Annotated in this window: 110 protein-coding genes, 1 tRNA gene and 1 pseudogene (1 of these 112 running past the window's edge); 66 read left to right on the plus strand and 46 right to left on the minus strand. The window is 57.1% G+C overall.

What is annotated here, in order from left to right:
* Nucleotides 1–381 (plus strand): phospholipase D-like domain-containing protein (locus F568_RS25235; RefSeq protein WP_040475923.1); only part of this gene is annotated, 381 nt, incomplete at its 5' end.
* A gap of 65 nt (nt 382–446) precedes the next feature.
* Here the strand turns inward: F568_RS25235 and F568_RS0104635 are convergent.
* The 3 genes from F568_RS0104635 to F568_RS0104645 all read right to left on the minus strand — a co-directional run bounded on the left by F568_RS0104635 (nt 447) and on the right by F568_RS0104645 (nt 2,406).
* Nucleotides 447–1,154 (minus strand): hypothetical protein, encoded by a 708-nt coding sequence (locus F568_RS0104635; RefSeq protein ID WP_019017541.1) that lies wholly within the window; start codon nt 1,152–1,154, stop codon nt 447–449.
* 121 nt (nt 1,155–1,275) lie between these two features.
* Entirely contained in the window at nt 1,276–2,019 is a 744-nt protein-coding gene (locus F568_RS0104640; RefSeq protein WP_019017542.1) for a Crp/Fnr family transcriptional regulator, read from the minus strand.
* A gap of 165 nt (nt 2,020–2,184) precedes the next feature.
* Nucleotides 2,185–2,406: a hypothetical protein gene (locus F568_RS0104645; protein WP_019017543.1), complete on the minus strand. Its 222-nt coding sequence runs from the start codon at nt 2,404–2,406 to the stop codon at nt 2,185–2,187.
* A gap of 94 nt (nt 2,407–2,500) precedes the next feature.
* On the opposite strand from F568_RS0104645, the gene F568_RS22190 reads away from it, so the two are divergent.
* Nucleotides 2,501–2,947 carry a calcium-binding protein gene (locus F568_RS22190; RefSeq protein ID WP_019017544.1) on the plus strand — a complete coding sequence of 149 codons (447 nt, stop codon included), beginning with the start codon at nt 2,501–2,503 and terminating at the stop codon, nt 2,945–2,947.
* Nucleotides 2,948–3,312: 365 nt separating this feature from the next.
* Here the strand turns inward: F568_RS22190 and F568_RS0104660 are convergent, their stop codons facing one another.
* The gene (locus F568_RS0104660) at nt 3,313–5,046 is read right to left on the minus strand and encodes a mechanosensitive ion channel family protein (RefSeq protein WP_040475946.1); all 1,734 of its coding nucleotides are present in this window, start codon (nt 5,044–5,046) and stop codon (nt 3,313–3,315) included.
* 511 nt (nt 5,047–5,557) lie between these two features.
* On the opposite strand from F568_RS0104660, the gene F568_RS25570 reads away from it, so the two are divergent.
* Entirely contained in the window at nt 5,558–5,740 is a 183-nt protein-coding gene (locus tag F568_RS25570) for a hypothetical protein (RefSeq protein WP_019017547.1), read from the plus strand.
* Nucleotides 5,741–5,779: 39 nt separating this feature from the next.
* Here F568_RS25570 and F568_RS24210 read toward each other — a convergent pair.
* From F568_RS24210 to F568_RS0104690, 3 genes are all read right to left on the minus strand, one after another.
* Nucleotides 5,780–6,585, minus strand: a protein-coding gene (locus tag F568_RS24210; RefSeq protein WP_371827858.1) for an IS5 family transposase whose coding sequence is annotated in 2 segments (ribosomal slippage) — nt 5,780–6,237 and nt 6,237–6,585 — 807 coding nt in all. Because the reading frame shifts where the segments join, the coding sequence is not laid out codon by codon here.
* A 174-nt stretch (nt 6,586–6,759) separates the two neighbouring features.
* A complete protein-coding gene (locus tag F568_RS24820) occupies nt 6,760–6,909 on the minus strand; it encodes a hypothetical protein (protein ID WP_019017550.1) in 150 nt (49 codons plus the stop codon).
* 240 nt (nt 6,910–7,149) lie between these two features.
* Nucleotides 7,150–7,226: transfer RNA gene (locus F568_RS0104690), tRNA-Pro, on the minus strand.
* A gap of 195 nt (nt 7,227–7,421) precedes the next feature.
* On the opposite strand from F568_RS0104690, the gene F568_RS0104695 reads away from it, so the two are divergent.
* The 7 genes from F568_RS0104695 to F568_RS0104725 all read left to right on the plus strand — a co-directional run bounded on the left by F568_RS0104695 (nt 7,422) and on the right by F568_RS0104725 (nt 13,186).
* Entirely contained in the window at nt 7,422–7,784 is a 363-nt protein-coding gene (locus F568_RS0104695; RefSeq protein ID WP_019017551.1) for a CidA/LrgA family protein, read from the plus strand.
* A complete protein-coding gene (locus tag F568_RS0104700) occupies nt 7,781–8,509 on the plus strand; it encodes an LrgB family protein (RefSeq protein WP_019017552.1) in 729 nt (242 codons plus the stop codon). Before F568_RS0104695 ends, F568_RS0104700 begins: the two co-directional genes overlap by 4 nt.
* Before the next feature lie 121 nt (nt 8,510–8,630).
* Nucleotides 8,631–8,804 (plus strand): DUF2970 domain-containing protein, encoded by a 174-nt coding sequence (locus tag F568_RS24215; protein ID WP_019017553.1) that lies wholly within the window; start codon nt 8,631–8,633, stop codon nt 8,802–8,804.
* A gap of 123 nt (nt 8,805–8,927) precedes the next feature.
* Complete coding sequence (coxB, locus tag F568_RS0104710; protein WP_019017554.1) at nt 8,928–10,046, plus strand: cytochrome c oxidase subunit II; 1,119 nt, start codon at nt 8,928–8,930, stop codon at nt 10,044–10,046.
* Between the two features lie 48 nt (nt 10,047–10,094).
* Complete coding sequence (gene ctaD, locus F568_RS0104715) at nt 10,095–11,729, plus strand: cytochrome c oxidase subunit I (protein WP_019017555.1); 1,635 nt, start codon at nt 10,095–10,097, stop codon at nt 11,727–11,729.
* 36 nt (nt 11,730–11,765) lie between these two features.
* On the plus strand, nt 11,766–12,329 hold the full coding sequence (locus tag F568_RS0104720) for a cytochrome c oxidase assembly protein (RefSeq protein ID WP_019017556.1): 564 nt from the start codon (nt 11,766–11,768) through the stop codon (nt 12,327–12,329).
* Nucleotides 12,326–13,186: a cytochrome c oxidase subunit 3 gene (locus tag F568_RS0104725; RefSeq protein WP_019017557.1), complete on the plus strand. Its 861-nt coding sequence runs from the start codon at nt 12,326–12,328 to the stop codon at nt 13,184–13,186. The genes F568_RS0104720 and F568_RS0104725 overlap by 4 nt, the downstream gene beginning before the upstream one ends.
* A 6-nt stretch (nt 13,187–13,192) precedes the next feature.
* Here the strand turns inward: F568_RS0104725 and F568_RS0104730 are convergent, their stop codons facing one another.
* A complete protein-coding gene (locus tag F568_RS0104730) occupies nt 13,193–13,390 on the minus strand; it encodes a DUF2909 domain-containing protein (protein WP_019017558.1) in 198 nt (65 codons plus the stop codon).
* Between F568_RS0104730 and F568_RS0104735 the strand changes: the two genes are divergently transcribed.
* Genes F568_RS0104735 through cyoE form a run of 4 tightly spaced genes read left to right on the plus strand, consistent with a single transcriptional unit; the run spans nt 13,389 to nt 16,677 of the window.
* Nucleotides 13,389–14,120, plus strand: a complete 732-nt coding sequence (locus F568_RS0104735; protein ID WP_019017559.1) for an SURF1 family protein — start codon at nt 13,389–13,391, stop codon at nt 14,118–14,120. The genes F568_RS0104730 and F568_RS0104735 overlap by 2 nt on opposite strands.
* Nucleotides 14,117–14,653 carry a redox-active disulfide-containing membrane protein gene (locus F568_RS0104740; protein WP_019017560.1) on the plus strand — a complete coding sequence of 179 codons (537 nt, stop codon included), beginning with the start codon at nt 14,117–14,119 and terminating at the stop codon, nt 14,651–14,653. Before F568_RS0104735 ends, F568_RS0104740 begins: the two co-directional genes overlap by 4 nt.
* Nucleotides 14,654–14,708: 55 nt before the next feature.
* The gene (locus tag F568_RS22200; protein WP_019017561.1) at nt 14,709–15,773 is read left to right on the plus strand and encodes a COX15/CtaA family protein; all 1,065 of its coding nucleotides are present in this window, start codon (nt 14,709–14,711) and stop codon (nt 15,771–15,773) included.
* A complete protein-coding gene (gene cyoE, locus F568_RS0104750) occupies nt 15,766–16,677 on the plus strand; it encodes a heme o synthase (protein WP_019017562.1) in 912 nt (303 codons plus the stop codon). Before F568_RS22200 ends, cyoE begins: the two co-directional genes overlap by 8 nt.
* A 63-nt stretch (nt 16,678–16,740) precedes the next feature.
* Here the strand turns inward: cyoE and F568_RS0104755 are convergent, their stop codons facing one another.
* On the minus strand, nt 16,741–18,201 hold the full coding sequence (locus F568_RS0104755; protein ID WP_019017563.1) for an SLC13 family permease: 1,461 nt from the start codon (nt 18,199–18,201) through the stop codon (nt 16,741–16,743).
* Nucleotides 18,202–18,403: 202 nt separating this feature from the next.
* Between F568_RS0104755 and F568_RS0104760 the strand changes: the two genes are divergently transcribed.
* The 10 genes from F568_RS0104760 to ihfA all read left to right on the plus strand — a co-directional run bounded on the left by F568_RS0104760 (nt 18,404) and on the right by ihfA (nt 28,569).
* Nucleotides 18,404–18,871, plus strand: coding sequence for a DUF2489 domain-containing protein (locus F568_RS0104760; RefSeq protein WP_019017564.1), 468 nt, complete (start codon nt 18,404–18,406; stop codon nt 18,869–18,871).
* Between the two features lie 18 nt (nt 18,872–18,889).
* Complete coding sequence (locus F568_RS0104765) at nt 18,890–20,029, plus strand: amidohydrolase (protein ID WP_019017565.1); 1,140 nt, start codon at nt 18,890–18,892, stop codon at nt 20,027–20,029.
* 282 nt (nt 20,030–20,311) lie between these two features.
* Nucleotides 20,312–21,202, plus strand: a complete 891-nt coding sequence (locus F568_RS0104770; protein ID WP_019017566.1) for an OmpA family protein — start codon at nt 20,312–20,314, stop codon at nt 21,200–21,202.
* 312 nt (nt 21,203–21,514) lie between these two features.
* Complete coding sequence (gene thrS / locus F568_RS0104775; protein ID WP_019017567.1) at nt 21,515–23,413, plus strand: threonine--tRNA ligase; 1,899 nt, start codon at nt 21,515–21,517, stop codon at nt 23,411–23,413.
* Nucleotides 23,397–23,984, plus strand: a complete 588-nt coding sequence (gene infC, locus F568_RS0104780) for a translation initiation factor IF-3 (protein WP_083932972.1) — start codon at nt 23,397–23,399, stop codon at nt 23,982–23,984. Before thrS ends, infC begins: the two co-directional genes overlap by 17 nt.
* A gap of 93 nt (nt 23,985–24,077) precedes the next feature.
* Nucleotides 24,078–24,272: a 50S ribosomal protein L35 gene (rpmI, locus tag F568_RS0104785; protein ID WP_019017569.1), complete on the plus strand. Its 195-nt coding sequence runs from the start codon at nt 24,078–24,080 to the stop codon at nt 24,270–24,272.
* Nucleotides 24,273–24,307: 35 nt separating this feature from the next.
* The gene (gene rplT, locus F568_RS0104790; protein ID WP_019017570.1) at nt 24,308–24,661 is read left to right on the plus strand and encodes a 50S ribosomal protein L20; all 354 of its coding nucleotides are present in this window, start codon (nt 24,308–24,310) and stop codon (nt 24,659–24,661) included.
* A gap of 129 nt (nt 24,662–24,790) precedes the next feature.
* The gene (pheS, locus tag F568_RS0104795; RefSeq protein WP_019017571.1) at nt 24,791–25,810 is read left to right on the plus strand and encodes a phenylalanine--tRNA ligase subunit alpha; all 1,020 of its coding nucleotides are present in this window, start codon (nt 24,791–24,793) and stop codon (nt 25,808–25,810) included.
* Nucleotides 25,811–25,836: 26 nt separating this feature from the next.
* Nucleotides 25,837–28,221 carry a phenylalanine--tRNA ligase subunit beta gene (gene pheT / locus F568_RS0104800; RefSeq protein ID WP_019017572.1) on the plus strand — a complete coding sequence of 795 codons (2,385 nt, stop codon included), beginning with the start codon at nt 25,837–25,839 and terminating at the stop codon, nt 28,219–28,221.
* Nucleotides 28,222–28,248: 27 nt separating this feature from the next.
* The gene (gene ihfA, locus F568_RS0104805) at nt 28,249–28,569 is read left to right on the plus strand and encodes an integration host factor subunit alpha (RefSeq protein ID WP_019017573.1); all 321 of its coding nucleotides are present in this window, start codon (nt 28,249–28,251) and stop codon (nt 28,567–28,569) included.
* A gap of 78 nt (nt 28,570–28,647) precedes the next feature.
* Here ihfA and F568_RS0104810 read toward each other — a convergent pair whose 3' ends face one another.
* On the minus strand, nt 28,648–28,854 hold the full coding sequence (locus tag F568_RS0104810; RefSeq protein ID WP_019017574.1) for a DUF2788 domain-containing protein: 207 nt from the start codon (nt 28,852–28,854) through the stop codon (nt 28,648–28,650).
* Nucleotides 28,855–28,996: 142 nt separating this feature from the next.
* Here F568_RS0104810 and F568_RS0104815 point away from each other — a divergent pair, with 142 nt between their 5' ends.
* Nucleotides 28,997–29,461 carry a flavodoxin gene (locus F568_RS0104815; protein ID WP_026300335.1) on the plus strand — a complete coding sequence of 155 codons (465 nt, stop codon included), beginning with the start codon at nt 28,997–28,999 and terminating at the stop codon, nt 29,459–29,461.
* 12 nt (nt 29,462–29,473) lie between these two features.
* Entirely contained in the window at nt 29,474–29,848 is a 375-nt protein-coding gene (locus F568_RS0104820) for a hypothetical protein (protein ID WP_019017576.1), read from the plus strand.
* 86 nt (nt 29,849–29,934) lie between these two features.
* Here F568_RS0104820 and ppnN read toward each other — a convergent pair whose 3' ends face one another.
* Nucleotides 29,935–31,296: a nucleotide 5'-monophosphate nucleosidase PpnN gene (gene ppnN, locus F568_RS0104825; RefSeq protein ID WP_019017577.1), complete on the minus strand. Its 1,362-nt coding sequence runs from the start codon at nt 31,294–31,296 to the stop codon at nt 29,935–29,937.
* 318 nt (nt 31,297–31,614) lie between these two features.
* Between ppnN and F568_RS0104830 the strand changes: the two genes are divergently transcribed.
* The gene (locus F568_RS0104830; protein ID WP_019017578.1) at nt 31,615–32,532 is read left to right on the plus strand and encodes a LysR family transcriptional regulator; all 918 of its coding nucleotides are present in this window, start codon (nt 31,615–31,617) and stop codon (nt 32,530–32,532) included.
* 113 nt (nt 32,533–32,645) lie between these two features.
* Here F568_RS0104830 and gcvP read toward each other — a convergent pair whose 3' ends face one another.
* Together gcvP and gcvH are read right to left on the minus strand one after the other, a co-directional pair.
* Nucleotides 32,646–35,540, minus strand: coding sequence for an aminomethyl-transferring glycine dehydrogenase (gene gcvP / locus F568_RS0104835; RefSeq protein ID WP_019017579.1), 2,895 nt, complete (start codon nt 35,538–35,540; stop codon nt 32,646–32,648).
* Nucleotides 35,541–35,661: 121 nt separating this feature from the next.
* Nucleotides 35,662–36,057, minus strand: a complete 396-nt coding sequence (gene gcvH / locus F568_RS0104840; protein WP_019017580.1) for a glycine cleavage system protein GcvH — start codon at nt 36,055–36,057, stop codon at nt 35,662–35,664.
* 553 nt (nt 36,058–36,610) lie between these two features.
* Here gcvH and F568_RS0104845 point away from each other — a divergent pair.
* Both F568_RS0104845 and gcvT read left to right on the plus strand, forming a co-directional pair.
* The gene (locus tag F568_RS0104845) at nt 36,611–37,990 is read left to right on the plus strand and encodes an alanine/glycine:cation symporter family protein (RefSeq protein ID WP_019017581.1); all 1,380 of its coding nucleotides are present in this window, start codon (nt 36,611–36,613) and stop codon (nt 37,988–37,990) included.
* A 38-nt stretch (nt 37,991–38,028) separates the two neighbouring features.
* Complete coding sequence (gene gcvT, locus F568_RS0104850; RefSeq protein ID WP_019017582.1) at nt 38,029–39,141, plus strand: glycine cleavage system aminomethyltransferase GcvT; 1,113 nt, start codon at nt 38,029–38,031, stop codon at nt 39,139–39,141.
* 71 nt (nt 39,142–39,212) lie between these two features.
* On the opposite strand, the gene F568_RS26290 is transcribed toward gcvT, so the two are convergent.
* The 3 genes from F568_RS26290 to F568_RS0104865 all read right to left on the minus strand — a co-directional run bounded on the left by F568_RS26290 (nt 39,213) and on the right by F568_RS0104865 (nt 43,017).
* Nucleotides 39,213–40,040 (minus strand): LysM peptidoglycan-binding domain-containing protein, encoded by an 828-nt coding sequence (locus tag F568_RS26290; protein ID WP_019017583.1) that lies wholly within the window; start codon nt 40,038–40,040, stop codon nt 39,213–39,215.
* A gap of 50 nt (nt 40,041–40,090) precedes the next feature.
* A complete protein-coding gene (gene yihG, locus F568_RS0104860; protein WP_019017584.1) occupies nt 40,091–40,963 on the minus strand; it encodes a 1-acylglycerol-3-phosphate O-acyltransferase, YihG family in 873 nt (290 codons plus the stop codon).
* 104 nt (nt 40,964–41,067) lie between these two features.
* A complete protein-coding gene (locus F568_RS0104865) occupies nt 41,068–43,017 on the minus strand; it encodes an acetoacetate--CoA ligase (RefSeq protein ID WP_019017585.1) in 1,950 nt (649 codons plus the stop codon).
* Between the two features lie 421 nt (nt 43,018–43,438).
* Between F568_RS0104865 and F568_RS0104870 the strand changes: the two genes are divergently transcribed.
* A complete protein-coding gene (locus F568_RS0104870; protein ID WP_019017586.1) occupies nt 43,439–44,779 on the plus strand; it encodes an MFS transporter in 1,341 nt (446 codons plus the stop codon).
* 12 nt (nt 44,780–44,791) lie between these two features.
* Here F568_RS0104870 and F568_RS0104875 read toward each other — a convergent pair whose 3' ends face one another.
* From F568_RS0104875 to F568_RS0104885, 3 genes are all read right to left on the minus strand, one after another.
* Nucleotides 44,792–45,559, minus strand: a complete 768-nt coding sequence (locus F568_RS0104875) for a VOC family protein (RefSeq protein WP_019017587.1) — start codon at nt 45,557–45,559, stop codon at nt 44,792–44,794.
* Nucleotides 45,560–45,782: 223 nt separating this feature from the next.
* Nucleotides 45,783–46,058, minus strand: coding sequence for a GrxA family glutaredoxin (locus tag F568_RS0104880; protein WP_019017588.1), 276 nt, complete (start codon nt 46,056–46,058; stop codon nt 45,783–45,785).
* Nucleotides 46,059–46,204: 146 nt separating this feature from the next.
* The gene (locus F568_RS0104885; protein ID WP_019017589.1) at nt 46,205–47,026 is read right to left on the minus strand and encodes an inositol monophosphatase family protein; all 822 of its coding nucleotides are present in this window, start codon (nt 47,024–47,026) and stop codon (nt 46,205–46,207) included.
* Nucleotides 47,027–47,537: 511 nt separating this feature from the next.
* On the opposite strand from F568_RS0104885, the gene F568_RS0104890 reads away from it, so the two are divergent.
* The gene (locus tag F568_RS0104890; RefSeq protein WP_019017590.1) at nt 47,538–48,314 is read left to right on the plus strand and encodes a 3-hydroxybutyrate dehydrogenase; all 777 of its coding nucleotides are present in this window, start codon (nt 47,538–47,540) and stop codon (nt 48,312–48,314) included.
* A 7-nt stretch (nt 48,315–48,321) separates the two neighbouring features.
* Here the strand turns inward: F568_RS0104890 and F568_RS0104895 are convergent, their stop codons facing one another.
* The 6 genes from F568_RS0104895 to F568_RS0104920 all read right to left on the minus strand — a co-directional run bounded on the left by F568_RS0104895 (nt 48,322) and on the right by F568_RS0104920 (nt 52,419).
* A complete protein-coding gene (locus F568_RS0104895; protein ID WP_019017591.1) occupies nt 48,322–48,858 on the minus strand; it encodes a response regulator transcription factor in 537 nt (178 codons plus the stop codon).
* 34 nt (nt 48,859–48,892) lie between these two features.
* The gene (locus F568_RS0104900; protein ID WP_019017592.1) at nt 48,893–50,170 is read right to left on the minus strand and encodes an ATP-binding protein; all 1,278 of its coding nucleotides are present in this window, start codon (nt 50,168–50,170) and stop codon (nt 48,893–48,895) included.
* Nucleotides 50,171–50,389: 219 nt separating this feature from the next.
* A complete protein-coding gene (locus F568_RS0104905) occupies nt 50,390–50,872 on the minus strand; it encodes a nucleoside deaminase (protein ID WP_019017593.1) in 483 nt (160 codons plus the stop codon).
* An 81-nt stretch (nt 50,873–50,953) separates the two neighbouring features.
* Nucleotides 50,954–51,298 (minus strand): DMT family transporter, encoded by a 345-nt coding sequence (locus F568_RS0104910; protein WP_211213419.1) that lies wholly within the window; start codon nt 51,296–51,298, stop codon nt 50,954–50,956.
* Nucleotides 51,299–51,396: 98 nt separating this feature from the next.
* Nucleotides 51,397–51,720, minus strand: a complete 324-nt coding sequence (locus F568_RS0104915) for a DMT family transporter (protein ID WP_019017595.1) — start codon at nt 51,718–51,720, stop codon at nt 51,397–51,399.
* A gap of 21 nt (nt 51,721–51,741) precedes the next feature.
* Nucleotides 51,742–52,419: a DsbA family oxidoreductase gene (locus F568_RS0104920; protein ID WP_019017596.1), complete on the minus strand. Its 678-nt coding sequence runs from the start codon at nt 52,417–52,419 to the stop codon at nt 51,742–51,744.
* A gap of 208 nt (nt 52,420–52,627) precedes the next feature.
* Here F568_RS0104920 and F568_RS0104925 point away from each other — a divergent pair, with 208 nt between their 5' ends.
* The 3 genes from F568_RS0104925 to F568_RS0104935 all read left to right on the plus strand — a co-directional run bounded on the left by F568_RS0104925 (nt 52,628) and on the right by F568_RS0104935 (nt 57,906).
* On the plus strand, nt 52,628–53,059 hold the full coding sequence (locus tag F568_RS0104925) for a MarR family winged helix-turn-helix transcriptional regulator (RefSeq protein WP_019017597.1): 432 nt from the start codon (nt 52,628–52,630) through the stop codon (nt 53,057–53,059).
* Nucleotides 53,060–54,264: 1,205 nt separating this feature from the next.
* On the plus strand, nt 54,265–56,166 hold the full coding sequence (locus tag F568_RS0104930) for a hypothetical protein (RefSeq protein ID WP_019017598.1): 1,902 nt from the start codon (nt 54,265–54,267) through the stop codon (nt 56,164–56,166).
* Nucleotides 56,167–56,328: 162 nt separating this feature from the next.
* Complete coding sequence (locus F568_RS0104935) at nt 56,329–57,906, plus strand: pectate lyase (protein WP_244874807.1); 1,578 nt, start codon at nt 56,329–56,331, stop codon at nt 57,904–57,906.
* A 340-nt stretch (nt 57,907–58,246) separates the two neighbouring features.
* Here the strand turns inward: F568_RS0104935 and F568_RS0104940 are convergent, their stop codons facing one another.
* The 3 genes from F568_RS0104940 to F568_RS24825 form a co-directional block, all read right to left on the minus strand.
* Entirely contained in the window at nt 58,247–58,843 is a 597-nt protein-coding gene (locus F568_RS0104940; protein ID WP_019017600.1) for an O-methyltransferase, read from the minus strand.
* Between the two features lie 62 nt (nt 58,844–58,905).
* The gene (locus F568_RS26195; RefSeq protein ID WP_083932973.1) at nt 58,906–59,427 is read right to left on the minus strand and encodes a GNAT family N-acetyltransferase; all 522 of its coding nucleotides are present in this window, start codon (nt 59,425–59,427) and stop codon (nt 58,906–58,908) included.
* A 51-nt stretch (nt 59,428–59,478) separates the two neighbouring features.
* Nucleotides 59,479–59,682, minus strand: a complete 204-nt coding sequence (locus tag F568_RS24825; RefSeq protein ID WP_019017601.1) for a PhzF family phenazine biosynthesis protein — start codon at nt 59,680–59,682, stop codon at nt 59,479–59,481.
* Between the two features lie 215 nt (nt 59,683–59,897).
* Here F568_RS24825 and F568_RS25575 point away from each other — a divergent pair, with 215 nt between their 5' ends.
* The gene (locus tag F568_RS25575) at nt 59,898–60,239 is read left to right on the plus strand and encodes a type 2 periplasmic-binding domain-containing protein (protein ID WP_229804086.1); all 342 of its coding nucleotides are present in this window, start codon (nt 59,898–59,900) and stop codon (nt 60,237–60,239) included.
* A 302-nt stretch (nt 60,240–60,541) separates the two neighbouring features.
* Complete coding sequence (locus F568_RS0104955) at nt 60,542–61,048, plus strand: GNAT family N-acetyltransferase (RefSeq protein ID WP_019017602.1); 507 nt, start codon at nt 60,542–60,544, stop codon at nt 61,046–61,048.
* A gap of 92 nt (nt 61,049–61,140) precedes the next feature.
* Here the strand turns inward: F568_RS0104955 and trpA are convergent, their stop codons facing one another.
* Both trpA and trpB read right to left on the minus strand, forming a co-directional pair.
* Nucleotides 61,141–61,968 (minus strand): tryptophan synthase subunit alpha, encoded by an 828-nt coding sequence (gene trpA, locus F568_RS0104960; protein ID WP_019017603.1) that lies wholly within the window; start codon nt 61,966–61,968, stop codon nt 61,141–61,143.
* 20 nt (nt 61,969–61,988) lie between these two features.
* Complete coding sequence (gene trpB / locus F568_RS0104965; protein WP_019017604.1) at nt 61,989–63,194, minus strand: tryptophan synthase subunit beta; 1,206 nt, start codon at nt 63,192–63,194, stop codon at nt 61,989–61,991.
* Nucleotides 63,195–63,306: 112 nt separating this feature from the next.
* On the opposite strand from trpB, the gene F568_RS0104970 reads away from it, so the two are divergent.
* Nucleotides 63,307–64,215: a LysR family transcriptional regulator gene (locus tag F568_RS0104970; protein ID WP_019017605.1), complete on the plus strand. Its 909-nt coding sequence runs from the start codon at nt 63,307–63,309 to the stop codon at nt 64,213–64,215.
* Between the two features lie 92 nt (nt 64,216–64,307).
* Here F568_RS0104970 and F568_RS26295 read toward each other — a convergent pair whose 3' ends face one another.
* Both F568_RS26295 and F568_RS0104975 read right to left on the minus strand, forming a co-directional pair.
* The gene (locus tag F568_RS26295) at nt 64,308–64,730 is read right to left on the minus strand and encodes a DUF4440 domain-containing protein (protein ID WP_156817353.1); all 423 of its coding nucleotides are present in this window, start codon (nt 64,728–64,730) and stop codon (nt 64,308–64,310) included.
* Nucleotides 64,675–66,108, minus strand: a complete 1,434-nt coding sequence (locus F568_RS0104975) for an aminotransferase-like domain-containing protein (RefSeq protein ID WP_019017606.1) — start codon at nt 66,106–66,108, stop codon at nt 64,675–64,677. Before F568_RS0104975 ends, F568_RS26295 begins: the two co-directional genes overlap by 56 nt.
* A 144-nt stretch (nt 66,109–66,252) precedes the next feature.
* Here F568_RS0104975 and F568_RS22205 point away from each other — a divergent pair, with 144 nt between their 5' ends.
* The 3 genes and pseudogenes from F568_RS22205 (at nt 66,253) to F568_RS0104990 (ending at nt 69,108) form a co-directional block, all read left to right on the plus strand.
* A complete protein-coding gene (locus F568_RS22205) occupies nt 66,253–67,407 on the plus strand; it encodes an MFS transporter (RefSeq protein ID WP_019017607.1) in 1,155 nt (384 codons plus the stop codon).
* Nucleotides 67,408–67,480: 73 nt separating this feature from the next.
* Nucleotides 67,481–68,046, plus strand: a pseudogene (locus F568_RS22210) (LysE family translocator).
* A 222-nt stretch (nt 68,047–68,268) separates the two neighbouring features.
* Nucleotides 68,269–69,108 (plus strand): AraC family transcriptional regulator, encoded by an 840-nt coding sequence (locus tag F568_RS0104990; RefSeq protein WP_019017610.1) that lies wholly within the window; start codon nt 68,269–68,271, stop codon nt 69,106–69,108.
* On the opposite strand, the gene F568_RS0104995 is transcribed toward F568_RS0104990, so the two are convergent.
* The 4 genes from F568_RS0104995 to F568_RS26200 form a co-directional block, all read right to left on the minus strand.
* On the minus strand, nt 69,088–69,681 hold the full coding sequence (locus F568_RS0104995) for a LysE family translocator (RefSeq protein WP_019017611.1): 594 nt from the start codon (nt 69,679–69,681) through the stop codon (nt 69,088–69,090). The two genes, F568_RS0104990 and F568_RS0104995, sit on opposite strands and share 21 nt — an antisense overlap.
* Nucleotides 69,682–69,778: 97 nt before the next feature.
* A complete protein-coding gene (locus tag F568_RS0105000) occupies nt 69,779–70,672 on the minus strand; it encodes an alpha/beta fold hydrolase (protein WP_019017612.1) in 894 nt (297 codons plus the stop codon).
* A 260-nt stretch (nt 70,673–70,932) separates the two neighbouring features.
* A complete protein-coding gene (locus tag F568_RS0105005) occupies nt 70,933–71,568 on the minus strand; it encodes a LysE family translocator (protein WP_019017613.1) in 636 nt (211 codons plus the stop codon).
* A gap of 86 nt (nt 71,569–71,654) precedes the next feature.
* Nucleotides 71,655–71,906, minus strand: a complete 252-nt coding sequence (locus tag F568_RS26200) for a GNAT family N-acetyltransferase (RefSeq protein WP_308428027.1) — start codon at nt 71,904–71,906, stop codon at nt 71,655–71,657.
* 358 nt (nt 71,907–72,264) lie between these two features.
* On the opposite strand from F568_RS26200, the gene F568_RS0105015 reads away from it, so the two are divergent.
* Nucleotides 72,265–72,594 carry a DUF952 domain-containing protein gene (locus F568_RS0105015; RefSeq protein ID WP_229804128.1) on the plus strand — a complete coding sequence of 110 codons (330 nt, stop codon included), beginning with the start codon at nt 72,265–72,267 and terminating at the stop codon, nt 72,592–72,594.
* A 167-nt stretch (nt 72,595–72,761) separates the two neighbouring features.
* On the opposite strand, the gene F568_RS0105020 is transcribed toward F568_RS0105015, so the two are convergent.
* Nucleotides 72,762–73,391: a LysE family translocator gene (locus F568_RS0105020; protein ID WP_019017616.1), complete on the minus strand. Its 630-nt coding sequence runs from the start codon at nt 73,389–73,391 to the stop codon at nt 72,762–72,764.
* A gap of 365 nt (nt 73,392–73,756) precedes the next feature.
* On the opposite strand from F568_RS0105020, the gene F568_RS0105025 reads away from it, so the two are divergent.
* Nucleotides 73,757–73,957, plus strand: a complete 201-nt coding sequence (locus tag F568_RS0105025) for an HPP family protein (RefSeq protein WP_229804129.1) — start codon at nt 73,757–73,759, stop codon at nt 73,955–73,957.
* 18 nt (nt 73,958–73,975) lie between these two features.
* On the opposite strand, the gene F568_RS0105030 is transcribed toward F568_RS0105025, so the two are convergent.
* Entirely contained in the window at nt 73,976–74,602 is a 627-nt protein-coding gene (locus tag F568_RS0105030; RefSeq protein ID WP_019017617.1) for an NAD(P)H-dependent oxidoreductase, read from the minus strand.
* A 76-nt stretch (nt 74,603–74,678) separates the two neighbouring features.
* Nucleotides 74,679–75,602, minus strand: a complete 924-nt coding sequence (locus tag F568_RS0105035; RefSeq protein ID WP_019017618.1) for a DMT family transporter — start codon at nt 75,600–75,602, stop codon at nt 74,679–74,681.
* Between the two features lie 98 nt (nt 75,603–75,700).
* Here F568_RS0105035 and F568_RS0105040 point away from each other — a divergent pair, with 98 nt between their 5' ends.
* The 3 genes from F568_RS0105040 to F568_RS0105050 all read left to right on the plus strand — a co-directional run bounded on the left by F568_RS0105040 (nt 75,701) and on the right by F568_RS0105050 (nt 77,473).
* Complete coding sequence (locus F568_RS0105040) at nt 75,701–76,192, plus strand: MarR family winged helix-turn-helix transcriptional regulator (RefSeq protein WP_019017619.1); 492 nt, start codon at nt 75,701–75,703, stop codon at nt 76,190–76,192.
* A 94-nt stretch (nt 76,193–76,286) separates the two neighbouring features.
* Complete coding sequence (locus F568_RS22215; RefSeq protein WP_019017620.1) at nt 76,287–76,712, plus strand: GNAT family N-acetyltransferase; 426 nt, start codon at nt 76,287–76,289, stop codon at nt 76,710–76,712.
* 215 nt (nt 76,713–76,927) lie between these two features.
* The gene (locus F568_RS0105050; RefSeq protein ID WP_019017621.1) at nt 76,928–77,473 is read left to right on the plus strand and encodes a GNAT family N-acetyltransferase; all 546 of its coding nucleotides are present in this window, start codon (nt 76,928–76,930) and stop codon (nt 77,471–77,473) included.
* Here the strand turns inward: F568_RS0105050 and F568_RS26035 are convergent.
* Nucleotides 77,470–80,808 (minus strand): cellulose binding domain-containing protein, encoded by a 3,339-nt coding sequence (locus F568_RS26035; protein WP_156817354.1) that lies wholly within the window; start codon nt 80,806–80,808, stop codon nt 77,470–77,472. The two genes, F568_RS0105050 and F568_RS26035, sit on opposite strands and share 4 nt — an antisense overlap.
* A 479-nt stretch (nt 80,809–81,287) precedes the next feature.
* Between F568_RS26035 and F568_RS22225 the strand changes: the two genes are divergently transcribed.
* Nucleotides 81,288–83,828: an ExeM/NucH family extracellular endonuclease gene (locus F568_RS22225; RefSeq protein WP_169338652.1), complete on the plus strand. Its 2,541-nt coding sequence runs from the start codon at nt 81,288–81,290 to the stop codon at nt 83,826–83,828.
* Nucleotides 83,829–83,979: 151 nt separating this feature from the next.
* On the opposite strand, the gene F568_RS0105065 is transcribed toward F568_RS22225, so the two are convergent.
* On the minus strand, nt 83,980–85,779 hold the full coding sequence (locus tag F568_RS0105065) for a hypothetical protein (RefSeq protein WP_019017624.1): 1,800 nt from the start codon (nt 85,777–85,779) through the stop codon (nt 83,980–83,982).
* A gap of 517 nt (nt 85,780–86,296) precedes the next feature.
* On the opposite strand from F568_RS0105065, the gene F568_RS22230 reads away from it, so the two are divergent.
* The 5 genes from F568_RS22230 (at nt 86,297) to F568_RS0105090 (ending at nt 92,517) form a co-directional block, all read left to right on the plus strand.
* The gene (locus tag F568_RS22230; RefSeq protein WP_019017625.1) at nt 86,297–88,501 is read left to right on the plus strand and encodes a bifunctional diguanylate cyclase/phosphodiesterase; all 2,205 of its coding nucleotides are present in this window, start codon (nt 86,297–86,299) and stop codon (nt 88,499–88,501) included.
* Nucleotides 88,502–88,794: 293 nt separating this feature from the next.
* Entirely contained in the window at nt 88,795–89,175 is a 381-nt protein-coding gene (locus F568_RS0105075) for a hypothetical protein (protein WP_019017626.1), read from the plus strand.
* A gap of 376 nt (nt 89,176–89,551) precedes the next feature.
* The gene (locus F568_RS0105080; RefSeq protein ID WP_019017627.1) at nt 89,552–91,141 is read left to right on the plus strand and encodes a peptide chain release factor 3; all 1,590 of its coding nucleotides are present in this window, start codon (nt 89,552–89,554) and stop codon (nt 91,139–91,141) included.
* A gap of 100 nt (nt 91,142–91,241) precedes the next feature.
* Entirely contained in the window at nt 91,242–91,718 is a 477-nt protein-coding gene (gene mscL, locus F568_RS0105085) for a large conductance mechanosensitive channel protein MscL (RefSeq protein WP_019017628.1), read from the plus strand.
* A 25-nt stretch (nt 91,719–91,743) separates the two neighbouring features.
* Nucleotides 91,744–92,517, plus strand: coding sequence for a TatD family hydrolase (locus tag F568_RS0105090; RefSeq protein ID WP_019017629.1), 774 nt, complete (start codon nt 91,744–91,746; stop codon nt 92,515–92,517).
* On the opposite strand, the gene ygfZ is transcribed toward F568_RS0105090, so the two are convergent.
* Nucleotides 92,514–93,572 (minus strand): CAF17-like 4Fe-4S cluster assembly/insertion protein YgfZ, encoded by a 1,059-nt coding sequence (gene ygfZ / locus F568_RS0105095; RefSeq protein ID WP_019017630.1) that lies wholly within the window; start codon nt 93,570–93,572, stop codon nt 92,514–92,516. The two genes, F568_RS0105090 and ygfZ, sit on opposite strands and share 4 nt — an antisense overlap.
* A 143-nt stretch (nt 93,573–93,715) precedes the next feature.
* On the opposite strand from ygfZ, the gene F568_RS0105100 reads away from it, so the two are divergent.
* From F568_RS0105100 to F568_RS0105150, 11 genes are all read left to right on the plus strand, one after another.
* Nucleotides 93,716–93,907 (plus strand): hypothetical protein, encoded by a 192-nt coding sequence (locus F568_RS0105100; RefSeq protein ID WP_019017631.1) that lies wholly within the window; start codon nt 93,716–93,718, stop codon nt 93,905–93,907.
* Between the two features lie 26 nt (nt 93,908–93,933).
* Entirely contained in the window at nt 93,934–94,347 is a 414-nt protein-coding gene (locus F568_RS0105105; RefSeq protein WP_019017632.1) for an OsmC family protein, read from the plus strand.
* A 31-nt stretch (nt 94,348–94,378) separates the two neighbouring features.
* Entirely contained in the window at nt 94,379–96,409 is a 2,031-nt protein-coding gene (uvrB, locus tag F568_RS0105110) for an excinuclease ABC subunit UvrB (RefSeq protein WP_019017633.1), read from the plus strand.
* Nucleotides 96,410–96,753: 344 nt separating this feature from the next.
* On the plus strand, nt 96,754–97,896 hold the full coding sequence (locus F568_RS0105115; protein ID WP_019017634.1) for a branched-chain amino acid ABC transporter substrate-binding protein: 1,143 nt from the start codon (nt 96,754–96,756) through the stop codon (nt 97,894–97,896).
* A 102-nt stretch (nt 97,897–97,998) separates the two neighbouring features.
* Nucleotides 97,999–98,919: a high-affinity branched-chain amino acid ABC transporter permease LivH gene (livH, locus tag F568_RS0105120; protein ID WP_019017635.1), complete on the plus strand. Its 921-nt coding sequence runs from the start codon at nt 97,999–98,001 to the stop codon at nt 98,917–98,919.
* Nucleotides 98,919–100,172: a high-affinity branched-chain amino acid ABC transporter permease LivM gene (locus F568_RS0105125; protein WP_019017636.1), complete on the plus strand. Its 1,254-nt coding sequence runs from the start codon at nt 98,919–98,921 to the stop codon at nt 100,170–100,172. The genes livH and F568_RS0105125 overlap by 1 nt, the downstream gene beginning before the upstream one ends.
* Nucleotides 100,165–100,935 (plus strand): high-affinity branched-chain amino acid ABC transporter ATP-binding protein LivG, encoded by a 771-nt coding sequence (livG, locus tag F568_RS0105130; RefSeq protein ID WP_019017637.1) that lies wholly within the window; start codon nt 100,165–100,167, stop codon nt 100,933–100,935. The genes F568_RS0105125 and livG overlap by 8 nt, the downstream gene beginning before the upstream one ends.
* A gap of 9 nt (nt 100,936–100,944) precedes the next feature.
* The gene (locus F568_RS0105135; protein ID WP_026300343.1) at nt 100,945–101,646 is read left to right on the plus strand and encodes an ABC transporter ATP-binding protein; all 702 of its coding nucleotides are present in this window, start codon (nt 100,945–100,947) and stop codon (nt 101,644–101,646) included.
* Nucleotides 101,647–101,906: 260 nt separating this feature from the next.
* Nucleotides 101,907–103,412, plus strand: a complete 1,506-nt coding sequence (locus tag F568_RS0105140) for a fumarate hydratase (RefSeq protein ID WP_019017639.1) — start codon at nt 101,907–101,909, stop codon at nt 103,410–103,412.
* A gap of 120 nt (nt 103,413–103,532) precedes the next feature.
* Nucleotides 103,533–104,951: a cardiolipin synthase gene (cls, locus tag F568_RS0105145; protein WP_019017640.1), complete on the plus strand. Its 1,419-nt coding sequence runs from the start codon at nt 103,533–103,535 to the stop codon at nt 104,949–104,951.
* A gap of 129 nt (nt 104,952–105,080) precedes the next feature.
* Nucleotides 105,081–105,998, plus strand: coding sequence for a LysR family transcriptional regulator (locus F568_RS0105150; protein WP_019017641.1), 918 nt, complete (start codon nt 105,081–105,083; stop codon nt 105,996–105,998).
* Between the two features lie 12 nt (nt 105,999–106,010).
* On the opposite strand, the gene F568_RS0105155 is transcribed toward F568_RS0105150, so the two are convergent.
* On the minus strand, nt 106,011–107,087 hold the full coding sequence (locus F568_RS0105155; protein WP_026300344.1) for a bifunctional nicotinamide-nucleotide adenylyltransferase/Nudix hydroxylase: 1,077 nt from the start codon (nt 107,085–107,087) through the stop codon (nt 106,011–106,013).
* A gap of 178 nt (nt 107,088–107,265) precedes the next feature.
* Between F568_RS0105155 and F568_RS0105160 the strand changes: the two genes are divergently transcribed.
* Together F568_RS0105160 and F568_RS0105165 are read left to right on the plus strand one after the other, a co-directional pair.
* A complete protein-coding gene (locus tag F568_RS0105160) occupies nt 107,266–108,192 on the plus strand; it encodes a YihY/virulence factor BrkB family protein (protein WP_019017643.1) in 927 nt (308 codons plus the stop codon).
* A 91-nt stretch (nt 108,193–108,283) separates the two neighbouring features.
* Nucleotides 108,284–108,556 carry an acylphosphatase gene (locus tag F568_RS0105165; RefSeq protein WP_019017644.1) on the plus strand — a complete coding sequence of 91 codons (273 nt, stop codon included), beginning with the start codon at nt 108,284–108,286 and terminating at the stop codon, nt 108,554–108,556.
* On the opposite strand, the gene F568_RS0105170 is transcribed toward F568_RS0105165, so the two are convergent.
* From F568_RS0105170 to F568_RS0105180, 3 genes are all read right to left on the minus strand, one after another.
* Nucleotides 108,532–109,500 (minus strand): nucleoside hydrolase, encoded by a 969-nt coding sequence (locus F568_RS0105170; protein WP_019017645.1) that lies wholly within the window; start codon nt 109,498–109,500, stop codon nt 108,532–108,534. The genes F568_RS0105165 and F568_RS0105170 overlap by 25 nt on opposite strands.
* A 78-nt stretch (nt 109,501–109,578) precedes the next feature.
* Nucleotides 109,579–110,493 (minus strand): ribokinase, encoded by a 915-nt coding sequence (locus tag F568_RS0105175; protein ID WP_019017646.1) that lies wholly within the window; start codon nt 110,491–110,493, stop codon nt 109,579–109,581.
* Nucleotides 110,494–110,612: 119 nt separating this feature from the next.
* Entirely contained in the window at nt 110,613–111,557 is a 945-nt protein-coding gene (locus F568_RS0105180; protein ID WP_019017647.1) for a D-2-hydroxyacid dehydrogenase, read from the minus strand.
* Between the two features lie 185 nt (nt 111,558–111,742).
* On the opposite strand from F568_RS0105180, the gene F568_RS0105185 reads away from it, so the two are divergent.
* Both F568_RS0105185 and aspS read left to right on the plus strand, forming a co-directional pair.
* A complete protein-coding gene (locus tag F568_RS0105185; RefSeq protein ID WP_019017648.1) occupies nt 111,743–111,994 on the plus strand; it encodes an FmdB family zinc ribbon protein in 252 nt (83 codons plus the stop codon).
* Nucleotides 111,995–112,053: 59 nt separating this feature from the next.
* A protein-coding gene (aspS, locus tag F568_RS0105190) for an aspartate--tRNA ligase (protein WP_019017649.1) crosses the window boundary here: on the plus strand, nt 112,054–113,041 show its 5' portion. It continues 794 nt past the right edge of the window; 988 of the gene's 1,782 nt are visible here — the first part of the coding sequence; the start codon lies at nt 112,054–112,056; the stop codon falls past the right edge of the window.

Genomic DNA, 113,041 nt, shown 5'->3' on the forward strand with positions numbered 1-113,041 from the left:
GTGGATGTGCAAATCCTGGTTCCAGGCCCGCATCACAACCATCGCATGGCCCAGTTGGCGCAGGAGGATGAGTATGCCCCGCTCATACAGGCGGGAGTGCGGATGTGGGCATACCAGCCAAGCATGCTACACGCCAAGGCCGTCACGGTAGACGATACGGTCGCCTGTGTGGGCTCGGCCAATTTCGATCAGCGTTCCATGAGCAAGGATGACGAGCTGGCCCTGGTCATTCTGGACGAGGTAGTGCTGAGCGAACTCGACCGCCACTTTGAAGAAGGCCGTACACATGCCATTGAAATGCGTGCCGAAGACTACCGCCAGCGAGGCCTGCTCAGAAGGGCAAGGGCAGCGGTGGCCGGTCTGTTTCGAAACCAGACGTGACGAGCGGAACTTTTAAGCAGTTGAGCAGTGGCAGCCTTGGCCTGAGCGCGTCGTAGGCGGCATAGTTAGCCCTCGCGCTGAATCGATGACGACGCCACGTAGTTCGTCTCGTTCATCGCTTCCATATCCTTGCGCAGCCGGCGCCGCTGGCGGAGTGAGGAAAGTCGCTGGGGCTTCCAGGCACTGGGTACCAGGGTATATTTTTCCTCGCCTTCTTCGTGCTTGAGCTCAAAGCGACGCTCCGCCCCAATCGGCCGGTCTTCCGGGCCGTAGATGCCGATCATGCGAATGGTCAGGCTCTGCAGGCATAGATCGCTTTTGGGGCGGTAACCCTGCATTTCGATGCCGGCTTCCCTGGCCAGGCGATGGACCAGGTCGCTGAAAGTACCGATGTGCATGAAGTCGCCGGAAGTCAGCGGGCCTTCCCGGGTGTAATCGCTCACCTTCCCTAGCTCCTGGCCAGCCTCGCTGTCCGGATCGTCTCCCTGGTTGGCTTTCTGATTGAAATCGGTCACGTCCATGGTGACTGTGCCGCGTGAGGTTTCCAATTCGACGATGATGTACTCGACGAAGATCGCCTCGGCGCTCATGTTGCTAATGATGCACAGCGCGTCGACATCCCTCTTTCTGCCACGATTGATGACTATCCGGGGGCGGCGCTGGCGTCGAAACCCAAAATACAACAGCTGCGCATAGACCAACCAAATGATCAGCGTGCCGAAGCTGGTTACAACGCCCAAGGCCTGGGAATGTTGTGAAATCCAGTTGAGCATAAGCCGCCCTCCCTGTCGGCCGTACTGCGATCAGTTAACAAGCAAGCCCAGTACAGCTAACAAAACTGTTATAGCAATATTCGGAGCCCCCAGCCTCTGTTCGGTAGGCCACTGCTGGGGTTCATGCGGCGCCGGCCTCTTCCAGGTGAAGGTAGAGCGGATCGAAATCGCCCGCTTCCTTCAGCTTCTCCCAGTCAGGGACGATGACCTGCTTTCCCTTGGTCTGGATCAGGCCATCGGCACGAAGCGCCTGGAGAACCCGGTTCATGTGGACCGAGCTGGTCCCAATCGCATCCGCCAGCTCAACTTGGGTAATCGGTAGATCGAAAGTGTCGCCCTCACCAAGCCCCACCGCCTTCAGGCGAATCAGGAGCTCGCAGAAAAGATGGGCCATCCGGGAATAGGCCTCACGCTGCCCGTTGTTGAGGAGCCACTCCCGGTGGATCGAGGCGTGCACTAGCGTCTCGCGCCAGAAGACGGCAGTGAGGCGGGGGTAACGCTCGCACACACAGCGCATGTCATCATGCTGGATGAACCCGACCGTGCAGGGGCTGATCGAGGCAAGGCTGATGTCCATAGTTTTCAGGTGTAGGCTTTGCAAGTCCGGAATATCACCGGGAACATGTAGGGCCACGAGCTGACGCTTACCCTCGGAGGTCAGCTTATAGACACAGCTGAAGCCCTCATGAATCAGACAGCATTGGGAAGGTCGGTCACCGACACGTACGATGTCTCGACCAGCTTTGAGGGTGGTAACCTGTATCGGCAAGTTCTGGAGCGCCTGCTTCTCCTCGTCGGCGAAGGCGAAGATGCTTTCCAGCTTGAGGATCATCAGGGTGTTGGGGGAAAGAGACCCTGCGGTCATGCTTGCGCTCCGTGTCTGAGACAGGAATGAAGCCTCTGGCCACTGTGTGTATCTGCTCGGTTGATTTGAGCCATTTCTAGCTCAAGCATAGATTATGACGCACAGCCGAATACTTGGGCAGACGGCAACTGCTGTTGCTCCGGCTCGGTAGGCATTCCACTGAGGCTAGGATGAACTCGGGTCGTTATCCTGGCTTGGATCCATGTCTGCTTCTCCTTTCTTCGCTGCTGCATCTGAAGATTGCATATGGCGCCTTTCAGCTTCGGCCCTCTCGAGACTGTCGTAGTTGCCTAGGCTTGATCCAGTATCGCTGTCGTAAACCTCATAGCTCTTTATGGAGCTATCCTTGCTGACGACTTCCCTGATGACTATGGCGTCCTTGAGCATTGCTAACCTTCGCTTCCATTGGGGCGTCATGTAATGACACTGAGCCAGGCATACCGTTCCTGAATATATGTATCTTCTCGTCACGGAGCAGGGGATGTGTGTAACCGAGGTAGGCATTAGCGGCCAGCACCACAATGGCAATGACAAAATAGATGGAGGCGAAGGGAATGACTCCCTCTATGGCTATAAGGGCAGTGACAAAATAGATGGTGGTGCGGGGCGTGATTATCTCGTTGGCGGCGATGGCAATGACAAATTAGATGGTAGCGAAGGGAAGGATTACCTTTATGGTAGCAAGGGCGATGATATGCTAATCGGTGGTGAGGACTCTGACACATTCCGATTTTATAGTTGGGCGGGGGAAAATGGAAACGACATAATTAAGGATTTCACCTTGGGTGAAGATGACCTGCTACTTTATGGGGCAAGCTTCGAGCTGACCCAAAAGGGTAACAACACGATTGTAAACTATGATAATGGCCAGGTTACGCTATTAGGTGTTAATTCCAATGACTTGGGAAGTAGCATTGACGTTGCCTGAAAAGACCCTTGGAAAAAAACATGTCATTAATGTTGGGGCCCGCTTATGCGGGCCTCGGCATTTCACTTTTCAGCATTTGGATTCCTTTTTAGTTATTTACTGCACCAAGCCTTCCCACCCTGCCCTTCCTTGTATGGAGTAGCTAACCCTGCCTGCATTAGCCTATCGCCCAGGCTCTCGTCATCGACGTAGACCTCAGCCAGCACGCGAAAGAAGTTGTTCCGCTCGAGGTGCCGCAACTCGATCTCACTGGCGCTGCGCAACGACTCCACTGTGGACTGCTTACAGAGCGTTTCAAAACCAGGGGCAGACGACCCTCGCCGGTGGCATCAGGCGGTGGCTATCACCACCGCCTGACGGTTGCCTCACTCCGATGGTCGCTCGGCGGAGTTGTCAGCCTCTGACTCCGAGCGGATATCTCGCTTGTCCGCGCGGGCAATATCCTGATGGCTGATGACCACTACCTCTCTCGGCCACCATTCCGGATGGTTGTTCCGAATAAATGCCATCAGTTTCTCCCGGACATGCATTTCCGCAGACCAGCCAGACATGGGGTCGGTCGTCATCAGGTAACAGGCGACTGTCAGAGCCGTGCCGGTTTGTCCCGTCACGTAGCACAACAGCTTGTGATGCTCGATGACGCTGTCTTCTTCCTTGGCGTACTCGATAAACTTTTCCCTGATGAGCTCAATATCGGCGCTCAGATGGACGGTCATTTCCAGAGTTCTGTACTCCTTCGCACTTTTGACAGAGAAGTTTTCGAAGGGCTTGGAGACGAAGTACGTGACTGGCACGATCAAACGCCGCTCATTCCAGATTCTCAAGCGAATGAAGGTATAAAAGATGCCTTCCACATAGCACCACTGACCTTCAAACATCACCAGGTCGCCGATGCGGATGGGCTTTGCCAACGACACCTGAAACGAGGAGATGATATTGCTGAGCACAGCCTGGCCCGCAATACCTATCAGCACCGTCAGCACACTAGCCGACGCCAACAGGGACAGGCCCAGCGACTCGAAGAGCTGAATCTGCCCCAGCACATAGATCGAAACAGCGGTAACCGCGATCAGGATGATGACCCGCCGCAAGGCGTAAAGCGATGTCAGTAATTTACGCTCGTCCTTGGGTTTGGTGTCATCGATCTGCCCTACAAGACGCCGCGTCATTCTCAGCATGATGGTGTCCACCAGGCGGAGCGCGACCGTACCGACACCCCAGGCCAGAATGGCAATCAGCAGCACCCGGAGGGACGTGGTTATCACGGCCGAGAAGGACACCACATAGTCCAGCAGCGCCTGAGTAATTACCGACATGACGATGAGCGCCATGGGTCCCCTGATCCGGTCGGTAAAGATGGTCGGTGAACCGGAAGGCAACCAATGAGCCGTCATCCCGACCAGGCTATAGATCCCCCATCCCAACAGGCCAATCGCCAGCAGAAAAATTGGAATGGCTATCCATTCCCAAATCCTGAGCGGCCCAAACGAGTCCTTGAAACGCTCCGGGATATATTCCTCAAGCAATGAGGGACCGTATTCCTCATAAAGCCCCGGGATCGACGACACGCCGTCCGGCATGACCAACCAGACTGGCTCCTCATCGCCCACTCGATATCGGCCCAGACGAATATCGTAAGTTTCGCCCTTGGCTGTAAGTGAAGCCAGCTTGATATTTCGCCGCGGTTCGCCAGCCTGGGGATGCTGCCCCGCCGGGTCCTCGATGGCAGCATCCTGACGCCCGGAGAGGCTGGAGATGTTGAGCCACTCGCCACGTCTGAGCACCTCAGACAATTGCCTGGCTAACTGGGGCCCTCGCTCTTGCTGCTCAGCCGGGGGCAGGTTGGAAAGGTTGAGAACATGCGCTGCTGCCGCAAACTCTCCCTTCTCGGTAAGGTCCAGAAAACTTCGGATCGCTTCACGTGGAGTCAGGCGCTTGACCGCCTCGGGTGGCTCATCAAGACCCGCATTTAGCGAATCGACAGAGAACCATTGTCTATCCTCACTCTCGCTTCCCTGCGATTGCGCCACACACAGGCTGGAAAACGTTAATGCCACTGCGACCACCAGCCACAGCAGCCATGAGCCAGTTGTCTTCATACGCGCCTTACCGTTCAGATGGGCCATCCATGTAAGCCACCGCAGATCGATCCCGATCCGACCGGGCCCTATCTTTATAGGCTACCGGGTTAGTGACTGGTCGCAGTACAACTCACCGGCTGCGGTCTCGTCCAGCATTTAGACGCCTCTGCCTGGCTCGGGCAACAGCCAGCAAGACCGTCAACTACACGCCCTCTGGCCACTTTGGTGAAAATTCCATGAGCAAACTACACTTTGGCTGAATGTTCATGATTTCAGCGCTGGGAGAAGGTCCGGCCCCAAGCGACGTCTACTTGCATGGACAGCAAAAGGAGCTTGCCGTGACAGCCACTGCCGAACGAACGTATCGAAGCGGGCTGCATCCGCTACATGGCATATTGCTTGCCGGAACCGTTCCGCTCGGCTTCGACTTCTCTACGCCCGCTATGGGTGACGAATTCGCGGAGGGTGTCTTCATCGGCGAGCACGGCAGTTGGAACCGTGCGGACCCCGTTGGCTCAAGGTGGTCTTCGTGCCCTTCAGCAACGGCCAGCCTGACGGCGACCCCATCGATTTCGTTACTGGATTCCTCACGGATGACAACAAGACTCGCGGCCGGCCGGTCGGCGTGACCGTCGCCCCGGACGGCGCCGCCATTATCGCAGATGACCTTTCCAACACCGTCTGGCGGGTGACGCCTAAGGGTAATCAGTGATCTCGGCATCTATATGAAAGTACGATTAAAGAGCGCCTTTCAAAACCTGCCTTGGAGCTTATTTAGACAGACCAGGGAGCAGCCCAGCAGCGTAGAGGCATAATGGATATCGACTCGTATTTCATAGCGAGTGGTGAGTCGCTTCATCCGGCCCAGCCAGGCAAAGGTTCGCTCGACAACCCAGCGATGACACCCGAGCCGCTGACTATCCTCTACACCTCGACGGGCAATGCGGGGCTGAATGCCACGCCGCCGGTACGCTCGGCGGCAACGTCGATGATCATATGCCTTGTCCGCATGGAGTTTGTCGGGGCGACGGCGAGGCCGCCCCGGCCGGCCCGACGAAACCGATGGAACGCTATCGAGTAGAGCCGCCAATGGCACACTATCGTTCATGTTGGCTCCCGAGAGCAGGACAGCCAACGGGACTCCCTGGCGATCGGTCAGAAGGTGCCGCTTGGTGCCGGGTCTCCCTCGGTCTGTCGGATTGGGCCCGATCGCTGAGCCCCTTTTTTTGCGGGTAGAGACGCGCTGTCCATACAAGCTCGCTCCCAATCAAGCTGATCCGCGTGCTGTAAATTTTCCAGCAGCGTCTGATGCAAGCGCTCCCAGACGCCCGCTTCATGCCAGTCACGCAGGCGCCGCCAGCAGGTCACGCCCGAACCACAGCCCATCTCTTGAGGAAGCATCTCCCAGGGAATGCCCGAGCGCAGGACGAACAGGATGCCTGTCAGGGCCGCACGATTGGAAACGGGAGGCCGGCCGCCACGCGGCTTGGGCTGAGTCGGAGGCAGTAGCGGTTCGACGATTGACCAGAGTTCATCGGATACGATCTTCTTAGCCATACCGAAAATCTAGGAATGGCTGGAGCCGCTTTCAAGGTTTTGAAAGGCACTCTTAGCCTGCCTGGCCAGCGCTTTCTCTCGTTCTTTCTCAACCTCCGTGTCGCATCGGCTGCGTAGCTCAGGCGCATTGATGCTCAAGACCCTAACTGGGATCCGTTCGCCGATAATCAGCGGTCAGCCATCGATAATGGCTCTGAAGGTGTCGGCATCGTAGATGCTGATGACCTCGGAAATCGTGGCGTTGCCATATTCGGCTAGGGCGAGCGAGGGGAGGAGACAGGCAACGATCGCAGCCAGTGTCCGCTTTTTTCCCGTGGTGTCCATCTGGTGTCCGCTTTCAGTTTATCGAGTAGCGAGTCGGAGGCGGAGGGTCTGGAAGGGCTCTTGGGCGGAGCTTTTCTGGCGCTCCATCAGGATTCGAACCTGAGACCTTCCCCATAGGAAGGGCGCGCCCTATGGGCTCTAGGTGCCGTTGAGTTTTGAGATTATTTTGGGAGTTTTTTGAGAGCAAAAAAAAGCCGCCACCCGGCATAATCCGTAAGTGGCGGTTTTTCTTAATTTATTTGGTCGGAGCGACAGGATTCGAACCTGCGACCTCTGCAACCCCATTGCAGCGCGCTACCAAGCTGCGCCACGCTCCGTCAATTTCGCATTTGCGGGAGCCCCCGCAGCGAACGAGGCATATACTAACGATTTTCCTGCCAATTGCAACCTTGCATTTTGCTTTTCTTTCAATCGCTTGGCGTGGCCATGTCAAGTCATAATCGCTGCCGGTCACCGTAGTAGACTTTCGTAGTAGAATGTCGCGTCTCGATATGAACGTAGGGGGAGAGACTATGCCATTGATCATGGGCATGAGCGTGCTGCTGGGCTGTCAGTTTCTGGGAGAGTTGTTATCCCGTGGCTTGGCCATTCCCGTACCAGGCCCGGTGCTTGGCATGGTCGTGTTATTGGTCGTTCTGTTGATTCTTGGACGTGTTCCTGATTCGCTTCGTCTCGCGGGCGAAGGACTGTTGCGGTACCTGACGCTACTGTTTGTGCCTGCCGGTGTAGGCCTGATGGTGCATTTCGAACTAATCAAGGCGGATTTCTGGGTACTGGGCATCACCTTGGTCTTGTCGACGGCGGTAACGCTGGCAGTGACTGGTAAGGTGTTGGACCGTTTGGCCAAGCGCTATGCCAAGGGGGTCGGCAAATGAATTTGGCGGCGTTAGACGCGCTGTGGGTATACCTGTCGGGAAATCCACTGCTTTCGTTATTGGCAACTCTGGTCGCTTTTACCTTGGCGACACGTATCAATCGCCTCGCCAAAGGCTCGCCTTTCGCACATCCCGTTATCGTCGCCATCGTTTTGCTGATAGGTTTTCTGCTCGTCACCGGTATCGATTATTCCACCTATTTCGAGGGAGCGCAGTTCATCCATTTCCTGCTTGGGCCAGCAACCGTAGCGTTGGCGATACCGCTATTCGATCATCGTGAGCGTGTCAGGCGTATGCTCGTGCCCATCGTCCTGGCCTGTTTGACTGGTATCGTGACTGCAGTGTCATCAACCTTGGCCATTGGTCTGGTACTGGGAGCGCGTCACGAGACGTTGCTGTCGATGGCGCCACGATCAGTGACATCACCCATTGCCATGGGCATTGCCGAGCAGATTGGCGGCATTCCTTCCTTGGCGGCGGGGCTCGTACTTCTGACCGGCTCGGTCGGGTGTGCGTTGGGGCCATGGCTATTTCGCCAGCTACGCATCGAGGATCCCAGTGTCCAGGGGTTTACGATGGGGTTGGCCGCTCATGGTTTTGGCACGGCGCAATCGTTTGCCTCGCTGGGGGCCATGGCTGGCGCCTTTGCGGGCTTGGCGATGGGGCTGACCGGCATGGTGACCGCGTTTATCTTGCCAATGGTCGTCAGCCTGTTCGGCCTTTGAACGACCCTGGTAATGGTTCCCGCTCGTTGAAAGTCCATGATGTGACACCCTCAATCAACGGCTACGCTCCAGAAAGAACAGCCAACCAGTCAGCCTGACGGACTCGCAGGCGGGAGGCACGATGTGGAGCGTCATCAAGTCGGTATTGGCCGCTTTCTTCGGTGTACAGAAAGAGCAGCAGCGTCAGCACGACTTCAATCAAGGAAAGCCGATGGCATTCATCGCAACTGGGATTGTGCTCGCCGTGGTACTGGTCGTCGCTGTTTTTCTAGTCGCAACCGTAGCATCTCGGTAACCGGCGTTAATCTTTCGTCGGTAATGACCGCTAAATCACAGAGCTCTTCTATACTTTGACAAGCACGTCCTAATCTAGCTCTACCACTCGCTCCGGCTCATTAGAACAATCAAGGAGGAGTCGATGCGCAAGACGTCTGTTCTAGCTGCCCTGGTTGCCGGGGTGGCCGGGTTCGAGCGCAACGCTCTGGCCAATGAATGGAACATGCCGGTCGGGGTGACGGAAGTCAGCCGTCACGTCTATGGCTTGCACATGACCATCTTCTGGATTTGTGTCGTGATTGGGGCCGTCGTGTTCAGCGTAATGTTCTATTCGCTGTTCCGTTACCGGCGGTCTAAAGGTGCAAAGGCGGCGAATTTTCATGAGCACACCACCGTCGAAATCTTCTGGACGGCCGTACCCCTGTTGATCCTTGTCGCCATGGCGATCCCTGCCACAGCCACCTTGCGCCATATGTACGATGCCACCGAAGCCGAGCTCGACGTGATGGTGACCGGGCATCAGTGGCGCTGGCATTACGATTATATCGGCGAGGACGTCAACTACTTCTCCAATCTGGCTACTCCGCGGGAACAGATCGACGGAACGCAGGCCAAGGATGCCAACTATTTGCTGGAAGTCGATCAACCTCTCGTGCTCCCGGTGGAGCGTAAGGTGAGGCTCTTGATGACCTCGTCGGACGTTATCCACTCCTGGTGGGTGCCCGACCTGGCCGTAAAGAAGGATGCCATTCCCGGGTTCGTCAATGAAGCCTGGACGCGTATCGATGAGCCGGGAATCTACCGTGGTCAATGTGCCGAACTGTGCGGTAAGGATCATGCGTTCATGCCAGTGGTCGTTCACGCCATGGCTCAGGACGAGTTCGATACCTGGCTGGCCGAACGCAAGCAGGAGGCTGCCGCGGCGGCGAGCGGTGTTGACCGCAACTGGACCTTGCCGGAGCTAATGGAACGTGGTGAGCAAGTCTATGGCTCCATTTGTGCGTCCTGCCATCAACCCGAGGGGCAAGGCCTGCCGCCGACGTTCCCGGCGCTGGCGAACAACCAGGCCCTGCTGGACGATCTCGAGCACCATATCGATACCGTCGTCAACGGTGTTGCCGGTACGCCCATGCCGGCTTTCAGTGGCACGTTGAATGCCGTGGACATCGCGGCCGTGATCACATATGAGCGTAATGCCTGGGGTAACGACACCGGCGATATCGTCCAGCCGTCGGCCATCCAGGCGCAACTCTCACCCTAGGATTTTTTCGATCCGCTGCATGGCATATCCAATCCGGGAGGAGACGTCATGGCCCCCAAGATACCCCCCAAGGCAAGGCTCGAACATAGCGAGAGCGTCACGGGCGGTGCCGCGGTCGATGAACATGAGCATCATCCGAGTGGTCCGCTACGTTGGTTGCTGACAACCAACCACAAGGAAATCGGCACGCTTTATCTGATTTTTTCACTGACCATGTTCTTGATCGGCGGCGTAATGGCGCTGGTGATTCGGGTGGAACTTTTTCAGCCTGGACTGCAGTTGGTCAGGCCCGAATTCTTCAACCAGATGACAACCATGCATGGTTTGATCATGGTGTTTGGTGCCGTGATGCCAGGGTTCGTCGGGCTTGCCAACTGGATGGTGCCGCTACAAATCGGTGCGCCGGACATGGCACTTCCGCGGCTCAACAACTTCAGCTTTTGGCTACTGCCGGTGGCTTTCCTTCTGCTGCTGTCGACCTTGCTGATGCCGGGTGGCGGGCCGAATTTCGGCTGGACGTTCTATGCGCCGCTCTCGACCACATATTCACCACCTTCGACGACCTTCTTCATCTTGTCCCTGCACATGGCCGGCATCAGCTCGATTCTTGGTGCAATCAATATCATCGCGACCATCCTGAATCTGCGTGCCCCAGGCATGCGGTTAATGGACATGACGCTGTTCGTTTGGACCTGGCTGATTACTGCTTTCCTCTTGATCGCCGTCATGCCGGTGTTGGCAGGGGTGATCACCATGATGTTAATGGACATAAACTTCGGAACCAGTTTCTTTAACGCGGCCGGTGGTGGCGACCCGGTGTTGTTCCAGCATCTTTTCTGGTTCTTCGGGCATCCCGAGGTCTACATCATGATCCTGCCAGCCTTTGGCATCATTTCGATAATCGTGCCGACCTTCGCCCGTAAGCCATTATTCGGCTATGCCTCGATGGTATATGCCACAGCGTCCATTGCCATCCTGTCCTTCCTCGTTTGGGCGCATCATATGTTCTCGGTAGGGCTGCCGCTCATCGCTGAACTGTTCTTCATGTATACGACGATGTTGATCGCAGTGCCTACCGGGGTGAAAGTCTTCAACTGGATCACGACCCTGTTCCGTGGCTCGATTACCTTCGAGACGCCCATGCTGTTTTCTCTGGCATTTATCGTGCTGTTCACCATCGGGGGCTTTTCGGGCCTGATGTTGGCCATCGCGCCTGCGGATTTCCAGTATCACGACACCTACTTCGTGGTGGCGCATTTCCACTATGTGCTTGTCCCTGGCGCTGTCTTCTCGATCATGGCGGCCGTCTACTACTGGCTGCCCAAGTGGACTGGCCACTACCCGGATGAGCGCATCGGGCGCTGGCACTTCTGGCTGTCGGTAATCGGGGTCAACCTGTTGTTCTTTCCGATGCATTTCGCCGGTCTGGCGGGGATGCCGCGGCGCATTCCCGACTATGCGTTGCAATTCGCCGACTTCAACATGGCTTCAAGCATCGGAGGCTTCCTGTTTGGCTTTTCGCAGTTGCTGTTCGTCTGGGTCGTCATCAAGTGCGTAAGGGGGGGCGAGACGGCGCCGGCCAAAGCGTGGGATGGCGCCACTGACCTGGAGTGGAGCGTGCCGAGTCCGGCGCCGCTGCATACCTTCGAAACACCGCCGGATCTTCGTCGAGTCGCAGGCTGACGCGTTGTCGTCGGCGCTGAGCGGCAGGAGGCAGTCATGACACCGGTACAACGCACTGTCACCAAGACGCTGGTGGCGCTGGTAGCGATGGTCGGGTTCACCATCGCGCTGGTACCGCTTTACGACGTGTTCTGCCAAATAACAGGGCTCAATGGGCGTGCGGCCAGTGAGCCCAAGGCTTTTGCCAGTGGTAACGTCGATGAGTCGCGCTACGTGACGGTGCAGTTCATTACCCGTAAGGGCAGCGGACTGCCTTGGCGGCTGGAAGCGTTGGATAACCAGATTCGTGTGCATCCTGGCCAAGCCTATGAGGTGGATTTCGTATTCACCAATTACGGCAAGGTGGCCTATCGCGGCAGAGCCGTGCCCAGTATCAGTCCGGGCGAGGCGTCACTTCATCTTCGTAAGGTGACCTGCTTCTGCTTCCAGGAGCAGCGCCTCGAGGCGGGCGAACGGGTTCAGCTCCCCATGGTCTTCCAGCTTTCACGCGACCTTCCCGAGAGCGTCCATACCGTGACGCTCGCCTATACCCTCTATCCGATCACAGATCATATGGCCGCCAGCAATAACGGGGCGATCAGCCAAGGAGGCGACGCATGAGTGGAGGCAGCTATTACGTTCCCGCCAGCAGTAAATGGCCGGTACTGGCCGGGCTAGCGCTGGGACTATTCATGATCGGCACGGGCGTCTGGTTGGTCTTCGATCAGGCCAGCTACCTGGTCGCTCTCGGGGCGTTGGCGATCGTCACGGTGATGGCCTTGTGGTTTCGCGATGTTGTGAGGGAATCGCAGAGCGGGCTCTACGATGAACAGATGGACCGCTCCTTTCGCTGGGGCATGGGCTGGTTCATCTTTTCCGAAGTGATGTTCTTCGCCGCATTCTTCGGCGCGCTGTTCTACGTTCGGGTGTTTGCCGTGCCATGGCTCGACGGTGAAGGCGCCAAGGGCGTCAGCGCTCTGTTATGGCCAGACTTCGTGGCCAGTTGGCCACTCATGAACCCACCTGACAGCAGTGTTGCCGGCCCGCGTGAAGTGGCCGACCCCTGGCAACTCCCGTTAGTCAATACGCTGTTTCTGGTGGTGTCCAGCATCACGCTGACGATCGCCCATGAGGGGCTGAAAGAAGGCTACCGGGACAGTGCCCGTAACTGCCTGGCAGTGACGATAGTCCTTGGTATCTGCTTTCTGTTCGTGCAGGGATTGGAGTACTACGAAGCCTACCATCACCTGGGCATTACGCTGCAGGCCGGTATCTATGGTGCGACGTTCTTCCTGCTGACAGGATTTCATGGCGCTCACGTAACCGTTGGCGCAACGATACTTATCGTCATGCTCTGGCGGTTGCGTCGAGGACATTTCACTCCTGACAACCACTTCGGGTTCGAGGCGGCAGCCTGGTACTGGCATTTCGTCGATGTGGTCTGGATCGGCTTATTCCTGTTCGTCTATGTCTTTTGACGTGATTCAGACGGGGCCGGCTAGTTCACCGAAGTAGAAGCCGTAAACCAGTAGGGCGACCAGCACGATGGCCAGGGTGACCCGGACCTTGAGCGAGACCAGCAAGCGCCGTGATCGGCTGTCGTCACGCAGCAGGAAACCGGCACCGACAAGCAGGCTGATGAGCATGGCAAGAAACACGACGGCAATCAGGACTTTGATCATGGGAGGTTTCCGCAACGTGGTCATGTTCAGTTCAAACAAGCCTGCGTACGGCGTCAAGTGGCAAAGCCTCTGGTGGGGATTCTGGAGTCTGATTATCGTGCTGGGCCTTTGCCTGGGAGCCTGGCAATGGCACCGGGCCGAGGAGAAGCGAGCCTACCTGGCTACGCTGGCCGATGCCCCAGTGCTGTACTCGCCGCAGCAACCGCCGCCCGAGGGGGCTCAAGTTCATCTACAAGGTCGCTTCTTGCCACAGGAGACTCGTTTTCTCGACAACCGGGTCCGAGAGGGACGGGTCGGGGTAGCCGTACTGACGCCCCTGGTGGATTCCCAGGGTCGCTGGTGGCTGGTCGATCGGGGATTCGTACCCACCGGGCCCTATCGGCTTGACCCTGACGTGGAAACGCCGGCGGGCCCGGTAGAAATCACGGGGCAATGGCAGATGGCTGGCGATACGTCGCTCTTGTTCGGCCCTAACCAGGAAGGGCGGCGACTGCAACGCATCGAGCTGGCTGCCTGGCAAGGGGTGTCCCGCTTTGCCTACGCTGGTTGGGTACACCAGGCCGAAGGTGACGGGGCATATGCCGCTTGGTGGACCCCCAACGTGATGCCGCCGTCACGGCATGTGGCGTATGCCGTGCAGTGGTGGCTGCTGGCGGTGGCTGCTGCTGCAGTGATGTGGTTCGGCAAGCGTCATGTTTCGCCTCGGCTACCCTGGGAGAGTACGCCATGACACTGCGTATCAGTCACGCAGGGCGGCAGCGTCTCAAGCTGCTGGCGCTGATTGGGCTATTTATAGGGCCGCTCATCGTGGCCTGGAGCATGGTCGAGTGGCGTGTAGGCATTCCCAACGAACGCGTGGCCAATGGGCGTTTGATGCCTGCATTACCCAATCTCGAGGAGTGGCCATTATCGGCGCCAGTGCCTGCGGTCGGTACGTTTGACTGGGTGTTGGCGTATGACTGTGAAGTGGATTGTTTGGCCGTTGCCGACCGCTGGTGGCGCCTGCACCGCGCGTTGGGGCGAGAAGCGCCACGGCTGACCAGGGTGCGCTTCGGTGGGCAGGCCGATGCGTTGCCTGGTGAGGTGCTCAGCCAATGGCGCGTGCGCCCTGCATGGAGCCGGGAGGACTCGTTGTGGTTGATCGATCCTGAGGGCCGAGTGGTGCTGAGCTACCGACCGCATCATGAGGCCGAGGATGTTCTGGAGGACTTGCGGCACTTGCTGAAGATGAATCCGCAGCCTGCCTTGGCTACCAGGGAATGAGCTGTGCCAGGAGACGATGACTGACAGGGAAGACGGCTGAAGAGGAGCGACAGCAATGGAAGCTGTGCAAACCAGAATGCGTCTGGCCAAGGCCTTGAGTCTGTTGGGTGTGGTCGTGGCTTTCGGGGTGATCATGATGGGCGCCTGGACACGATTGGAGGACGCCGGCCTGGGGTGCCCTGACTGGCCGGGCTGTTATGGTCATATGCTAGTTCCCGACAGCGCCACGGCGTTGGCTCGCTTTCCCCACGCTCCCCTCGATGCCGGCAAGGCCTGGTTCGAAATGGTTCATCGTTATCTAGCTGGTGGTCTTGGCCTGTTGGTCCTTGGGCTGGCCTGGCTTGCCTGGAGACTACGCCATGTGCCTGGTTATCCCGTGCGCATCAGTCTGGTATTGCTGGTGTTGATCATACTGCAAGGAGCGTTCGGTGCGTTTACGGTGACGCTACGTCTCTGGCCTCAAGTCGTCACCCTGCATCTTATTGGCGGCATGAGCATTATGCTGCTGTTTCTGTGGCTGCACTTGCGGCAGCGTCAGATCGTCTCTCAGCCATGGTGGTCAGCCAGGTTGGCCCGCTTGTCCTGGCCGGGCGGATTGTGGTTGTTTGCGATCGCGATACTGGCAGGGCAGTTGATGCTGGGTGGCTGGACATCAAGCAATTATGCCGGTATCGCCTGCCAAGGCGTTCCCTCGTGCAACGGCCTATGGTGGCCTTCGATGGATTGGGGCGAAGGCTTTCATTTGACCCAGTCGATTGGCCCGAGTTACTTGCATGGCAAGCTGCACGCAGAAGCCCGCACGGCTATTCATATGGCACACCGCCTTGGGGCGGTACTGCTGGGGATCTCGTTGCTAATGCTGATGTGGCGTTACCGACACGATGCTACTTTGCGGCCGTTTGTTGGGCTAGTGATAGGGGCATACGCTCTTCAGGCCGGGTTGGGAATCGCCAATGTGCTGTTCTGGTTGCCGTTGGGGTTGGCACTGGCGCATACCGCGGGTGCGGCGTTGCTGGTGCTGGCAATGACAGCTGCAGTATGGCGAGCAGCTAGCCGGCCCCGTAGTCTATTGACACGCCCTCCCGGAATCGAACCGGAAAAGGAATGGGTCAATGCGTGATTCGCTGGCAGTCGTATCCCAAGCCGCGTTACCGGCCTGGCAGTGGCGGGACCTGATAGAAATCGGCAAGCCGCGCGTTGTAGTGGTCATGCTGGTATGTGCACTCGTCGGGATGGCATTGTCGGTGCCTGGAATACCACCGAGCGGTGCCGTGATCTACGGACTGCTGGGGATTGGGCTGGCTGCTTCCGGCGCGGCGGCCTTCAATCATGTATTGGACCGGCGGCTCGATGCGCTGATGCTGAGGACCGCGCGGCGCCCAGTGGCGTCGCGGCGACTGCCGACGGCGCTGGCCCTGGGATGGGCCTCGCTGCTTTCGGTGACTGGTGTCGGCCTGTTGGCCTGGCAGGTAAATGCGCTGACCGCCTGGCTAACCCTGGCATCGCTTATTGGCTATGCGCTCGTCTATACCGCGTTTCTCAAACGTGCAACACCCCAGAATATCACTATTGGCGGGCTGGCTGGGGCTGCGCCGCCGTTGCTGGGCTGGACGGCAGTTACCGGCAGTATAGAGCCCGAGGCCTTGTTGCTGGTACTGATCGTCTTTGCCTGGACACCGCCTCACTTCTGGGCCTTGGCTATTCATAAGCGTGAGGAGTATTCGCGCGCCAACATACCGATGCTTCCGGTAACGCATGGCGATGCCTTCACTCGTCTGCAGGTTTGGCTTTATGGGTGGCTGACCGTGGCAGTCACGTTGTTACCGTTTGCCACCGGGATGACGGGTGCTGTCTATCTGGTTGGCATTGCGGCGCTCAACGTGCGCTTCATGCAATGGAACTGGCGTGTCTGGCGAGCAAAGGATGACAAGGCGCCATTCGCGGCATTCTGGTTCTCGATTCGCTATATCCTGGGTGTTTTTGCGCTATTGTTACTTGATCACTATGCCGTGTTGCTAGGCTGATTTTCCGCTAATAAGAGACAAAAAAAGCCGCCATTGCGGCGGCTTTTCTAAGCGAGTTACGGTTTACCAAAAGGCGGCGACCAGCAGATATACCAGCAGGGTAACTACCACGGTGCCGGCCAGGTTGAGGAAAAAGCCGGCACGGATCATCGATTGGATCTTCATATGCCCCGTTGCGAAAACGATGGCATTGGGTGGGGTTGCCACAGGCATCATGAAGGCGCAGCTTGCGGCGATGGCAGCCGGTACGGTGATCAACAGGGGGGAAACATCCAGTGATAGGGCCAGTGCACCCAGCAGAGGCAGGAACGCTGCGGCCGTTGCTGTATTGGAGGTCACCTCGGTCAGGAATATGATAACCAGCACCACGATGCCGATCAGCATGATCAGCGGCAAAGCGCCGAACACGGCCAACTGATTCGCAATCCATTCAGCCAGTCCCGAACTCTTGATCGATCCGGCCAGGGCCAAGCCGCCACCGAACAGCAGCAGAACACCCCAGGGCAACGCCTTGGCGCGTTCCCAGTCGAGCAGACGTACTCCCTTCTCATTGCCGCTGGGGATCAAAAACAGCGCAATGCCCGCAGCGATGGCGATACTCGTGTCGTTGAGCCAGGCGATTCCGGCATCATTGAGTAAGGGACGGAAGACCCAGGCCAGCGCTGCCAGCAGGAATACGGCGCCGACCCGGCGCTCCGCTGCCGTGATGGTACCCAGCGCTTTTAGCTCGTTCTCCACCAGGGTGGCGCTGTCTTCGTTGCTACCCAACGAGAAGCCTCCGCGGGTCAACCACCACCAGGCAATGACCATCATGATAAGGCTGACAGGCACCCCCACCATCATCCATTGAGCAAAACCGATATCGATTCCCCGGTCCTCGGCCAGGTAGCCGGCCAGCAGGGCATTGGGAGGCGTGCCGATCAGGGTGGCGATACCACCAATGCTCGCTGCATAGGCGATGGCCAGCAGCAGGGCCGTGGCGTAGCGGTTCAATTCTTTCGGGTCGTTATTTTCCAGCAGGGAAATAACCGACATCCCGATGGGCAGCATCATGATACTGGTGGCGGTATTCGATACCCACATGCTGAGAAAGCCGGTGGCGATCATGAAGCCGCCAATCTGGCGGCGTGGCTGATGGCCCACCAACTGCAGCACTTTCAGCGCAATCCGGCGATGCAAGTTCCAGCGTTGCATGCCAATGCCAATCAGGAAGCCGCCGAGAAACAGAAAGATAATCGGGTTGGCATAGTTCGAGGCGGTGGACGAAAGCTCCCCGATGCCTAGTGCGGGTACTAACACCAGAGGAAGTAACGAGGCCACTGGAATCGGGATGGCCTCCGTAGCCCACCAGGTTGCCATCAACAAGGCCAGGCCGACACAGGCCCAGCCCGGTTCGGACATGCCCGCTGGGGCCGGAAGTACCAAGGTTAATACGAGCCAGGCCGGGCCTAGCCACAAGCCGATGCGGGCCGCCGTAGAAGGACGCGTATCCTGGTCGTTGGGTGCGTTGCTCGGGTTTTCCATGCCTTAACTCCCTTGAGCGAGATATAAAAATGACGCGGATCCTACCACACCGTAGTTCAACTGAAAGTAAGGGAAGTTAAGGGAAGCAAGGCTTGATACCCTTGACCATGGCTGGCTGATACGAGAAACCAGGCGTGTTCTTATTGGGCCACCGAAGTCGGCCACGTATACTGCGGCCAATCCATCGACTGATGAGGAAGGCATGAACGAAACAGCGGCCTGGCTACTGCTAGGCGTCGGCGGAATTGCAGTCATCGCTCTGGGTAGCTATGCCACGGTGCTGTGGCGCGAGGTCAAGCGTCGCGAGGCGTTAAAGAATGACGAGATCCGACGGGCCAACGATAACTGTCTGCAAAGCCTCGAACTGATCGCGACAGCCATGCTCAATGAGCAGGTCGATCCGATCGAGGGCAGCCTGCGCTGTAAGGTGCTGCTTGAGATCATCGAGCCGGCACTGGTCGCACGTTCCTCCTTTCAGGTATTTGCCGAAGTGCATCAGCGTACCTCCCACCTGCATACGCATTCGGCGCGCCGTGAGTTGTCGCCACGTGAGCGAATGCGCGAAGACCGTGAGCGTCTCGCGGTAGAAGATGAACTGCGCGACAGTATTCTCGAAGCAGCGCATGCCGTGCTGGATTTCAAGCAGCGCTGGCCGTCCAGCCTGAACTAGCATTACCGGGGGCTTCTGATGTCTATGCTTGATAACTCCCTTATAGAACTGCGCCATCGCTTGCATGCCATGCCGGAGCTTTCCGGCCAGGAAGTGGCAACGGCTGAGTGTGTCGCGGGATGGCTGGAAGAGGCTGGCGCCGATGAGGTGATACGCAATTTGGGTGGGCACGGTGTAGCCGGGGTATTTCGTGGAAATGCTCCTGGCCCACGCGTTTTACTGCGCGCCGAGCTCGATGCCTTGCCTATCGAAGAGCAAGGGGACAGGGAATGGCGCTCCACACGCGAGCATGTCGCACACAGCTGCGGGCATGATGGTCATATGGCGGTACTGCTGGGTGTGGCACAACGTTTGGCTTACGAGCGCCCTGCCAGCGGAGAGGTCGTACTGCTTTTCCAGCCAGCAGAGGAGACGGGCGACGGTGCCCGTCGCATTGTTGCCTCCGAGGATTTCGGGCGGATTCGCCCGGACCATGCTTACGCTTTTCATAACCTTCCCGGGCGACCTCTGGGTGAGGTGTCGGTATGTTCCGGCGCGTTTACGTGTGCGTCGCGAGGCATGATCATTCGCCTTAATGGCTTATGTTCTCACGCCGCTCACCCCGAGTTGGGGCGTAATCCCGCCATGGCCATGTGCCGTATTCTCCAAGGTCTGAAGCGCCTTCCTCTTCAAATGCCCGACGATCATGGTCTGGTCATGGTGACTCTTATTCATGCGCGCCTCGGCGAAGTTGCGTTTGGCACCTCTCCCGGCCAGGCGGAGGTGATGGCGACCCTACGTACCGCAAGTGACGACATGATGCGCGCCCTCGCCGAAGCGGCCGTGGCGCTGGCTCGCACGGAAGCCGATGAAGAACAGCTAGGTATCGAGATCGACTGGTGCGATACGTTTACTGCCACAACCAATGCGGAAGAGGCAGTACAGGCTATCGAAAAGGTGGCTGCGAAGCAGGGCGCATCCGTATCGCGTATGGAGGCGCCGCATCGTTGGTCTGAGGATTTCGGAGCCCTGAGTGCCACCGCCAATGGAGCGATGTTTACGTTAGGTGCAGGCGAAGAATGCTATCCCCTGCATCATCCCGGCTATGATTTTCCAGATCCTTTGCTCGAGAAGGGAGTGGGAATTTTTCTTGGGCTTGTTCATCACCATCTTGCATAATGCCATCGGTTTCTTCAGCCTTGTACGAGGCCGTTACAGGTGACGAAATGACTAGTTATTATCCTGTCATGCCTGATTAGGGCTGCTAGGATAGGAAGGACCGTGCATCGTTGGTGCTCTATACAACGATAACGGGAAGGCATGGCTTGTCCGGTGACTGCCGGGTGCTTTCTTTTTGGGGGATGGATGAGCTGTGATGCTCATTCCTGATGGGGGCCGTTTATGGTCCTGCTGAGTAACTATACGTTACAACTAGCGCTGTGTGTAAAGAAGGAGTCTTACATGAAAAAATCAACCACTGGCTTGTTGCTGGGTTCTGCTCTGGTTGTCGGCCTGTCGGGCTGCGCCAACTCCGGGGCCCAGTCCACCTCATCCTACGGAAGCGAGCAGGATGCTTGGTATCAGTCGCCATTTGTGTGCGGCCTGGCCGGCGGCCTGATCGGGGGTGGTATTGGTTACGCCACCAGCAGCGATTCAGACGAGGACGATGGCGCAGCGCTGGGTAGTGTTGCCGGTGCTACCGCAGGCGCATTGATGTGTGCGGATTTCTCCTCCCAGATCGGTGACAGCGATGGCGATGGTGTGCCCGACGACCGTGACGAGTGTCCGAACACGCCGGCCGGTGTCGCCGTTGACGCTAGTGGCTGTCCGCTCGATAGCGACGGCGATGGCGTGCCCGACTACATGGACGAGTGCCCCGGAACGCCGGCTGGTGTCGAAGTCAACGCATCCGGCTGCCCGCTGGATTCCGATGGTGACGGCGTGCCGGACTACATGGACCAGTGCCCGAACACTCCGGCTGGCGCCCAGGTCAACGCGTTGGGCTGTGAAGCCGACGTGGTCCTGCAGGACGTTAACTTCGAGTTCGATTCTGCCCAGTTGACTCCTGGGGCCGAGCGTATCCTCGACGGTGTCGCACAGAAACTGAGCGGCAACGAGAATGTCCGCGTCCGTCTGGAAGGGCATACCGATTCAGTCGGGTCCGACTCGTACAACAAGGACCTGTCCCAGCGTCGTGCCAACTCCGTCAAGGAGTACCTGACTTCTCAGGGAATTTCTGCCAACCGCATGCAGGCCATCGGTTACGGTGAAGAGCAGCCGATCGCTACCAACGAGACTGATGCTGGCCGTGCCCAGAACCGTCGCGTTGAACTTGGCGAGTGGCAGCAGTAAGCGATCATTACGCTTCGCTTTCGCAATCGGGTATAATCCTGTAGTGAAAGGAGAGGGTGCCAATCGGCACCCTCTTTGTTTTGTATAGGCGCCCAACTCTTGCAGCAACAGTTGCTGTGGACGGAAGGTAACGAGGGCTGCTAATGTTGCCGCTCTTCGATGTCCGCCATCGGGCACCGTCTCACGACACATGTCCGGAACATGGATGCTGCGTGATGGCCCGGTAGGACCCGAAACACCCGTACCAATTCATGACTCCTGCGATACGTGGTCCCTGGTATGGATCACCACTACGCCTTAAGGAAGCCCTCAATGCCCATCGTTACCCTGCCTGACGGTAGTCAAAGAACGTTCGAAGACCCCATCAGCATCATGCAGCTAGCCGAGTCCATCGGTCCCGGCTTGGCCAAGGCCTGTGTCGGCGGCAAGATCAATGGCGTGGCGGTTGATGCTGCCGACATGATCGAAGAGGATGCTGAGGTGGCTATCCTTACCGCCCAGGATCCCGAAGGCCTCGAGATCATTCGGCATTCTTGCGCTCATCTGATCGGCCATGCCGTCAAGCAGCTTTATCCCGATGCCAAGATGGCCATCGGTCCCGTCATTGAAGACGGTTTCTATTACGACATCGATTTCGGTCGTTCGGTGACACCCGAAGACCTTGAAACGATCGAGCAGCGTATGAAGCAGCTGATCGATACAGGTTATGACGTGGTCCGTGAATATGCCGACCGTGACAAGGCCATGCTCACGTTCCTGCACCGGGACGAGCCCTACAAGCAGGAAATCGTTCGCGAGATACCGGAAGGCGATACGATCCGCCTGTATCATCATGAAGAATATACGGACATGTGCCGCGGCCCGCACGTGCCCAATACACGCCATCTCAAGGCCTTCAAGCTGACCAAGCTGGCTGGGGCATACTGGCGTGGTGATGCCAGCAAACCCATGTTGACTCGTATCTACGGGACGGCCTGGCCCGACAAGAAGCAGCTGAACGCCTACCTCAAGCGTCTCGAAGAGGCTGAAAAGCGGGATCACCGCAAGCTGGCCAAGCGCATGGATCTCTTCCATCTACAGGAAGAGGCGCCAGGTATGGTTTTCTGGCACCCCAATGGCTGGACGATCTATCAGGCTCTTGAGCAATACATGCGTCGTGTACAGCGCGAACATGGTTATCAGGAGATCAAGACGCCACAGGTCATTGACCTATCGCTGTGGAAGAAGTCTGGGCACTGGGGGCATTATTCCGAGCTCATGTTCACGACCGAGTCGGAGAAGCGTGAGTTTGCCGTCAAGCCGATGAATTGTCCTGGCCATGTGCAGGTTTTCAACCAGGGGCTCAAGAGCTATCGCGACCTGCCTTTGCGGCTGGCCGAGTTCGGCAGTTGCCACCGTAATGAGCCATCCGGCTCGTTGCACGGCCTGATGCGTGTCCGTGCTTTTACCCAGGACGACGCGCATATCTTCTGCACGGAAGGACAGATTCAGTCAGAAGCCGAGGCGTTCATCAAGCTGACGCTGCAGGTCTACAAGGATCTGGGCTTCGATGATGTCGAGCTCAAGCTCTCGACACGTCCCGACTCCTATGTTGGTGAAATCGAGAATTGGGAGCGTGCCGAGAAGGGGCTGGCCCAGGCGCTGGATGCCTCGGGGCTGGACTGGGAACTGCTGCCTGGCGAGGGGGCCTTCTATGGGCCCAAGATCGAATTTTCGCTGCGTGACTGCCTGAATCGTGTCTGGCAGTGCGGTACACTGCAGCTCGATTTCAACCTGCCCGGACGTTTGGGCGCCCAGTATGTCGATGAAGACGGCGCGCGCAAGACTCCGGTCATGCTGCATAGGGCGATTCTCGGCTCGTTCGAGCGTTTCCTGGGCATCCTGATCGAGCATTACGCTGGCGCGCTGCCGTTATGGTTGGCACCACAGCAAGCATCCATCCTGACGATTACCGATGCACAGCGTGATTATGCCCTTAATCTTGAGCGTCGCTTGCAGAAAAACGGTCTTCGCGTCAAGGCGGACTTGAGGAATGAGAAGATCGGCTTTAAAATCCGTGAGCATACGTTGCAAAAGGTCCCGTACCTACTGGTAGTCGGGGACAAGGAAATCGAGTCCGATTCAGTGGCCGTTCGTACCCGCAGCGGAGAAGACTTGGGCACGTTGAAGGTCGATGACCTGATTGCCCGTCTCGATGCCGAACGGGGCTAACGACAACGTCAACCAGAACGGAGACATAGCGATCAAGCGAAGCAACCCAAGAGGGCGGCCCCAAGAAAAGCGCCCCCCGATGAATGAGCGGATTACCGAGGATGAGGTTCGCCTTATCGACAGCGACGGCGAGCAGTTAGGCGTCGTACCGACGCGTGACGCGCTGGAGCGTGCCGAAGCGGCTGGCCTAGACCTGGTTCAGATTTCCAATGCCGATCCGATCGTCTGTAAGATCATGGATTACGGCAAATTCGTCTTCGAGCAGAAGAAGCAGAAAGCAGCTCAGAAGAAGAAGACCAAGCAGATCCAGGTCAAGGAAGTCAAATTCCGGCCTGGCACCGACGAGGGCGACTATCAGGTCAAGTTGCGTAACCTGATTCGTTTCCTTGAAGGTGGCGACAAGGGCAAGGTCACGCTGCGTTTCCGTGGTCGTGAGATGGCGCACCAGGAAATCGGCCGCAAGCTGATGGAGCGCATCGCCGCGGACCTCGAGGAACTGGCGAATGTCGAGTCCTTCCCGAAAATGGAAGGCCGTCAGATGATCATGATCCTCGCCCCGAAGAAGAAGTGATCCGGAGGCAGGTAAACGGATAGCCGTGATGCCTTTGTGTGTCATGGCCATCGGCCCCGGATTTTCTAAAGAAACCGAGCGGAGTTTTCACTCATGCCGAAAATCAAGAGCAATAGTGGCGCTGCCAAGCGCTTCAAGAAGACAGCTAACGGCTTCAAGCACAAGCAGTCTTTCCGTAGCCACATCCTGACCAAGAAATCCACCAAGCGTAAGCGTCAGCTGCGCGGCACCAAGCTGATTCACGATGCCGATAAGGCACTGATCCAGCGCATGCTGCCCAACCTGTAACCTTGGTAGAATCGTTTTAACGTCAGGAGAATGCTATGACTCGTGTCAAGCGTGGCGTCGTTGCACGTCGCCGTCACAAGAAGATTTTGAAGCAGGCCAAGGGCTACTACGGTGCTCGGTCGCGTGTATTCCGCGTTGCCAAGCAGGCGGTCATCAAGGCTGGCCAGTATGCCTATCGTGACCGCCGCCAGCGTAAGCGTCAGTTCCGTGCCCTGTGGATCGCCCGTATCAATGCGGCGGCCCGTCAGAACGGCCTGTCTTATAGCCGCTTCATTGCCGGCCTCAAGCAGGCTGGTATCGAGATCGACCGTAAAGTGCTGGCCGATCTCGCCGTTCACGAAAAGGCCACCTTTGCCGCTATCGTCGAGAAGGCCAAGGCTGCCCAGTAAATGATGGCAGCGATACCGTTGCGGTATCGCGAACCATTGTGAACGTCGCAGGGGAAGAGCAGCCGCTCTTCCCCTGTTTTTTTGGGGCGCTGAATGGCGCTCCGCGATCAAAGTTTCGGAGCAGAACGGATGGAGCATCTTCCCAATCTGGTAGCCGAGGCGCGTGCAGCCATCGCGGCGGCGGACGGTGTGGCATCGCTTGATGAGGTCAGGGTTCGGTACCTCGGCAAGAAGGGTGAGATAACCGCCTTGCTCAAGGGGCTGGGAAAGTTGGCTCCCGAAGAACGCCCCCAGGCAGGCGAGCGTATCAACCAAGCCAAGCAACAGCTCAGTAGCGAGTTGGAATCGCGTAAGCATGAGCTCGAGCAGGAGGCGCTGCAGGCGCGCCTGGCTGCGGAGCGCCTGGATGTAACCTTGCCGGGGCGCGGGCAGGTCAATGGTGGGCTGCATCCCGTCACGCGGACATTGGAGCGCATCGAAGGGTTGTTCACCCGTATCGGCTATGACGTGGCGGTCGGTCCTGAGATCGAGGACGACTATCATAATTTCGAGGCGCTTAACATTCCCGCCCACCACCCGGCGCGCGGCATGGCGGATACTTTCTACTTCGATGCTACGCGGCTGTTGCGTACGCATACGTCGCCGGTTCAGGTGCGGACCATGAAAAGCCAGGAGCCGCCGATTCGCATCGTCTGTCCGGGGCGAGTCTACCGAAGCGACTCCGACTTGACCCATACCCCGATGTTCCATCAGATCGAAGGGCTGCTGGTCGATGAAGACGTCAGCTTCGCTGATCTCAAGGGAACCATTGAAGACTTTCTCAAGGCCTTCTTCGAACGCGACGAGCTGTCGGTACGTTTCCGTCCGTCCTACTTCCCATTCACCGAGCCGTCCGCCGAAGTCGATATTCAGTGCGTGATGTGCAACGGCGAGGGCTGCCGAGTCTGCTCTCACAGCGGCTGGCTCGAGGTCATGGGCTGCGGCATGGTGCATCCGGAAGTGTTCCGGCACTCTGGGATCGATGCCGAGCGCTACAAGGGGTTCGCATTTGGCATGGGGGCCGAGCGACTCGCGATGCTGCGTTATGGCGTGAACGATCTACGCTTGTTCTTCGAAAACGATCTGCGCTTTTTGCGCCAGTTCGCCTGACCGCTTCAAGGAGATAGTAAAGCAAGATGAAATTTTCCGAACAGTGGTTGCGTGAATGGGTATCCCCCGAGCTGACCACCCAGGCGCTTGCCGATCAGATCACCATGGCGGGCCTAGAGGTGGACGCTGTCGAGCCAGTGGCATCGGCATTCAGGGGCGTGGTCGTTGCCGAGGTGGTCGATAAAACGCCGCACCCGGACGCTGACAAGCTTAATGTGTGCCGCGTGGACGACGGCTCCGGTGAAGAGGTTCAGGTGGTATGTGGCGCGGCCAACGTGGCCGTGGGTCAGAAAGTGCCGTTTGCCCGTGTCGGGGCGGTATTGCCCGGCGACTTCAAGATCAAGAAGGCGAAGCTTCGGGGCGTAGAGTCCCGGGGAATGATCTGTTCGGCTTCCGAGCTTGGGCTCGAGGAGGAGACTTCTGCCGGCATTCTCGAGCTGCCGCTCGAGGCGCCGGCGGGCAAGGATTTCCGGGAGTGGATGAACCTCGATGACCATACGATCGAAGTCGACCTGACGCCCAACCGTGGGGACTGCCTGAGCCTCAAAGGGATGGCTCGCGAAGTCGGTGTCTTGAACCGCCTGCCATTGTCACCCCCAGAGGCAGTGGAACATGCATCCGTGCATGATGATGTATTCCCCGTCCATATAGAGTCGCCTGAGCGTTGCCCCCGCTATGTGGGTAGGGTGGTCAGAAATGTCGATGTCTCAGCGCCGACACCGCTATGGATGGTCGAGCGGTTGCGCCGCAGTGGTGTGCGTTCCATCGATCCAGTCGTCGACATTACCAACTATGTAATGCTGGAGCTGGGGCAGCCGATGCATGCCTTTGACCTGGCCAATCTGAGCGAAGGTATCGTGGTACGTCCCGCCCATGAAGGTGAGACGCTGGTCCTGCTAGATGGCCAAAGCATCGCGCTGCGCGAAGATACGCTGATTATTGCCGACCGCGACAAGCCACTGGCGATCGCCGGTGTGATGGGCGGTGAGCATTCCGGGGTTGGTCCCAGCACACGGGATGTGTTTCTCGAGTCGGCCTTTTTCACGCCATTGGCCGTGGCCGGCCTGGCACGCTCCTATGGCCTGCACACTGATGCTTCACATCGTTTCGAACGCGGGGTCGATCCTGCGTTGACTCGGCAGGCCGTCGAGCGAGCTACGACGCTGCTTCTCGAGATTACTGGTGGAGAGCCAGGGCCGCTGAGCGAAACTGCCAGCCCCGATTACCTTCCAGTCGAACGTCAGGTCCAGTTGCGTGCCGCACGTATCGAACAATGTCTCAACCTGGCGCTGCCGGGTGAAGAGGTTGTCGAGATTCTCGAGCGCCTGGGTATGCGTGTCGTCGTCGATGGCGAAGGGAGTTGGTTGGTGACGGTCCCGAGCTGGCGTTTCGATGTAGCTATCGAAGAGGATCTGATCGAGGAACTGGCGCGTATCCATGGATATAACCGACTACCGGTACGTCGGCCGTCGGCCAGGCTTGGATTGCGGGCTGACGGTGAAAGTCTTCAGCCATTGGCGCGGCTGCGTCGCCAGATGGTGGCTCGCGGTTATCAAGAAGCGATTAGCTATAGCTTTGTGGCGCCGGACCTTCAGGCGTTGCTGGCCCCCGATTCAGTTGCGCCACAACTAGCCAATCCGATTTCCAGCGATATGTCTGTCATGCGTGCCAGTCTCTTCCCCGGTCTGGTCAAGGCGCTGATGCACAACCTCAACCGCCAGCAGCAACGGGTGCGTCTGTTCGAAACGGGGCTGGTCTTCCGTGGCGAACTCGATGCCCTAGAGCAGATTCCCATGCTGGGCGGGCTGCTGTGCGGCACGCGCGATCCTGAGGGATGGTCCGCTCGTCGGGAGAGTGTCGATTTCTTCGATCTCAAGGGCGACCTGGAAAGCCTGCTCGCGGTCGGTGGTGACCTGTCGGCCTGGCGATTCGAGCCATCCGAGCATCCGGCGTTGCACCCCGGGCAGACGGCACGAATTTATCGTCATGAGGTACCTGCTGGCTGGATTGGCGCGTTGCATCCGGCCGTACGCGCCGAATTGGGGCTGCGTGCCGACGCCTTCTTGTTCGAGGTCAGACTCGATGCCCTGACTCAAGGCCGCTTGCCTGCATTCACGCCATTGTCGCGTTATCCCGAAGTGCGTCGTGATTTGGCGCTGGTTGTCGAGGAGGGCGTGTCCGTACAGGCGTTGCTGGATACATTGCGTGAAAAGTCCGGCGAGTGGCTGACTGACCTGAGGTTGTTCGACGTTTATCAGGGGGCTGGTGTGGAGAAAGGTCGTAAGAGTGTCGCCTTGGGCTTGACCTGGCAGCATCCTTCACGCACGCTCAATGATGATGAAATCAATCAGTTAGTCGATGGCATCATCGCTGAGTCCGGGCAGCGCTTCGGTGCGGAGCTGCGGGGCTGAATCGATATCCTGTACGAAGGAGTGACCATGGGTGCGTTGACCAAGGCGGAACTGGCCGAACATCTTCATGCGGAGCTTGGTTTCTCCAAGCGAGAAGCCAAGAACATGGTTGAGGCGTTCTTCGAGGAGATACGTGGCTGCCTGCGCGAGAACGAGCAGGTCAAGCTATCGGGGTTCGGCAATTTCGATTTGCGTGACAAGCGCGAGCGGCCTGGGCGCAATCCCAAGACCGGGGAAGAAATTCCCATTTCGGCGCGCCGCGTGGTGACGTTCCGTCCGGGCCAAAAGCTCAAGGCCCGGGTGGAGCAATTCGACGGAGAGATCAGCGCCGCTGAGGTGCATTCCTAGTCATCATCAGGCTAGTCAGTCCCTGCTCCAGCCACGCCATGATTCATGGCGTGGCTTTTTCGTTTGTGGCCTGTCTGCTCAGAGCCCGCCACTCTCCATCATCTCGGTAATGACCGTCTTGATGATGAAGCCGAGCATGCCAGTCCCCAGGACGATGAACAGCATGATGGTGCCAAACTTGCCGGCTTTGGACTTACGTGCCAGCTCCAAGATGATAAAGCACATGAACAGGATCAGTCCGCCGATCAGGATCGGTGTGGCCCATGCCTCGAATGCGCTCTCCATTTTCCCCTCCGTACGCTGAGACGGCCAGTATAGCCAGCATGACTCGCTCGCGCATGGCGAAGGCATCAACCCAGGTCGAAGCGTGGGCGCATCATGGATTCCGTGCTAATATCCGGGCAAATTTCTCAAGCAATGGCTTTCAATGTCCACGCTAAAGATCTTTGTCGGCACTATGTATGGCGGTGCCCTGGACGTCGCCGAACAGGTCAAGCCGCTGTTCGAGGAGGCAGGGTACGCTGTCAGCATCTATGAACAACCTACCTTGGACGATCTGCTCGAGCCACCGACCGACTTGGCACTTTTCTGCGTCTCGACAACGGGTAGTGGCGATTACCCTGGCAATTTCGTCCCGCTTGCTCGCGAAATCGACGAGCGCCATCCCGCACTGACCGAGCTGCGCTATGGTCTGATCGCGTTGGGCGATAGCTCCTACGGAGAGACCTTCTGTGGAGCGGGACGCTCCCTCGATAGTTTGCTGGAAGGACACGGGGCACAGCGCCTTGGCGAGCGGCTGGAAATCGATGCCATGGAGACGTTCATGGCGGATGACGCTGCGATCCCCTGGGTGGAAGCCTGGATTGAGGAGCTGGGCTTGCGTGCAGGCTGACGGAGTCGATTCATGACGACAACCATGACCCCCGAGCGGCTCAGTACGTTAATCGGCGTGCTGGCGGCGATTGCCGCCACGCTGCCGCGCTATGTGTATGGTGCAGTCGACCAAGGACGTTTGCTGCTTATCCTGATGGCCTTTGCTGTGGTTGCTGTCGTTGCTGGCATCGCTTGGCGCATGCTGGCTCAGCCGGCTCGGCAACGCCTGCCAGGTTTGTTGGGAAGACTGGTAATCAATCTGGTGCTGGGTTGCCTATTAGTAGTCATCTGGCAGTGGTTCGAGCGTGGCGTGGTAGCGCCGTTGTTGTTGCTGTCGCATGGGACGACGTTCGGCCTATTGATTCACGCAGTAACCGTAGGCTGGCGGCGTCGCAGTGCCACCTGATGCAGCGTGAGAGATGGTGTGAAGTCAGACAGAACAAGGCCCGGCATTGCCGGGCCTTGTTCTTGTTAGGTAAGTAGCGAGTTGAATCAGCCCAAGGTATAGCAGGGTACGTATTCACTCCCCGGTAGCTTCATACGGCCCTGAGCGACGAACGAACTCAACAGTTCATCGAGACGTGACATGAGTTCGGGCTCGGCATGCAGACGAAATGGGCCGTGAGCCTCAATGGCACGGATGCCGGGTTCCTTGACGTTGCCGGCCACGATACCTGAAAACGCACGCCGCAGGTTAGCGGCTAGCTCGTGGACGGGCTGGTCGTGGTGCAGTGCCAGCGCAGCCATGGCATCGTGCGTAGGCTCGAAGGGTTGCTGGAAATCAGGCTGAACACTGAGTCGCCAGTTATAGTAGAACGCGTCGTCATGAGCGCGGCGGAACTCGGTGACTTCATCGATCCCTTCGCGCATGGCGCGTGCAACGCCGACCGGGTCGTCAATCATGATGCGGTAGCGCTTGCGGGCCTGATCTCCAAGCGTATAGGCGAGAAATTCATCTATACGCTCGAAGTAATTGGCAGCACTGCGTGGCCCGGTGAGAATGACCGGAAAGGGCATCTTGGCGTTGTCCGGGTGCAACAGGATCCCAAGTAGATAGAGAATCTCTTCGGCAGTGCCTACCCCGCCGGGGAATACGATAATGCCATGGCCGACACGCACGAATGCCTCGAGACGCTTCTCGATATCCGGCATGATCACCAGCTCGTTGACGATCGGGTTGGGCGATTCGGCAGCGATGATGCCGGGTTCCGAAATGCCGAGGTAGCGCCCCTGCTTGCGGCGCTGTTTGGCATGCGCCACGTTGGCTCCTTTCATCGGGCCTTTCATGGCACCGGGGCCGCAACCCGTGCAGATGTCCAGTTCGCGCAGGCCTAGGTGGTAGCCCACGTCCTTGGTGTAATCGTACTCCTCACGAGATATCGAGTGACCGCCCCAGCAGACGACAAGACTGGGCTCGCTTGAAGCCTTTAACGTGCCAGCGTTACGCAGGATATGGAATACGGCGTTGCTGGTGTCTTCGCTGCTTGATAGGTCGAAGCGTGGGTGTTGCTGAATTTCGTTGTAGACATAGACGATGTCACGCAGTACGGCCGAAAGGTGCTCGCGTATCCCGCGGATCATCCTCCCGTCGACGAAGGCCTCGGCAGGTGCATTGCTCAGCTTGAGCCGTATGCCCCGGTCCTGTTGGAGGACCTCGATGTCGAAGTCGTGGTACGTCTCCATCAGGGCGAGACTGTCATCGGTCGACGTGTCGCAATTAAGTACTGCCAAGGCACAGCGACGCAGCAGGTCGTGGAGACCGCTGGAGGACGTATCGCGCAGGCGATTCACTTCATGCTGGGAAAGTACCTCGAGGCTACCCTCGGGGGAGATTGTCGTGGAAATCTTTTGCATTCGGGCTTCCTTGTTTACCGTCAGGCGGCACTGCAGCTTCGTGGCCAACTACGTAACTGCAGGCGTCGGCATCACGGGCAGCAGGGCGGGCATGGACGGGTGTTCCTATATGCGTTTCTACAATACTAGCGATGCTAACATGCCCGGAGTAGAACTCGCAGCGCTGCGCGTAACAGGATTGTCTGATACCATTTATGCTGTGACATCAGCCGTTTCGCGTAATGACGCGGCGCTTCCGTGTCGTTCGCTCGCCTCCGTCGTGTTGGCATCCGGTCGATTTCCGTCATCTGCATCATCTGTGAGTGGACTCGACGATTCATGTTCAATGCCCAGTATTTCCGCACTTTCATTACGTTGGTGGAGACGGGAAGTTTCACGCATACGGCGCGTCGTCTCGATATGACGCAGCCTGGCGTCAGTCAGCACATCCGCAAACTAGAGCAGTATCTCGACAAGCCCTTGCTCAATCGCCAAGGTCGGCGATTCATGCTCACCGAAACTGGGCGCCGTGCCTACGATTACGCCGTGAAGCTGTTCGCAGAGCATGAGCATTTCCGCCATTCATTGGATGACGACTCCCTGCATGCTGGCGATTGCCGCATCGCATCGCCGGGGAGTGTAGGCTTGATGTTTTATCCTTTTATTCTCGGCTACCAGCAAATGCATCCTGGCCTGACGGTCAGCTATAGCTTCGCGTTCAACCAGGATATCGTGAAGGATGTGCTGGCCGGGCGATACGATCTGGGCATCGTGACAGAGATGCCTAATCAACCTGACCTTGAGTTTGATCCCTGGCATCAAGAACCGCTTTGCCTGGTGGTTCCTGCCGACTTTGCCGGAACTACCCTAAACGATCTGATGGCGTTGGGATTCATGAACTATTCCGATGGGATCAACCATGCCAGCCAGTTGCTGCGCGCCAACTTCCCCACTGAATTCCGTAGCATGAACCAGTTTCCCAAGCAGGGGTTCACCAACGAAGTGGCTATGGTGCTCGATGCGGTGGCTCGCGGCCTGGGTTTCACTGTAATTTCCCGGCTGGTACTGGAAACCTCGCCCTGGCAGCGCCAAGTCAAGGAGTTGGCATTGCCGCACCACGTCTATGAAACCCTTTTTATCGTGACTCGTACGCGCTCCGAGATGCCAAGACGCTATACCCAATTGCTCGAGGACTTCCGAGACCAACGGCGAAACATGCTTTATGGTCTGTCCGAAGAGCCCGATTTCGACGCATAGTTGGTTAACCGTCGAGGTTTATGTGACGGTGGGCAGCGGTAAAGATATCCAAAAAGACAGCCCCCGCAGATGAAGCGCTGCGGGGGCTGTTCTGTTCATATCAATGAGTAAAATCAGTCACGATAAGCGTCGATGGTTGGGCAGGAGCAGATCAATTGCCTGTCGCCGTGCACGTTGTCGACGCGATTGACTGCCGGCCAGAACTTGGCTGCCTTGGTGGCCTCGGATGGGAAAGCAGCGATTTCGCGACCATAGGGGCGTTGCCAACTGTCATCCATGAGATCCGCCATGGTATGTGGCGCATTCACAAGCGGATTATCCTCGGCAGGCCACTCGCCGCTCTCGACACGGGCGATTTCCTCGCGAATGGCAATCATGGCATCGCAGAAACGGTCGATTTCATAACGGGACTCGGATTCGGTCGGTTCGATCATCAGAGTGCCCGGCACCGGGAAAGACATTGTCGGCGCATGGAAACCATAGTCCATCAGTCGCTTGGCGATGTCCTCCTCGCTGATGCCGGAGGTGGCCTTGAGCGGTCGAATGTCGACGATGCATTCATGAGCCACCGTGCCGTTAATTCCCTTGTAAAGCACCGGGTAATGCTGTTCAAGCCGCTTGGCGATGTAGTTGGCGTTGAGAATCGCCAATTCTGTCGCTTCCCGCAGTCCCTTGGCGCCCATCATTTTGATGTAGGCCCAGGAGATTGGCAGGATCGAAGCGCTACCGAAAGCGGCGGCAGACACTGCACCACAATCCTCACGAACCCCAGGGATCGGCGTGACGATATGGTTGGAGACGAAAGGCGCCAGGTGAGACTTGACGCCAATGGGACCCATGCCGGGGCCGCCACCGCCGTGGGGAATGCAGAATGTCTTGTGCAGGTTAAGGTGTGATACGTCGCCACCAAAATCACCTGGGCGGCAGAGGCCGACCTGGGCGTTCATATTGGCGCCATCGATGTACACCTGTCCGCCATGCTGATGAACGATGTCACAGGCTTCGCGGATCTCTTCCTCGAATACGCCATGCGTGGAAGGATAGGTCAGCATGATGGCCGATAAAGCCTCGCTATGCTGCTCGGCCTTGCTGCGCAGGTCATCGAGATCGATGTTGCCATTTCTGTCGCATTCGACGACCACAACTTTCATCTGCGCCATGGCCGCCGACGCCGGGTTGGTACCGTGTGCCGAACTGGGAATCAGACAGATATCGCGATGTCCCTGGCCTTCGGCGGCCTGGTAGCGGCGGATGGCCACAAGGCCGGCATATTCACCCTGAGCGCCTGAGTTGGGCTGCATGGAAATATGGTCATACCCAGTTATCTCGACCAGGAACGCGGCCAGTTCATCGATCATCTGCTTGTAGCCGACGACCTGATCTCCGGGCACAAAAGGATGCAGGCTGGAGAATTCAGGCCAGGTGATCGGCATCATCTCGCTGGTTGCATTGAGCTTCATTGTGCATGAGCCCAGCGGGATCATGGCGTGCGTCAGCGACAGGTCGCGGTTTTCGAGACGCTTGAGGTAGCGCAGCATCTCGGTTTCGCTGCGATAACGCGTGAAGTTGGGGTGTGTCAGGTAATCGCTTTCACGCTGGCAGGCTTCGGGAATGCCGGTAAGCCCTTTGGTGACGACCTCTTCGTCGAGACTGGATACTGAGAGTTCATGTTCTTCGCCCAGCAGCACATCGAAGAGTGTGGCGACATCGGCAGCGGTCGTCGTCTCGTCGAGACTGATGCCGATTCGTCCGTCTTCATGCCAGCGCAGGTTGACTTCGTGGGTCAGCGCACGGCCGTGGATCTTGCCTGCATCGGCTCCTGCCACGGTTAGCGTATCGAACCAGCTGTCGTGGGCCAAGGTTAGCCCCTTGCGCTTCAAACCTTCCGCTAAGATGGTCGTGAGTCGGTGGACGCGCGAGGCGATGGTACGTAGTCCTTCAGCCCCGTGGTACACGGCGTAGAAAGCGGCGATGTTGGCCAGTAGGGCTTGTGCCGTACAAATGTTCGAGGTGGCCTTCTCGCGACGGATATGCTGTTCGCGCGTCTGCATCGCCATGCGCAGAGCAGTGTTGCCGCGACTGTCCTTGGACACACCGATAATACGCCCTGGGATTGAGCGCTTGTGTTTATCTGTGGTGGCAAAAAAGGCGGCATGAGGCCCGCCGTAACCCATAGGGACGCCGAATCGCTGAGAATTGCCCAATACCACGTCCGCACCAAGTGCGCCGGGCTCTTTGATGAGTGCCAGGCTCAGGAGGTCGGAGGCGACACATGTCATTACCTGGCGTTCTCGAGCTGCGCTGAGCAATGGCGCTAGATCATGTATACCGCCCGTTTCGCCGGGATATTGAAGTAGCGCGCCGAAGACGTCGTGCTCGGCAAGACGGTGGGGCTTATCGACCACCAGCTCGAAGCCGTAGTAAGCCGCACGTGTACGCAGCACATCATAGGTCTGCGGTAGGACGTCATCAGCGACGAAAAACTTGTCGGTCTTGGCTTTCTTGTTGGCGCGACGACACAGGGCCATGGCTTCGGCGGCAGCGGTCGCCTCGTCAAGCAGGGAGGCGTTGGCCAGATCCATTCCGGTGAGGTCCATGACCATCTGCTGGAAATTGAGCAGGCCTTCCAGGCGCCCTTGGGCGATTTCCGGTTGATATGGGGTATAAGCTGTATACCAGCCAGGATTCTCGAGCACGTTACGGGCGATGACCGCCGGGGTGTGGGTGTTGTAGTAACCTTGCCCTATATAGGTCTTGAATACCTTGTTCTGACGAGCCAGACGCTTTAGGTAATCAAGGGCTTCAGCTTCGCTACGTGGCGCCTCGAGCAGAAGTTCACGTCCCAACCGAATACCGCGTGGAATCGTTTTCTCAATCAGCGTTTCCATGCTGTCGATACCGAGCGCCCCCAGCATGTGGGCGGCGTCCGCGCTGTCCGGTCCATTATGGCGATGAACGAAGGCATCGTGGCTGGCCAACTCGGCCAGGCGGCGTTTTTCTACAGCCATGGGTCACCTGTGTGGTGGGGGCGGTCAGGCCCATAACGGAAAGTGAAATGCCCGGCGAAAGGCGTCGCTTGAGATGGGCCGTCTGGGCTTACGTGGAAGCGACACCTTACGCCGGAAAAGGTCAGTCTGTTTCGGCGTCTGCGATACTGCCGTAAGAATCGGCATCGAGAAGATCGTCGAGAGCCTTGTCGTCGGCCAGTTTCAGCTTAATGATCCAGCCGTCCTCATAGGGGGACTCGTTAACGGTTTCCGGAGCGTCTTCCAGGCTTTCGTTGATTTCGACGATTTCCCCGCCCAGAGGCGCATAAAGATCGGAAGCGGCCTTGACCGACTCGATAACGCCGAATTCTTCGCCGGCATCGAGCTCGCGGCCGACTTCGGGAAGCTCGACGAACACGACATCGCCCAACGCCTCCTGCGCATGATCGGTAATACCGATGGTCACCGTGCCATCGCCATTATCCAGTATCCATTCATGGCTTTTGGTGTAGCGCAAGTTATCGGGAATGGAGCTCATCTTGTTTTCCTATACGAAAAGGTTTTCCAAAATGTGGGAATCGTACCGTCACGCGCGGGTGATGGCGAGTCCCTTGGGTTGTCCAACTGGTTTTTTACAGCTATACGGCCTGACCGTGGCTATAGCGTGGCCATCTTTCTTGCCAGCGTCCAGCCATGCGCACCCAAGGTGGCTAACGGGCGTGCCAACCTACTTTGCCCTAGGAATGAGTCGCTTCATTGAGTACGCATAGCGTACACAGCCAGGTTGTCTAGACTGAATTTGGCCGGTAATGTAGCGATGTTTCTTATTGGAAACAAGTTTCTCTGACCGTGCTAGGTGACACCGTACCCTCAAGGGTGGCAAATGGCATATCCGGCCTTATCGACGAAAGTCCCAAGATTTTCCTGCCTTGGCATTTTGAGACGAAATTTTCCCACATAAGACTGGGTCTCAGTGGCGGTATTCGCTAAGGTAAGCGGGTTCTCAAGAAGCGGGTCGCTTCTCCGACATGTCAAGGGCTCTGCGATATGCCGCAAGCCCATAACAACAAGCGAATCATTGGAGTATTCACGTGGAAACGTTGACAAGCATTCTATCAGCCATCGAAGGGGTGGTCTGGGGCCCCCTGATGCTCATGCTGTTGCTTGGAGTGGGGCTGTATTTGCAAGTGGGCCTGAAAGTCATGCCCATCCGAAAGCTTGGCATGGGGTTCAAACTATTGTGGCAGGGCCGCACGACGGCCGAGGGTGACGAGAAAGAAGGCGAGGTGTCGCCTTTCAATGCATTGATGACATCGCTATCCGCCACGATCGGGACCGGTAACATAGCCGGTGTCGCAACGGCGATCTTTCTGGGCGGCCCGGGTGCGGTGTTCTGGATGTGGATTACCGCGCTGGTGGGCATGGCGACAAAGTTTGCCGAGGCCGTGCTGGCCGTTCGCTATCGCGAGGTCGACGAGGCAGGGGACCACGTCGGTGGCCCCATGTATTACATTCGCAATGGCCTGGGGCGTAAGTGGGCCTGGCTTGGCGCGCTGTTCGCCTTTTTCGGTGCCGTGGCCGCGTTCGGTATCGGCAACACCGTGCAGTCCAACTCGGTTGCAGATGGGCTCAACGAGTCGTTGAACCTGCCACACTGGCTGACAGGTATCGTGATCATGTTACTGGCCGGTGCCGTGATTCTGGGTGGGATCAAGCGCATCGCCAAGGTGGCCGGTAAGTTGGTGCCGCTGATGGCAGTTGCCTACTTGATCTGTGGACTGTTGGTTCTGTTCATCAATGCCGACCAGATCGGTTCGGCGCTCGGCCTGATTTTCGGCCATGCCTTTACGCCGGCATCGGCAGTAGGAGGCTTCGCCGGGGCGGCAGTCGCCAAGGCTATCCAGTTCGGTGTGGCGCGTGGCGTGTTCTCCAACGAGGCGGGGTTAGGCAGTGCGCCGATTGCCCACGCCGCCGCTCAGACCAAGAACCCGGTTCGCCAAGGCTTGGTGGCAATGCTCGGTACCTTCATCGATACGATCATTGTCTGCTCGATTACGGCATTGGCAATCCTGACCACCAGCGAGTGGACGTCGGGAGAGACCGGAGCGGCGCTGACGACCATGGCCTTCAACAATTCGCTGCCGGGCGTGGGACAGTACGTCGTTTCCTTCGCGTTAGCTGTGTTTGCCTTCACGACGATTCTCGGCTGGGCATTCTATGGTGAAAAATGCTTCGAGTATTTGTTCGGTGTCCGTTCGATCAAGTTTTATCGTGTGGTCTACATTCTGGCCATTCTTGCGGGTGCAGTCGCCCCGCTGGACTTCGTCTGGCTGATGGCCAGCGTCTTTAATGCTCTGATGGCCATTCCCAACCTGATTGCCTTGGCCTTGCTGTCGCCGGTCGTATTCAAGCTGACCAAAGACTACTTCGATGGTAAGCCCGTGCTGCCGGGTGAGGACCTGGGGCGCTGAGCCGCTGATATCATCGAACCATGACGAGGAGCGACCCGATGTATGAACTTGGCAAGACCCCGTTACACGATCTACACGTGGAGCTGGGTGCAAAGATGGTCGAATTTGCTGGTTATTCCATGCCGGTCCAGTATCCCCTTGGGGTCAAGAAGGAACATGAGCATACACGCTCGGCCTGTGGGCTTTTCGATGTTTCGCACATGGGCCAGATCAGGGTGAGTGGCCCCGACCCCGCCCAAGCGTTGGAGTCGCTGGTGTGCGCCGACATCGTGGGGCTGCGCGAGGGTATGCAACGCTATGCGCTGTTTACAGGGACCGAGGGTGGCATACTTGACGACCTTATGGTGGTCAATGCTGGCGACCATCTTTATCTCGTAGTCAATGCAGCCTGTAAGGCGCAGGACATCGCCCACCTGCGTATGGGGCTGGGAAGCGAGTATAAGGTTGAAGAGCTTGACCGTGGCCTGCTGGCACTACAAGGGCCGAAGGCCGCCGAGGTGATGGCTCGACACTGCCCTGAAGCGTGTGAAATGACCTTCATGCAGCATGGGCGACATGAGGTGGCGGGTATTCCGGTATGGATCAGTCGTAGCGGTTATACCGGTGAGGACGGCTTCGAAATCTCGGTCGCGACGCAGGATTGCGAATCGCTTGCGCGACGCCTGTTGAGCGAGCCGGAAGTCGAGCCGATCGGCCTTGGTGCCCGTGATTCGTTGCGTCTGGAAGCCGGATTGTGTCTGTACGGGCACGATATCGACCAGACCACCACGCCAGTGGAAGCCGGGTTGATCTGGGCTGTCGGCAAGACGCGCCGCTATGGCGGCGAGCGTGAAGCGGGATTTCTCGGCGCAGACATTATTCTTCATCAGGTCCAGGCCAAAGATCATATGCGCAAGCGTGTAGGCCTGCTTGGAGAAGGGCGTGCTCCGGTGCGTGAAGGTGCCGAGATATATAGCGAAGACGACAGGCACATTGGCACGGTGACGTCGGGCAGCTTCGGGCCGACGGTTGGCAAGCCTGTAGCCATGGGCTATGTGGCGATCGATGATGCCGACATCGGTAATGTCGTTTATGCCGAGGTGCGTGGTAAACGCCTACCGATGACGGTCAGCAAGATGCCGTTCGTCGAGCCCGGTTATTACCGTGGCTAGAAGGTTATACCGTTATCTTTCAAGCCGCCCCATGAGGCGGCTTTTTTGTATCTACTCATCGCCTGAGGGTATCAGCGCAAGTACTTTCGAGGATCGATGGGCTTGCCTCCATGACGCACATCGAACAGCAGATCATAACGCTCGGTGGCAGAGCTGTAGCCCACCGTGCAGACCGCCGTCCCCGTGGAGACGGTCTGGCCTTCCTTGACCTTCAGGTCGTCACATAGTGCATAGACGCTTTGAAGGTTGTTGGCATGATGAATGATCACCACCTTGCCAAGATGGCGCATGCTGTTGGCGAAACTTACCTTACCGGTCGCCACGCTCCTTGCCTGGCTGCCATCGTGAGTACTCAGCAGCATGGGTTGCAAGCTGCCACGGCTGTCCTTGCCGAACTCGCGTACGACACGGTAGTCATCGAGTGGCCAGGGCCAATTCGTCCGTAGGTTCGGCAATGGGCCGGGGTCGGGAGCTTTGGCTGGCCTTTTGGTTGGAGCTGCTGGCTTTGGCTTTGGAGAGGAGGGTCGACTTGCGACACGCTTAGTGCTCCCACGCAGAGGCACTTGGAGGAGGTGCCCCACTTTCAGGGCGTTGGGGTTTATCGAACGATTGGCGGCCTGAATCTTGTCTGAGGTCGTACCGAAGTACCTGGCAATGCTCGAATAGGTGTCGCCGGGGCGTACCTGGTATCGATAAGGACCGCCCGAGGGAGCACGCTCATGCTTTGTTGGCACCATGATGCGCTGGCCGACGGCTAGCTTATGCGGATCGACGCCAGGGTTGAAGCGCATTAGACGAACAAGCGGGACATCGGCACGCCTGGCAATCGCACCCAATGTGTCGCCACGCTGGATCGTTACCCAGTTGCCTGCAAGGGTGGAAGGGCTTCGCCAGGTCATTGAGCCTGTCGGTGTGGCGCAGCCGCTCAGCAGCAGGCAAAGCAGGGAGATCAGTGCAATGAGTCTAGGAATTGATCTTTGTCCTGCCACAAGGCGTTGAGCCATCTCTGGAAACGTTCCTTATACTGCGGGTCCTGGTGATAATCTCCACCGTGCATCCAATTCGGCAGGTCGAGGCGTCGAGCATATAGGCTCACGGCGGCTTCCCGTCCGCAAAGAAAATCCCAGAAGCTAGGGCATTCGCGCGTATAGCCCAGTGTGACATCAAGGACACCATTGAGTCGCCGACCCAACAGGCTGACGACTTGGGCCGTGCCGCCAGCCTTGGGCCGTAGCAAATGGCGGTAAGGGCTATTCTGCATGCGTTGCTTGGCGGTGGTGAAGCGCGTCCCTTCAACGAAATTGTAGATCGCCATGGGCATCTGCTGGGCACGCTCGCATAACCGCTCGGTTTCTTGCCTGTCACGCATGGCGAGGGTGGGGTTGCGTGCCAGAGCGTCTCGATTGTAGCGACGCATGAACGGGAACTCGAGGGCCCACCATGCCAGCCCGATCACCGGGAGCCAGATCAGCTCGCGCTTGAGAAAAAAACGGGGCATCGGGATGCGGCGGTGCAAGGCCATCTGCAACAGGAAAATATCCGTCCAACTACGATGATTGGAAATGACCAGCCACCACTGGTGGGGCGACAGCCCCTCCGGCAGGTGGATGTCCAAGCGAGGCTTGAGCCAGCGCCGCATCCACCACAAGTTTGTCCCAATCCAGGCCAGGGCTATACGGTTCAGGGCACCGAGTAGCCGTAAGCGCAGCCGGCGTGTTGGAGTGACGAGTTTCAGCAAGGTCAGGGCGTACAATGGGACGGCCCAGAACAGGGTGCTGAGCACCAGTAGCAGAATGCTCACGAGCCCCTTGAGGGTCGACATGTCATGCTCCTTCAATGGCGTGGCGACATGCTACTGGATGCGGTTGAAACTGCCCAGCCTTGATGTTTGCTCCTCGCCGTTGTCAGCGGCGAGGGAGTGGCGGGTTACTGCTGTAGTTCGGGAAGGTTCTTGTAGAGGTCGAGCGCTTCGGGGTTGGCCAGGGCATCCTGATTCTTGACTGGCCGACCGTGGACTATATTACGCACTGCCAGCTCGACGATCTTGCCCGACAGGGTGCGGGGAATATCGCTGACCTGGATAATCTTCGCGGGAACGTGGCGTGGGCTGGTATTGGTGCGAATCGTACGGCGGATCTCGTCGCGCAGGGCGTCATCGAGTCCAATGCCCGGCTGCAGGCGGACGAATAGGATGACGCGAATGTCATCACCCCACTCCTGACCGATACATAGCGACTCGAGGACCCCTTCTACCTTCTCCACCTGACGATAGATTTCGGCGGTACCGATACGTACGCCGCCCGGGTTGAGTACGGCATCAGAGCGGCCATGAATGATCAGGCCGTCCACGGCCGTGATCTCGGCATAGTCGCCGTGTGCCCAGATGCCTGGAAATGTTGAGAAGTAGGCATCCCGGTAACGTTCCCCATTCGGATCGTTCCAGAAGCCGATGGGCATTGAGGGGAAGGGACGGGTGCATACCAGTTCGCCCTTGTCCTCGCGCAATGGTTTTCCATCGTCATCGAAGACATCCACCGCCATGCCCAGGCCACGGCATTGCAACTGGCCGCGGTAGACCGGACGTATCGGGCAGCCCAGGGCAAAGCAGGAGACGATATCGGTACCTCCCGAGATCGAGGCCAGCAGCAGGTTCGGATCGATATCACGATAAACGTAGTCGAAGGACTCATGGGCGAGAGCCGATCCGGTGGACAGCACGGCGCGCAAGCGGGAAAGGTCATGGCTGCGACCAGGCTTGAGGCCTTCCTTCTCGCAAGCGGCGATGTATTTGGCGCTGGTACCGAAAACGGTGATTCCCTCACGTTCGGCCAGCGACCACAACACGTCGGGTGCAGGAGAGAACGGAGAGCCATCGAACAGCACCAGTGTCGAGCCACAGGCCAGGCCGGAAACCAGCCAGTTCCACATCATCCATCCGCAGGTGGTGTAGTAGAAAAGCACATCGTCGGCGCGCAGGTCGGTATGCAGGCGGTGCTCCTTGAGATGCTGCAACAGCGTGCCGCCGGCCGAATGGACAATGCATTTCGGGGCGCCGGTGGTGCCCGACGAGTAAAGGATATAGAGCGGGTGATCGAAGGGCTGGGACTCGAATTCGATCTCACTGGCATTGTTGTTGAGGTAATCGTGCCAGGCAACCGCCTTGTCGATGCCGTGCGTGTCGGCTTCCTCATGCAAAAAAGGAAAGACCACCACCTGATTCAGCGACTCGATGGCACTGCTGATCTGAGCAAGACGTTCACGGGTATCGATGGACTTGCCGTTCCAGGTGTAGCCATCGGTGGCGATCAGGACCTTGGGCTGAATCTGGCCGAAACGATCAATCACGCCATTGAAACCGAAATCGGGAGAACAGCTCGACCATACGGCTCCCAGGCTGGCCGTGGCGAGCATGGCAATGACGGCATGCTCGCTGTTGGGTACGAACCCCGCCACACGATCACCGGCAGTGATGCCGCTGCCACGCAGGGCGTGTGCCAGATTGGCGACCTGATCGTGGAGCTCGGAATAGCTCAGTTGCTGGCGGCGTCCGCGCTCATCGCAGGCAATCAGGGCCGGATGTTCATCGCGGCGACGCAGCAAGTTGGCGGCGTAATTGAGCCGGGCATGGGGAAACCAGCGGGCCCCCGGCATGGCATCGGGGCGCTCAAGCACAGTGTCGCCTTGGGCGTCGGCCAGCAGGTCGCTTTCTTCCCAGACGAGTTGCCAGAATATCTCTAGATTGTCCACGCTCCATGCGTGCAGTGCCGCATAATCGCTCAGGTCTGTGCCATGTTCGCGATTGATACGTTGCATGAGAGCGTACATCTGTGTGGCTTCGATCTCGGATCGGGAAGGCTGCCAGAGCGGTTGCGACATGCTGTCCCTCCTTCATTGTTGGTTGTCTGATTAGGTGGGAATCGCAGCACTTGCTGTTGGCTCACGCCAAGCGTGGGCAGGTCAGGGTGGTGCGCTGCAAAACGATTCCAATTAAAACTACCCCGCGCGTGATTGTCACGGGCTAGCGCTGTCTCTTTTGCCCTTTGTCTAATAAACGTCCAAACTCGAAATGATGAAAAACTGATCATTTCGTAATAGACCAGCGTTTCATCAATGTTCCGCGCGACTGCGCAATAGCCTTGCACAGCCTTATCCACAGATTCTGTGCATAAGCGGAATAGCTGTGAAATTTCCTTACCAAGTTTTGAGAGCTACCTTGGGGAGGGTAGACTTTCGAGCATATGCCGGCCAGTGAGCTGGCTAGTGCGTTTTTTATACGTCAGAAGAGGGAGACGAATCCTTGCGCGGCTTGCCTGCAACCTTGCCGATTCTTTTCGTTTGCGAAATCAGCTTCCTGCTCGGCCATGGCCTGATCATGACCCTGCTTGGGGTGCGCATGTCTCTCGAGGGGTTTCCGTCTCAAATGGCGGGGCTGCTGATGTCGAGTTTCTCGCTCGGGTTCGTGTTGGGCAGCTACTTCATCGAAAAGCGTATTCGATCGGTCGGTCACATCCGTGTCTTCGCGGCCTGCGCTGCCACGCTGGCGGTGACTGCCATGCTGCATGGTTTATGGATCAATCCCTGGGCATGGCTGGTGTGGCGTGTGGCTGGTGGCGCGGCCACGGCGGGTCTGCTGATGGTCATGGAGTCATGGGTATCAGGGGAGTCCACTAACGAAAACCGGGGCAAGGTGCTGGGCTGGTACATGATCATTTCGACGCTGTCCTTGGCGGGAGGACAGTGGATGTTGAACCTGGCCGATCCGGCAACGGCTGTTCTCTTCTCAGTATCAGGCATGCTCTTCGCACTGGCGCTGGTGCCGTTATCCATACACCGTATTCATGGCCCATCCCAGGGAAGCCATGACGTGGCCCATAAGATCAAGCTGAGCGAACTTTTTAAACGCGCGCCGGTTGGTCTGGTGGGGGCATTTACCGCTGGCCTCATGGCGCAGGCATTCTTCGCCATGACTCCCTATTATGGGCAGGAAATCGGCCTTACGACCCGCGAGACTTCCCAGTTCATGGCCATAACCACCATGGTTGCGCTGGTGGCCCAATGGACGCTGGGGCGTGTTTCGGATCGTATCGATCGCCGCAAGGTAATTCTTTTCATGGCCGTGGTGATGGCGGTGACAGGCAGTGTAATTTCCATGGCGGCCGCCTACAGCTATCTGGCGCTGATCACCGTAGCCTGCCTACATACCGCCATGCTGCACACCCTGTATTCGTTGAGCCTGGCTCATACCCACGATTGGCTGGAGCCGTCGGAGATCATTGCGGCGAATGCCAAGCTGATGATCTGGTATGGCGTTGGTTCGATCATAGGACCATTCAGCGCTTCCCTGGTCATGCAGGGGGTCGGGCCAGAGGGGCTATGGCTATTTCTGGGTGCTGCCGCGCTGGCTTTAGGTGTATTCGTGCTCGTAAGACTGCACGGCCGGCGGGGATTGGAGCCCGAAGTCGAGCAAGAGCCGTTTGCCCCCATGCCTCTGGTCGAGACGTCGCATTATCTCAACGAGCTCGACCAGCAGCGCTATGAGATGCAGCAAATGGAACTGGATTTCGAACGCCACGACGAGCCTGAGGCGGTTGATGCGCCGGCTCGATCCAGTGACATGGAGCCTGCCGATAAGACGTGAGGCGGCACGACTCTAGGCGATTTCGCAGCGGGTATGATGAGGTAGCAGCAACTCGACGGCGCGCTCCTGGTTACTGTTCAGACACTTCTGTACCAAGGCTACACCTCCTACAGCGATGCGATGTTCGTCGCCTTCGGCAAAGGGGAGCCGCCGCGAGCAGGTCGGATAGAAGCGATAGTTCAAAAGGGGAGATATCGGAAAAATTCCGTGGTGGCGATCGGCGCTACCAACGAAACCGGCCTGCTGCATGGCGTGGTCGAGCGTCAGCAGATCATTGCCCACTCGATCGCAGTCGAAACCGGCATGGTGTACACGCGGCCCCATCACCGAGAGCCAGGCTGCGAGTGGGTGCGACTGTTTCAGATACTGATAAGTTGCCCAGTCGGGCATTGGCCAAGGTCGCCCTCGGCAGAATAGATTCTGGCCGCGGCAATCTTGAGGGTGGGCACGGTCAATGAGGCTCTCGAACCGTTGGCGCGCCAGGCGCGTCAGTGTGCTCGGCTGGAACTCGGCCAGTACCAGCCAGGCACTGTCATCGGGCGGCGCCAATAGCGTGACCAGCAGTCCCCGATCCGCCATGGCGTAGCTATCCATCCTGCGATAGCCGAAATGGTACAGCGCTGGACGCAGGTTCTCGGCACTGAATGGGCCATAATTGAGGGTCACCAGCACCAGATACTCGGTATGTGCCGTGATCGGTCCGAGCTGGGTGCCACCAAGCTCCGGGTGCAGATGTATGTAATCCAGCCAGAGCTGCTGCAGGAACTCTTCGCGTTGCATGTTGGTGGCCTCCTGGCGAGTGGCTTTGCTCCCTTCAAGCAGTATAGGCGTAGCTCATCGATGGGCATTCAACGCTAGAGGCGTAACAAAAAAAGCTCAGGAAAATTCCCAAGCTTAGTCATGAAGCTGTCGGGCCGAGTGGCTTGTACTAACGAAGGCGCCGGTCCCTCTAGGGACCGGCGCCTTCGTATCTACAACTGTCGGCTCAAATCGATACGGGGTTTTAGCTTGCTGCCGACTCAGGCATCAGCGCATTGTCGCGTACGTACTGATCGAACTCTGTAAAGCCGCCGATATGCGTCTGGTCGACGAAAATCTGTGGTACGGTCTCGACCGGCTTGCCGATCGTTTTCTCCATGTCGGCTTTGGTGATGCCTTCTTCATGGATATCGATGTAACGATAGCTAAAGTCGTCGCGTGCTTCGCTCAGCTTCTCGGCAAGGTCCTTGGCACGAACGCAGAAAGGGCAGCCCGGGCGTCCAAAAATAACTGTCAGCATAATGACTCCTGAAGAATGAGCATTGATAACGAAAGACTGAAAAATTGACCCTATTGTTCCTTATCGCAATGCATAAGGCCAATAGAGTCTCCCTACTTCAATTATTATGCTGTCCTATCGAGAACCAGCTTGCTGACGACAAAGTGCTACTCATGGTGATAGCGCTCCTCATCGGCCCTGATTAGCAATTCTTTCATAGGCTTATAGATATCGGGGGCTGCCGCTAAAATATGCTCGCTATAGAGCTCTTCCGGCACGGTATCAGGTACTGGATAAAGATGGCCGGTGCGTGCACCCGCTTCGCGCGCGATCAGCAGGCCAGCGGCACTATCCCATGGTGAAACGCTTTCGTAGTAGGCCTCCAAGCGACCACAGGCGACATTGCAAAGGTCCAGGGCGGCCGAGCCGCAGCGCCTTATGTCCTGGCAATGTTCAAGAACGGAAGTTAGACGCCGCACCAGCGGCGCACGACTCTCACGACGATAGGGGAAACCGGTGGCTACCAGGCTTCTTTCCAATGACGATGCCGTGCTGGCGCGAATCTGACGGTCGTTAAGCCGGGCGCCTTCGCCACGTAGGGCGGTGAAGGTTTCTTCTAGAAATGGCGCATGAACCACACCGACATGCACCTTGCCATCCTGGGCCCAAGCAATGGAAACGGCCACATGAGGCAGGCCCTGAGCAAAGTTGACGGTACCATCGATGGGGTCGACGACCCACAAAGGTCCTTTGCGCTCCATGCTCTCCTTGTCGGGAGATAGTTCTTCGGTCAGCCTGGGCTCGCCCGGGAAGTGCCGCTCGAGCTGGTCAGCAATGAACTGGTCCACTGCCACGTCGGCATCGGTCACCAGCTCCGCGTTTTTCTTGTAGCGCCGATCGAAACGGCTCTGCAATCTAGCGTCCTGAATCATACGCCCTGCCTGCTCTGCGATATCGGTCGCAATGGCAAGCCGTTCGGCATCCCTCATCGTGGTCTCCTGAGAAAGGAACGTTAGGCTCACCAGTCTAGCATTCCTGTTTGATGCGGTGCGGCAACCTTGTTACTGCTTAGCTCTATAATGCAAGCAGCGTACAGGCGGGACAGGGGTAATACAGGCGGCACCCGAAGAGTGGAACCCAGCGCTGGCCATGGATGCATTATGCTTTCAGCGATGGGGGATGGCCTGATTGGTGTTCTGGTCACGTCTGTTGCATTGTCACTGTTGATGCTATCGGCCCGCGTCGGAAATTCAGAAGACGGTGCCACGGTAAGCGCCGATCGTCGAATCGTCACCTTACACAGCGGACAGTACGCTTTAATCCCGGTGCCCCTCGATGCAGAAAGAGCGCGCCTGAGGTGTTGCGAATCGATTGATGACATGTAGGCCGGACGAGGCCAGTCGGCTGGCCCAGCAAGCCATGCAGGGGTAATGTCATTTGACGAAGGCCCAGCCAAGAATGACCGGCAATAGATTCCAGATTTCTCAAGGAGCAGACGATATGAGTGCGAACCCCAGCCCCGGATCTCCACGTGTCGCACTGGTTACCGGCACGTCGAGTGGTATCGGCGCAGCAGTGGTCAAGACGCTATGCGACTTGGGACATCAAGTGCTCGCCGTTGACTTTAATCCGGCGGGGGAAACCGTGGCCGAAGCGTCCGGGGCAGCGTTCTTTCAAGCCGACCTGACTGATGCCGAGGCGTGCCGGGCGGCAGTCGGCGATGCTGTCAAACGCTTCGGCCATGTCGATATTCTGGTTAACAACGCGGGTATCCAGCATGTCGAAAGTATCGAGTCCTTTCCGGAAGCCAAGTGGCGGCAGATCATCGACCTGATGCTCACTGCTCCCTTCTTGCTGACCCAGGCGGCGTGGCCCTACATGCGCGAAGGGCAATGGGGGCGCATCATCAATATCGCTTCGGTACATGCGCAGGTGGCCTCACCTGGCAAGGCGGCTTACATCAGCGCCAAGCATGGCTTGATTGGCCTGACCAAGACGGCCGCATTGGAAGGCGGGGAGCATGGAATAACCGCGAATGCGCTATGCCCGGCCTATGTCCGCACGCCATTGGTCGATAACCAGATTGCCGATCAGGCACGCATGCACGGCATGGGTGAGCAGGAGGTTATCGAGAAGGTCATGCTCAAGAATGCTGCGGTCAAGCGCTTGATCGATCCTTCCGAAGTGGCCTCACTGGTAGCCTATCTGGCATCGGACCAGGCGGGAGCCGTGACGGGGTCCAGCTGGAACATCGATCTGGGCTGGACCGCGCAATGAGGTTCCGCTAGCGACGGACCGGACGCTTTTGGAGCTTGCGCTGGAGCGTCCGGCGATGCATGCCCAGCGCACGAGCGGTGGCCGAGATGTTGCCGTCGTGTTCCTGCAGGACTTTCTGTATATGCTCCCAGGTGACCCGGTTGATTGACGGAGGAGTATCGGCGATGTCGATGTCCGGGTCGCCGCTATCCCGGTCGAAGGCAGTGACGATTTCATCAGCGTCGACTGGCTTGCATAAATAATTGACGGCGCCCAACTTCATGGCTTCCACCGCCGTGGCGATACTCGAATAGCCGGTCAGGACGACGACACGGCAGTCAGGGGCGGCGGCCAGCAGTTCCGGCAACAGTTTCAGGCCCGATGAATACTCTAGTTTGAGGTCCAGCGTAGCCATATCCGGCGGAGCCTGACGTACCAGAGCCATGGCTGCCTCTGCGTCGTGGGCGACACTGACCTCATAACCACGACGTGTGAGCGCGCGCTGCATGACGTGGCAGAACATTTCGTCGTCATCGACGATGAGAAGGCGTTCGTTGTGATCCATGATCATCCTCTTTTCGCGCTGCATGCCCGCTTGGCTATAGCGCTTGTCCTGGCGCGGCGCGGGGCAGCTTCACCTCGGTCAGTGTGCCGCCTTCTTCATGATTGTAAAGGCTGACGCCTCCACCGAATCGGTTGATGGTGGCATGGGTCAGGAAGAGGCCGATCCCCATGCCCTTGCTCTTGGTCGATACGAAGGTATCGCCAAGCTGGTCGGCAATGGACATGGCGACTCCTGGGCCATGGTCGCGAATGTCGATGACCACCTCGTCACTTTTCCAGTCGAGACAGATGAGGATGTCCTCGGGGTTGGCATCGGCAGCGTTGTTGAGCAGGTTCATCAGAGCCTGTTCCAAGGTGGTATCTACGGCTAGCCAGGGGGTGCCGCGCTTGCCGAGTACCTCGATGGCATGGGTCACGTCTGGCCTGAGCACAAGCCAACGCTGAACGACCTGCTCGAGCCACTCCTGGGCGGAGCGAATCTCGGGTTCGGCGAGGCGGCGGCGGTCGGCATTGGCAACTAGATGCTGAAGGCGGGACTTGCAAGTATCGACCTGTTGACGAAGCAGGTCGATGTCCGCTTCAAGGGTAGGGCTACCCGCAACATCCTGACGCATTTCCTTGAGCAGCACCGCCATGGTCGAAAGCGGGGTCCCCAACTCATGAGCAGTACCTGCCGCCTGGGTTGCCACGGCCAGGACCTGTTCGTTGCGCAGTGCCGCTTCACGAGTACGTGAGAGGGTCATGTCACGGCGGCGCAGGGCATGTGCCATCTTGTAGATGAAGAATGTGACCAGGCCGGCAGATAGACCGAAATTGATCCACATGCCGAGTACGTGCAGGCTGATACCAGGGCCGACCAGCCCGTGGCTGAGTTGCGGGACCGGCTGATAAAAGAGCATCAGAAAGGTATAGCCGGCCATGGCGGCGCTGGCGACAATCCAGGCGTAAAGCCAAGGCAAGGTAGCGGCGGCGATGGTCACCGGAACCAGATAATAGGTAATGAACGGATTGGTTGAGCCGCCGGTATAATAGAAGAGCAAGGTCAGGCCGGCAATATCGGCCATCAGGTGCAGCAAATATTCAGTGTCGGTAACCGCACGTGGCCGGCCCAGTCGCCACCAGGTCGCGATGTTGATCAGCCCCATGGCGATGATCACGCTGATGACCGGAATCACCCGCAACTGGAAGCCGAGCACTTCAATCCCGAAGATAATCGCACCGAGATAACCCGTCCAGGTGATGCCTCGGACGAACGTCAGGCGAACCAGGTTCCGATTGGGAGTAGACAGCGGCAGAGGTAGCGGCTGATGCATGTTGGCTCCGGCTGGATGGCTGGCGCCATGATAACGCATCTGTTGCTTGTTTGGTCTTGAGCCAGACTGGGCCCGTGACCTGTTACCCTCCTGGTCTCCGCCCTTTATGCCGCTCATGAAACCGGAGCGGCATTATGTTCTCCATCGTTCTGGATCCTTGATTGGAGAAGTGACCTGGGCACAGGCTTTTTTCTCGCCAAGTCGGGGTCAAGGCATCATCTACAGGGAGCCTCTGCGTGTTCTCCAGAGCGTAAACGGTTCGAGGGCCTGGTTGGTGGCGTACTTGCGCACCTCCATCGGCCACCGATCGGGTAAGCCTGCCAGCCTCTGGTATGAACCTCGGTAATCGAAACCCGCCTTGGCGGCATCGTCCCGGTCGACCGCGTAGATCACCTCACCGATGCCCGCAAACAGGGCACTCAAATAACACATGGCACAGGGCTCACCCGATGCCAGGAGCGTCGTTCCATATAGATGGACTGAGCCAGCATTACGGCACGCGTCTCGTATGGCTTCGACCTCAGCATGTGCGGTCGGATCATGCTGCTCTCGAACGCGATTAACGCCGCGCCCAAGAACTGTCCCGTTGGCATCCGCTACAAACGCCGCGAAGGGAATGCCGCCGCCGCGAACATGTTCCGTAGAGTAGGCGACAACATCTTCCATGAGCTGCGTGATACGGGTAGGAGAAGTAGAGGACACTGGAGTCTCCCGACGGGCTGGGTTCATCAATTAAGGAGAGGGGAGGATAGATGGTCTTTTCTCCCCCCATGTGGTCGCCGTTCAGGGTGCAACGAGTCCGGTTTCGTCAGCTTGTAGCTTGTCGCTGCTAGCGAGCTTCAACCAGATGACGCCCGCAATGATCACAGCCAGCCAGAACGCTTGCGCCAGCGTGAGCGATTGGTCTAGAAACATGCTGCCAAACACAGCCGACCCTACGGCGCCGATGCCAGCCCAGACCGCATAGCCAATCCCGACATCAATCGTCTTTAAGGCAACGCTCAGGGCATACAGGGTAAGCAGGAAGAACACGACGGCCGAGACTGACCAATTAAGCACTGTGAACGCTTGGCTACCGGCGACGCTGAGCGCATAGGCTATTTCGAAGGTGCCGGCGAGTAACAGCATGATCCATGCTCGCCCGGTGCTAGCTTGATTGTTGGATATAGTAGTCATGTCGAATCCTTTCAAGATGGTTGATGGTGCAATTCAGTCCTACTGCGTTCTTACGCTGCGCCACTGAGCCGAAGTCCGATGACGCCGCCGATAACCAGAGCAATGCCGGACAGCTTTTTCGCGTTGAGTCGTTCTTTGAAGAATACCGCCCCAAGCATGACGATCCCGACGCCGGCAACGGAGGTCCAGATGGAGTAGCCGACGCCCACGTCAAACTCGAGAAGAGCGAGGCTCAGGAAAAAGGTGGCAATCGCGCCGCTGACAAGAGTGGCGATTGTCCACCAAAGGCGGGTGAAACCCTGTGCGTTACCTGCCGAGAATGCGACGGCAATTTCGAACAACACGGCAATACCAAGATATAGCCAGCTGGTCATGAATCATCTCCTCTCATCAGTTTACGGGCGGTCAGATATGTCGAGCAGGGTCTTGCGTGGACTGTCATTCGGCGCGTTGGCTTTTGCGGTCTTCTGATGGCCGGTTGTGCTCATGGCCTGATCGATGGCGCGCCGCAGTTCCCCTGACGATGGAACGCCTCGAAAGATCTGCTTGCCTACCACGATGGTGGGGACGGATGTGATTGCCATATCTTCGCGGGCATGACGTAGCGCCTCGCGATGCCGCTCCCGGTAGGTGCCCTTGGCCAAAGCGTTGAGCACGGCCTCGCGCTCAAGGCCTATGTCAACCCCGAGATCGGCAAGGACAATGGGATCGTCGAGATCCCTCTCTTCAAGGAAAAACGCTTTCAGGGCGCGCATCGAGAATGAATGGCCTAACCCTTGCTCATCGGCCATTGCGAAAACCTCAAAAGCTCTGTCGGTTCGGGGCTGCGGCGATATGGCCGGCAACTTGATAGGAACGCTTAGCCGCTCGGCCATGGGGTAGACAGAGTGTTTCCAGACCTGTGGGAGGTAAGGATCTTCAACGCGTAGCGTAGGGACCGGAGCAGGGCGGAGTTCAAAGGGTCGCCAGCGAAGCTCGACATTTTGCCCTTTGGTGATCTTTTCAATGACTTTCTCAGCTAATAAGCAGTACGGGCAAACATAATCGCTGTAAATCTCTATAGGCAGGCTCATGTGCTTTTACTCCTTGCATGTACATGCAAACAATAGGACGAGAAGGAGCGGTTGTCAATATGCTTGCGCATGCAAGAAAATGCGACTCTTGTCTTTTGAGAAAGATAAGAAGCGCTAGCACTTTTGGGGGTTTGGGGAGACTAACGAGGCTGGTAACTTGGCCAAGGCCAACGTATTTTATGCATGCACAAGCATTTGGAGAGCTTCAATGTCATCATTGGCGAACGTATGGCAGCGGTTGACTTCGGTCGTTGATCGAGTTGAGGGTCAGGTTGGGAAGGCGCTCCAGCGCGAACATGGTATTAGCCTGTCACAGTACCGAGCACTGCAATTTCTTGCTAATGCAGCGGAGTCCGAACTTCGCATGCAGGAATTGGCTAGCCTCCTAGGGTTGAATCAAAGCTCCGTGACACGCCTTGTCGAGCGATTGGAGCGGGAGGGTTGTACAGCTCGGGATGCTTGTCCCAAGGATAAACGTGGCGTCTATACCGTACTGACCGAAACAGGCCGGCAGCGCTACTTAGAGGCCAAACGCGACTATGAAGCGATACTCGAGATGGCCCTTGATGATGTCGCATCGACCCCGGGAAACCAGACACTCATCGCCTGTCTACGCAGGCTCGGGCAAGAACAGGCCTAGCCCGCTCACAGGGTAAGTTCGTTCCGCTTGGCTCCTCCAGGCACAATTCCTAAGCTGTTACCACGGCAATAGCGAGACAGTGAAGTCAGCATACCGTTGCAGCAACTATCACCGCTTTCCTCGAAATTCGAACCGTCGCGTTATGCCATGTCATCGAGAGTGAGTGCGATTCAGCTAGGCGGGGTATCGCTCGACCGTTTCCTATCGTTGAGCATTCGCTTGGCCACCGAATACGAGAGATTACAGCGTTCACAGAAACGCAAATCCGATTCCTTCCCAGACAACGCCGATGCTCCTCCGCCCAGTTTGCAATGGGTTATATCATGATGTGCCGGGCTCCGCTGCCCATGGCAACAGGTCTGCCCAGCTATTCGGACTGTAAGGGGGGGGGGCGGTCGTGTTTCGCCTCGGCTATGAGGGTTTCATCAGTCGAGGCAGGGATTTGGTTTGAGGTGCACCTGTAGGGCTGAGCCAAGCCCAAGCCTACCTGAGAGGCCCGCAGCCAACAGCGTGATGATTATCGCTAGATTGCGGGTTTACATTGCATACGTCCAGCGCGAGTGCTGTGGGAACTGAAGCAAATTGAACCGATTACATATTATTACTTTGTATCAGCGCAAAAAATTCAGATTCAATTAGATTGATTTAATAAAGAATAAACAATTAGTTATTAAGTGACTTGCAAGACAACCTGGTTACCTTTAGACAAAGGTATATATTGAAGGCTAGTCATTAGCTCCCTACCTTGTCTTATATACTATGTATGATAATAGCTAAACGCTACACAATACTTTCTGAAGTAAGTTTTGGTTATTTCCAGAGCTCGGCAAGGGGGAGAAGATATGGTTTTGGTGTATTACGCTCCGAGCTGATTAGTGCTATCCGCATGTAGTCATGGAACACTTGGTCGGGTCTCGTCTGCAGTACGATTTCGGTGGCGGGTTAGAAGCGAAACTGGCAACAACATCCTGCCGGAGAAGATAATAATTTTGGCGAGAACAAGCAGAGGGTATATCTTGACTTGCTTGCGTCTTTCCCGGTGAGTCCTATGGACCGGATGATGCTTGGATCGTTAAGCCAATTATAAAGCCACATTCTAGTACAAGAAACTAGTAAAAAGATAGGGCAAGGAAGGCCGCTGCAACTTAGCTTGGCTCAGACATAAGTTAAAGCAGAGACGCATGTTACAATACGAGGCGCTAGCAATGAAATTAAAGACATACGCCAAGTCCGTTATTACTGTGGCCATTGCCGCAACGCTGGCACAAGGTGCCGTAGCTGCCCATGCTGCAGTGTCATCGACCCTAGAGCTGGAAAGTACCGGTGAGAAACATGCTATGGTTTACCCGCCGCTCAACCAAATCATTGGCGACGAGTTTCTGCCTAAGCTGGACTTCTTTTTCGAAAAAATTCTGACAGAAGGCGAAGGTCTGACCCTTGATGGTACTCAGGCGTTTACCGGTAAAGACAAGTTTCTGCCCGGAAAGATTGCAATCGGCCTCAGTTATCTACTGTTGAACACTCCACAGGATTCGCCGCAGTTCGAGCGTTACTTACAAGGCTATCGTGACATCGCGGATATAACGATAGACAAGCGTAACGAGACTTGGGGAATATATTATTATATGTCGGCCCTCAACCGTCTGAAGCAGGCCGGCTTGTTGGACAAAGCAATAAGCCAAGAGACCCTGAACAAGCTCAAGGAGAAGACCGACTGGCGTCAGTTCGTCAATCAGGAAAATTTCTCCCTAATCGACTTGCCCACCAACTACTACGGCGTGGCGTTTTCCATTGCTCGCCTGCGTTACCTGCTCGGCTGGGAAGACAAGGCAGACAGCGAAAAGCTGCTACAGAAGATGATGGATCACTACCGGGCATATTCCGGTGAGTACGGCTTTTCCGACGAGACTAACGGGCAAGGCCGCTTCGATCGGTACAGCATCTTATTGATTGGTGAGATCTGCCAACGCTTTATCGAGACGGGGATGGAGGTCACTCCACAGATGAAGCAATGGTTGCGCAACTCGGTGGATGTCATTCTGGTGCGGCTGAACGAGGAGGGCCATGGCTTCAGCTATGGACGAAGTATCGGCGCCTACGGCGATACCTCATTTCTGGAAGTGCTGTCAGCAGCAGCCTACCTGGATGTACTCACTCCCGAGGAAAAGGACATGGCTTATGCTTTCGCGGCCAGGGCAACAGAGCGCTATGTCGATTTCTGGTTCGATGAAGAGATGCAGTCAGTCAATCTGTGGGACAAGGGGCGCACCACGGATGCCTACCGCGGCAAGCACCGTATCCTCGGTGAAAATCTCAGCCTGTCCCATCAGATGATCTACACAGCCAACCTATGGAAGGAGATGGGGTACAAAGACAAGATTCCTACCAATGACTTTGAAGACTGGTTGGAAGAGCTGCCCAAGGCCGCGGTGACCTGGTTTGCGAAAGGTGACTACGACCGGGCGCTGGTGACGTATCGCGATCAAGGCCATGTCATCAGCTTGCCGTTGATCAATGGCGGCAAGTCCAAGCATGACCAGAACCCCTACTATCCGATTCCGTTTTCTAACGGGATGCTGGAGGGGACGCCAGACGAGAGCTACCCGCAGCTGCTGCCGCGTTTCACCCTAGGGGACGGCACCGAGCTCATCCCCGCCGCCTTCATTCGCAACGTCGAAACAACCCGCAAGGGCGACACCGTGACAGTAACCTACCGCCAGGACGAAGTGGACCGAATCGGCGAACGAAACCCCATCAAGGATGACCGCCTCACGGTGGATACTCGCTATGAGCTTTCACCAGGGCAGATCACCCGCGAGGATACCTACCAGGCAACCGATAACCTCGATGTGTCCAATATCAGGATGGTCTTTGCCAGCTTCTCGGAAGACGCCTCGGTCGAAGGAAATACGGTCACGTTCGGAGAGGGGGATGTGACGACCTTCAGTGTCACCGGACTGGATAACTGCCAGGTCGAAGACATTGATGGCCAGCCGCCATACCGTAGCCCCGTCGGGCCCATGCAGACCCTGTTCACCTGCGAGAGTGCCAACGTGAACTTGGGCGACCCACTGACCATCTCCTGGACAGTGAAATATACGCAATGACGTAATCGTCTGTGCTTTTCGCTTGGAAAGGCACAGGCAACCTGTAGTTTGCGCGCTCATATAAAAGGAACAATGACAATGCAACACCGACTACATACTGCGAGGAAGCTACAGCAACCTGCCACGTCGCTGCTGGCGTTAGCGGTAGGCAGTGTGCTGTGGATGGGTCAAGCCGGTGCAGCCGAGCCGGTCAGCCCTGATCAGGTGCGTTCAGCCATGAAGGAGGCGACCCACTTCATGGTCGACGAGGTAGCTACCAATGGCGGTTATGTCTGGTCCTACCTACCGGATTTCTCTCGACGCTGGGGGGAAATGGAGGCCTACGACACCATGGTCTGGGTCCAGCCGCCAGGTACGGCCACCATGGGCCACACCTACCTCGATGCCTACCATGCGACAGGCGATGAATTTTACTACCAGGCTGCTACCGAGGTAGCCAATGCCCTGATCTGGGGACAGACCGAAGCTGGCGGCTGGAACTACATGTTCGACTTCGCTGGGCCAAAATCGCAGGACAAATGGTATGAAACCATCGGCAAGAACGGGTGGCGGCTGGAAGAGTTTCAGCATAACTGGGGCAACGCCACATTTGATGACCTGGGCACCTCCGAAGCGTCCCAACTGCTGCTTCGTCTGTATCTGGAAAAGCGCGATCCCAAGTACCTTGTACCATTAGAGAAAACCATCGACTTTGTGCTGGAGAGTCAATTTGCCTCTGGCGGCTGGCCGCAGCGCTACCCCGAAAACGACCTATGGGAGGGTGATTACACTTCATATATTACGCTCAACGATGAAGTGGCGGCCCAGAACATCAAATTCCTGATCATGGCTTATCAAAGTCTGGGACCGGCTGTCGATGGCGAGCGAATCCTCAACGCCATCTATCGAGGCATGAACTCTCTATTGTTTCTCCAGCAAGGAAAGGATCAGCCAGGCTGGGCTTTACAATACACCCATGACTTCGAGCCGGCAGCGGCACGCACTTATGAGCCCAAGTCTCTGGCGACCCATACCACGGCATCGGCGGTCAACCAACTGATGGATTTCTACGAGCTGACGGGTCAGTCCAAGTTTCTGGCAAGAATTCCTGAAGCGCTTGACTGGCTGGCGTCGGTTAAGCTGCCCGAGGATAAGCTGATCAACGGCAGGGCATATCCAACCTTTATCGAGATCGGCACCAAAAAGCCTCTTTACGTGCACCGCCGTGGGTCGAATGTGGTAAATGGCGAATACTTCGTCGACCATAACCCGGAAAACACCCTGGGCCATTACTCGCCGACGCGGAACATCGATCTTGAGGGGCTGCGTAAGCGATATCAGTCATTGGCCGAGTCAGATCCCAGGGAAGTGTCCAGGAACTCGCCGCTGGTGTCATCAAAGCAGATTAACCTTCCCGAATATTTTGTGACGAACGAGATCAGTGTTTCAGACCTCAACGCCGGTAGTCACCTGGAAAGTGAAGACGAAGTTTCTGCCGAGGCCGTATCCGAGATCGTGTCTTCATTAAATGAATCGCGCTACTGGCCTACGCAATTAGTGGCAACAACCTACCCGTATGCGGGGCCTGGTGACGAAACGGTGCCCGAAGGCGATTATGCGCAGACGCACGTCGGTGATAAATACGATACCTCGCCCTACGTGACCGACAACGCCGTGGAAGGCATCTCCATCGCCAAGTACATTGAGAACATGAGCACTCTGATTAGCTATTTGCGACAGGTGCAAACCAACCAGCAGTAAATGTCGCTATACCATGGCTTACGTTCAAACCGATCGTTTTTCCCTTCGCCGGCCATTGGCCGGCTTTTGGCTGAAAGCATGGCACCATCTCGCTGAGTTGCGAAAACAATGCCTTTTCAGGAATCAATGCCACAGTAAGCGTGATGTAAAACTAGTTTGGTTTTTGTGCTTTTCCGCCCCAGTCCATGACTGAGCCTGTAACTACAGAGGTTGGGTTTCCGGTGATGACCTCCTGCATTATAGCGAAGCGCTCCGCAGAAAAGCGCTTACTTTGGGATGGCGGGTTTGCCGGAAGCCAATAAATATCCCCTTGCTTGGCCTATTACCTGTCATTACGACGCTAGGCGTCACCCGCACTTTTTACGGCGAGAAACTCGCCTTTGCCAACCGGAACGAGAATGCTGGTGAAATCTTTGTCCGACTCGACTAGATTAAGGAAGGGCGTCATTTGTTCTCGGTGGGAAATGGCATTGTCTACGATGAGTAGCCCTCCAGGACGAAGCACTCGACGAATCTGGTCCCACCAGGCGCGATACTCCGAGCGCTCCGAGTCGAGAAAGAGCAGATCGATTGAGGCGTCTGTCACTCGTGTGAGGGTCGCACCCGCATCGTCATGAACCAGCGTGACGTATTCACTGAGTCCTGAGCGGGAAAAGGTGTCAGAGGCAAGGCCGGCCTTGTACGCCGAAGATTCGACTGTCGTCACGCTGCCGCCAGTGGTACAGGCCGCTTCTGCTAACCAGAGCGTTGAATAGCCATTGGAGGTGCCGATTTCCAGAATATGGCGTGCCGCGGTTGCCCGAACCATCACTGACAGAAACTCACCCGTATCGCGTGTGATATTGAGCATTCGTTTGGAGCGTTCGGAATACGCGTTGTCGTTTTTCTCACCGAAGTGCTCCAGCTCGGTTTTCAGTGCTTCGAGTGGACTCTGCATTTTGTTACTCCGCAGGTTTCCAATGGTTGTATTCCCAAGATGCAGTGAGACGCTGTCGGAAATCACAGCCTGCCCGATGGTAGATGAAGGGTAAAGCGAGTCTCAGAGCCGTGCTGCCCTGGCAGCGCAAGCGGCTTTGAGGAGTCTGGCTCCGGTCTGAACCCCGCCTTTTTGTAGAAGTGCTCGGCTCGGTTATTGCCCGCTAGAACCCAAACCCGAATATCGGTTGATCCTTGGCTGACCATTTCTGCGCAAGATGCCAACCAGAGTTGGTGGCCTATGCCTTTCGAACAATGGTCTGGTAGGAGATAAAGAGCCCATAACTCATGGACAGTGGGGCTGCCCATCGCATCTCGGTACGGTCCGAAGGCTGAAAAACCAACAATCTCATCGCTATCCTCAGCCACCAGTAAAGATGGGGTGGGGTTAGCCAGCGACCGTGCCCACATAACCTGGCGTTTCTCGACCGATAAATTATCCAACAGATCGTCGGTAAGCAGGCCACGGTAAGCATACTGCCAAGAACGGACATGTACCTGGGCAATAGACAAAGCATCAGAGGTAGTAGCGTGACGAATGCGCATCGCTTGCCTTCTCAAGTGGTTTGTAACCTAGCCCTCACTGTGGCCCTGGCTTTATCCGGGTAGACTGATCGACCCGCGGCCGATGGCCACAGCCTGCCCGGCTATTCGGATCGTCAGGGTATGGTCGTCATGTTCTGCCTCGGCGAAGATCTGGCTGGGCCGGCCCATCTCGACGCCCTGATGTTTCAGCCAGCGCGACTGGCCGGGGTGGGGCATTCCTGCTGCGAGATGACCTGCCAGTCGCTGGATATTCACGGCTCCGGCCTGCCGTCGAGAACATGCGACTGCGCAAGTAGGCATCTGAACTGGTGCCCTTATCGTTCACACAAAGATATATCTGCTCGTAGCCACTGAGTGTGACCCAGTCTTGCCAGATGCTGGGAGACGGGCGAGCTCGTCTGAGTGCTTCCAGGGAATCAAGATCGATCAGATGATAAGGCAACCCACAGGACACGAGTACAGGGTCGCTGATGATGTGGCCTTCTGACAGCCCGAGCAACTTCGCGGCGGTGGTAAGATTCAGCGTGCTGTTCCTGATCTCGAGCGGCTGTGCCGTGGTGAAGCAAGCCAGGTCCTGCTCAAAGGTTACCTGTAGAAAACCGACCCCGGACTCCAGCGTAAGGGGTGAGCTGTTGCTGTCGTCCTGCGGAGTCTCGGCCGGCCGCATCTTCGAGTTCGGATCCCTGGATGCCATGCTGGGCTGTGTTGCGGCAGGCATGAACTATGCGCTCCTGCCACAGGCCACGGTGGATGCGCGCGCGCAAGCATCGCTTCGGCGTACACAGCATGGCGTTACCGATGCCCCTGGCTAACGTCGATACTTACCTGACGACGCTACCCTCCCCAACGTGGTCGCCGACGCTGGCTCGTTTTGTAGAGGTACTCTATCAGGTTACGGGACAGCCCCGACTCAACGGATGAGGGGTATTAATGTAGGCCCACCGCCACGCCAAGGCGTTATACTGATAACCTCCGCCCAGTCCAGTCCAGTCCAGTCCAGCATTTCCCTGCGCGATGGCTTCGAGCAGGTGTTCTCTCAGTATACTAGCAGAGAGCAAAGGCTGTTGGATGCCCGCCTTGAGGCTAGCAGTAACCCTATCTAAGGATACAGCTCATGAGCATTCAACAGTACACAACCTATTATCTTGAGATGCTCAGAGTGGAACAGCTCAGGGCGAAGCCGATACCGGAAGCATTGAATATCGCTGAGTGTCGTCTCCCCCAACATCAATTTAATCGTTTCCTTTACGAGCTAGTTGGCAGCGACTGGGAGTGGGGCGATTTGGATGATTGGACGGACTCGCAGTGGCAAGCGCTAGTAGCTGGTGATGATCATCGTACATGGGTGGCGTACTATCAGGGGGCTATTGCGGGATATTATGAGTTGTATCGCCCCGATGGCCACAGCACTGAGATCCGTTATTTCGGGTTGGCGCCAGGATTTATTGGCCTGGGCTTCGGTGGGCCGTTGCTGAGCCATGCTATTAACTCCGCCTGGGCGTGGGCCGGTACGAAGCGGGTATGGGTACATACCTGCACCTTCGATCACCCCAGCGCCCTGCGCAATTACCAGGCACGTGGACTGAAAATCTACAAGGAAGAGGTCAGTAGGATCGAATGAATTGGGGGGATAACAGAAAAATTCTGCCCTATGACGTCTTGCCATAATGACCGAAGAGGCTGTGCTCAATATCCTCAAGGCTAGCTGTCACTTCATGCTGAGCCTGCTCGCGCCTGGAACATACCCTCAGCCAACTCGCGTACCAGATTATGTGCCGATACAATGGCAACCTGCGGAGTCACAGCGTATTCAATACAGTCTACCAGTGCTGAGCCAACCACGACGGCATCACTGAAATGGCCAATCTCGGCTGCCTGCTCAGCATTGCGTATGCCGAAGCCGACCGCAATCGGAAGGTGAGTATGCTCGCGTAGTTTACCTATCGCCTGCTCGGTACTTTCTGGATTTGGCATATTGCAACCGGTAACACCAGTCACCAAGACGCAATAGATAAAGCCCGAGGCATTGCCAAGTAGCTTGGGAAGTCGATTGGCGTCGGTAGTCGGCGTGGCGAGGCGCATGAAATCAAGACCGTGTTCTGTCGCTGGCAGGCACGACTCGTCGTCATGCTCGGGCGGCAGATCGATCACGATAAGACCATCAACGCTGGCGCGGGCGGCATCGCTTAGGAAGCGCTCGGCGCCGTAGCGATAGATGGGGTTGTAATAGCCCATCAGCACGATTGGCGTTTCCGTGTTCTGTTGGCGGAAGGTGCGCACCATCTCAAGCGTTCGGGCCTGAGTCTGCCCGCTTTCCAAGGCGCGTAGCGCCGCCTTCTGGATTGCCGGGCCGTCGGCCACTGGATCGCTGAAGGGTATGCCGAACTCGATCACGTCGGCACCTGCCGCCGGCAAGCCTTTGAGGATTTCTAGCGAGGTCTCGAAGCCAGGATCACCGGCGGTAACATAGGTCACCAGCGCCGGGCGATTTTCCGCCTTGAGCGCGGCAAAACATCTATCGAGGCGAGAAGCATTGTTCATAGAGGGCTCCTGGGCAACGTTTATTGGGATTTTTCCCCGAGATAGTCGGCTACGCTGACCATGTCCTTGTCGCCACGGCCACTCAGACTGACTACCATCAAGTGATCGTGCGGGAGCGTTGGCGCCCGCTTCGCGACTTCGGCCAGGGCATGAGCCGATTCGAGCGCAGGAATAATGCCCTCCTGGCGACAGCAGACCTGAAACGCCTCAAGTGCCTCGTCATCAGTGACTGAGACATAATCGACGCGCCCCTGCTCGTGCAGCCAGGCATGTTCCGGGCCGATACCGGGATAATCGAGTCCGGCGGAGATCGAATGGGCATCGCTAATCTGGCCATCTCCATCCTGCAGCAGGTAAGTGCGATTGCCATGCAGTACGCCGGGCACCCCGCCATTGAGGCTCGCCGCATGCTTGCCAGTCTCGACCCCCTTACCGCCAGCTTCGACACCGATCATTTCAACCATGTCATCGTCGAGAAACGGATGGAACAGTCCCATTGCGTTTGAGCCGCCGCCGATGCAGGCAATCAGCGAATCGGGCAAGCGTCCTTCTTTCTCGAAGATCTGCATGCGGGCCTCGCGCCCGATTACCGCCTGGAAGTCGCGTACCATCGCCGGGTAGGGGTGCGGCCCGGCCACGGTGCCAATGATATAAAAGGTGTCATCCACGTTAGTTACCCAGTCGCGCAGCGCCTCGTTCATCGCATCCTTGAGCGTGCCGGTGCCTGTCGTGACCGGGATTACGTCGGCGCCAAGCAACTTCATACGGAACACATTGGGCTGCTGACGTTCGATGTCAGTTGTGCCCATGTAAACCACGCACGACATACCAAAGCGAGCCGCTACAGTGGCAGTGGCCACGCCGTGCATGCCGGCACCGGTTTCGGCAATGATGCGCGTCTTGCCCATTCGCTTGGCGAGCAGAATCTGGCCGATGCAGTTGTTGATCTTGTGTGCGCCGGTGTGGTTGAGCTCCTCGCGCTTGAGGTAAAGTTTTGCCCCGCCGAAGTGCTCTGTAAGCCGCTCGGCGAAATATAGTGGGCTGGGGCGGCCAACGTAGTCGCGCTGGAAATAGGCGAGAAGACGCTGGAAGTCGGCATCTTCCCGAGCTGTATCGTATTCGGCCTGGAGCTCAAGAATCAGTGGCATCAGCGTCTCGGCAACGAAGCGACCGCCGAAGCGGCCAAACAGGCCATTGGCGTCGAGATGCATCGAATACTGGGGCATGGATTACCTCGCGGGGCTTGTAAAGCAATACAGTCGCCACGAAGTTAGCGCAGGCAGGAGAGACGAAAAATCGATAAGATTGCAGTCATATGTGAGCTAGAGTCACTGATCGATGCAACATGCCATGCCTCCTCTCAGTGCCCTGCGTGCCTTCGAGGCTACTGCGCGGCTGGGCAGCGTCACTGCCGCAGCGCATGAACTCAGCGTTACTCACGGCGCGGTCAGCCGCCAGCTTCGCAGCCTTGATGAACATTTCGGCGTGGCGCTGTTTGCGAAAGCCGGGCGGGGCCTAGAACTCACCAATCAAGGCGAACAACTACAGCGCGACGTCGGAGAGGCATTCGCTCGCTTACGTGATAGCTGTACACAGCTTAAGCGTGACGTCGAGGATGCGCCGTTTACCTTGGCCTGCCCGGGTAGCCTACTGGCCCGCTGGTTAATTCCCCGCCTTGATCGCCTCCACAGTGAACTGCCTGAAATCAACCTGCAGGTCGTTGTTAGCGAAAACGAACATGCTTTTAAACGCTCCGACGTCAGCGCGATCCTGGCTTTTTCCGCACCGCCATGGCCGGCTGATGTGGAGGTGATAGAGCTTATCGCTGAACAGATTTGTGCAGTGGCCAGCCCTCGGCTAGCCGAGCAGGCCGATCCTGAGCACCCAGAGACGTTATTTTCCTCCAAATTGCTGTACACCACCTCGCGCCCTCAGGCCTGGCCGCAGTGGGCAAATGCACATGCACTCGATACGGCGCTTCTTGATCAAGCCTTGGACGCGGGGCAGGGCTTCGAACATCTTTATTATCTGATGGAAGCAGCCATGGCGGGGTTGGGCGTGGCGATCGTGCCCAAGCTGATCGCCGAGGATGATTTGCGTAGTGGACGGCTTATTGCTCCGTGGGGGGATATCGAGACATCCGCCCGGCTATGCTTGTGGCTACCGCGTCATGTTACCCAGCGGCGCAGCGTTCAGCTTGCCGAGTGGCTCAAGCGTGAACTGGATGACACGCTGCTTTCGCGGTAAATGCCTAGCATTTATTGCGCGCGTTCGCGTATTTTTGTTGTCGTTCTGCACTTGGTACCGTTCGAGCTCGTGCTTTAGCCCTGCAAATCATGTCATGAGTTCTCTAGGGTCGGCTCGGTGGGTGTGCCTTGATGAAATATGAGTTGCCAATTCGTGGCCGCCTGAAGCCAAGTGGATGATCTCAGAGCATGATTGAACAATGTTCCTGCTTCCGATACACAGGCTGTCGCGTAAGTAATTATGGCAATTTCTCCGTCAGCATAGACGAGCCGATAGGCTTCCGAGTGAATCGTGGGCAGTCTGTTTGCCTGTTCGAAGGCGACCAGGACGTCCTCTTTCTGCAGATAGACGCCCGATCGACTCACTTCTTCGAACTCAGCATGTAAAAGACACTCCAACTTGGTCGGCGACTTGCGGACTAATGGGAGTGAAGTGACTTTTCCAACGCCGTTAGGTGAGTTAACAGTGCCTCTGAGAACTCCATGGTGACTCCTTGGATGCATGCAAAGGGTCATCAACGAAGCGAACCGCTCGATGATCCTGCAGATAGGCCACGTTTATGCGCAGCCAGGGGGAATCGTCTTCCTGTGGCACGAAGAGATGCCCCGGTGACAGGCTGATTCCGGAGCGCTTAGCTTGGGTGACGAGCTGGCTGGATGACTCGTGCTCCGGGTGACGCACCCACAGGAACATGCCCCCGGCCGGCTCGACGAAGACCTCCCAGCCTGCACCTTTGACCAGATTCAGTGCCGAAGCCATCTGTCCGGAGAGTCTGGTTCTTAGCCGCTCGACCAGCTTACGGTAGGCACCGTTCTGAAGCATTAGGGTGACGACTTGTTCAGCGAAGCGGGAAGTAGAGATACTGGTCAGCATCTTGATGTCGACCAACTCCTTTATCAGCCGCGGTTCGGCAGCAATGAACCCCACACGCAGCGAGCTGGTCAACGACTTCGAGAAGCTTCCCAGGTAGATAACTCGGCGCAGCCCGTCGAGGGCCGCCAGCCGGATGGTGGGATCATGCTGAAAATCCGCATAGATATCATCCTCGACGATTCGGAAATCATGTGTCTCGGCGAGTTGAAGGATGCGGTGGGCTACCGTGGGGAACAGTGTCGTGCCGGTGGGGTTCTGAAAGACACTGTTAGTAAAAAACAGCTTGGGCCGGTGCGTCTTAAGCAGCTGCTCCATCTGCTCGGTATCGGGCCCCCCAGTCATGCGTGGCACGCCAACAACATGCACCTGCTGTAGGCGCAGCAGGCCGAACAGATTGTAGTACCCGGGCGATTCCACGAAGACCGTGTCACCGGGCTTGAGCATGAGCCGGACGAGAAGATCCAGAGCGTGGCTACCGCTCCCGGTGAGCAGGATTTGGCTATCGGGCACCTCTATGCCCAGCAGGCGCAGCCGCTCCTGCAGTAATGAGCGAAGCTCGGGCGTGCCCATGGGTGTGCTGTACTCGAAGAGCCCTGAGCTGTGTTGGCGGGTCACCTGACGAATCGCATAGGCGAGATCATCTCCCTCGCGCCAATGGTTGGGTAGCCATCCACAACCGAGCTTCAGATCCTCCTCGCTAGCCTGAAACAGAGCCCACATGTCATGGGTGAACTCTTCGAGGTTGGCGGCCTCGCCAGGCTGTTTGCCGAGTGTAGTCGACACGTTGGCTGTGACATAAAAGCCCGAGCCTGGCCTGGAACGGACCAATCCCTGAGCCACTAGCCGCTCATAGGCCTCGATGGCCACATTACGGCTAATTCCAAGGTCGCTCGAAAGACGGCGTATCGAGGGGAGGCGGCTCCCGCCACCCGCGCCATGTTTCACGATCCAGTCGCGGATACCGTCAGCCACCTGTCCTGCCAAAGGTATGCGCGAGCCTTGGTCCAGAGATAGCTTCACTGCAGTTGCTCCTTGGCATTGGCTCACTGTTCTTGAATTTCCAGAAACAGTGCAAGAATTTTTCAGGCCAAGTGTACCTTACGTCCGTTTCGGTTGGGTGCGAGGGTAAGTCACTTCGCGTATCGCTCGGGTGGCTTGAATCGCATGAACATTCTTCGTCTCGCATTCGCACTGTGTATGATCACGACGGCAGTGAACCTGCAGGCACCGCTCTATGCTGCCCTGGCAGCGGTAGGCGGGTTGGGGGTAGGGGCTAGCACGTTGGCTTTTGCCAGTTACGTGGTGGGTGTGTTGCCGGTGTTGCTCGTGTTGAGTGGATTGTCCGATCGGCTTGGGCGGCGTCCGTTGATTCTGGCGGCACTTAGCCTGGCACTGGGGGCAACGGCGCTAACGTTGTTGTTCCCCGGGCTTGTCACCTTGGGTATTGCCCGTTTCCTCATGGGGATAGGAACGGCGCTGGCCTCGGCGGTGGCACCGGCATACATGCTCGAGCTTTACCGAGGCCAGGATGCTCGCGTACCGGCTACCTGGGTGACAGCCAGTACATCCTTGGGCTTCGGTCTCGGGGCGGCGGTCACCAGTCTGTTCGTATTGCAGTCGCCTAGCCTGACCCCGCCGAGCTTATGGCTCTACCTTGGAGTGGGAGGCATGGCATTAGCGCTAGTGGCTACCTTGCGGGATGCAGCACCACGCCAGCCAGCATCCTCCATGCTCCGCTTGCCAGCTTACCATCCGGGTACCATTCCTTTTGGGCTGGCCATTCTGCTGGCTTGGGCAACGGTGGGAGTGGTGATTGCGATTTTACCTTCGGTACTTGCCACCCATGGCCTATCGGCATGGTCCGGCTTTGCCACGTTCGGTATCTGCAGTTGCGGTGTATTGTTTCAGCCATGGGCTCGCAGGCTATCGTCTCGCACTGCGGTCCAATTGGGTCTGGTCATCCTCCCGCTGGCCTATGCGATGATCGCCTGGGGAGCACTGCAAGGGAGCCTGGTGGCCGTGATGCTGGGCACTGTGGCAGCCAGCAGCGCCTGTTACGGTTTCGTTTATCTGGGCGGGCTCAGCGGTGTCATGGCGCTAGCGGGTCTCGAGGAAAACGTCAGGGCGAGTGCCGGCTTCTTCCTCATGGCCTATCTCGGTTTCAGTCTGCCCGTTGTCATCACCGGGGTTCTTGTAGATGTGGTGGGGCAGGAGCTTGCGCTGGCCTGTTTCGGCATTGCGCTGACTATCGGCTCGGTGGGTGTGGGGGTGTGCCTTCAATATCGCAGGGGGAAGCTGGAGGAGGATATAACAATTTAAATCCAACAGACTCGTAAGTTAACTCATGCAGGATACGATGCGCTAAAGTGAAGTAATCTAAAGGGGTTTCATCATGTCGCTTGAGCTCTGGCTATCGTTTGTCTTGGCCTCGTTCCTGATCATTGCTTCTCCAGGCCCCGCTGTCGCGCTACTAGTTGCCACTGGTATTAACCAAGGACGCAAGGCTGCCTTGGCCATGCTGCCAGGTTTCTTTCTTGGTGATTTGGTTGCCATGTCTCTTTCCTTTGCGGGTGTCGGGGCACTGCTCATGGCCTCGGCTGAGCTGTTTAGCGTGGTTAAATGGTTAGGCGCAGTCTACTTGGTTTATTTGGTGTCAGGATGTGGCGTGAAGCTGGACAGCTGAATGACTTGGAGGCGTCTGATACGAGGCTTCATGTAAGTGCAGCTAAGGCTTTTCTCGTGACGGTTCTCAACCCAAAGAGCATTCTTTTTCTTCATGGCGTTCATGCCCCAGTTTGTGGTGCTGGATCAGCCTTTACTGCCACAGTTGATAATCCTCTTCTCAACTTTCCTATGTGTTGGTGTCGTAACGGATCTGGGCTACACCATGCTCTCTACTACCGGGGGCCAACTGATGACAGTCAAGTTCCGCCGTATCTTGTATCGGTGTGGCGCTAGCAGTTTGGTGGGGGCTGGCATATTGATGGCTGTAATGCGTCGCCCGGTTACTTAATCGAACGCTGGTCCGCGTTTCGGATGGGAGCGTGTAGCCGAACTGGATACCAACAGTTATAACAAATCCTTGGGAACCTAGCAGGATGACTGATTACAAGCTTTGACAGCTGCGTACAAAGCGGATCAGGCAAGGAAGAGGGCAAAAGTAATGGTAAGGGCTAGACCATGAACACCGAAAGCAAGCCTCTATTTTGGCGAAACGGCCGTCTTCCTCATGTGGAGTTGCGTAAGGTCGGGGATGGTCGTCAGGTCTGCTATGCCCCTCATAGCCACACCCAGTGGTCGATAGGCGCTATTACAGGGGGCGAAAGCACGTTTCAGTATCGGAATGATCATTATCGGGTACGTGCTGGCGACCTCGTGCTAATGAATCCGGAGTGGGTTCATGCCTGCAACCCTGTCGACGATATGCCGTGGGCCTACCTGATGTTGTATGTGGATACAGGCTGGCTCACGAATTTGCGGTTCCGCGCAGGATTACTGGAAGGACCCCAGTGGCAGGACATCGCTACGGCTACGGTATCTGACCCGCTCTGGTACGAACGCTATTGCCACATGGCGGACTGCCTTCTCGATCCGCAGCGTGAACTGCTGGAAAAGCAAACAGAGGTCGTGGAATTTCTGTCGGATCTGATGCATGCGCTTGCCAGCCAGCCGGTAGTGGAAGAGCTAAACGCACCGGAGGCTCTGAAGGCGCTGGCTGCCTATCTGGATGACAACATCGCTGAAGACGTTTCCCTGGACACGCTTTGCGTAATTTCTGGGTACAGTGCAGGGCACCTGATTCGCGCGTTCAGGCAATATTTTGGACTTACGCCCCATGCCTATGTAGTGAACCGGCGGGTACAGTTCGGTCGTCAGGAGCTGAAAAACGGCAGTTCAATTGCAGATGCGGCCCTTGATGCAGGTTTTGCAGACCAGCCCCACTTTCAGCGTACGTTCAAACGGCTGATGGCGGTGACGCCAAACCAGTACCGGCACCCCTCATCCGACCAAGAGATATAGGCAGCTGGCGCCGAGTAGGAGGGCCAGAACCCGGTTTACGGTAACCAGTATTATTGGTCGCTGGACATATCTGCGAAGGAACGCACCGGCGTATACCCAGCAGGCCAGCGACAGCCAGCAGATTGGCAAATAGATCGTTGCGAACAGCAGTACCTGCTGCAGGTCATTTGCGCTAGTGTACGCGCCGATGCCAGAAGCCGAGGCCAGCCAGGCCTTGGGGTTGAGCCACTGCATTAGCGCTCCTGTCCCGAACCCGGGTGCTTTTTCGGGACTGTTCACTGGCAAATGACCACTGTCCATGGCCAGTTTCAGGCTTAAGTAAAGTAGAAAGGCTACACCTGCCCATCTCAACAGTTCTTCGAATACCGGCACCATGCTCAGTAGCGAATAAAGCCCCAATCCCACGGAAATGAACAGAGCGATGAAGCCTAGTGTGGCTCCGGTAACAAAGATCAGCCCGCGGGAAACCGGGTAGTAGGTGCCGTTGCTCAGGCATACGAGGTTAACCGGCCCAGGAGATATGGAAGCCGCCAGGGCAAAGGCAGACATGGGCAGAATCAGGGAAAGGCTCATTGGGGTATTCTCGATTCAGGTTACAGCGGAGTCTGACCTGAACGTAGGTTCTGGTATTGAACAAAATTGAGGTTGTCAGCAGCATTCAAGCAGAAACTTAGCTATGGCTATCCTTGGTCAGGAAATCAATCATCCTTCTTCCGATCTCATCAGGCTGCTCTTCAGGCATGTAATGGCCGCAATTTCGAACAATGCCGCCTTCGATATGGCTTGCTAAAGGTTTCATGGCTTCGAAGATGTCAGGGGACATCCCTGCATCGCCGCCCAGTGCAAGGATCGGAGTATCCAATTTCTTCGTAGCTAAAGATTCGTTTTGCTCAATATCTTCTAATACGGCTCGGTAATATCCCAACGCTCCACGCAAATTCCCAGGCTGTTTATAAACGCGCTCATACTCATCGATATCGGCCTGTGAGAAGGTGCCTGCGGGATTATAGGTTTTCATGCGGAAAAACCACTCGATATAACTTCGCTCCCGGCCGGTAATCAAAGCTTCAGGAAGGTCTGCTACCTGATGAAAGAAAAAATGCCATGCTTTCCAGTTGTGAGGGCCAACCTCGATAGAGGATTTTAGCGTTACGCCCGGTATGTTGGCGTCTAGCATCACAAGCCGGCCCACCTCATCGGCAAAGCGCGCAACAAAGGGATAGGCCACCCACGAGCCGATATCGTGCGAGCCGATATGATAACACTTGAAACCAAGGGCTTTTGTTAACGCATGGATGCGATCGCCCGTTGTTCGTGTATCGTATCCATCTATTGGCTTGTCAGAATCGCCCTGTCCAGGCAGGTCAATCGCAACGACATGAAAATGATCGCAGAGTAGAGGCATGATACGGCGCCATGCATACCAGCTTTGCGGGAAACCGGCCATCAGCAGGACAGGGAAACCTTGTCCCCCTGATACTGTGTGAAAGCGGATGCCGTCTGCCTCTACCATTGAGTGGGTGAAACGTTTGCCGTCTAGCTCAATGTTGCCATGTGCAGGCATCGCGCATCTCCTATATTAGCCGTAGCTAGCGCACTGATTTGACTTGACTACTTTCCATTAGATGCCCGGCGGTTAGTGGCCAGTGCGGGGCTTGGGAACCCTATCATACTTCTTGGCTAGGCTGGCCTAGCCTAGTTCCAGACTGAACTCGGCGCCTATCAGGCTGTTTGACTCGGCATTTCCTCGTGCTTTCTCACAAGGTGAGCTTGGTGAGAATCGAATATCTGGCTGAGCTGCTGCAGGAGCTGGCCTATCGGTAATCATCTATCGCTTAACTCTAAACGAATGCCCAGCGCAACGAGAATTGTCCCTAGGATTCTCTCCATCCATAGCCCGACACGCTGATGCCCTTTAAGGGCATTGGTCAGCTTCGCGCCCAAATAAACTAGCGGCGGCTCAACGAGGGCAGCCACGGCAATGATTAAGCAACCATGCAAAAACAGTTGCGCACTGATGGGGCCGGCACCCTCGACCGTAAATTGAGGAAGAAAGGCCAGGAAGAAAAGGGCTACCTTTGGATTGAGCGCTGCAACAAGAAGCCCTTGCCGGAAGGTGGCCCATGAGCCCGCTTCCGGTGAGCTTTCTTCCGTAGAGAAAGCGCTCTTTGTAGTCACTAATGCCCTAAGGCCCAGCCAGACAAGATAGGCGGCTCCTAGCCATTTGACCACGGAGAAAGCCAGGGCAGAGGTGGCCAGAATGGCCGAAAGTCCAAGTGCGGCCAACAGGACATGTAAGAAGGCGCCGCCCCAAATGCCGAACATGGCTACTGTGCCGTTTTTTATTCCACCTCGTGCCGCTTGGGCTAGAATAAACGCCATGTCTGGGCCGGGAGAGAGGTTGAGCAGCACCGCCGCAGAAAAGAACGTGACCCAATGAGCGAGTGTGTAATCAAACATAGTGTATTCCTACTGGCAGTGGTCACCCAAACCGGGGAGGGTTTGTTTGAATAACAGCTTCATCCCCTCATGCGTGGCTTGGAAGCCTAGCGATTCATAAAGCGGATCGCATCAGGCCGGGCCTTATCAGAGGTTAACTGTACCATGTAGTACCCACGATCTAGGGCTTGGTCGATTGCCCACCGGAAAAACTGACGACCGACTCCGCCCGAACGGTAGTCCCGATGTATCCTGACCCCTTCGATAAGAGCCAGCCAACTTTTTTGATCGGTTAAATAGGGATATAGGTGAGCTGCAGCACGCCTATGACTCGGTGACCATGCTCTGCAACGTACAATGCATTGTTTGGGTCTGTGTCAATGGCTTCAAACGCATCATGGTAGGTGTTTTTGAGAGGCGTGAGGTGTCCTCACGTGTCGAGCCTAATGGATCATCCGCTAACTGCACGATGGTCTCCAGATCCTGGCGGGTGGCGTTCCTGAAGCTGATGCTATTCATCATTTCGCTATCCCTTGGGTTTTCATCTTTCTTCCTCATAGCCTGGCTGAAACCTACTGATCAATCTTGCCACCTGCCTTGTCTCGATCTGTTTACATTAAACTGTAATCACATGGCCTGGTCTGGCATGATTTGGTTGCGAATGTTGAAAGCTTAATTCAAGGAGAACCAGTGGAGCAGTTATATCGCGTCATCACCATGGCTAATTGGCAGGAGGCCCAGCGTTTGGGTTACGTTCCTCGCTGTGGAAACGATAACAAGGAGAACGGGATACATCTGAATCTACCGGAGGCAGTCGAGTACACTGCAAGCCGTTATTTTACAGAAGAAGAAGGCCCGTTGGTCTTGGTCATTGATGCCGCTAGTTTCTCGGAGACCCTTGAATGGCGTGATCCCACCGTAACGGAACCATGGCAGAGGCCACTAGCCAAGATTGATAATCTCCCGCTCAGTACCGTAATCGAGACCAACCGGTTGGTTCCCACAGTCGGTAATGGCGCAAGGTTCGAATGGGTCAGAGATCAGTAACTAATCGAGAGAGAGGCGGGCAGCTGATTGTGACGGCGCAACGTGGCGAACTGCAGGCTGGCAGGGGCACCCAACACATAGGCTTGCTGGCTGTGTCAGAAGCACGGTTCCTAAGACATTCTGTCACAGGCAGTCTTCCTCTATAGCAGCGCTGCGCCCAGATAGCGCTAGCGATTCGAGGCTATCAAGGAACCGCCAGCAACCATGAACAGGCTTCCGGTGGCTCGGTTGAATAGCTTGACCCGGCCCGGACTCTGAAACCAGCGGCTGACGCCCGATCCAAGCCCCGCGTAGATCGACATCAAGGTGGTATCGACGACTAGCCAAGTCAGCGCAAGGATGACGAACTGCAGCAACTGAGGTTCGCTTACGTCAATGAAGTTGGGGAAAAGCGCTGCGAAGAACAAAAGATCCTTGGGATTGCTGATTCCCACTATGAAGCCTCGGCTGAACAGCGTGCCAATGGGGGCTCTGTAATCGTCTGCTCTGGCGCTGGACTGTGTCGCTACGGCAGTCGTTTCCAGCCAGGCTTTCACTCCCAGATAGACCAGGTAGGCTCCGCCTAGCATCTTCAGGACGTAAAACGCTGTCTCTGAAGCGGCAAGAATCGCCCCCAGCCCCAACGACGAGATTGTCATGAGCACCAGCGAGGCCAAAACACCGCCAAGGACGGTAGCCATCGCGCGTTGCCGGCCAAATTTGAGTCCATGACTGGTACACAGCAAGGCCACCGGTCCCGGGAAAATAATCAAGGCAAAGATAACGCCGACATAAGCCAGCCAGGTCAATCCGTCCAAGGAATAGCTCCCTAAATTCTTGTTCCGATAGCCTAGGGTAATTAGCAATGCAGCATCATTACTTTAAATCCAAGGCGCATTCAAACGAATCGCGTCAGTTTTACTTTGCTGAGCCGAGCTATGCCCAAGCCGCATTATCTTGACGCGCCAACGGTGTTGCCTCAAGTCCTAACAGGCGAGTCAGCGCGGCCCAAGCGGCGTCCACGTTGGGCATCGCATGCAGGAAATCCTAGATTAACGTTCGGCCCCCAGGCTTTATGACTCGCAGAATTGCCAAGTAGGCCGTCAGCTGCGGTCCGTATCCCTCGGCGCTGTGTACGGGGCCGCTCGCCATGGGGGGTGATGTCGGCGTGGCTATCGCGTTGATGCAATTCCTTCGCGTGGTTCATTCCCTGGCTGGCGCGAACCCCTTGGTTGTGATCATGACGGGGATCAGGGATGCGCATTTTTTGCTTACGCCGGTGCTTAGCGGTTCCCTGATTCTCGTAACGTTAATCACAATAGCTTGGGCAAGGCTAAGCAGTGGCCAGTGTATTGGCGATAGCCTGGCGTCGTGGCAAGGCTGACGTCAGCCAGCCTTGTGCCTAACGTAAGTAAGTCTCCCTGGGCCAACGAACTTTCTTGAGTGAGGCCATGCGGTCATTCTCGATGTCCCGGTAGCCAAGCACCATAATGACGGTGCTGCGCAAGCCTTTACGTTCGAGGCCGAGCACCTCATCCAAGGCTTGCGGATCGAACCCTTCCATCGGAGTCGCGTCGACCTGTTCAGTCGCTGCCGCGACTAGTGCCGTACCGAGGGCGATATATGCCTGCTTGGCTGCCCACTGTAGACGGGCTTCCTGAGTGGGGTGCTGGCTGATGGCGGCCTTGATTGCATCTCGATACCCGTCGAGAGAATCCATGGGCAGTTCGCGCTGGTCAGCTACATGAGCGATGAAGTCGTCGACTTGCCCGGCATGGATCTCGTTCCAGGTAGCAAAGACCAACAGGTGAGACCCTTCGGTTATCTGAGGTTGGGGAGCCGCCACTTCACGAATCCTCTCGCGCAAGGCTGGGTCCGCCACGACTACCACCGAGTAGGGTTGCAGGCCGAACGAGGAAGGTGCCAGGCGAGCGGCCTCCAGAATCACGTCGAGCTTCTCCTGCGGAACGGTTTGTCCGTTCATCCGTTTTGTAGCGTAGCGCCATTGAAGTGCATCTAGAATCGACATGCTGTGGACCTCATTGATGGGATGGTGGTATCGGGACGATATTGTGGTACTGAAAGTACTGGTTCGTGGCGTTGTGTTATGTCGCTGCGCCCTGGCCCCCGCGATGAAAGAGAGCTGTGCCAACGACGATAAGCGTTGCAGCCCAGCCAAGGTGACTCGGCAAGCTCTCACCCAAGCCCAGCACGGCGATGATGGTGCCGATCAAGGCCGCGACTGTGCCGATCTGGCTCAAATAGACAGGGCCGGCCAGCTTTTGGAGCATGAAGTAGAAGAGATACAGCACGGTAAAAACGCCGGTTTCCATAGCGAGCAGCCGGATAACCGCCGCGGATGAGAGCAACCCTGCGGCTTGCTCTGCCTCAAAGAAAAGTACGAACGGCAACAATGATGCGGCGGCGCCGAACATCATTAAAGCAGCGAGGAAGACCGGAGCGGCGTCAGTGGGCCAGCGCAAGGTACGATACAGGTTGCCTGTTGCTATGATGACCGGCATCGCCAATACGATGGCGGCCCACCCCCAGCTACTCTGCGTTCCGCTGGCCTTGTCCAGGCCGACTAGTACGCCACCGGCCAGGCCCAGTAGCACCCCGGATAGGCGGGCCAAGCGTAACGGCTCCAGCTTCAGCATGACAGCCAAAAACCAGGTCACCAAAATCGGGAATGCAAAACTCAGCGAGACGAACCCCGCGCCGACATGCCGGACAGCCAGGAATCCCATGGCGTTGGGGAGGGCAAAAAGCATGCCCGAAATGGCAGCATACTCGAGCGTTCGGCGCGTCAGTGGTGTTGGCTGCCGCTGACACCGTGCCGCTCCCAGCAGCAGGCAGCCAGCTCCCAGCATGGCTACGACCAGAAAGGTGAGGCGTGGCGCCCCGGCTGCGTCTGCCAGCTTCGCGACCACGAAGGACAGCGCCAAGAGAGTGCCGACCAGTAGCAGGCAGCCCAAGGCCTGCCAGTTGCTTCGACTAGCCGTCTTGCTGGGGAATGCGGTACACGCCATGATCGGCTCTTTGGATATCCAACACGAAGAATCTTAGCGTAAAGTATCTTTGTGGTAAGGTAAATACGCCTTGGTAGAAAGCTAAAATAGGAGAAGCAATGGATACTGTCGGGAGGGCTATCGAGCAGTGGGAGCGGGAAATGTCCGAACTGAACTTGCTGGCGATGGCTTTAGTTGGCCGCCTCAAGGTGACGTCCCGTCTAGTGCAGCGGGACTTCCTGGAGCCTTTCTTCAAGAAACATGGGCTGCAGGCTGGCGAGTTTGATGTCCTTGCCACCCTACGTCGTTCTGGTGCGCCTTATGCTCTCGGGCCAACCCAACTGTATGAAGCGCTGCTGATCACCTCCGGAGGAATGACTAATCGGCTCGACCGGCTCGAGAAGGCAGGTCTGATAGCTCGGACACCTAACCCCGACGACAGGCGCGGCACGCTCGTTTCGCTCACAGACCAGGGGCTCGAGATCATCAACCGTATCGTTCCCTTGCATGTGGAGAATGAAACACAGGCAATGGCGGGGCTCTCCCGGAATGAGCAGGAAACCCTGAACCGCCTGTTGGGTAAATTGATCGCCGGGCTTGAGGCGCCCTAGTTTTCATGTGTCATTAAGGGGCTCGCTACGCGAACAACAGTCTGCCATTTGAAGAAGGATCAGCGAATGAGCGAGTACAGTTACGAGGCTGCCAATGGAGTTACTAGCGTTTCATAAACTGGAAGATGATCGGTTTGCCGAGCGATTGATCGTTGGCAACATGCAGGCAGACTATGCGCGCCACGCCATGCAGTGGGATTCAGAGAAGTTCAAAAGGAGCTGGTCGGAAACCAGCAATTATGCCCTCCTGAAGGGCGAACAGACCGTAGGTCTGGTGAGGCTGAGGGTTCAGGCAGGGTTGTGTTACCTAATCGACTTGCAGGTCATGGAGACTTGCCAAGGCCAGGGCATCGGATCAAAGGCGTTGGACGAGGTACGCCACATGGCAAGAAATGCAGGGTGTTTAGCGCTTCGTTTGAAAGTGTTTGCAGATAGCGATGCGGTGCCGTTATACGCTCGGAAGGGTTTTCGCGTAGCCAAGCAGGAGGGAGCGCTGCTTTTCATGGAAGCGAGACTGTAAGTTTGGCCAGTTAAGAAACGAGCCGTTCATACCCTGACATAGAGTACCGACCATGCACATTCGGTACGCAGTGATATCGGACATCTGGGTGATTGCTGAGGTTCATGTCCGTTCGTGGCAACATGCTTATCGGGGGCTGCTTGATTAGTATGGGAAAAGGCGTAAGCCACCCGCATGCGATACGGAAAGGAACCGGACTGGAGCAGAGGGACCGCATGTATTATCGGCGCATTCGTGACGACCTACAGGTTGCACTGTGTATGCCACAGCATGCCGACGCGCTGTTTACCTTGGCAGACGAGAACCGAGAGTATCTAAAAGCATGGTTGTCGTGGCTTGACGCAATGCAGACCGTCGAGGACACAAGGCAATTTATCCAGTCGACCCAGGATGAGTTCGCAAAGGGCGCTGCGCTGCACCACGTGCTGCTTTATCAGGGGAGTCTTGTCGGTGTGGTCAGCTTCAACTCGATCGACAAGATAAATGGCATCGGCCAGATCGGGTATTGGCTGGGCGAGCCATACACCCAACGCGGGCTGATGACGGCGGCAGTAGCGGATCTTATTCACCTTGGGTTCAACGAGCTATGTCTTGAACGGGTGGAGATCCGCTGTGCCGTAGAGAACTGGCGAAGCCGGGCCATTCCTGAGCGGTTGGGCTTCGAACTGGAGGGCACGTTGCGCAGCGTGCAGAAAGTCGGGAAAGCACGATACGCACACGCGGTGTATGGGTTGCTCGCATCGGAGCAACTGTCGTACTAGAGAATTAGCTCACTCGCCTGCAGGGAATCGATACCCACCACCTGAACAGTCAGATCAGCCACGCTATCCCCATTCCTATCACCCAGCAGCGTTGAGCCCGAGAGGGTTAGCTCACCGGCGGCACCGCTGAAATCCGCATCGCCGAGCCAGACAAAGGCCTGGTCGCCTTCGGCGTGGCTACTTGCATCAATACTGGAAAGATCGATGACGTTACTCACGTCGAGATTGAACTCTAACGCCATGGCGGGCTCTACGGCACCGCTTTCCCCGCCTGCGGTCGCCATGATATTGCTGGGCAGGGTATGGTCTTCGCCGCGGGCCTTGAAGGAAAAGCGCCAGACTTCACCCGGCTCAAGTTCCTGTCCTCCATTCATGGCCGAGACCGAGTATTGCTCGCCGTGTTTCTCGACCTGGCCATTCCAGAGCTTGACGATATCCGCTGGCAATTCGAAACTGACCGCAGGCAGGGACACCGCAGAATCGGATGTGTTTTCGATGAACACCTCCGTCACATAGCCAGTCGACCATTCACTGGTGATATTGCTGGATACGCTGAGCATGTCCTGAACCTGTGACACCTCGGGCCCTTCAGCATCCGTTGCGTGGGTCGCCAGCTCGTCGCCATTGATTGCCAGCACCTCGGGCTTCATGTCCTCTGGTGCATAGGCCTTGAAAGAGAAGCGAAGGGATTCCCCGGGCTCGACGGTATCGCTTCCATCATAGGCGACGGTGTAAGTGTCGCCGTCACGCTCGAGCAGCGTGGCACCATATAGAGTGTCGACATCGGCGGTCAGGTTGAAAGTAATATTCGGGTTATCGATTGGCGCAGATGATGTGTTGGTGATCACGACGCGCATGACATAGCCATTCGACCAACTGCTGACCGTCTCCAGGGCGACAGTGGCGATACCAGTCTCTGCGTCATTGGGCGAGGGGGCGGCCACCGGATTCGCGGAGGTTTCGGTCGTCGGCGCGGACAGTTCTTCCTCCGAAGGGCTCTGCTGTGGCTCTTCAGTACCCGCTGCGTCCGCCGCCAGCTCGTCGCCATTGATCGCCAGCACCTCCGGCTTAACGTCCTCCGGTGCATAGGCCTTGAAAGAGAAGCGCAGGGATTCTCCTGGCTCGACGGTATCGCTTCCATCGTAGGCGACGGTGTAGGTGTCGCCGTCACGCTCGAGCAGCGTGGCACCATAAAGCGTGTCGACATCGGCGGCCAGATTGAAGGTAATCTGCGGCTTGTCGATTGGCGCCGATGACGTGTTGGTGATCACGACGCGCATGACATAGCCATTCGACCAGCTGCTGACTGTCTCCAGAGCGACCGTAGCGATACCAGGCCCTGCGTCGCTGGGCGCGGGAGCAGCCAGCGGCTCCGCAAAGGCTTCGGTCGTTGGCGCGGTCACTTCGTTAGAGCGTTCCGGGTTCGTCTGATGCGTGACAGGCGACGCCTCAATCTCGTCCAGGATTATTTCCCCAGCCGTCGGGATGACCGGCTTTTCACCCTGAGATGTTTGTCGTGTGGCGATATCGAGAACAGTGCCGTCAGCGAAAACGGCCTTTTCGATGTCGATCAGAGTGTCGTCGCTGCTGCCATCGACATATACGCTGCCGTTGTCATTGAAGCGGATCTTGTAGGCATCGAAAGCCTGGTCGAATAAAGCAGTATCGTCACCGGCACCGCCATTGAGGACATTGTCACCCCAACCACCGCCGCCGCTGAGTATGTCGCTTCCTGTACCGCCATTGAGCGTATCGCTGCCCAGCGCACCATCAAGATAGACGCCATCGTCTGAGCCCTGGAGCACATCGTCGCGACGTGAGCCAATGACATATTCGAAGGTGGCTTTATTGGCGCCGGCTTCGGTAATCGCGCCGAAGCTCTCCCCACCGTTGTTGTACCAGAACGTCGTAGACATCCCATCGGCATCGGCTTCGCGAATCGACTGGTCGACATGCACCGTATTGTCGTGATCCTGGCCGCCATGAAAGTTGATATCACGGTCAGTGGATTTGACGCGGATGTCATTGCCTACGGAAGAACGCCAAGAGGCAAATATCGCACTGTGGCGCATGCCTGAATCTTCGAGGTTGATGAACGTGCCGTCATAGCTTTCGCGAAATTCGTAAGAGTAGCCATTCCCGCCGCTGCCTTTGTTGAAGGCGCCATGCGCTTGAAGTCCATCGGCTCGCAAATCCAGGGATAGCGCGAACTCGAATGCCGTGGAGGGGCCATTGCTGACCTGCACATCATTGACTCGGCCGTTCACCGTGCCATCGAACTTGACCGCCTGGTAGTCGGTCAGGTCGGAGAGGGTATTACTGAACACTGCCTTGTCGGGGGTGCCCAGCTCATATTGGATCGAGAATCCTTGCAGGGTCACGTTCTCGCGTGTATCCATGCGCTCGATCTTGGCGTCACCACCATCGAAGTCGAAATGTACGCCGCGATCCAGCGTAATAGTCTCGCCGTCGACAGAGATGACCTTGGCCATGCTGGTTCGCAGGGGGGCGTTGTCCTTCTGCCAAGAGCTATCGCCAATCTCGTCGTAGTACGCTTGGCTGTTGTCCTGCCAGATACGGACTGTGTCACCGGCTTGCAGGCCGTGGTCGTTCGCAAGTGTCAGGGTATCGCTATGTTCGGTGGCATCGTTACGCAGGCGCCCTGCAAATGTGGTGTTGGTGCCTTCGACGTAGAAAGCGTGGGAGTCATCATTTGCCAGCGATTTATCGGTAAAGGTGATACGGGTCTCGGCAGAGCCGGCACCTACCAGGGCGATATCCGAACGGGTAATGCTGATCGAGTCGTCGAAGCGGTACTCGCCCGCTGCAAGCTGAACGGTGGCTCCTTCGGGGGCCCGGGCAATCAACGACTCGAGTTGGGCGGCGGTAATGTCAGGGCCGACCGTAATGAGACTGGCGGCAGTTTCATGTGTCTCGCTCGGGGTGCTTGCCGATGCCTGCAGGGAAGGAGCCAATGCTTCTGTTTTCTCATCAGGCGCCGAGGACCCTGAGGGCTCAATGCCGTTCACGGTGGCTTCCACACCGTTCACATTGAACGACGACGGCAACTCGCCGGCCTCGGTCAACACTTTGAACTTGAAGCGGACAGTCTCGCCAGCGGCTATGTCGTTCTTATTATCGTCATCGCTGATGACGTAGCTATTTCCCTCCTGGGCAGCAATGACACCGCCCCAAACATCGGTAATGTCTCCGGGCAAGCTGAAACCAATCTCGTAGTCAGGAATAGTTTCAGCCCCCTCGTTGGTGATGAAGACCTCCATCACATAGCCGCCATTCCATTGACTGGTAGTCTTGTAAACGATTGAGGGACGCATCGAGGCACCTGTATTCAGAAACATGAGCATCGACCGGCAGCATGGCGGCACGGGCCGAAGCACTAGGCGTCAGCTGCAAAGAGAGGAACCACACGAAGACTGGGGCAAGCTCAGCGGAGTGTGAGAAGGGCAATCCATCGCCCGGTAGGTCGTCCTTGACCCGCTCTTGAAGCAGGACAAAGCTAATTTAGGGCGGGGAGGATAAACACCTAAGTTAAAAAAGGCGAGTTTTCCTTACCAATTATGCCGCTTGAAATTAACGTTTGTTATTGATAATGGGGGGGCAGCAAAAATAGCGGGAGCTTTCCCCCTGGCGCCGCCAAACTCCAGGCATCTTGAGGCATTGGCCGGGATAAGTGGTTGCGTGAGCACTAGATGTGCTTCATCAGTTTGAAATGCTGCTCTGTGAAGCTGGGTAGGGTAATTAACGATTCTTACTGGACGATCTAATCGCACCATCCATGGATGAGGACGCACCCATGCTGGGTAACTACGCGAACACCGCTGCTTCTGCCTCGGCCTTTGTCAATGCCGCGAACTTCAAGCTGAATGCCATCAGCCAAGCCGTGAAGGATATTCTTCACCATGACACTTCCTGGCAATCCTTCGATTTGCGGGTCGCAATTGCTGATCGGCTGAAGGACTTCCCGCCTAGCAACGAACCGGAACCCGGCACTGAAGAGCCGCAAGGGGGCCTGATCATCTCCGAGTATGTGGAAGGATCGGGTTACAACAAGGCGCTGGAACTGACCAACATGTCAAGCGAGGGGCTGTCTCTTGAGGGATACCAATTGTCGCTTTACAGCAATGGAAGTTCCCAGACGTCGTCCAGCCTTGAACTGAGTGACTACGGCACTCTGGCCGCCGGCGAGACGCTGGTTATTGCCAACAGCCAAGCCAGCGCGGACATTACGGCGCGAAGCGACGCCAGCTCGGGAGTGGCCAATTTCAATGGCAATGATGCTCTGGTGCTTTCCGGCCCCGACGGCGCGACCCTCGACGTGCTGGGTGAAGTAGGCAACGACGTCACCTATGCCCAGGATGTCACCCTGCGCCGCAATGCTGACGTCACGCAGGGCAGCGCCAGCTTTGATGACGGGCAATGGCAAACACTGGAACAGGACGCGGTCGAGGGGCTCGGCTACGCCGGCGATCAGACCGGAAGCGTCGATGGTGGAGTCGGCGAGGGGGATACCGGAAGTGAACCCCCGGCGAAGATGACCGCCATTCATGCTATCCAAGGAAGTGGCGATTCCAGCCCGCTCGCGGCGCAGACCGTGAGCGTCAATGCCATCGTGACGATGGTGGCGCCGGGCATGGACGGCTTCTTCCTGCAGCAGGCCGATGACACAATCGATGAAAATGCCCAGACCTCCGAAGGGATCTTTGTCTACGCCGGTAATAACAATGACGCATTGTTGGCTTCACTGGCGGCAGGCGACCGGGTGGAGTTGAGCGGCGAGGTCAGCGAGCACAACGGGCGCACTGAGCTGGATCTCACCTCAGACATCAGTATTGTCGAGCGCGGACTGGCATTACCCACGAGCCAGCGTATCTCGCTGCCCTACGAGGATCATCAGCTTGAGCCCTTCGAGGGCATGCGCGTAACGGTGGATGCGGAGGACGGCAATGGCCTGACCGTGACCGAACTCTATCAGCTAGGCCAGTATGGGCAGGTCACGCTCGCCTCAGGCGGGCGAGTCATGCAGTATACCGAAGAAAATGCGCCCAGCCAGGAAGGCTATGCCGAGCAACAGGAGGCGTTGGCGGAGCGCACCATCATCCTCGACGACGCCAGCAGTGCTTCGAATCCCTATCCCATCCAGTTCGGACGCGATGGCAATCCACTGTCAGCGGACAATCCTCTACGTGGCGGCGATAGTGTCGAGGCGGTCACCGGCGTACTCGACTTCAGCTACGACGAATACCGTGTCCAGACCACCGACAGCGTTGACTTCGATGCTACCAACCCGCGAGAAGCCGAGCCTGACAGGGAGGAACTCAGTGCAGGTGGGGCGCCCTCGCTAGAGGTCGCGTCCTTCAACGTGTTGAACTACTTCACGACACTCGATCAAAACGGGAACACCTTCTTCACGCCTGGGGGCGTTGAACACGCACCGCGGGGCGCCGAGAATGCGGAAGAATTCATGCGCCAGCAGGCCAAGCTGGTCAGTGCCATCAACGGCACCGATGCCGAGGTGGTCGGACTCATGGAGCTGCAGAACAACGGCTACGACAGCGACAGCGCCATTGCCTCCCTGGTCGATGCACTCAACGCCGCAGCCGACGATGACGTGACTTGGGCCTACGCCACGCCCCGGGTCGATCCGCAGGACGCCGACAGCGCTATTGCCGTGCCCGGGGACGACGCCATCACGGTGGGTATCATTTACAACAGCGAGGCGGTCGATCCGGTCGGCGCGGCAGCGACCACGACCGAGGGGGCCTTTGCCTACGCCAATCGCGCGCCGATCATGCAGACCTTCCGTGACCAGGACACCGGTGGTGTCTTCTCGGTAGCAGTCAATCACTTCAAGTCGAAGGGCAGTGTGGTCAATGGCGAGGAGGCGGCTGGCGATGGGCAGGGTAATAACAATCCAACGCGCGTCGAGGCGGCTGAGCAGCTCAGCGATTGGATTGCCAGCGATCCCACTGGTAGCGGTGACAGCGACGTGCTGATCCTGGGTGATTTGAACAGCTATGCCGAGGAAGACCCGATTACCGCGCTGGAAAATGACGGCTATGCGCTGCTCGACGATGACTATTCGTATGTCTTCGATGGGCAGTGGGGGTCGCTCGACCATGCGCTGGCCAGCGAATCGCTCAACGAGCAGGTCACTGGCACCACTACCTGGCATATCAACGCCGACGAGGCGACGGCGCTGGATTACAACCTATGGCGCGAGAACAATGCCGAGGCCCGGGAGGCACTCTACGCGCCGACGCCATACCGTAGTTCCGATCACGACCCAGTGATTGTCGGACTCAATCCGGCCAGCGACGCGGCCTCCTTCATGTAAGGTTTGGCATCAAGCCCCGGAAAGAGAGCTCAGCACAACGCCCGCCGGAGACTGAACTGACCGATGGGCGTTGTCGTTTCGGCGCAGGCAGGGCCATAGGTACGTTGATACGTGGGTAGCAACACGCATCTAGACGACATCGTGGCTTGAATCACGCCATGGCATAAGGGTCGGTCAGCGTCGTTTCTCCCACGCCAAGTAGTTCCAGGCCATTCTCGTCGATGTATCGATCGATCTTTTGAGCTGTATGGACACTCGCATCGTTAACCCAGCCTTCACCCACTTCGCCGAGGAGGAAATTATCCGCTCCCACCTCGATGCCAGCCTCGCTTTTTGTGTCGAGGACATAGAACAGGTCACCTTCAGCGTCTTCGAACAGCAAGGCCTCCAAGGTATCTGCGTCGTCATTGGTGATGGTCATGTCCAGATCGAACGTGCCATCGAACAGACCTTCATCGTCGATTGACCATTGGGTTTCGCCCGTATTGCGGGCAAAAACGGCGCTGTTGTAGGTGGCTGTATCGGTATAGGACGGTATAAATCGGTTGAGGGTGACCACGTTATCCGTATCGATGTTGACCATTCCTCCTTCGCCCTCCGAATGCAACGTTGCACCGGTAAGTACGTGGAAATCGCCAGTCTCGACGTAGCTGTTACCCTCCACTTTGAGCGCTACGTTATCGCGTGAAATGTCACCTCGAGCTACCAAGTCCCACATCGAGAGGGACAGTGCTTGAACACTGTCTGACGAGCCAGCTTCAGTTCCGGCGTGGACACTGAAGCTGGCCATATGATCCCAGTCGCCTACTTCGGTGTACCTAACCAGACCGCCGCCGTCACCGGCATAGGTCATATCCCGGCCTGCAATCAGGATGCTGCTCAGCCCTACATTTGAGCCGATGATTTCGGCTGTGCCTCGCTCAGCACCGTCAAATGCCTGAATGCGAAGACTCAGTGTGTCTTCGCCGGGGAGAACCTGATCGCCGCGCAACTCGCCAGCGTCGACGCGGATTGACTCAGTGGACCTGGCGAGTTCATCAGAATAGAAAACCGCCCGTCCGGCGCCGCTCAGATTGGCCTCTGTCAAGTCATGCAAGTCAAAGCCACTAACCAGAAGCTCGTCATCGATGACGGCGTCTACTCTAGAAAGGGAATCTGTCTCGGCAATCGAGCTGAGGACAAGGGTCGACTCGGCGTCGATGGTCACATGCTCAAGGTTTGGGGCTTCGATATCCAAGTAATGGCCATAGTGCCGGTCGTCCAGGGCGCCCAGCGTGAACGTGGCCTGCGTCAGGCTGGCGCCATGCACCGTAGCATAGGGCGAAAGTAAGCCTGCTGCGTCGACCCGAAGAGATGCTGCCGCATTGGCATGGACTGTACCGCCAAAACCGGTATTAGCCGCTACATCCAGCACCAACTGTTCAGTGTTAGTCAGGCGATAAATGCCAACGGGGGTATAGCCGTCAGGAGTGCCGGCCTCTGGGTCAGGATCGTCTGCCTCGAAGGTCTGGATCTCCGACGGGCCGCTGCCATCGAAGGTGAATTCGCCGTGGTATTCCTCTTTAAGGATATCTGCGCTGAGATTGAGTGCCAGGGCGGTCGCGCCCATGCCTTCCAGAAACACGTCCTCATCCGTATCGCCTAGCGTCACGGTCTCTTCTGCGGGCACATCGGGCCCCTTGCCCGAAGGCGACGTGATCTGATTGTAGAGACGCATCAGTTGGCCTACAGACTGTTCCGGCAGTAAGGCGGAGAGTTCCTCGAGGCTCTCCGGCAATGAGCTACTCTCGGCCAGATCTTGGAAAAGTGCCGTGACTTTATCCTTGCGATTCAAGCTGTCATAACGAGTCTGAAAGTCAGACTCGAGTGCAATCAGATGGGTTCGCAGGACGCCCAGGGCCTGTTCGTCCAGGTTGAAAGCGCCTTTGAGTTGTTTTTTATTGAACGCCATGCATGACACTCCTTTATCAGCTTTTCATGGGCGATTCCTCAGTTCAGTACCACCCTTTGTCATTAAGAGCGTGCGCCGAATCTATGCTGCGCTGGGCCGGCTGGAGATCAACCGACGCCAAGCTGGGCCAACGGCGCACCTCTAGTTGTTTAGTACTGGAATGCCAGTTGAGCAAGCCGGCGGCCTGACGGTGTCCATAAAAACGACTTAGTTCGTAGGTATCTTCATTGAGGTTTCGACGTGCCATGCGTTTGGGCCATCGCTCTCTCGCGATGCGATTGATTTCGTAGTCCGAAGATTTGCCGACACTGGGCTTTATAAGCGAGCTGGCAATAGTTGTGATGGGGCGGTGGCGGGAGTGCTGGCTCGAGCTGGTGTGTCAAGAAAACCCCGCACCGGTCGATATCAAGATACGACCCAGAAGACCGTAATGAGAATGTCGTAACCGAAGCATCGACTTGCTCGACATTTTGAAACGAGACACTTGCAGGACGAGGTGGCTGTGAAGGGAATACGCATGCAACTGGATGCCCAGCAGGCCATCCAGGACCTGATCGCCCAGGACGCACCCCTCGAGGTGACGCTGACCCGTATCTGCGAGATGGTCGATCGGCTGGCCCCCGGCTTGATCACCACGATCATGCTCGTGGACCCGGACAATGCCACCCTGAGCCTCAAGGCGGCCAGTGAGCAGCTGGCTACCTCTTATCGCGACGCCATGCAGGGGATTTCAATCGGTGAATACAGTGGCAGCTGTGGCCGTGCGGCATATTATCAGCAGCCGGTCGTGACTGAGGATATCCTGAAGGATCCCTGCTGGGAGAACTACCGGGCGCTGGCGACACATCACCGCCTAAGGGCCTGCTGGAGTTATCCGGTGTCGACCCGGGAAGGTGGCCTGTTGGGCACGTTCGCTGGCTATTACCCCGTCCCCGGGAGGCCGAGTGCGACCGAGAACGACCATTTAGGCCGCGCGGCATGCCTGGCTGGGCTGGCTGTCGAGCGCCATCAAGATCGGCAAGCCTTACGGGTCAGTGAGCAGCACTACCGCTCGCTGTTTACCCATCACCCGGACGCCGTATTCTCCATGAATTTGAATGGCATCTTTCTCACCGCCAACCAGGCCGTGTTACGTCACATTGGGTGCTCCGAGCACGAGGTAATCGGCTTGCACTACTCCACCTTCGTGGTACCCGAGGATCGGCCACGGGCGGAGCGGCATTTTGCGCAGGCCTGTGCTGGAGCTCCCCAGCATTACGAGATCCAGGCGACGACCCATCTAGAGCCTCATTACTACCTCGCGGTCACCAATCTGCCGATTGAGGTTGATGGGCAGGTGGTGGGCGTTTACGGGATTGTCAAGGACATCACCGAGAACAAGGCCAACGAGGCAAGGCTGGCCCATCATGCCACCCATGACCCCCTCACCGGGCGAGCCAACCGCACGCTGCTGGAGGAGCGCCTGGGACATGACTACGAATTGATATTACAGCATCAGGGGATCTTGGAGGTACTGTTCATTGACCTGGACGACTTCAAGCCGATCAATGACAGCCTGGGCCATGCGGCCGGCGATCAGTTGCTCAAGGCGGCGGCGGGTCGGCTACAAGGCCTGCTCATGCCGGCCGACACACTGGCACGTTTCGGCGGCGATGAGTTCGTGATCGTGTTGCCTTCACTCGATATGCTGGGGCGGGCAGGGTGGCTTGCCGAGCAGGCATTGGCGAGCTTGGCCAGACCCTTCGAAATCAAGGGGCGGCAGGTCTACGTCACGGCAAGCATCGGCATTGCCACCAGTCAGGTGGCTTTTCAGCACCCGACGGAACTCGTCCAGTATGCCGATCTCGCCATGTACGAAGCCAAGAAAAAGGGACGAAACACCGTCTGTTGGTACAACGTCGACGTCATGGAGGTAGCCAACGAGCAGGTCACCCTGCGACGTGAGTTGCATGAAGCAATGAGCCGCGGGGATTTCTGTCTTCATTACCAGCCCATCATACAGGCCCGTGATGGCAAGATCGTTGGCTTTGAAGCCTTGCTGCGCTGGAACCACCCGACCCTGGGCAACATTCCGCCCTCGAAGTTTATCCCCCTGGCCGAACAGACCGGTCAGATCATTCCCTTGGGCCAGTGGGTGATGGCTCGGGCCTGTTGGGACATCAAGCAGTTGAATAACCGGTTGGCAACGCATTATTTCGTCTCGGTCAACGTCTCGCCGCTGCAGTTTCACCGCAAGGATTTCGTCGCACAGTTGCAGATAGCCCTCACCAAGTCCGACCTGGCGCCAACTCTGCTGGATGTGGAAGTGACCGAAGGTGTGCTGGTAGAAGCCAACGATGGGGAATCACAGACGCTAAAAGCGGTTCGCAGCATGGGCGTGGGGGTATCCATCGATGATTTCGGGACCGGTTACTCGAGTCTCAGCTACCTGCGCAAACTGCCAATCAGCAAGATCAAGCTCGACCGGGAGTTTCTCATCGATATCCAGTCCTGTCCTAGAAGCGCGGCCATCGTGGATAGCATTATCCAGCTGGCGCATAGCTTGGATCTGGAAGTCGTGGCCGAGGGAGTCGAGACCGCACAACAGCATCGCGATCTGCTGGCACGGACCTGCGATCTTTGCCAAGGATACCTGTACGGTAAGGCCATGGCCCCCCACTGTCTGGAGGCGTTCATCCTGGAGTGTGGGGACAACCCACTAGGCTCATTACCTAGCCGCTAGATCATGTCCCGGACCGCAAGTGTGTCGAGCTAACAAGGCAACTGTACTTGCTGTTCGATGTGCGTCTTTTCATTGAGCGGACAATGCAAGCTACTGGCCGCGACGACGTGATGTGGCAGTGTTATACTGTACAAACGTACACCATGCGGCAGGCGGCCTAGCCCTGTCTCGATGCGAACCAATCTCTGCCTGAATGCCGGGCTATAGCTGCTCCCGATTAACGCCTACCTATCCTGAGTGGATACTGCCCGCAACACCGACCCAGGCTGAAACTCAATAACGAGGCCATTCCTATGACCGACGAGAAACACCTCATCGAGAACGTCGACGCCATCCTTGGGGTGGCCAAACAGATCAAGGCGGGAAAGGGCCGCTACCAACGCACGCTTGAGCAAGAACAGAGCGCCCGAGACTCAGTGAAGGCCTTGCAGCGAGAAGCACACGCCACCACGACTGCAATGGTCAATGACGAGGACATGAGTAAGCACCGTGCGCTCTCGGATATACAGAAGGATCTGCTCAAGGCGCATAACAAAGTCGATAAAGCGATCGACAAAAGCCACGATGATGCGGCGGCGATGAAAAATTATTGCAAGCGACTGCAAGCACTTGTGAGAGGGGCCGATGCGGAAAATTCTGACGAGTCTAAGCAGGACGGGACGTTAGACAAGTAAGTCAGCAGGCAAGGAGGTTTTGACGCCACCGGCCAGGCCAGTGCTAAAACTGGTGCATTACCCTTTCACCCGTTGGATGGCCCGTTTCCCAGCGAGCCGTCCAGCCAGAGTGCACACCCCTTTCTTCCGACATATCACTTCGTTTTCGGCTAAGCGTAAATAGACCACAAGGCATCGCTCCAATCACCGAGGCTGGCGAGCAAGCCCCAATGCTGCGCATCCTACAACGCCAAGTGAGGCGGACAAGTCAGCGGAGCAGCAATAGACCTACACTCCATTGGGCCCAGCGATTACAATCCTCGCCAGAACACACATCCTCCAGCTGGATACTTTCGTTACGAGTACCAGTCTGAGTACAAATTAGCGACATAGCTCAATGCCAGATAGCCAGATTGCCCAGAATGCTGGGCTTCGCCGCACATTCGCCATCATCTCACACCCCGACGCCGGTAAGACCACCATCACCGAAAAGCTGTTGTTGTTCGGAAATGCCATTCAGTTGGCTGGCTCGGTCAAGGGTAAGCGCAACGAGCGTCATGCCACGTCCGACTGGATGAAGATGGAGCAGGAGCGCGGCATCTCGGTCACCACCTCGGTCATGCAGTTTCCTTATCAGGGTCGCATCGTCAATCTGCTCGATACCCCGGGGCACGAGGACTTCTCGGAAGATACCTACCGCACCCTGACGGCCGTCGACTCGGCGCTGATGGTCATCGATGGGGCCAAGGGCGTTGAGGAGCGTACCATCAAGCTGATGGAAGTCTGTCGGCTGCGTACCACGCCGATCCTGACCTTCATCAACAAGATGGACCGCGACATTCGTGATCCCATCGAGGTCATGGATGAGGTGGAGACGGTGTTGAACATCCAGTGCGCGCCGATGACCTGGCCGGTCGGTATGGGACGTCACTTCAAGGGTGTCTACCATCTCTACAATGACGTGATTCACCTGTACAAGCAGGGGCAGGGCAATCGCATTCCCGATGATGTGCGTATCGAGGGGCTCCACAATCCCGAAGTCGATGAAGTCCTGGGGGCGGATCAAGCCGAGGAGCTGCGCATGGAAGTCGAGCTGGTGCGTGGTGCCTCGCATGAGTTCGATCTCGAGGCATATCGGCGCGGCGAGCTGACCCCCGTCTATTTCGGCACGGCAATGGGCAACTTCGGCGTTCGCGAGATGCTAGATGGTTTCGTCGAATATGCGCCGGCCCCTCAACCGCGCGAGACCGACACACGGGAAGTGAGCGCCGAGGACGGTAACTTCAGCGGTTTCGTGTTCAAGATCCAGGCCAACATGGATCCCAAGCACCGCGACCGTGTGGCGTTTCTGCGCGTATGTTCCGGTAAGTACGACAAGAACATGAAGATGCGTCACGTGCGTATCGGCAAGGACGTCAAGATTGCCGACGCGCTGACCTTCATGGCTTCCGATCGGGCGCATGTCGAAGAGGCCTGGCCCGGCGACATCATCGGTCTGCACAACCACGGCACCATCCAGATCGGGGATACATTCACGGTCGGCGAGGACATGCGCTTCACCGGTATCCCGCACTTCGCGCCGGAACTGTTCAAGCGTGTACGCCTGCGTGACCCGCTGAAGATGAAACAGTTGCAGAAGGGCTTGCAGCAGCTCTCCGAGGAGGGGGCGACTCAGGTCTTCATGCCGCTGGATAACAATGACTTGATCGTTGGAGCTGTCGGTTCGCTGCAGTTCGACGTGGTCGCTCATCGCCTCAAGGAAGAGTACAAGGTCGACTGCATCTACGAGGCGGTCAATGTTCAGACCGCACGCTGGGTCTACTGCGACGACGCCAAGAAGCTCGATGAGTTTCGGCGCAAGGCGAGTACCAACCTGGCTCTGGATGGAGGCGGCTACCTGACCTACCTGGCACCAACCCGGGTCAATCTGCAGATGACGCAGGAACGCTGGCCTGAAGTGCGATTCAATGCGACCCGTGAGCATTGATGCCTATCTTAAGGTAGGCAGGTAAGCATCCTGCGCCAGCTTTACAGAACTGTCGTGAATGTGGATTCTTGAAGTCGAGCCAGATCAAGGAGCGATATGCATGGCCTCGAAGTTTCTCAAGGAGTTTCGCGAGTTCGCGGTCAAGGGCAATGTAGTCGACATGGCGGTGGGCATCATCATCGGGGCCGCTTTCACCGCCATCGTCAACAGTTTGGTCAAGGATGTCTTCACGCCCCTGATCGGCTTGGCTACCGGCGGGTTGAACTTCACCAACCAGTTCCTGGTGCTGCGTGAAGGCAGGGGAGCTGGGCCCTACAATTCACTGGCGCAGGCCCAGGCCGATGGGGCAGTAACTCTCAACTACGGGCTGTTTCTGAACGCCACGCTGTCCTTCGTGATCGTCGCTTTTGCCACGTTCCTGTTGATTCGTAACATCAACCGTCTGAAGAATCTTGCTCAGGCACCTGAAACGGCGGCGACTCCGACTATCAAGACCTGCCCCTATTGCATCAGCAAGATTCCCATTCCCGCAACGCGCTGTCCGGCATGTACCTCGGAACTGCCAGGCGATAGTTGAATCTGCTACAGGAGTCATCGCACGGATGCTGATTGACGCTCACTGCCACCTCGATTTCGAGGCCTTCGATGAAGACCGCGAGGCAATGTTTTCACGTGCGCACGAAGCCGGAGTCAGGCACTTTCTGGTGCCCGGAACGACACGGCGGCGTTGGCCCGACGTTGTCGGTGTCGCTCAGCGCAGCGACGTCAGCCTAAGCCTGGGGCTACATCCTTATTTCATGCACGAACATGGGCCGGATGACATCGAGGCGCTGGAACAGGCATTGGATGATCATCCCGAGGTGATTGCGCTGGGGGAGTGCGGTATCGATGCCCGCTTCGAGGAGACCCTCGACGACCAATGGGCCCTGTTCGAAGAGCAGTTGCGCATCGCCAAGGCGCGTCGTCTACCGGCGGTTATTCATTGCGTACATGCCAATGACAAGGTGGCCAAGCGTTTGCGCCAACTGGAATTACCGGCTGGCGGGCTGATCCACGCCTTTGCGGGGAGTCCGGAGCAGGCCGGCAAGTTCATCGACCTGGGGTTCGTGGTCGGCCTGGGCGGTGCCACTACCTATGAGCGGGCCAAGCGTGTGCATCGCGCCGTTGCCGCATTACCGGATGATGGCTTTGTGCTTGAGACCGACAGCCCTGATATGCCGCTATGCGGCTTTCAGGGGCAACGCAACGAACCGGAACGGATTGCCATGGTCTGCCGCCAGGTAGCGGAACTGCGAGGGCAGGCATACGAGAAGGTTGCCGAACACACGACCGCCAATGTGCGGCGTGTATTCGGCATTGTAGTCCACGGCAGCTAGCCTGCCTGGCCGTTGCTGGCAAGATTTTCAGGGTCGACCCGCTCCAGCGGGTAGGGGAGCTTGAGCCGTTTCAGCTGCTGTCCGGCGACTGTCAGCGGTTCGGCCAATTCGTCGCGAGTCGTCATCACTGCCAGGATCTCGACCTGGCCATAACCGTCGATTTCCGCGCTCACCACCTCGCCCTGGCTTTTCCCCTCGGCATCGAGGATTGGAGTACCGATGTCGGCAAGCGTAGCGCCGTCGAGCTGACCTCGGAACAATCGCTTCTTGACCTGACCTCGAAAATGGGCGCGAGCGACGACCTCCTGACCTGTGTAGCAGCCTTTCTTGAAGCTGATGCCGCCCAGGGCCTCCCAGTTGATCATTTGCGGAAGGTAAGTGTCCTGATGGGCAGCGTTCAGCCAGATAAGTCCGGCTTGAATGTCATGCAATTTCCATACGGCATTACCGACCGGGATGGCATGTTTTGCCAGCGTGTCCCATACGGCTCCGGCCTCGTCCTGGGGCAGGCACAGCAGTAAGCGTGGCTTATGGCCCGGATGACGCAGCACGACATGTTTACCCTGATTGGCCTGCTGCCAGGTCGTTGGCGGTCTCAAGTCCATGCGAGTTTCGACCAGGGCAGGGGCTTCACGTCCGATCAGGCCAAGCATCACGATATCTTCGCGCGGTGTGATTTCTGCTTTATAGAACGCGGCGAATTTTGCCAGGTGGTTACGCAGCGGGTCGATCAAGTCGCGGTCCATCAGCAACCAGTAACGCCCCTCCTCGATACGTAGCAATTGCGCATTGGCCAGCATGCGGCCTTTTGGCGTACAGAAGGCGGTCGGGGCGGCAAAATCTCCGTTGGCCAGGCCAAGCTGAGCACTGGTCTGTCCCTGCAGGAAGCGCTCAGCGTCAGCACCGGCCACTTCCAGAATACCCAGATGGACCAGTGGGGTGATCACGGTATCGTCATGGGCGTGACGAGCCTGATTCGGATCGCCGAAATCGGTATGCCGCTCATCAGGGAAGTGGGCGCCAAGCTGTTGTAGGTAGGCTTTCCAGTCGGACATGAAGACTCCGTTGCGACACGATACTCGTTAACCACGGTATGAGGGCTGACCCCACGAAATGCAAGTCGCTCTGGCCGTGTTGAGGCGATGCGATGCCGACATGCTAGACTTCCTCTCGATAGTGTCCAGCTTAGGGGAGCCCGATGAGCCAAATCTCGCTGACTTTCGAAGGGGTCGAAGACGCCGAGCAGATCAATCAGCTGACGACAGCACTGATGATGGTAGACGGTGTGGAGAGTGCAGAGGTAGGGCGTTACGGAGCCGATGTCGAGGGCCGTGTTCGCCGAGAGACGCTGATCGCAGCCGTCGAGAAGCTTGGCGTCAAGGTGCGCTGAGCCTAGCCTGCCGACAGGAGGTCTTCATGACCATCGTAGTCACCAGTGAAGGGCACGAAGGGTTGCGTCATCGCATCGAGGTCGAAGGCTTCGATGATCTGTTTGCTGATGGTCCCGAGTTCATTGGTGGCAGGGACAGCGCACCGGACCCACACGATTATTTAGACATGGCTCTGGGGGCCTGTAAGGCCATCACTGCACGCATGTATGCGCGGCGCAAGGAGTGGCCATTGGAAGGAATCAAAGTCAGCGTCGCCCGGGACGATAGCCAGGAACGCCATGGCATCTATCGGTTACAGGTCAGCATGGAGTTTCTGGGTATCGAGGATGCCGGCCAACGTAACCGGCTGTTGGAGATCGCCGAGCGTTGTCCTATCCAGCGCCTGATGACTGTATCGCAGGTTGAGGTCAATACTTCACTGACAGCGTTTAGCGCTTGAACTTTTTTGCGGCCGGGTCCATCTCAGGCATATGAACAAACCATTCCGAATTCACTCGAAGTACCGCCCCGCCGGAGACCAGCCCGCCGCTATCGATGGGCTGGTCAAGGGTATCGAGGCGGGGCTGGCCCATCAGACCCTGCTTGGCGTGACCGGGTCGGGCAAGACATTCACCATGGCCAATGTGGTGGAGCGCCTGCAGCGTCCAGCCATTGTGATGGCGCCCAACAAGACGCTGGCGGCGCAACTTTACGGGGAGTTCAAGTCGTTCCTTCCCGACAACGCCGTTGAGTACTTCGTCTCGTATTACGATTACTACCAGCCTGAAGCCTATGTGCCGTCCTCGGATACCTTCATCGAGAAGGACGCATCGATCAACGACCATATCGAACAGATGCGCCTGTCGGCCACCAAGGCGCTACTGGAACGCCGCGATGCCCTGATCGTCGCGTCGGTGTCGGCGATCTACGGCCTGGGCGATCCCGAGCTGTATCTGAAGATGCGTCTGCACTTCAATCGCGGCGAATTGATTGATCAGCGCAGCTTTCTTCGACGCCTTGCCGAGCTGCAGTACACACGCAACGACATGGATTTCCGTCGCGGTACCTATCGTGTGCGTGGTGATGTGATCGATATCTACCCGGCGGATGCCGAGGACGAGGCGGTACGTGTCGAGCTGTTCGATGACGAGATCGACTCGATCCGCCTGTTCGATCCACTGACCGGCGAGATGCGCGGACAAGTGCCGCGCATGACCATCTACCCGAAGAGTCACTACGTCACGCCGCGCGAAACCATCGTCCAGGCGACGGAAAACATCAAGGCCGAGCTCATCGAGCGACTCGACTGGCTGCGCAAGCACGACAAGCTTGTGGAGGCACAGCGTCTCGAGCAGCGCACGCTATACGACATCGAGATGATGCTCGAACTGGGTTACTGCAACGGCATCGAGAACTACTCTCGCTATCTCTCGGGGCGAAAGCCAGGCTCACCGCCACCGACGTTCTTCGACTACCTGCCGGCCGATTCCCTGCTGTTCATTGACGAATCACACGTCAGCGTTCCCCAGGTAGGGGGAATGTATAAGGGCGACCGCTCACGCAAGGAGACACTCGTCGAGTATGGTTTCCGCCTGCCGTCGGCACTCGACAACCGGCCGATGACCTTCGAGGAATGGGAGCGTATCTGCCCGCAAACCGTCTTTGTGTCGGCAACGCCGGGCAAGTATGAAGCCGAACATGCCGGGCAGGTGGTCGAACAGGTGGTCCGGCCTACCGGGCTGCTGGATCCCGAGGTCGAGGTGCGTCCGGCCTCGACCCAGGTGGATGATCTGTTGTCAGAGATTCGCCTGCGTACCGAAGTCGGGGAGCGGGTGCTGGTCACGACGTTGACCAAGCGTATGGCCGAGGACCTGACAGAGTACTTCGATGAGCATGATGTTCGGGTACGCTATCTGCATTCCGATATCGATACCGTTGAACGCGTGGAAATCATTCGCGATCTGCGGCTGGGCAAGTTCGACGTGCTGGTAGGTATCAACCTGCTGCGCGAGGGGCTGGATATTCCCGAGGTTTCGCTGGTTGCCATTCTTGATGCCGACAAGGAAGGCTTCCTGCGCGCCGAGCGCTCTCTGATCCAGACTATCGGTCGTGCGGCTCGTAACGCGCGCGGCAAGGCGATCCTCTATGGCGACCGGGTCACCGACTCGATGCGCAGGGCGATCGACGAGACCGAACGGCGCCGTGCCAAGCAGATCGCTCATAATGAGGCGCATGGCATCACGCCAAGAACGGTGACCCGGTCGGTCGCCGACATCATGGAAGGGGCCCAGACACCCGGCAAGAAAGGCAACCGCCGCAAGAATGAACGCAAGGTGGCCGAAGCGCAGGGAGAATATACTCTGGACGACCTCAAGGCGATGTCGGTCCCCGACCTGACCCGGGAGATCAGCAAGCTGGAAGATGCCATGCATGAGGCGGCCCAGAACCTGGAATTCGAGGAGGCTGCCCGGTTGCGTGACCGTGTACACACGCTCAATGCTCGCCTCATCGAGCTGAAGTAACCCTCCGATTTCTGGCGCTTGGCTGCACTTGGCCGGGCGCCACCTCCTCATGCTGTTCTGTCTATCTCTTGCCGGATGATCCTCTGTCCTGGCATTTAAAAAGCGTTTATCTGCCGCCGTTTTGGGGTGTGGTGCGCAATATCGCTGTGCTTGTTTTTGGTTTTAGTGTTTTATTCTTGTCCTTCTAAAGGAAGCTGGTCTTTCTTCTCGCCAAAGTGACGGTAGGCCGCGAAATGGGGGGCTTTTACGCGCTTTACAGTCCGTCACGCGACTGCCAATAATAGACTCGAACACCCGCTTGAAAGCGGTGGCTTGTCGACGATAACAAAGAGATGGAACCCACCATGAATACAATTATGCGCAAGTCGCTGTTGGCTTTGGCCATTGGCGCAGGGATGACCAGCCTTTCCGCACAGGCGGAGATCACCATCGGCCTTGCCGGCCCGGTAACCGGCCCGGTTGCTCAATATGGTGATATGCAATTCATTGGCGCCGAGATGGCTATCGAGCGGATCAACGCCCAGGGGGGCGTCAATGGAGAAATGCTCAAGGGTGTAAAGTACGACGATGCGTGTGAGCCGAAGCAGGCGGTGGCTGTTGCCAACCAGATCGTCAATGATGGTGTTCAGTTCGTTGTTGGTCACCTGTGTTCAAGCGCCACCCAGCCGGCCTCCGACATCTATGCCGAAGAAGGCATTTTGATGATCACGCCAGCCTCGACCAGTCCCACCATCACTGAAGCGGGTTACGAGACCGTCTTCCGGACCATCGGACGTGACGATGCTCAAGGGCCGGTCGCTGGGCGATTCATTGCCGAGCACATCAAGCCCGAGAACATGGCTATTATCCATGACAAGCAGCAGTACGGCGAGGGTGTTGCGACAGCGGTGCGTGATACCGTCGAGGAAGCCGGTATCGATGTGGCTGTCTTCGAGGGGATCACAGCCGGACAGCAAAACTACTCGTCACTGGTTTCCAAGCTCAAGCGCGAGAACGTCGATTTCGTCTATTACGGCGGATATCATCCGGAGCTGGGCCTGATCCTGCGCCAGGCCAAGGAGCTTGGTTTCGACGCTCAGTTCATGGGGCCCGAAGGCGTGGGTAATCCCGATATTTCCAAGATTGCGGGTGAAGCGTCCGAGGGGCTGCTGGTAACGCTACCCCAGGCCTTCGAGACCGATCCCAAGAACGCTGACCTGGTGGCGGCTTTCGAGGCCAAGAATCAGGACCCGTCCGGTCCCTTCGTGATGCCTGCCTATACCGCAGTTTATCTGATGGCCGAAGGCATGAAGGCCACAGAATCTACCGACCCCTTCGAAGTCGCGGAATACCTGCACCAGAACACCTCCGATACCCCCATCGGCGAGGTCAAGTACGACGAGAGCGGTGATCTCGAGGAGTTCAATTTCGTCGTCTACAACTGGCACGCCGACGGAACCAAGACCAAGGCCGAGACTGGCGAGGCGCAGTCCGATACCGCTCAGTAACGTCCACGCTTTGGTTAAGCATGGCTTCACCGTCGCCTAAGCGACGTCGATCTTCGCCTGGCCGGCCAAAACCGGCCGGGCGTCTTTGCGCAGGTAATCCTCATGGAAGCTTCTCTCTACTTCCTTCAGCAGGTGATCAACGGCCTCACCATAGGCAGCACCTACGCGCTGATTGCCATCGGCTATACCATGGTCTATGGCATTATCGGCATGATCAATTTTGCCCATGGCGAGATCTATATGATCTCGACCTATGTGGTCTTCATTGTCATTGCCGGCCTATCGATGCTGGGAATCGACAGTACCGCCTTTCTTATAGTCGCTGCCTTGCTGGTCGCGATCGTCGTGGCCAGTGCGCACGCTTTTGCCGTCGAGCGAGTGGCCTACCGCCCCGTACGTGGCTCCAAACGCTTAATTGCGCTGATTTCCGCGATCGGCATGTCGATCTTCTTGCAGAATTACATCCTGCTGGCGCAGGGATCCCGCGACAAGGCCATTCCCAGCCTGTTACCGGGTGGCTGGCAGTTCGGTGGCGATGGGTTTGCCGTCAACCTGTCCTACATGCAGGTGATTATTTTCGTCGTCACGCTGGTCAGCATGACGGTGCTGGCCCTGTTCATATCGCGTTCACGGCTCGGAAGGGCCTGTCGGGCCTGCTCTCAGGACCGCGGTATGGCCAACCTTCTTGGAATCAATACCGACCTGGTCATCTCGATGACATTCGTCATCGGTGCGGCGTTGGCCGCGGTGGCCGGGCTGCTGCTCGGCATGTACTACGGCGTGGTCAATCCTTATATCGGCTTTCTGGCCGGGCTCAAGGCGTTCACGGCTGCGGTACTCGGTGGTATCGGCAGCATTCCTGGCGCCGTGCTGGGCGGGTTGATCCTGGGCGTGGCTGAAGCGCTGACGGGAGCCTACCTGTCTACGGAATATAACGATGTGGTTTCCTTCGGCCTGCTGATTCTGATTTTGCTGTTCCGCCCCTGGGGCATACTCGGCAAACCGGAAGTGGAGAAGATCTGATGAAAGGCAAGTTGCTTCCCGCTTTCTTCGCCGCCGGGTTGACGCTGCTGCTGGGCGCCTCTGTCCTCGGCGTGCAGTTACAGTCCCAGGGCATCGACACGGTTGTAATGGTACACGGCCCTCTGACCTGGCTTGGCTTGTTCGCAGCTGCCGTGGTGGTGTTCGCTTATCAACTGATCAAGGGGCGCGTCCAGCGGGTGCGAGAAAAGGCACGGCAGGGCTCACGCTTTCGGTTGCCCGCGTTCCTGGAGAACCCCGCCCAGCGACGCTTGATGATTGCGCTGGCTATCGGTGCCTTATTGCTGTTTCCGTTTCTTGCCGAACGAAGCGCCATCGATATCGCCACCCTCACGCTGATCTACGTCATGCTGGGGCTGGGGCTTAATGTGGTGGTGGGGTTGGCCGGCCTTCTCGATCTCGGTTACGTGGGGTTCTATGCCGTCGGGGCGTATACCTACGCACTACTCAACAGCTATTTCGGTTTCAGCTTCTGGGAGGCGTTGCCCATTGCCGGTGGCATGACGGCGCTGTTCGGCTATCTGCTGGGTTTTCCCGTGCTACGTCTGCGTGGCGACTATCTGGCTATCGTGACGCTGGGATTCGGAGAAATCATCCGGATACTGCTCAACAACCTGACCGAGATTACCGGTGGGCCCAACGGCATTGCCCGGATCCCCGAACCTTCGCTATTCAACTTGCAGTTCGCTCGTCGAGCCGACGAGGGGTATACCTCGTTTCATGAGTTCTTCGGCATCGCCTACGATCCGACCCACAAGGTGATGTACTTGTACATCCTCTCACTCCTGTTCGCCCTGGCCGTGGCCTACATCATCTATCGTCTGATGCGCATGCCGATCGGCAGGGCCTGGGAGGCGCTGCGCGAGGATGACATCGCCTGCCGTTCGCTGGGGCTGAACCCCACGGCGGTCAAGTTATCTGCGTTTACAATCGGGGCGAGCTTCGCCGGGATAGCCGGGTCGATCTTTGCGGCGCGCCAAGGCTTCATCAGTCCGCTGTCGTTCACTTTCATCGAATCGGCCATCGTCCTGGCGATCGTCGTGCTCGGTGGAATGGGGTCGCAACTGGGCGTGATACTTGCGGCGATCGCCATGACACTGCTGCCCGAAATCGCCCGTGAGTTCAACGAATACCGCATGCTGCTGTTCGGTCTGATCATGGTGCTCATGATGGTCTGGCGCCCGCAGGGGCTGCTGCCGCTCAAGCGTCCGCAGATGGAGTTGAAACGTGGCTGACACCCCTTTGCTTTCCGTACGTGATTTATCCATGCGGTTCGGCGGCCTGCTGGCGGTCGATCGGGTCAGCATGGATGTCGCTCCCCGCGAGGTAGTCTCGATCATCGGGCCCAACGGGGCCGGCAAGACCACCGTATTCAACTGCATTAGTGGTTTCTATCGTCCCACTGACGGAGAAGTCCTCTTCGAGAACAAGCCCATGCATCGGCTGCCGGGATTCAAGATTGCACGGGCGGGGATGGTGCGAACGTTTCAGAACGTTCGTCTGTTCAAGGAAATGACCGTCGTCGAGAATTTGCTGGTCGCCCAGCACATGCAGGCCGAGCGCAACCTGCTCAAGGGATTGCTGTTAACGCGAGGGTTCAGGCGCCGCGAGGCGGAATTGCTGGACCGTGCCGCCCATTGGTTGGAGCGGGTGGGGTTGATTGAGTTCGCAAACCGCGAAGCGGGCAATCTGGCCTACGGGCAGCAACGCCGCCTGGAAATTGCACGTTGTATGGTGACGCAGCCGAAGTTGCTGATGCTCGATGAACCTGCGGCGGGACTTAACCCTAACGAGACGCACGATCTGGATCGTTTGATCGTGCAGCTCAAGGAAGAAGAAGGCATTACTGTGCTGCTGATCGAACACGACATGAGCCTCGTCATGGGAATATCCGATCGTATTTATGTGGTCAATCAGGGCAAGCCATTGGCTGATGGCACCCCGGAGGAGGTGCGTCGCAATCCCGAGGTGATTAAAGCCTATCTGGGGGAGGAGTAACGCATGGCGATGCTGGATGTCATCAACCTGACGACGCATTACGGCCCGATACAGGCCCTAGACGAGGTATCCCTGTCTGTCGGGCATGGAGAAATCGTCACCCTGGTGGGCTCCAATGGGGCGGGTAAGACCACGCTGCTGATGTCCATCTGCGGTGACCCGAAGCCGACCAGGGGAACCATTCGCTTCGAGAACGAGGAAATCCAGGGGTTGCCGACCTCTCGAATCATGCGCTCGGGGTTATCAGTAGTGCCCGAAGGCCGGCGTATATTTACCGGCATGACCGTGGAAGAGAACCTGGCGATGGGAGGATATTACCGCGACAAGCATGAAATCGCCGAGAGTACCGAGTACGTGCTCGCATTGTTTCCACGACTCAAGGAACGCTACCACCAGCGAGGTGGCACCATGTCCGGAGGCGAGCAGCAGATGCTCGCCATCGGACGCGCCCTGATGAGCCGGCCACGCCTGTTATTGCTCGATGAGCCGTCGCTGGGGCTGGCGCCGATCGTCATTGCGCAAATTTTCGAAATAATCGAGAAGTTGCGCGACGAAGGTACGACCATCTTCCTCGTAGAACAAAATGCGCACCGTGCCTTGTCGATCGCCGACCGAGGCTATGTGCTCGAGCATGGTCGTGTTGTATTGGCCGACAGTGGTAAGGCGCTGCTAGCCAATGACGAAGTCAGGCGCGCATATCTGGGAGGGTAATACTGCCTTAAGCTACCGGAACAGTGGTATTCGTCTGTAAATTTACGCTTGCTTGCCGACTTTACAGAACAACCGGGGTATCCGGGTATCTTGGGCTAACTTCATTTATACCGTTATCTAGCACTAGGTTTTTCATTAAATACCAACGAAGCCTGTCGACAATCAATCAGTAAGGTATAATCCGGCGCCACTGGAAGCTCGCCATCGGCTGCCTGACCGGCCATGTCGCGTGTCCCGTTTTCTGCTAGGAGTTCCTGCCCATGACCGTGATCCGCCAGGATGACTTGATCCAAAGCGTTGCCGACGCCCTGCAGTATATTTCGCACTACCACCCGAAGGATTTCATCGACGCGATGCATGCGGCATATCAGCGCGAGGAGAATCCGGCGGCACGTGATGCCATCGCCCAGATTCTGATTAACTCACGCATGTGTGCCATGGGGCATCGCCCGATCTGCCAAGACACCGGAATCGTGACCGTGTTCGTGCATGTCGGAATGAATGTGCGTTGGGAGACCGAGATGAGCCTCGATGACATGGTCAATGAGGGCGTGCGTCGTGCTTACCAGCATCCCGATAATGTGCTGCGTGCTTCGGTTCTGGCCGATCCTGACGGTAAACGTCAGAATACCAAGGACAACACGCCGGCGATAATCCATCACAAGCTCGTGCCCGGCGACAAGGTCGAAGTGCATGTGGCCGCCAAGGGCGGCGGCAGTGAAGCAAAATCGAAGTTTGCGATGCTCAATCCATCCGACAGCGTGGTTGATTGGGTGCTGGAGCAGTTGCCGAAAATGGGCGCCGGCTGGTGTCCGCCCGGCATGCTTGGTATCGGCATTGGTGGAACGGCGGAAAAGGCGATGGAAATCGCCAAGGAAGCCTTGCTCGATCCCATCGACATACAGGAGCTGCAGGCACGTGGCGCCAGCAATCGGGCCGAGGAGCTGCGCCTGGAACTGTTCGATAAGGTCAACAGGAGCGGTGTTGGCGCTCAGGGCCTGGGTGGGCTGACTACGGTGCTCGACATCAAGGTCAAGGATTATCCAACGCACGCCGCGAACAAACCGGTGGCTATCATCCCCAATTGTGCGGCAACCCGTCACGTCCATTTTACGCTTGATGGTAGTGGTGCTGCCGAGCTGCCGGCGCCCAAGCTCGAGGACTGGCCGGAAATTAGCTGGGAAGTGGGGGATAACGTACGTCGTGTCAACCTCGACGAAGTCACTCCCGAGGAGGTTCAGACCTGGCAGCCCGGCGATACCGTGTTGCTGTCAGGCAAGCTGTTGACCGGACGTGATGCGGCACACAAGCGCATGGTCGACATGCTGGCCAAGGGGCAGGAACTTCCTGTCGACATGCAGGGGCGCTTCATCTATTACGTTGGTCCGGTGGATCCGGTACGTGATGAAGTGGTGGGGCCAGCTGGCCCAACGACAGCGACTCGGATGGACAAGTTCACCCGGACGATGCTGGAGCAGACCGGCCTGTTAGGCATGGTCGGCAAGGCGGAACGTGGCCCGGTAGCGATCGAGGCAATTCGCGACAATAAGGCTGTTTATCTAATGGCCGTAGGTGGGGCTGCCTACCTGGTGGCGCAGGCCATCAAAAAGTCTCGCGTCGTTGGGTTCGAGGATCTGGGCATGGAAGCGATCTACGAATTCGAGATCGAGGACATGCCAGTCACCGTGGCGGTAGATAGTCGTGGCGAGTCAGTGCACCAGACTGGCCCGGCCAAATGGAAAGAGATTATCGCCGAGCGGGCCTGATAGGGTAGGCTTTAGCTGCTCGCAGGTCGTACGGCACGGCCCCGCCTCAGGTGGGGCCGTGTTATTAGGTAACCTGCGAGTTTCGAGGTACCTTGGTGTGCCATTGCAAAAGGAGCCGCAATGACATCCTGGCTTGTGGGACTCGGCGTTTTCCTCTTCCATCTTGGGGGGGCCATTTCCGCTGTCCTGGCGCTCATGTCCAGCCGCACGTCGCAAGGGGCGGTGGCATGGATCATTTCACTGTTGACCTTTCCGTATCTAGCCTTGCCGGCATATTGGATCTTCGGCAGGCCGCGTTTCTACGGTTATGTCTCGGCGCGTGGTGAGCACGATACCGCGCTGCGTCGGGTGTTGGAGCGCTACCGGCCCTTGATCGCGCCCTATCTCGCAGATTCGCGACGAGGAAACGTACGGGCCGTCGAGCGGCTGGCGATGATGCCGATGACTAGCGGCAACCGAGCGGAATTGCTGATCGATGGTGACGCCACCTTCGACAGCCTGTTTCATGGCATCGCTCAAGCCAAAGAATACATTCTCATCCAATTCTTCATCGTGCGACGCGACCGTCTGGGGAACGAACTCAAGGACCGGCTGATACGGCAGGCTGAGCGCGGCGTCCGCATCTACTTCCTGTTTGACGAGATAGGCTGCCGGGGGCTGAGCGACGGCTATCTGCAAGACCTGCGCCAAGCAGGCATCGAAGCCAGGCCGTTCAATTCCTCGCGAGGGATACGTCACCGCTTCCAGCTCAATTTCCGCAATCATCGCAAGGTGATGGTTGTTGATGGCCAGTATGGTTGGACCGGCGGGCTCAATGCGGGTGTGGAATACCTTGGAGAAGATCCGCGTCACGGACCTTGGCGCGATACCCATCTCAAACTCTCCGGGCCCAGCGTGCTCGGATTACAGGAAGCGTTCTGGGAGGACTGGTACTGGGCCGCCGGAAAGGTATTGGCCTTGAACTGGAAGCCTCAGGTTACCTGCACAGAATGTCAGAATGTCATCATTGTGCCTTCAGGGCCGGCAGATCCGCAGGAGACGGCAAGCTTACTGATCCAACATGCCATTCATAGTGCCCAACGTCGATTTTGGGTGACAAGCCCGTATTTCGTACCCGATCAGGGAGTGCAGGATGCCTTGCGCCTGGCGGCGCTGCGAGGGGTTGATGTCCGAGTCATGATTCCCGAGCGCCCCGACCATTTGCTGGTTTTCCTATCGGCGTTCTCGTTCTTGCCGGATATGGTGCGTGCTGGAGTCAGAATATACCGTTATCAACCGGGTTTTCTTCATCAGAAGGTTATCCTGATAGATGGGCATAGTGCAGCTGTTGGCACGGTTAATTTGGATAATCGCTCATTTAGACTCAACTTCGAACTCACGGCCTTTATACCGGACCGCGGTTTCGCCGCTGAAGTAGAAGCCATGCTTGAAGAAGATTTAACGCGCTGCCGCGAAGTTACCCTGGAGGAACTGGAGCAGCGCCCCTTGTGGCGCAAGCTAGTGTCGCGTGCTGCTTATCTGATGGCTCCAGTACAGTAGGCGTTAATAACGTCATGTTTTTCAGAAATCTCGACATGCCCGTGGTGGGGTAGAAGCTAGCAAGGTAAACTTTTGTTTTCGTTGCCGGCATACGCCGGCTCGGCTGTCAACTAAGGTACCGGAGTCGCGGTGAACCTTGAAACCAAATGGCTGGAGGATTTTGTGGCTCTAGCCAACACGCGTAGTTTTTCCGCCTCGGCGCGCCAGCGCCATGTTACCCAACCAGCGTTCAGTCGCCGGATCCGCTCTCTGGAGCAAGCGGTAGGCAAGACGCTCGTCGATCGATCGACTACGCCCGTGGGGCTGACACCGGAAGGGCAGCTGTTTCTGGTGACGGCACGCAACCTGGTCGAGCAACTCAATGAATGTTTGGGGCATTTACGGGGCTTGTCGATGGCCAATGAGGCCTTGGATATCGTTGCTGCGCACTCATTGGCCCTGGCTTTCTATCCCCGCTGGATTTCCCGTTTGCAGAAAGGGGTGGGGGAGTTACCCACGCGCCTGGTAGCTATGAATGTGGGGGACGCCATTCATGTGCTGCGAGAGGGTAACTGTGATCTGATGCTCGGCTACCATGATCCATATGCCACCATGCAACTCGATGCCGAAGTCTTCCCGTCATTCTCTATTGGCAATGCCAAGATGATTCCTGTCTGCTTGGCGGACCCCGATGGGTTGCCTTGCTTTCCGTTGTCCGGCAATGATTCCATCCCGTTTCTTTCCTATACCCAAGGCGCTTTCTTGGGGCGTAGTGTTCGCATGATGCTCAAGAACGACCCATTACGTCTGCGTCTAAAGACGGTCTACGAAACTGCCATGGCAGAGGGTTTGAAAGGTATGGCACTGCAAGGGGTCGGAATGGCATGGATTCCCGACTTTTGCATACGGGAGGAGCTGACAAGCGGACGTCTGGTTCGTGCTGGCGATACCCAGTGGGACATACCTCTCGAAGTGCGATTGTACCGTTGCTCGCTGGTACATAAGCCTGGCGTGGAACGCCTGTGGCGACAGATGATGAAGTTGCCTCGGGATTTCCTGCAAGCGTAAACCCGCTGTTCGTTAAGGTGTGGCCCAGCCTGCGGGAAGCCCTAGGAAATTCTGAATGATGAAGAAATGGTCCTCGAACAGCGTTTCGGGCTCGAGGTCCGCCAACGCTACCCATTGTGCCGTATCGCCTCCTTTGGCCGGTTTGAGCTTGGGCAGTTGCTGCTCGGGGCGAAGAGCAAAGTAGAACGCTTCGGCGAGAGAACGGCCACGCCAGCTTCGATGCGGCTCGTCGAAAAGACGCCGTTCACGCAGTGAACCCTTGAGTACCGGCTCTGGCACCTTCAGCCGGACACGCTCGCGTAACTCGCGCAGGCAGGCATCGAGCAGCCGTTCATGCGAATTAATGAACCCGCCGGGCAGCGCGAAAAGCCCTTTGCCAGGAGCGGCCTTTCGCTTGACGAGTAATACGTGCCCCGATTGGACGACGACGGCATTTACGGTTACGAATATGGGTGGGTAAGGCGCCTGTGCCCAGGCCCGCCGGTACTGCTCGACAAGGTTCTGCTCTTCCAGTAGCTGTTGACCGGCCGATGACTGACGGAACGCCGTAAGCGCTTGGTGAACCTTCTGGGGCAGATGATGTTCGGCGCCGGTGGCCAAGTAATCTGTAGCTGAAAAACTGGAATGGAAAAGGCGTTCGCGAATCTGACTGGCTGATATGCCATCAACCAGCGGGACACTGACGGATTCCCATTGCGGGAAGAGACTCAAGTAATAGCTCGACTGGCCACGGCTGGCACCAATCAGGCCGATACGGGGCAGTTTTCCCTGGCTGGGTCGGGCTATGTCTCTTACCTTGCGTTGTACGTCCCGTACCCAGACATCATCATTATAAAGCGCATCTAGCAGGGGTTCGATCTCAAGCCGATGGTTGTCTCGCGCATCGAAGCAGCTGCGCAGCATGTCTCTACGCTCTTCGAATCGCCAAGGGTTACGTAGCGATCTTGCCTGCCAGGCCGAGCCGATCAGCACAATGACTTGTCGGGCGCGCTTGATGGCTTCGTGTATTACGGCCAGATGTCCCAGATGAGGTGGCTGGAAACGGCCAATAAAGACCAGGCAGTCGAAATCAAAGCTTGTTTCGGGCATATGAGCGTCGGGCTGGGTGGCGGCACGCATAGGTGAAATGGCGTGGGCCGACATTATGGTCGCAGGGTTGCTGCCCTGCAAGGAAACAGGCAGAGTCCGGCATCGATTATTTCTTATATAACATGGGCATGCCCAATTGGTTATGCTGATATCGAAGGCGCGTTCGGGAGGAAGATGAGTGCTCAAGAAGACTGCACTGAATTGGTACCGGATCGTCCTTAATGCCGTCCAGTTGTGGCTGGAACACAACGCATTCAGTTATGCGGGTTCCTTGGCCTTTTACACGCTGTTCTCGCTCGCGCCGACGGTAATCATTGCAGTGACTGTCATAGGTGTCGTATTTGGCGAGGAGGCGGCACAAGGGGAGATCGTCACACAACTACAGGATGCCATTGGCTCTGATGCTGCCCAAGCCATAGAACAGGCTGTCATTCAATCGCGTATCGAAACATCGGGTCTGTTGCCGACCTTGATAGGGGTGGGGGCGTTGCTGATTGGTGCGACCACGGTATTCGCGCAGATGCAGTTCTCCCTCAATACGATATGGGGCGTAACGTCCAACCCGGACAGGAATAGCTTACTGACATTTGTAAAGACTCGTCTGTTATCCCTGGCGGTGGTTCTGGCCATTGGTTTTGTCCTGTTGGTTACGCTGATCCTGGGCATTGTTCTGAGAGCCGCGTTCGTTTTTGCCAGCACCTGGCTTCCAGCAGGTGAGTTTTTGCTTAGCAGCGCGGAATCCTTGCTTACGTTGTTGATGATCACGGCGTTTTTTGCCGCATTGTTCAAGATCCTCCCTGATGTCGTTATCGGCTGGCGTGACGTGGTAATCGGCTCCATTGTCACTGCAGTGCTTTTCTCCATAGGTCGCTATGCCATTGCTGCCTATCTGGCGTATACGGCCACGGCATCGACTTACGGGGCAGCGGGGTCTGTCGTTCTGATACTCCTCTGGGTTTATTACTCTTCGCTGATCGTGCTGTTCGGAGCGGCACTGACCCGAACCCATCTGGAGGCTAGGGGGCGAGTTATTGTGCCTCGCAATAATGCGGTTCGCGTCCAGCGCCAAGTGATCGACCCCGAGCAGGAGTCAGGAGAAAACTAGACACATATCCAATAAGCGCGACGAGTTTGGGGCGGGCGGATAAGAGTGCTAGAAAGTAAGTAGTGTCATTCACAGGGAAAGGTAGCTGACCATGAGCAAGTGCTGTGTTCGAGCGCTGGTTTCCGGGAAGGTCCAAGGGGTGTTTTATCGCCGTGCCACCCAGGAGCAGGCGCTACGCGCGGGAGTGACCGGTTATGCCAGCAATCTGCCTGACGGGAGTGTTGAGGTGATCCTGTGCGGTGAAGGCGAGGCAGTCAATTCGGTCATCAAGTGGCTGTGGAACGGGCCACCCAATGCCAAGGTGACCCATGTCGAGCTCGAAGGCGCCGAATGGCGCAATTACGATGCCTTTGTCGTGTCCTGAGCCTTGGTGAGCGTTTCGACGATCCAGGATACCACTGCATCGCCATCGGCATTGACACAGACATCCACCATAGGTGTGCTGGACCAGCGTTCTCCCAGGAAGGGACGTCCCTCCGGCGCAAAGATGGTCTGTCCTTCGGCATATCCTTCGGTAGCAACGGTCAGATGGCCGCGTGCCGTGGTGAAAAGTTCGGGCTTCATCAGCCAGGCAATAGCGCAGCTATCATGTGGGCAACAGCCATCGATGCCTAGCGCTCCGCGGTAAAAATCGCTGTAAAAGCGGTAACTGCCGGCAAGTACCTGGCCCAGTTCGCCTTGGGCACGGGCGATCTTCTCCATATCGGCAGGGCTCAGCACACAACGGTGGGTTGCATCGAGCCCTACCAGCGTTAGTGGCCATCCTGCGGTTAATACACGTGAGGCGGCATGTGGGTCGTTGAACATGTTGGCTTCGGCGACCGGAGTGACATTACCGCCCTCGCGGATCGACCCCCCCATGATGACTACTTGCCTCACCTTGTCGATAATGCTTGGATCGATCTGTAGTGCTGCAGCCAAATTTCCCACGGGGCCGACAGCAACCAGGGTGATTTCATTGGGTCGCGCATTCACTTGCTCCACAATGAACTCTGCAGCGCTCATGTCCAGCGCCTGCCCGTTGATAGCGGGCAGTTCGATGTTTCCAAGGCCATTGGCGCCGTGAATATGGGCCGGGGCTGGGTGCTTCGCCTTGACTAAAGGGGCGGCTGCGCCTTGGGCAACAGGAATTTTCTGCCCGGCCAACTCGGAAAGCAGCAAGGCGTTATGGGTTGCCGTGCCAATATCAACGTTACCGTACGTCGTTGTCATTCCGAGGAGTTCGATATCGGGATGGGTCAGTGCGATAGCAATGGCTTGTGCATCGTCGACGCCTGGGTCGGTATCGAAGATGATCGGTGTCGGCATGATGAGCTTCCTTGGTTAAATATGTGTCGGGGCGTGATTTTGCCTTGAGCCAGCGACTGGCCAGTCAGGTGCTCAATGCTAAAGAAGTTCCAGCTGGGGCCAGTCCTTGGCGACATCGAGAACTTCGCTGAGTACAGGAATGCTGGGAGCAGCTCCTTCGCGCTGCACGCACAATGCTGCTGCAGCACTGGCCAGGCGCAAGGCCGCTAACGGATTAGTATCGTTTTGTCTCGCTGCCATGAAGTAGCCAATGAAGGTGTCGCCAGCCGCCGTGGTGTCCTTCGGGGTAACGCTGTGAGCAGGCAATTTGTATTGCGTGTCCCCATTAAGATACCAAACTCCCTCACTGCCGAGTGTAAGCACGACTTCTACGTGGGGTAGTCGCTCACGCACCGTCTCTGCCAATACCTGGGTAGTGGCCTGGTCGTCTAGGCCGACGAGTGAGGCAGCTTCGCCTCGGTTGAGAAACAGCAATTGGCAAGCATCGAGGGGAAGGTGTAACACACTAGCTGTCATCGGGGCAGGGTTGAATGCTATGCGCATGCCACGCTCTGCAGCGAGGGTCATTATCTTACCCATGGCATTGCATTCGTTTTGAAGAAGCAGCCAATCTCCCATATTTACAGAGGAGACGAGCGCGTTCTGCTGGGCGTCAGTAAAACCGTGATTGGCCCCTGGGTGAATGATGATCGCGTTTTCGCCACGATCCTCGACTTGGATGATGGCATGACCACTGGAGTCGGCCGTCAGCTCGATGTGGGCGATATTGACCCCCGCTGAGGAGAGGGTTTCAAGCACCCAGCGATCGCTTTGACCCAAGCGCCCCCAATGGACAACCTTGCCACCAGCACGGGCGATGGCCAAGGACTGGTTTGCCCCCTTGCCACCGAGAACCTGACGGTAGCCATGACTCGACAGGGTCTCTCCCGGTCTGACGAGGTGAGAGACACGGTAGACGTGGTCGATATTTATCGAACCATAGTTATAGAGCATGCGTTTTCCTGGCTCTTGCGCCTCAGAAATAGTCTTCGAAAATGCCCCGGTTGGTTCCCAGTATTGTTATCGGGGCATAGCGATGCAAGAGGGGCTTTTTATACCGTTAACTTTATTTATTACCCGGTATATTCACATTTCCATGTCCGAATGTTTTCGATGGTTAACGTGACAATTTTTTGGCGTGCCTCAGGGCTTATCCAGGCACTATGTGGTGTTACAATCAGGTTAAGGGATTCCTGCATGGCATCAATCAAGGCATGGCCCTGTCGGGGCGGCTCCTGCGGCAGCACATCAACACCAAGCCCACCAAGCCTTGCTTCTCGCAGTGCCTTTAGCGCTGCCTCCTCATCAATGACACCGCCACGCGCACAGTTGATCAACAAAGCGTCGCGCTTCATCTCCCTCAACAGCATGTCATTGACCAAGTGGTGGGTAGCATCGGTCAGTGGGCAGTGAAGGCTTATCACATCGGCGCTAGCAGCCAGTTGTTGCAGCGGGGGGCGTTCATCGGCGTCTTCGTTGCCAGGCCGGGCGGCAAAGACCACATCCATGCCAAAAGCACTGGCAAGCCGAGCAACTGCATTTCCAAGCACGCCACTGCCTACGATAACCAAGCGCTTGCCGGAAAGCTGCAAGGTCCGATGGCCCAGCAAACAGAAAAAAGGGCTTTGCTCCCATTGCCCGGCAGCCACATCACGCTGATAAAGAGGAAGGCGGTTGGCTAGTGCCAGGATGAGCATCAAGGTGTGCTGAGCCACGCTTTCCGTTCCATAGGCAGAAACGTTACGGACGGCAATGCCAAGGCGCTCTGCTGCTGCCATGTCGATGTTGTTGGTACCGGTCGCTAGAACGCAGATCAACTTGAGCTGAGGTAGGCTGGCCAGCAACTCTCCTTTGAGTACTACTTTGTTGACCATGACAATATCTGCATCTTTAAGGCGCTCCTGACATTCATCCGGCGACGTCAGGGAGTGAACTGTCAATTCCTCCACCTCGTGTCGCAATGGTGTCAGGTCGATATCGTCCCCCATGGTGGCGGCGTCCAGAATCACAGCTTTCATGCGCAGTCTCTCCAAGGCGGGTTCGGGTATTGTTAGTGCTTGCGGCCTTGCCCGTCAGGGGCCGCAACACGCTATAATATGCGGCTCGCAAGGCAGGCTTGGAAATTGCTTCGACTGGCCGCATATTGCAACCACCGCATGCTACTTCGCCTGCGGTCGTGTTATGTCACAGAGTGATAAGAACCATGCCCATCTACGAATATGAGTGCAAGGCCTGTGGCCATCGTCTCGAAAAATTGCAGAAGGTCAGCGCCACCCCGTTAACGGAGTGTCCCGACTGTGAGAAACCCGAACTTGCGCGGTTGATATCCGCCGCAGGGTTCCGCCTAGCTGGAGGCGGCTGGTACGAAACCGATTTCAAGTCAGGCGACAAGAAGAACCTGGCCGGCGACAGTGACAAGTCTGCGCCGAGTAAGGAAAGCAAGGCGACCGCCTGACGTTCCTGCCGGCAGATGGCCGGCAGGGCTCATACGAAAGCAACTGAACAGGATTTGACATGCGCAGCCATTATTGCGGCCAGTTGAACGAGACCCAGGTGGATGAAGAGGTCACGCTGTGTGGATGGGTACACCGCCGCCGTGATCACGGGGGCGTAATCTTTCTCGACTTGCGCGATCGCGATGGAATCGCCCAGGTCGTCGTTGATCCCGACACCCCCGAAGCGTTCGCGACCGCTGACCGTGCACGTAACGAATATGTGCTGCGCATTAGTGGCCGGGTTCGGCTGCGTCCTGAAGGGACACAGAATCCCAACATGCCGACCGGCTTGATTGAAGTCCTGGCCAAGCAGGTTGAAGTGTTGAACACTGCGGCAACTCCGCCGTTTCAGCTAGACGAACACGGCAAGGTCGGTGAAGAGGTGCGCTTGAAGCATCGCTATATCGACCTGCGTCGCCCCGAGATGATTGACAAGCTACGTCTGCGCTCGCGTATTTCTCACAGTGTTCGTGCTTATCTCGAAGGTGAAGGGTTTCTGGATATCGAGACGCCAATCCTGACCCGGGCTACGCCGGAAGGGGCACGCGATTATCTGGTGCCAAGTCGTACCCATCCCGGCCATTTTTTCGCACTGCCTCAATCCCCGCAGCTTTTCAAGCAACTGCTGATGGTGTCCGGCTTCGATCGTTATTATCAGATCGCCAAGTGCTTCCGGGACGAGGATCTGCGCGCCGATCGCCAGCCCGAATTCACCCAGATCGACCTCGAAGCTTCGTTCGTCGATGAAAACGACGTCATGGCCATTACAGAGCAGATGATTCGTCAGCTGTTCGCCGATGTCCTCGAGGTCGAGCTGCCCGAATTCCCGCGCATGCCGTATGCCGAGGCCATGCAACGCTATGGTTCCGACAAGCCGGACCTGCGCATTCCGCTGGAACTGGTTGATGTCGATGATCTGATGAAGGGGGTCGACTTCAAGGTCTTCTCCGGCCCGGCCAATGCTGACGATGGTCGAGTGGCGGCGCTCAAGGTCAGTGGCGGTGCCA

Origin of the sequence: Modicisalibacter luteus DSM 23508, from assembly GCF_000378505.1 — a bacterium.
Lineage (GTDB): Bacteria > Pseudomonadota > Gammaproteobacteria > Pseudomonadales > Halomonadaceae > Modicisalibacter > Modicisalibacter luteus.

What these genes read in the sequence shown, in the direction of transcription:
- F568_RS0104730 (WP_019017558.1), bottom strand. Translation starts at nt 13,390, where the DNA reads ATGATCAAAGTCCTGATTGCCGTCGTGTTTCTTGCCATGCTCATCAGC.
- F568_RS0104810 (WP_019017574.1), bottom strand. Translation starts at nt 28,854, where the DNA reads ATGGAGAGCGCATTCGAGGCATGGGCCACACCGATCCTGATCGGCGGA.
- F568_RS22200 (WP_019017561.1), top strand. Translation starts at nt 14,709, where the DNA reads ATGGAAGCTGTGCAAACCAGAATGCGTCTGGCCAAGGCCTTGAGTCTG.
- F568_RS0104645 (WP_019017543.1), bottom strand. Translation starts at nt 2,406, where the DNA reads ATGCTCAAGGACGCCATAGTCATCAGGGAAGTCGTCAGCAAGGATAGC.
- F568_RS0105075 (WP_019017626.1), top strand. Translation starts at nt 88,795, where the DNA reads ATGACCGACGAGAAACACCTCATCGAGAACGTCGACGCCATCCTTGGG.
- F568_RS0104915 (WP_019017595.1), bottom strand. Translation starts at nt 51,720, where the DNA reads ATGACCAGCTGGCTATATCTTGGTATTGCCGTGTTGTTCGAAATTGCC.
- F568_RS0105115 (WP_019017634.1), top strand. Translation starts at nt 96,754, where the DNA reads ATGAATACAATTATGCGCAAGTCGCTGTTGGCTTTGGCCATTGGCGCA.
- ygfZ (WP_019017630.1), bottom strand. Translation starts at nt 93,572, where the DNA reads ATGTCCGACTGGAAAGCCTACCTACAACAGCTTGGCGCCCACTTCCCT.
- rpmI (WP_019017569.1), top strand. Translation starts at nt 24,078, where the DNA reads ATGCCGAAAATCAAGAGCAATAGTGGCGCTGCCAAGCGCTTCAAGAAG.
- ihfA (WP_019017573.1), top strand. Translation starts at nt 28,249, where the DNA reads ATGGGTGCGTTGACCAAGGCGGAACTGGCCGAACATCTTCATGCGGAG.
- F568_RS0104760 (WP_019017564.1), top strand. Translation starts at nt 18,404, where the DNA reads ATGAACGAAACAGCGGCCTGGCTACTGCTAGGCGTCGGCGGAATTGCA.
- F568_RS22190 (WP_019017544.1), top strand. Translation starts at nt 2,501, where the DNA reads ATGTGTGTAACCGAGGTAGGCATTAGCGGCCAGCACCACAATGGCAAT.
- F568_RS0105080 (WP_019017627.1), top strand. Translation starts at nt 89,552, where the DNA reads ATGCCAGATAGCCAGATTGCCCAGAATGCTGGGCTTCGCCGCACATTC.
- F568_RS0105140 (WP_019017639.1), top strand. Translation starts at nt 101,907, where the DNA reads ATGACCGTGATCCGCCAGGATGACTTGATCCAAAGCGTTGCCGACGCC.
- F568_RS22205 (WP_019017607.1), top strand. Translation starts at nt 66,253, where the DNA reads ATGAACATTCTTCGTCTCGCATTCGCACTGTGTATGATCACGACGGCA.
- F568_RS0105180 (WP_019017647.1), bottom strand. Translation starts at nt 111,557, where the DNA reads ATGAAAGCTGTGATTCTGGACGCCGCCACCATGGGGGACGATATCGAC.
- F568_RS0105005 (WP_019017613.1), bottom strand. Translation starts at nt 71,568, where the DNA reads ATGTTTGATTACACACTCGCTCATTGGGTCACGTTCTTTTCTGCGGCG.
- F568_RS0105125 (WP_019017636.1), top strand. Translation starts at nt 98,919, where the DNA reads ATGAAAGGCAAGTTGCTTCCCGCTTTCTTCGCCGCCGGGTTGACGCTG.
- pheT (WP_019017572.1), top strand. Translation starts at nt 25,837, where the DNA reads ATGAAATTTTCCGAACAGTGGTTGCGTGAATGGGTATCCCCCGAGCTG.
- F568_RS0104640 (WP_019017542.1), bottom strand. Translation starts at nt 2,019, where the DNA reads ATGACCGCAGGGTCTCTTTCCCCCAACACCCTGATGATCCTCAAGCTG.
- F568_RS24215 (WP_019017553.1), top strand. Translation starts at nt 8,631, where the DNA reads ATGTGGAGCGTCATCAAGTCGGTATTGGCCGCTTTCTTCGGTGTACAG.
- F568_RS0104830 (WP_019017578.1), top strand. Translation starts at nt 31,615, where the DNA reads ATGTTCAATGCCCAGTATTTCCGCACTTTCATTACGTTGGTGGAGACG.
- F568_RS0105105 (WP_019017632.1), top strand. Translation starts at nt 93,934, where the DNA reads ATGACCATCGTAGTCACCAGTGAAGGGCACGAAGGGTTGCGTCATCGC.
- cyoE (WP_019017562.1), top strand. Translation starts at nt 15,766, where the DNA reads ATGCGTGATTCGCTGGCAGTCGTATCCCAAGCCGCGTTACCGGCCTGG.
- gcvT (WP_019017582.1), top strand. Translation starts at nt 38,029, where the DNA reads ATGTATGAACTTGGCAAGACCCCGTTACACGATCTACACGTGGAGCTG.
- F568_RS0104700 (WP_019017552.1), top strand. Translation starts at nt 7,781, where the DNA reads ATGAATTTGGCGGCGTTAGACGCGCTGTGGGTATACCTGTCGGGAAAT.
- F568_RS0105165 (WP_019017644.1), top strand. Translation starts at nt 108,284, where the DNA reads ATGAGCAAGTGCTGTGTTCGAGCGCTGGTTTCCGGGAAGGTCCAAGGG.
- F568_RS22215 (WP_019017620.1), top strand. Translation starts at nt 76,287, where the DNA reads ATGGAGTTACTAGCGTTTCATAAACTGGAAGATGATCGGTTTGCCGAG.
- F568_RS0104875 (WP_019017587.1), bottom strand. Translation starts at nt 45,559, where the DNA reads ATGCAACGCGAAGAGTTCCTGCAGCAGCTCTGGCTGGATTACATACAT.
- F568_RS0105025 (WP_229804129.1), top strand. Translation starts at nt 73,757, where the DNA reads ATGCAATTCCTTCGCGTGGTTCATTCCCTGGCTGGCGCGAACCCCTTG.
- F568_RS0104725 (WP_019017557.1), top strand. Translation starts at nt 12,326, where the DNA reads ATGAGTGGAGGCAGCTATTACGTTCCCGCCAGCAGTAAATGGCCGGTA.
- F568_RS0105170 (WP_019017645.1), bottom strand. Translation starts at nt 109,500, where the DNA reads ATGCCGACACCGATCATCTTCGATACCGACCCAGGCGTCGACGATGCA.
- uvrB (WP_019017633.1), top strand. Translation starts at nt 94,379, where the DNA reads ATGAACAAACCATTCCGAATTCACTCGAAGTACCGCCCCGCCGGAGAC.
- F568_RS0105135 (WP_026300343.1), top strand. Translation starts at nt 100,945, where the DNA reads ATGCTGGATGTCATCAACCTGACGACGCATTACGGCCCGATACAGGCC.
- F568_RS22225 (WP_169338652.1), top strand. Translation starts at nt 81,288, where the DNA reads ATGCTGGGTAACTACGCGAACACCGCTGCTTCTGCCTCGGCCTTTGTC.
- cls (WP_019017640.1), top strand. Translation starts at nt 103,533, where the DNA reads ATGACATCCTGGCTTGTGGGACTCGGCGTTTTCCTCTTCCATCTTGGG.
- F568_RS0104885 (WP_019017589.1), bottom strand. Translation starts at nt 47,026, where the DNA reads ATGAGGGATGCCGAACGGCTTGCCATTGCGACCGATATCGCAGAGCAG.
- F568_RS0104910 (WP_211213419.1), bottom strand. Translation starts at nt 51,298, where the DNA reads ATGCTGTTACTCGCCGGCACCTTCGAAATAGCCTATGCGCTCAGCGTC.
- F568_RS0104935 (WP_244874807.1), top strand. Translation starts at nt 56,329, where the DNA reads ATGGGTCAAGCCGGTGCAGCCGAGCCGGTCAGCCCTGATCAGGTGCGT.
- thrS (WP_019017567.1), top strand. Translation starts at nt 21,515, where the DNA reads ATGCCCATCGTTACCCTGCCTGACGGTAGTCAAAGAACGTTCGAAGAC.
- F568_RS0104895 (WP_019017591.1), bottom strand. Translation starts at nt 48,858, where the DNA reads ATGGATCACAACGAACGCCTTCTCATCGTCGATGACGACGAAATGTTC.
- F568_RS25575 (WP_229804086.1), top strand. Translation starts at nt 59,898, where the DNA reads ATGATGTGGCCTTCTGACAGCCCGAGCAACTTCGCGGCGGTGGTAAGA.
- F568_RS0104765 (WP_019017565.1), top strand. Translation starts at nt 18,890, where the DNA reads ATGTCTATGCTTGATAACTCCCTTATAGAACTGCGCCATCGCTTGCAT.
- F568_RS0104990 (WP_019017610.1), top strand. Translation starts at nt 68,269, where the DNA reads ATGAACACCGAAAGCAAGCCTCTATTTTGGCGAAACGGCCGTCTTCCT.
- F568_RS0104695 (WP_019017551.1), top strand. Translation starts at nt 7,422, where the DNA reads ATGCCATTGATCATGGGCATGAGCGTGCTGCTGGGCTGTCAGTTTCTG.
- mscL (WP_019017628.1), top strand. Translation starts at nt 91,242, where the DNA reads ATGGCCTCGAAGTTTCTCAAGGAGTTTCGCGAGTTCGCGGTCAAGGGC.
- F568_RS24820 (WP_019017550.1), bottom strand. Translation starts at nt 6,909, where the DNA reads ATGGACACCACGGGAAAAAAGCGGACACTGGCTGCGATCGTTGCCTGT.
- F568_RS0104890 (WP_019017590.1), top strand. Translation starts at nt 47,538, where the DNA reads ATGAGTGCGAACCCCAGCCCCGGATCTCCACGTGTCGCACTGGTTACC.
- F568_RS0105155 (WP_026300344.1), bottom strand. Translation starts at nt 107,087, where the DNA reads ATGCCCGAAACAAGCTTTGATTTCGACTGCCTGGTCTTTATTGGCCGT.
- F568_RS0104900 (WP_019017592.1), bottom strand. Translation starts at nt 50,170, where the DNA reads ATGCATCAGCCGCTACCTCTGCCGCTGTCTACTCCCAATCGGAACCTG.
- F568_RS0104735 (WP_019017559.1), top strand. Translation starts at nt 13,389, where the DNA reads ATGGGAGGTTTCCGCAACGTGGTCATGTTCAGTTCAAACAAGCCTGCG.
- F568_RS26290 (WP_019017583.1), bottom strand. Translation starts at nt 40,040, where the DNA reads ATGACCTGGCGAAGCCCTTCCACCCTTGCAGGCAACTGGGTAACGATC.
- F568_RS22230 (WP_019017625.1), top strand. Translation starts at nt 86,297, where the DNA reads ATGCAACTGGATGCCCAGCAGGCCATCCAGGACCTGATCGCCCAGGAC.
- F568_RS0104940 (WP_019017600.1), bottom strand. Translation starts at nt 58,843, where the DNA reads ATGCAGAGTCCACTCGAAGCACTGAAAACCGAGCTGGAGCACTTCGGT.
- yihG (WP_019017584.1), bottom strand. Translation starts at nt 40,963, where the DNA reads ATGTCGACCCTCAAGGGGCTCGTGAGCATTCTGCTACTGGTGCTCAGC.
- F568_RS0104660 (WP_040475946.1), bottom strand. Translation starts at nt 5,046, where the DNA reads ATGAAGACAACTGGCTCATGGCTGCTGTGGCTGGTGGTCGCAGTGGCA.
- F568_RS0104820 (WP_019017576.1), top strand. Translation starts at nt 29,474, where the DNA reads ATGACGACAACCATGACCCCCGAGCGGCTCAGTACGTTAATCGGCGTG.
- F568_RS0104995 (WP_019017611.1), bottom strand. Translation starts at nt 69,681, where the DNA reads ATGAGCCTTTCCCTGATTCTGCCCATGTCTGCCTTTGCCCTGGCGGCT.
- livH (WP_019017635.1), top strand. Translation starts at nt 97,999, where the DNA reads ATGGAAGCTTCTCTCTACTTCCTTCAGCAGGTGATCAACGGCCTCACC.
- F568_RS0104880 (WP_019017588.1), bottom strand. Translation starts at nt 46,058, where the DNA reads ATGCTGACAGTTATTTTTGGACGCCCGGGCTGCCCTTTCTGCGTTCGT.
- gcvH (WP_019017580.1), bottom strand. Translation starts at nt 36,057, where the DNA reads ATGAGCTCCATTCCCGATAACTTGCGCTACACCAAAAGCCATGAATGG.
- F568_RS0104920 (WP_019017596.1), bottom strand. Translation starts at nt 52,419, where the DNA reads ATGAGCCTGCCTATAGAGATTTACAGCGATTATGTTTGCCCGTACTGC.
- ctaD (WP_019017555.1), top strand. Translation starts at nt 10,095, where the DNA reads ATGGCCCCCAAGATACCCCCCAAGGCAAGGCTCGAACATAGCGAGAGC.
- infC (WP_083932972.1), top strand. Translation starts at nt 23,397, where the DNA reads ATGCCGAACGGGGCTAACGACAACGTCAACCAGAACGGAGACATAGCG.
- F568_RS0105090 (WP_019017629.1), top strand. Translation starts at nt 91,744, where the DNA reads ATGCTGATTGACGCTCACTGCCACCTCGATTTCGAGGCCTTCGATGAA.
- ppnN (WP_019017577.1), bottom strand. Translation starts at nt 31,296, where the DNA reads ATGCAAAAGATTTCCACGACAATCTCCCCCGAGGGTAGCCTCGAGGTA.
- F568_RS0105175 (WP_019017646.1), bottom strand. Translation starts at nt 110,493, where the DNA reads ATGCTCTATAACTATGGTTCGATAAATATCGACCACGTCTACCGTGTC.
- F568_RS0105030 (WP_019017617.1), bottom strand. Translation starts at nt 74,602, where the DNA reads ATGTCGATTCTAGATGCACTTCAATGGCGCTACGCTACAAAACGGATG.
- F568_RS0105100 (WP_019017631.1), top strand. Translation starts at nt 93,716, where the DNA reads ATGAGCCAAATCTCGCTGACTTTCGAAGGGGTCGAAGACGCCGAGCAG.
- F568_RS0105065 (WP_019017624.1), bottom strand. Translation starts at nt 85,779, where the DNA reads ATGGCGTTCAATAAAAAACAACTCAAAGGCGCTTTCAACCTGGACGAA.
- F568_RS0104955 (WP_019017602.1), top strand. Translation starts at nt 60,542, where the DNA reads ATGAGCATTCAACAGTACACAACCTATTATCTTGAGATGCTCAGAGTG.
- F568_RS0104720 (WP_019017556.1), top strand. Translation starts at nt 11,766, where the DNA reads ATGACACCGGTACAACGCACTGTCACCAAGACGCTGGTGGCGCTGGTA.
- coxB (WP_019017554.1), top strand. Translation starts at nt 8,928, where the DNA reads ATGCGCAAGACGTCTGTTCTAGCTGCCCTGGTTGCCGGGGTGGCCGGG.
- pheS (WP_019017571.1), top strand. Translation starts at nt 24,791, where the DNA reads ATGGAGCATCTTCCCAATCTGGTAGCCGAGGCGCGTGCAGCCATCGCG.
- F568_RS0104635 (WP_019017541.1), bottom strand. Translation starts at nt 1,154, where the DNA reads ATGCTCAACTGGATTTCACAACATTCCCAGGCCTTGGGCGTTGTAACC.
- trpA (WP_019017603.1), bottom strand. Translation starts at nt 61,968, where the DNA reads ATGAACAATGCTTCTCGCCTCGATAGATGTTTTGCCGCGCTCAAGGCG.
- F568_RS0104930 (WP_019017598.1), top strand. Translation starts at nt 54,265, where the DNA reads ATGAAATTAAAGACATACGCCAAGTCCGTTATTACTGTGGCCATTGCC.
- F568_RS0104970 (WP_019017605.1), top strand. Translation starts at nt 63,307, where the DNA reads ATGCAACATGCCATGCCTCCTCTCAGTGCCCTGCGTGCCTTCGAGGCT.
- F568_RS26035 (WP_156817354.1), bottom strand. Translation starts at nt 80,808, where the DNA reads ATGCGTCCCTCAATCGTTTACAAGACTACCAGTCAATGGAATGGCGGC.
- F568_RS0104740 (WP_019017560.1), top strand. Translation starts at nt 14,117, where the DNA reads ATGACACTGCGTATCAGTCACGCAGGGCGGCAGCGTCTCAAGCTGCTG.
- F568_RS26295 (WP_156817353.1), bottom strand. Translation starts at nt 64,730, where the DNA reads ATGACCCTTTGCATGCATCCAAGGAGTCACCATGGAGTTCTCAGAGGC.
- F568_RS0104925 (WP_019017597.1), top strand. Translation starts at nt 52,628, where the DNA reads ATGTCATCATTGGCGAACGTATGGCAGCGGTTGACTTCGGTCGTTGAT.
- F568_RS0104815 (WP_026300335.1), top strand. Translation starts at nt 28,997, where the DNA reads ATGTCCACGCTAAAGATCTTTGTCGGCACTATGTATGGCGGTGCCCTG.
- rplT (WP_019017570.1), top strand. Translation starts at nt 24,308, where the DNA reads ATGACTCGTGTCAAGCGTGGCGTCGTTGCACGTCGCCGTCACAAGAAG.
- F568_RS0104770 (WP_019017566.1), top strand. Translation starts at nt 20,312, where the DNA reads ATGAAAAAATCAACCACTGGCTTGTTGCTGGGTTCTGCTCTGGTTGTC.
- gcvP (WP_019017579.1), bottom strand. Translation starts at nt 35,540, where the DNA reads ATGGCTGTAGAAAAACGCCGCCTGGCCGAGTTGGCCAGCCACGATGCC.
- F568_RS0105000 (WP_019017612.1), bottom strand. Translation starts at nt 70,672, where the DNA reads ATGCCTGCACATGGCAACATTGAGCTAGACGGCAAACGTTTCACCCAC.
- F568_RS0105185 (WP_019017648.1), top strand. Translation starts at nt 111,743, where the DNA reads ATGCCCATCTACGAATATGAGTGCAAGGCCTGTGGCCATCGTCTCGAA.
- F568_RS0105035 (WP_019017618.1), bottom strand. Translation starts at nt 75,602, where the DNA reads ATGGCGTGTACCGCATTCCCCAGCAAGACGGCTAGTCGAAGCAACTGG.
- F568_RS0105040 (WP_019017619.1), top strand. Translation starts at nt 75,701, where the DNA reads ATGGATACTGTCGGGAGGGCTATCGAGCAGTGGGAGCGGGAAATGTCC.
- F568_RS0105015 (WP_229804128.1), top strand. Translation starts at nt 72,265, where the DNA reads ATGGCTAATTGGCAGGAGGCCCAGCGTTTGGGTTACGTTCCTCGCTGT.
- F568_RS0105050 (WP_019017621.1), top strand. Translation starts at nt 76,928, where the DNA reads ATGTATTATCGGCGCATTCGTGACGACCTACAGGTTGCACTGTGTATG.
- F568_RS0104865 (WP_019017585.1), bottom strand. Translation starts at nt 43,017, where the DNA reads ATGTCGCAACCGCTCTGGCAGCCTTCCCGATCCGAGATCGAAGCCACA.
- trpB (WP_019017604.1), bottom strand. Translation starts at nt 63,194, where the DNA reads ATGCCCCAGTATTCGATGCATCTCGACGCCAATGGCCTGTTTGGCCGC.
- F568_RS0104755 (WP_019017563.1), bottom strand. Translation starts at nt 18,201, where the DNA reads ATGGAAAACCCGAGCAACGCACCCAACGACCAGGATACGCGTCCTTCT.
- F568_RS26195 (WP_083932973.1), bottom strand. Translation starts at nt 59,427, where the DNA reads ATGCGCATTCGTCACGCTACTACCTCTGATGCTTTGTCTATTGCCCAG.